97 protein-coding genes and 1 tRNA gene (2 of these 98 only partly in view) are annotated in these 115343 nt (G+C 46.5%); 64 read left to right on the forward strand and 34 right to left on the reverse strand.

Features of this window, described 5'->3' with window-relative positions; all coding sequences use genetic code 11:
* Positions 1 to 511 carry the 5' portion of a DUF1461 domain-containing protein gene (locus B2739_RS13895; RefSeq protein WP_331346450.1) on the reverse strand. Its footprint begins 212 nt before the window's first position, so only the first 511 of its 723 coding nucleotides appear in the window; the start codon lies at positions 509 to 511; its stop codon lies off the left edge, out of view.
* Between the two features lie 280 nt (positions 512 to 791).
* On the opposite strand from B2739_RS13895, the gene B2739_RS13900 reads away from it, so the two are divergent.
* Together B2739_RS13900 and B2739_RS13905 are read left to right on the forward strand one after the other, a co-directional pair.
* On the forward strand, positions 792 to 1367 hold the full coding sequence (locus B2739_RS13900) for a hypothetical protein (protein ID WP_331346451.1): 576 nt from the start codon (positions 792 to 794) through the stop codon (positions 1365 to 1367).
* A 290-nt stretch (positions 1368 to 1657) separates the two neighbouring features.
* Complete coding sequence (locus B2739_RS13905; protein WP_331346452.1) at positions 1658 to 2293, forward strand: class I SAM-dependent methyltransferase; 636 nt, start codon at positions 1658 to 1660, stop codon at positions 2291 to 2293.
* A gap of 159 nt (positions 2294 to 2452) precedes the next feature.
* Here B2739_RS13905 and B2739_RS13910 read toward each other — a convergent pair whose 3' ends face one another.
* Positions 2453 to 4177, reverse strand: a complete 1725-nt coding sequence (locus tag B2739_RS13910) for an FAD-binding oxidoreductase (RefSeq protein ID WP_331346453.1) — start codon at positions 4175 to 4177, stop codon at positions 2453 to 2455.
* A 377-nt stretch (positions 4178 to 4554) separates the two neighbouring features.
* Here B2739_RS13910 and B2739_RS13915 point away from each other — a divergent pair, with 377 nt between their 5' ends.
* Positions 4555 to 6135 carry a hypothetical protein gene (locus tag B2739_RS13915; protein WP_331346454.1) on the forward strand — a complete coding sequence of 527 codons (1581 nt, stop codon included), beginning with the start codon at positions 4555 to 4557 and terminating at the stop codon, positions 6133 to 6135.
* 82 nt (positions 6136 to 6217) lie between these two features.
* Here B2739_RS13915 and dapE read toward each other — a convergent pair whose 3' ends face one another.
* Both dapE and B2739_RS13925 read right to left on the reverse strand, forming a co-directional pair.
* Entirely contained in the window at positions 6218 to 7369 is a 1152-nt protein-coding gene (gene dapE / locus B2739_RS13920) for a succinyl-diaminopimelate desuccinylase (protein ID WP_331346455.1), read from the reverse strand.
* Between the two features lie 240 nt (positions 7370 to 7609).
* Positions 7610 to 8080, reverse strand: coding sequence for an Hsp20 family protein (locus tag B2739_RS13925; RefSeq protein ID WP_331346456.1), 471 nt, complete (start codon positions 8078 to 8080; stop codon positions 7610 to 7612).
* Between the two features lie 491 nt (positions 8081 to 8571).
* Here B2739_RS13925 and B2739_RS13930 point away from each other — a divergent pair, with 491 nt between their 5' ends.
* Genes B2739_RS13930 through B2739_RS13940 form a run of 3 tightly spaced genes read left to right on the forward strand, consistent with a single transcriptional unit; the run spans position 8572 to position 13443 of the window.
* The gene (locus tag B2739_RS13930; protein WP_331346457.1) at positions 8572 to 9540 is read left to right on the forward strand and encodes an ABC transporter ATP-binding protein; all 969 of its coding nucleotides are present in this window, start codon (positions 8572 to 8574) and stop codon (positions 9538 to 9540) included.
* The gene (locus B2739_RS13935; RefSeq protein WP_331346458.1) at positions 9530 to 12382 is read left to right on the forward strand and encodes a Gldg family protein; all 2853 of its coding nucleotides are present in this window, start codon (positions 9530 to 9532) and stop codon (positions 12380 to 12382) included. Before B2739_RS13930 ends, B2739_RS13935 begins: the two co-directional genes overlap by 11 nt.
* A 35-nt stretch (positions 12383 to 12417) precedes the next feature.
* Positions 12418 to 13443, forward strand: a complete 1026-nt coding sequence (locus tag B2739_RS13940; RefSeq protein ID WP_331346459.1) for a DUF4340 domain-containing protein — start codon at positions 12418 to 12420, stop codon at positions 13441 to 13443.
* A gap of 76 nt (positions 13444 to 13519) precedes the next feature.
* Here the strand turns inward: B2739_RS13940 and B2739_RS13945 are convergent, their stop codons facing one another.
* The 8 genes from B2739_RS13945 to uxuA all read right to left on the reverse strand — a co-directional run bounded on the left by B2739_RS13945 (position 13520) and on the right by uxuA (position 22586).
* A complete protein-coding gene (locus tag B2739_RS13945) occupies positions 13520 to 14221 on the reverse strand; it encodes a YebC/PmpR family DNA-binding transcriptional regulator (protein ID WP_331346460.1) in 702 nt (233 codons plus the stop codon).
* Positions 14222 to 14322: 101 nt separating this feature from the next.
* On the reverse strand, positions 14323 to 15354 hold the full coding sequence (gene dapD / locus B2739_RS13950; RefSeq protein ID WP_331346461.1) for a 2,3,4,5-tetrahydropyridine-2,6-dicarboxylate N-succinyltransferase: 1032 nt from the start codon (positions 15352 to 15354) through the stop codon (positions 14323 to 14325).
* 26 nt (positions 15355 to 15380) lie between these two features.
* The gene (locus B2739_RS13955) at positions 15381 to 15722 is read right to left on the reverse strand and encodes an ArsC family reductase (RefSeq protein ID WP_331346462.1); all 342 of its coding nucleotides are present in this window, start codon (positions 15720 to 15722) and stop codon (positions 15381 to 15383) included.
* Between the two features lie 4 nt (positions 15723 to 15726).
* The gene (gene nth, locus B2739_RS13960) at positions 15727 to 16398 is read right to left on the reverse strand and encodes an endonuclease III (RefSeq protein ID WP_331346463.1); all 672 of its coding nucleotides are present in this window, start codon (positions 16396 to 16398) and stop codon (positions 15727 to 15729) included.
* A gap of 16 nt (positions 16399 to 16414) precedes the next feature.
* On the reverse strand, positions 16415 to 17614 hold the full coding sequence (gene dapC, locus B2739_RS13965) for a succinyldiaminopimelate transaminase (protein WP_331346464.1): 1200 nt from the start codon (positions 17612 to 17614) through the stop codon (positions 16415 to 16417).
* A gap of 19 nt (positions 17615 to 17633) precedes the next feature.
* Entirely contained in the window at positions 17634 to 20444 is a 2811-nt protein-coding gene (locus tag B2739_RS13970; RefSeq protein WP_331346465.1) for a [protein-PII] uridylyltransferase, read from the reverse strand.
* 3 nt (positions 20445 to 20447) lie between these two features.
* The gene (map, locus tag B2739_RS13975) at positions 20448 to 21218 is read right to left on the reverse strand and encodes a type I methionyl aminopeptidase (RefSeq protein WP_331346466.1); all 771 of its coding nucleotides are present in this window, start codon (positions 21216 to 21218) and stop codon (positions 20448 to 20450) included.
* Positions 21219 to 21395: 177 nt separating this feature from the next.
* Positions 21396 to 22586: a mannonate dehydratase gene (gene uxuA, locus B2739_RS13980; RefSeq protein WP_331346467.1), complete on the reverse strand. Its 1191-nt coding sequence runs from the start codon at positions 22584 to 22586 to the stop codon at positions 21396 to 21398.
* A 342-nt stretch (positions 22587 to 22928) separates the two neighbouring features.
* Between uxuA and rpsB the strand changes: the two genes are divergently transcribed.
* The 18 genes from rpsB to B2739_RS14070 all read left to right on the forward strand — a co-directional run bounded on the left by rpsB (position 22929) and on the right by B2739_RS14070 (position 43220).
* Positions 22929 to 23666 carry a 30S ribosomal protein S2 gene (gene rpsB / locus B2739_RS13985; protein ID WP_331346468.1) on the forward strand — a complete coding sequence of 246 codons (738 nt, stop codon included), beginning with the start codon at positions 22929 to 22931 and terminating at the stop codon, positions 23664 to 23666.
* Between the two features lie 127 nt (positions 23667 to 23793).
* The gene (tsf, locus tag B2739_RS13990; protein ID WP_331346469.1) at positions 23794 to 24663 is read left to right on the forward strand and encodes a translation elongation factor Ts; all 870 of its coding nucleotides are present in this window, start codon (positions 23794 to 23796) and stop codon (positions 24661 to 24663) included.
* A gap of 151 nt (positions 24664 to 24814) precedes the next feature.
* Positions 24815 to 25549, forward strand: coding sequence for a UMP kinase (gene pyrH / locus B2739_RS13995; RefSeq protein WP_039911917.1), 735 nt, complete (start codon positions 24815 to 24817; stop codon positions 25547 to 25549).
* A complete protein-coding gene (frr, locus tag B2739_RS14000; protein WP_331346470.1) occupies positions 25546 to 26103 on the forward strand; it encodes a ribosome recycling factor in 558 nt (185 codons plus the stop codon). The genes pyrH and frr overlap by 4 nt, the downstream gene beginning before the upstream one ends.
* A 142-nt stretch (positions 26104 to 26245) precedes the next feature.
* Positions 26246 to 26986 (forward strand): polyprenyl diphosphate synthase, encoded by a 741-nt coding sequence (gene uppS, locus B2739_RS14005; protein WP_414633233.1) that lies wholly within the window; start codon positions 26246 to 26248, stop codon positions 26984 to 26986.
* Complete coding sequence (locus B2739_RS14010; protein ID WP_331346472.1) at positions 26979 to 27833, forward strand: phosphatidate cytidylyltransferase; 855 nt, start codon at positions 26979 to 26981, stop codon at positions 27831 to 27833. The genes uppS and B2739_RS14010 overlap by 8 nt, the downstream gene beginning before the upstream one ends.
* A gap of 3 nt (positions 27834 to 27836) precedes the next feature.
* A complete protein-coding gene (ispC, locus tag B2739_RS14015) occupies positions 27837 to 29036 on the forward strand; it encodes a 1-deoxy-D-xylulose-5-phosphate reductoisomerase (protein ID WP_331346473.1) in 1200 nt (399 codons plus the stop codon).
* A 21-nt stretch (positions 29037 to 29057) separates the two neighbouring features.
* A complete protein-coding gene (rseP, locus tag B2739_RS14020) occupies positions 29058 to 30407 on the forward strand; it encodes an RIP metalloprotease RseP (protein WP_331346474.1) in 1350 nt (449 codons plus the stop codon).
* Positions 30408 to 30458: 51 nt separating this feature from the next.
* Positions 30459 to 33131: an outer membrane protein assembly factor BamA gene (bamA, locus tag B2739_RS14025; protein WP_331346475.1), complete on the forward strand. Its 2673-nt coding sequence runs from the start codon at positions 30459 to 30461 to the stop codon at positions 33129 to 33131.
* Between the two features lie 36 nt (positions 33132 to 33167).
* Entirely contained in the window at positions 33168 to 33680 is a 513-nt protein-coding gene (locus B2739_RS14030; RefSeq protein ID WP_331346476.1) for an OmpH family outer membrane protein, read from the forward strand.
* Between the two features lie 17 nt (positions 33681 to 33697).
* The gene (lpxD, locus tag B2739_RS14035) at positions 33698 to 34723 is read left to right on the forward strand and encodes a UDP-3-O-(3-hydroxymyristoyl)glucosamine N-acyltransferase (protein ID WP_331346477.1); all 1026 of its coding nucleotides are present in this window, start codon (positions 33698 to 33700) and stop codon (positions 34721 to 34723) included.
* 29 nt (positions 34724 to 34752) lie between these two features.
* Positions 34753 to 35190 (forward strand): 3-hydroxyacyl-ACP dehydratase FabZ, encoded by a 438-nt coding sequence (gene fabZ, locus B2739_RS14040; RefSeq protein ID WP_331346478.1) that lies wholly within the window; start codon positions 34753 to 34755, stop codon positions 35188 to 35190.
* A 50-nt stretch (positions 35191 to 35240) separates the two neighbouring features.
* Positions 35241 to 36011 (forward strand): acyl-ACP--UDP-N-acetylglucosamine O-acyltransferase, encoded by a 771-nt coding sequence (gene lpxA, locus B2739_RS14045; RefSeq protein WP_331346479.1) that lies wholly within the window; start codon positions 35241 to 35243, stop codon positions 36009 to 36011.
* A gap of 54 nt (positions 36012 to 36065) precedes the next feature.
* Positions 36066 to 37211 carry a lipid-A-disaccharide synthase gene (gene lpxB, locus B2739_RS14050; RefSeq protein ID WP_331346480.1) on the forward strand — a complete coding sequence of 382 codons (1146 nt, stop codon included), beginning with the start codon at positions 36066 to 36068 and terminating at the stop codon, positions 37209 to 37211.
* Positions 37212 to 37244: 33 nt separating this feature from the next.
* Positions 37245 to 37853, forward strand: coding sequence for a ribonuclease HII (gene rnhB, locus B2739_RS14055; protein ID WP_331346481.1), 609 nt, complete (start codon positions 37245 to 37247; stop codon positions 37851 to 37853).
* Between the two features lie 24 nt (positions 37854 to 37877).
* Complete coding sequence (dnaE, locus tag B2739_RS14060) at positions 37878 to 41411, forward strand: DNA polymerase III subunit alpha (protein WP_331346482.1); 3534 nt, start codon at positions 37878 to 37880, stop codon at positions 41409 to 41411.
* Between the two features lie 193 nt (positions 41412 to 41604).
* Positions 41605 to 42060, forward strand: a complete 456-nt coding sequence (locus B2739_RS14065; protein ID WP_331346483.1) for a CBS domain-containing protein — start codon at positions 41605 to 41607, stop codon at positions 42058 to 42060.
* A 212-nt stretch (positions 42061 to 42272) separates the two neighbouring features.
* Positions 42273 to 43220 (forward strand): acetyl-CoA carboxylase carboxyltransferase subunit alpha, encoded by a 948-nt coding sequence (locus tag B2739_RS14070; RefSeq protein ID WP_331346484.1) that lies wholly within the window; start codon positions 42273 to 42275, stop codon positions 43218 to 43220.
* A gap of 103 nt (positions 43221 to 43323) precedes the next feature.
* On the opposite strand, the gene B2739_RS14075 is transcribed toward B2739_RS14070, so the two are convergent.
* The 5 genes from B2739_RS14075 to yciH all read right to left on the reverse strand — a co-directional run bounded on the left by B2739_RS14075 (position 43324) and on the right by yciH (position 47490).
* Positions 43324 to 45813 carry a YgiQ family radical SAM protein gene (locus tag B2739_RS14075; RefSeq protein WP_414633229.1) on the reverse strand — a complete coding sequence of 830 codons (2490 nt, stop codon included), beginning with the start codon at positions 45811 to 45813 and terminating at the stop codon, positions 43324 to 43326.
* A 79-nt stretch (positions 45814 to 45892) separates the two neighbouring features.
* Positions 45893 to 46219 carry a rhodanese-like domain-containing protein gene (locus B2739_RS14080; RefSeq protein ID WP_331346485.1) on the reverse strand — a complete coding sequence of 109 codons (327 nt, stop codon included), beginning with the start codon at positions 46217 to 46219 and terminating at the stop codon, positions 45893 to 45895.
* A 101-nt stretch (positions 46220 to 46320) separates the two neighbouring features.
* On the reverse strand, positions 46321 to 46857 hold the full coding sequence (locus B2739_RS14085) for an energy transducer TonB (protein WP_331346486.1): 537 nt from the start codon (positions 46855 to 46857) through the stop codon (positions 46321 to 46323).
* 79 nt (positions 46858 to 46936) lie between these two features.
* Positions 46937 to 47158 carry a DUF3820 family protein gene (locus B2739_RS14090; protein WP_049629270.1) on the reverse strand — a complete coding sequence of 74 codons (222 nt, stop codon included), beginning with the start codon at positions 47156 to 47158 and terminating at the stop codon, positions 46937 to 46939.
* 2 nt (positions 47159 to 47160) lie between these two features.
* Positions 47161 to 47490, reverse strand: coding sequence for a stress response translation initiation inhibitor YciH (gene yciH / locus B2739_RS14095; RefSeq protein ID WP_331346487.1), 330 nt, complete (start codon positions 47488 to 47490; stop codon positions 47161 to 47163).
* Between the two features lie 81 nt (positions 47491 to 47571).
* On the opposite strand from yciH, the gene B2739_RS14100 reads away from it, so the two are divergent.
* From B2739_RS14100 to B2739_RS14110, 3 genes are all read left to right on the forward strand, one after another.
* A complete protein-coding gene (locus B2739_RS14100) occupies positions 47572 to 48762 on the forward strand; it encodes a serine hydrolase domain-containing protein (protein WP_331346488.1) in 1191 nt (396 codons plus the stop codon).
* Positions 48763 to 48765: 3 nt separating this feature from the next.
* A complete protein-coding gene (locus B2739_RS14105) occupies positions 48766 to 48984 on the forward strand; it encodes a SlyX family protein (protein WP_331346489.1) in 219 nt (72 codons plus the stop codon).
* A 195-nt stretch (positions 48985 to 49179) separates the two neighbouring features.
* Positions 49180 to 51747: a sensor domain-containing protein gene (locus tag B2739_RS14110; RefSeq protein WP_331346490.1), complete on the forward strand. Its 2568-nt coding sequence runs from the start codon at positions 49180 to 49182 to the stop codon at positions 51745 to 51747.
* Between the two features lie 63 nt (positions 51748 to 51810).
* On the opposite strand, the gene B2739_RS14115 is transcribed toward B2739_RS14110, so the two are convergent.
* A complete protein-coding gene (locus B2739_RS14115; protein WP_331346491.1) occupies positions 51811 to 53295 on the reverse strand; it encodes a M48 family metalloprotease in 1485 nt (494 codons plus the stop codon).
* Positions 53296 to 53529: 234 nt separating this feature from the next.
* On the opposite strand from B2739_RS14115, the gene B2739_RS14120 reads away from it, so the two are divergent.
* The 5 genes from B2739_RS14120 (at position 53530) to B2739_RS14140 (ending at position 62754) form a co-directional block, all read left to right on the forward strand.
* Positions 53530 to 53799 carry a sulfurtransferase TusA family protein gene (locus B2739_RS14120; protein WP_331346492.1) on the forward strand — a complete coding sequence of 90 codons (270 nt, stop codon included), beginning with the start codon at positions 53530 to 53532 and terminating at the stop codon, positions 53797 to 53799.
* 151 nt (positions 53800 to 53950) lie between these two features.
* A complete protein-coding gene (locus tag B2739_RS14125; RefSeq protein ID WP_331346493.1) occupies positions 53951 to 56797 on the forward strand; it encodes an insulinase family protein in 2847 nt (948 codons plus the stop codon).
* A gap of 449 nt (positions 56798 to 57246) precedes the next feature.
* Positions 57247 to 59898 carry a pyruvate dehydrogenase (acetyl-transferring), homodimeric type gene (gene aceE / locus B2739_RS14130; RefSeq protein ID WP_331346494.1) on the forward strand — a complete coding sequence of 884 codons (2652 nt, stop codon included), beginning with the start codon at positions 57247 to 57249 and terminating at the stop codon, positions 59896 to 59898.
* Positions 59899 to 59989: 91 nt separating this feature from the next.
* The gene (gene aceF / locus B2739_RS14135) at positions 59990 to 61588 is read left to right on the forward strand and encodes a dihydrolipoyllysine-residue acetyltransferase (protein ID WP_331346495.1); all 1599 of its coding nucleotides are present in this window, start codon (positions 59990 to 59992) and stop codon (positions 61586 to 61588) included.
* Between the two features lie 149 nt (positions 61589 to 61737).
* Positions 61738 to 62754: an alpha/beta hydrolase gene (locus B2739_RS14140; protein ID WP_331346496.1), complete on the forward strand. Its 1017-nt coding sequence runs from the start codon at positions 61738 to 61740 to the stop codon at positions 62752 to 62754.
* On the opposite strand, the gene B2739_RS14145 is transcribed toward B2739_RS14140, so the two are convergent.
* The 3 genes from B2739_RS14145 to mobA form a co-directional block, all read right to left on the reverse strand.
* Positions 62723 to 63328: a DUF1287 domain-containing protein gene (locus B2739_RS14145; protein WP_331346497.1), complete on the reverse strand. Its 606-nt coding sequence runs from the start codon at positions 63326 to 63328 to the stop codon at positions 62723 to 62725. The genes B2739_RS14140 and B2739_RS14145 overlap by 32 nt on opposite strands.
* Before the next feature lie 24 nt (positions 63329 to 63352).
* Positions 63353 to 63739 carry a VanZ family protein gene (locus B2739_RS14150; RefSeq protein ID WP_331346498.1) on the reverse strand — a complete coding sequence of 129 codons (387 nt, stop codon included), beginning with the start codon at positions 63737 to 63739 and terminating at the stop codon, positions 63353 to 63355.
* 70 nt (positions 63740 to 63809) lie between these two features.
* Positions 63810 to 64433: a molybdenum cofactor guanylyltransferase MobA gene (gene mobA, locus B2739_RS14155; RefSeq protein WP_331346499.1), complete on the reverse strand. Its 624-nt coding sequence runs from the start codon at positions 64431 to 64433 to the stop codon at positions 63810 to 63812.
* 264 nt (positions 64434 to 64697) lie between these two features.
* On the opposite strand from mobA, the gene B2739_RS14160 reads away from it, so the two are divergent.
* The 6 genes from B2739_RS14160 (at position 64698) to tadA (ending at position 71994) form a co-directional block, all read left to right on the forward strand.
* The gene (locus B2739_RS14160) at positions 64698 to 68048 is read left to right on the forward strand and encodes a CPBP family intramembrane glutamic endopeptidase (RefSeq protein ID WP_331346500.1); all 3351 of its coding nucleotides are present in this window, start codon (positions 64698 to 64700) and stop codon (positions 68046 to 68048) included.
* A 109-nt stretch (positions 68049 to 68157) separates the two neighbouring features.
* Positions 68158 to 68802, forward strand: a complete 645-nt coding sequence (gene pdxH / locus B2739_RS14165; RefSeq protein WP_331346501.1) for a pyridoxamine 5'-phosphate oxidase — start codon at positions 68158 to 68160, stop codon at positions 68800 to 68802.
* Complete coding sequence (locus tag B2739_RS14170; RefSeq protein ID WP_331346502.1) at positions 68802 to 69779, forward strand: NAD(P)H-quinone oxidoreductase; 978 nt, start codon at positions 68802 to 68804, stop codon at positions 69777 to 69779. The genes pdxH and B2739_RS14170 overlap by 1 nt, the downstream gene beginning before the upstream one ends.
* 190 nt (positions 69780 to 69969) lie before the next feature.
* Positions 69970 to 71178, forward strand: a complete 1209-nt coding sequence (locus B2739_RS14175) for a CoA transferase (RefSeq protein WP_331346503.1) — start codon at positions 69970 to 69972, stop codon at positions 71176 to 71178.
* Positions 71179 to 71454: a DUF1653 domain-containing protein gene (locus tag B2739_RS14180; protein ID WP_331346504.1), complete on the forward strand. Its 276-nt coding sequence runs from the start codon at positions 71179 to 71181 to the stop codon at positions 71452 to 71454.
* Positions 71455 to 71457: 3 nt separating this feature from the next.
* Positions 71458 to 71994 carry a tRNA adenosine(34) deaminase TadA gene (gene tadA / locus B2739_RS14185; RefSeq protein WP_331346505.1) on the forward strand — a complete coding sequence of 179 codons (537 nt, stop codon included), beginning with the start codon at positions 71458 to 71460 and terminating at the stop codon, positions 71992 to 71994.
* A 237-nt stretch (positions 71995 to 72231) separates the two neighbouring features.
* On the opposite strand, the gene B2739_RS14190 is transcribed toward tadA, so the two are convergent.
* Complete coding sequence (locus B2739_RS14190; RefSeq protein ID WP_331346506.1) at positions 72232 to 72375, reverse strand: hypothetical protein; 144 nt, start codon at positions 72373 to 72375, stop codon at positions 72232 to 72234.
* 131 nt (positions 72376 to 72506) lie between these two features.
* Between B2739_RS14190 and B2739_RS14195 the strand changes: the two genes are divergently transcribed.
* On the forward strand, positions 72507 to 73082 hold the full coding sequence (locus tag B2739_RS14195) for a DUF2214 domain-containing protein (protein WP_331346507.1): 576 nt from the start codon (positions 72507 to 72509) through the stop codon (positions 73080 to 73082).
* 303 nt (positions 73083 to 73385) lie between these two features.
* Here the strand turns inward: B2739_RS14195 and ppnN are convergent, their stop codons facing one another.
* Positions 73386 to 74798, reverse strand: coding sequence for a nucleotide 5'-monophosphate nucleosidase PpnN (gene ppnN, locus B2739_RS14200; protein WP_331346508.1), 1413 nt, complete (start codon positions 74796 to 74798; stop codon positions 73386 to 73388).
* 242 nt (positions 74799 to 75040) lie between these two features.
* Here ppnN and B2739_RS14205 point away from each other — a divergent pair, with 242 nt between their 5' ends.
* The gene (locus tag B2739_RS14205; protein ID WP_331346509.1) at positions 75041 to 75709 is read left to right on the forward strand and encodes a carboxylesterase; all 669 of its coding nucleotides are present in this window, start codon (positions 75041 to 75043) and stop codon (positions 75707 to 75709) included.
* Here B2739_RS14205 and B2739_RS14210 read toward each other — a convergent pair whose 3' ends face one another.
* Positions 75710 to 76789 carry a beta-N-acetylglucosaminidase domain-containing protein gene (locus B2739_RS14210; protein ID WP_331346510.1) on the reverse strand — a complete coding sequence of 360 codons (1080 nt, stop codon included), beginning with the start codon at positions 76787 to 76789 and terminating at the stop codon, positions 75710 to 75712.
* A 532-nt stretch (positions 76790 to 77321) separates the two neighbouring features.
* Between B2739_RS14210 and pgi the strand changes: the two genes are divergently transcribed.
* The 14 genes from pgi (at position 77322) to B2739_RS14280 (ending at position 94477) form a co-directional block, all read left to right on the forward strand.
* Positions 77322 to 78983 carry a glucose-6-phosphate isomerase gene (gene pgi / locus B2739_RS14215; protein ID WP_331346511.1) on the forward strand — a complete coding sequence of 554 codons (1662 nt, stop codon included), beginning with the start codon at positions 77322 to 77324 and terminating at the stop codon, positions 78981 to 78983.
* A 199-nt stretch (positions 78984 to 79182) separates the two neighbouring features.
* Entirely contained in the window at positions 79183 to 81021 is a 1839-nt protein-coding gene (gene edd / locus B2739_RS14220) for a phosphogluconate dehydratase (protein ID WP_331346512.1), read from the forward strand.
* Between the two features lie 95 nt (positions 81022 to 81116).
* Positions 81117 to 82604, forward strand: coding sequence for a glucose-6-phosphate dehydrogenase (gene zwf, locus B2739_RS14225; RefSeq protein ID WP_331346513.1), 1488 nt, complete (start codon positions 81117 to 81119; stop codon positions 82602 to 82604).
* A complete protein-coding gene (pgl, locus tag B2739_RS14230) occupies positions 82598 to 83308 on the forward strand; it encodes a 6-phosphogluconolactonase (protein WP_331346514.1) in 711 nt (236 codons plus the stop codon). The genes zwf and pgl overlap by 7 nt, the downstream gene beginning before the upstream one ends.
* An 83-nt stretch (positions 83309 to 83391) precedes the next feature.
* Positions 83392 to 84024 (forward strand): bifunctional 4-hydroxy-2-oxoglutarate aldolase/2-dehydro-3-deoxy-phosphogluconate aldolase, encoded by a 633-nt coding sequence (gene eda, locus B2739_RS14235; protein WP_331346515.1) that lies wholly within the window; start codon positions 83392 to 83394, stop codon positions 84022 to 84024.
* 111 nt (positions 84025 to 84135) lie between these two features.
* Positions 84136 to 85143, forward strand: coding sequence for a type I glyceraldehyde-3-phosphate dehydrogenase (gene gap, locus B2739_RS14240; RefSeq protein WP_049629290.1), 1008 nt, complete (start codon positions 84136 to 84138; stop codon positions 85141 to 85143).
* Positions 85144 to 85154: 11 nt separating this feature from the next.
* Positions 85155 to 86600, forward strand: coding sequence for a pyruvate kinase (gene pyk / locus B2739_RS14245; protein ID WP_331346516.1), 1446 nt, complete (start codon positions 85155 to 85157; stop codon positions 86598 to 86600).
* A 77-nt stretch (positions 86601 to 86677) separates the two neighbouring features.
* Entirely contained in the window at positions 86678 to 87493 is an 816-nt protein-coding gene (locus B2739_RS14250) for a M23 family metallopeptidase (protein WP_331346517.1), read from the forward strand.
* A gap of 53 nt (positions 87494 to 87546) precedes the next feature.
* Positions 87547 to 89379, forward strand: a complete 1833-nt coding sequence (locus B2739_RS14255; RefSeq protein WP_331346518.1) for a C13 family peptidase — start codon at positions 87547 to 87549, stop codon at positions 89377 to 89379.
* A 90-nt stretch (positions 89380 to 89469) separates the two neighbouring features.
* On the forward strand, positions 89470 to 89664 hold the full coding sequence (locus B2739_RS14260; protein ID WP_331346519.1) for a Trm112 family protein: 195 nt from the start codon (positions 89470 to 89472) through the stop codon (positions 89662 to 89664).
* A 39-nt stretch (positions 89665 to 89703) separates the two neighbouring features.
* Positions 89704 to 92331 carry an alanine--tRNA ligase gene (alaS, locus tag B2739_RS14265; protein ID WP_331346699.1) on the forward strand — a complete coding sequence of 876 codons (2628 nt, stop codon included), beginning with the start codon at positions 89704 to 89706 and terminating at the stop codon, positions 92329 to 92331.
* A gap of 153 nt (positions 92332 to 92484) precedes the next feature.
* Positions 92485 to 93732: an aspartate kinase gene (locus B2739_RS14270; protein ID WP_331346520.1), complete on the forward strand. Its 1248-nt coding sequence runs from the start codon at positions 92485 to 92487 to the stop codon at positions 93730 to 93732.
* A gap of 219 nt (positions 93733 to 93951) precedes the next feature.
* A complete protein-coding gene (gene csrA / locus B2739_RS14275) occupies positions 93952 to 94143 on the forward strand; it encodes a carbon storage regulator CsrA (RefSeq protein WP_012486997.1) in 192 nt (63 codons plus the stop codon).
* 243 nt (positions 94144 to 94386) lie between these two features.
* A tRNA-Ser gene (locus B2739_RS14280) sits at positions 94387 to 94477 on the forward strand.
* Between the two features lie 198 nt (positions 94478 to 94675).
* On the opposite strand, the gene B2739_RS14285 is transcribed toward B2739_RS14280, so the two are convergent.
* On the reverse strand, positions 94676 to 97534 hold the full coding sequence (locus B2739_RS14285) for a valine--tRNA ligase (RefSeq protein WP_331346521.1): 2859 nt from the start codon (positions 97532 to 97534) through the stop codon (positions 94676 to 94678).
* Between the two features lie 228 nt (positions 97535 to 97762).
* On the opposite strand from B2739_RS14285, the gene B2739_RS14290 reads away from it, so the two are divergent.
* The 3 genes from B2739_RS14290 to B2739_RS14300 all read left to right on the forward strand — a co-directional run bounded on the left by B2739_RS14290 (position 97763) and on the right by B2739_RS14300 (position 100126).
* Positions 97763 to 98578, forward strand: coding sequence for a glycosyltransferase (locus B2739_RS14290; RefSeq protein ID WP_331346522.1), 816 nt, complete (start codon positions 97763 to 97765; stop codon positions 98576 to 98578).
* A gap of 21 nt (positions 98579 to 98599) precedes the next feature.
* On the forward strand, positions 98600 to 99634 hold the full coding sequence (locus tag B2739_RS14295; protein ID WP_331346523.1) for a Stealth CR1 domain-containing protein: 1035 nt from the start codon (positions 98600 to 98602) through the stop codon (positions 99632 to 99634).
* A gap of 66 nt (positions 99635 to 99700) precedes the next feature.
* The gene (locus tag B2739_RS14300) at positions 99701 to 100126 is read left to right on the forward strand and encodes a hypothetical protein (protein ID WP_331346524.1); all 426 of its coding nucleotides are present in this window, start codon (positions 99701 to 99703) and stop codon (positions 100124 to 100126) included.
* 41 nt (positions 100127 to 100167) lie between these two features.
* Here B2739_RS14300 and B2739_RS14305 read toward each other — a convergent pair whose 3' ends face one another.
* The 9 genes from B2739_RS14305 to B2739_RS14345 all read right to left on the reverse strand — a co-directional run bounded on the left by B2739_RS14305 (position 100168) and on the right by B2739_RS14345 (position 109636).
* The gene (locus B2739_RS14305; protein ID WP_331346525.1) at positions 100168 to 100989 is read right to left on the reverse strand and encodes a glycosyltransferase family 2 protein; all 822 of its coding nucleotides are present in this window, start codon (positions 100987 to 100989) and stop codon (positions 100168 to 100170) included.
* A 33-nt stretch (positions 100990 to 101022) separates the two neighbouring features.
* Positions 101023 to 102063 (reverse strand): lipopolysaccharide heptosyltransferase I, encoded by a 1041-nt coding sequence (gene waaC, locus B2739_RS14310; RefSeq protein WP_331346526.1) that lies wholly within the window; start codon positions 102061 to 102063, stop codon positions 101023 to 101025.
* A gap of 48 nt (positions 102064 to 102111) precedes the next feature.
* The gene (locus B2739_RS14315; protein ID WP_331346527.1) at positions 102112 to 102507 is read right to left on the reverse strand and encodes a DUF6165 family protein; all 396 of its coding nucleotides are present in this window, start codon (positions 102505 to 102507) and stop codon (positions 102112 to 102114) included.
* A gap of 217 nt (positions 102508 to 102724) precedes the next feature.
* Entirely contained in the window at positions 102725 to 105979 is a 3255-nt protein-coding gene (locus B2739_RS14320; RefSeq protein WP_331346528.1) for an efflux RND transporter permease subunit, read from the reverse strand.
* A gap of 3 nt (positions 105980 to 105982) precedes the next feature.
* Positions 105983 to 107005 (reverse strand): efflux RND transporter periplasmic adaptor subunit, encoded by a 1023-nt coding sequence (locus B2739_RS14325; protein ID WP_331346529.1) that lies wholly within the window; start codon positions 107003 to 107005, stop codon positions 105983 to 105985.
* Between the two features lie 25 nt (positions 107006 to 107030).
* Positions 107031 to 107726 carry an MBL fold metallo-hydrolase gene (locus B2739_RS14330; protein ID WP_331346530.1) on the reverse strand — a complete coding sequence of 232 codons (696 nt, stop codon included), beginning with the start codon at positions 107724 to 107726 and terminating at the stop codon, positions 107031 to 107033.
* 117 nt (positions 107727 to 107843) lie between these two features.
* A complete protein-coding gene (locus B2739_RS14335) occupies positions 107844 to 108680 on the reverse strand; it encodes a sulfite exporter TauE/SafE family protein (protein ID WP_331346531.1) in 837 nt (278 codons plus the stop codon).
* A gap of 54 nt (positions 108681 to 108734) precedes the next feature.
* On the reverse strand, positions 108735 to 109265 hold the full coding sequence (locus B2739_RS14340; RefSeq protein WP_331346532.1) for a rhodanese-like domain-containing protein: 531 nt from the start codon (positions 109263 to 109265) through the stop codon (positions 108735 to 108737).
* 53 nt (positions 109266 to 109318) lie between these two features.
* Positions 109319 to 109636, reverse strand: coding sequence for a metalloregulator ArsR/SmtB family transcription factor (locus B2739_RS14345; protein WP_331346700.1), 318 nt, complete (start codon positions 109634 to 109636; stop codon positions 109319 to 109321).
* 169 nt (positions 109637 to 109805) lie between these two features.
* Between B2739_RS14345 and B2739_RS14350 the strand changes: the two genes are divergently transcribed.
* The 7 genes from B2739_RS14350 to B2739_RS14380 all read left to right on the forward strand — a co-directional run.
* The gene (locus B2739_RS14350) at positions 109806 to 111098 is read left to right on the forward strand and encodes an NAD(P)/FAD-dependent oxidoreductase (RefSeq protein WP_331346533.1); all 1293 of its coding nucleotides are present in this window, start codon (positions 109806 to 109808) and stop codon (positions 111096 to 111098) included.
* A 129-nt stretch (positions 111099 to 111227) separates the two neighbouring features.
* Positions 111228 to 111458: a cytochrome oxidase putative small subunit CydP gene (gene cydP / locus B2739_RS14355; protein ID WP_094985540.1), complete on the forward strand. Its 231-nt coding sequence runs from the start codon at positions 111228 to 111230 to the stop codon at positions 111456 to 111458.
* Entirely contained in the window at positions 111455 to 113020 is a 1566-nt protein-coding gene (locus B2739_RS14360) for a cytochrome ubiquinol oxidase subunit I (protein ID WP_331346534.1), read from the forward strand. The genes cydP and B2739_RS14360 overlap by 4 nt, the downstream gene beginning before the upstream one ends.
* On the forward strand, positions 113021 to 114154 hold the full coding sequence (gene cydB, locus B2739_RS14365; protein ID WP_331346535.1) for a cytochrome d ubiquinol oxidase subunit II: 1134 nt from the start codon (positions 113021 to 113023) through the stop codon (positions 114152 to 114154).
* Positions 114155 to 114198: 44 nt separating this feature from the next.
* Positions 114199 to 114342 carry a cytochrome bd-I oxidase subunit CydX gene (gene cydX / locus B2739_RS14370; RefSeq protein ID WP_414633230.1) on the forward strand — a complete coding sequence of 48 codons (144 nt, stop codon included), beginning with the start codon at positions 114199 to 114201 and terminating at the stop codon, positions 114340 to 114342.
* Positions 114335 to 114670 (forward strand): cyd operon YbgE family protein, encoded by a 336-nt coding sequence (locus B2739_RS14375; RefSeq protein ID WP_331346536.1) that lies wholly within the window; start codon positions 114335 to 114337, stop codon positions 114668 to 114670. Before cydX ends, B2739_RS14375 begins: the two co-directional genes overlap by 8 nt.
* Positions 114671 to 114811: 141 nt before the next feature.
* On the forward strand, positions 114812 to 115343 hold the beginning of the coding sequence (locus B2739_RS14380) for a sensor domain-containing diguanylate cyclase (protein WP_331346537.1). 743 nt of this gene lie beyond the right edge of the window; 532 of the gene's 1275 nt are visible here — the first part of the coding sequence; its start codon is at positions 114812 to 114814; its stop codon lies off the right edge, out of view.

A 115343-nucleotide genomic window follows, 5' to 3' on the forward strand; every position in this document is an offset into this window, starting at 1 on the left:
TAGCGATCACAGCAAGTGCGATTGCACTAATGCCCGCTAAAAATCCCAGCAAGATTTTTTTAAGCGAAGGCAGTGAGTAGGCTTGCCAGCGCGCCAGTGCGATCAACACCAACCATACACATAAGCTGGTAATTCCCACCGCATAAAAGACATCAATCAGGTTGGCGACATCTTGCAGGTGAATAATTTCGGCTTCGTGCATCAAGCTTGTGGTACGGTCATCTTTCAAGGCGTAGCTGATATTTTGCAAGCCGCGCCCACTGTCTTGCACCGCATCGCTAATTTCACCAAACAAACGCCAATGCTCTTGCGGTGAGGTCAGTTCAAAATCGTCCTTGTGGCGATTGAGCGGGGCAAACTCGGCGATGTGTTTATCCAGCTTTAACAACTGGTAGCCAAGCGGGTAGGCAAAATGAAACTGGGCGAGTAAATGCCAGCTCACCAGCGCCAAACCGATAAGTTGTGCGGTAAAAAAAACAGGCCAGAACACCAGGGAAAATACGCGTTTCATAATGAGTAACAATACAAATACCAGGGAAAATAGGCCTGCAAATTACCATGCTTATGGTGCATGTGCATCTCTTGGCCTGCCGTAGGGGAGCATCCTACGGCAATATTCTGACGCTTTTATGGCGTCAAAAAGTCGAAAATTCTGACATTTTTCATGCATAAAGTGACATTGTTCGGGCGGCTCATTAGCTAACCAATTGTATTGCGTGATGATTTTGACGACGGTATTAGCTTTGCATCACTAACTGAGACATGTGTCACATTCAATGTGGAGAACCGTTATGTCTGCTCTATGGAAAATCAGTTTTGTTAGTTTTTTGATGTCGGTGTGTGCTTCTGCTGCCAACGCAGGGCTCATAACCTGTGAACCAAGTGATCAGCGCATTGCTACCTTGGGCGATGCGATTGAGTGCAGGACGCAGAATGATATTAATCTGAATGATGCAGATGATCTGAATGCACTTTTCGGAACGAATTACGCTTGGATAAAAGAAGGTGAGTTAACTGCAGAAGGCAGTAATGACTTGTTTTCAGTAGATACAGATTCCTGGGGAACGGACGTTACCGGTACCTGGACTATTGATAGCTCGTTTTGGAATGTCTATAGCCGAGCCGTTATTACCATGCATGTCGGTCATGGTGGTGGTAACCCCGATGCATTTGCTTGGGTGATCACGCCCGACCAAACCTCCGGTTCTTTTACGTATGAACGTGTTAGTGGCAAGGGTGGTGGTTTATCGAATATGTTTTTGTTTGGATCAGGATCACCAAACATCAAGCTACCTGAGTCTAATATCGGAATGTTGTTAATGATTGGTTTGCTGTCGATTTTCTTTGCTCGTCGTCGCGTTTCATGATGTTTCTTTGTCGGCAGGGATGCAAAAAATAAAAAAGCCGCAAAGCAATTTGCGGCTTTTTTATTATCAAAATTACGTCCAGTTTCTGCTACATTCAATAGTCACTTATGCATTTTATCGGTGCAATAATTGTGGCGTTGTGTTTCTATCTGTTTCTTGTGTTTCCATCTGCTTCTTGTGTATGTGATGCCATGTCACATTAGTGTCTTATTTCTGTCATAGAATCAATCGATAACTGTGTTTCAACTTCACGTGATTTTAATATCAACTGGAACGAGCGAGGATTTACTGTGCCTGAGTTATTTGTCCCTCCTGCAAAAAATACGTTTCCTGCTTATGGTATCTGGTTGTACAAAGAAAAAAGTCCCGCCATCAAACGGGTAAAGAAAGACACTGCGCCCAGCGCACACGGCGACCGTCATTGGGATTCCAGTTATCTCTTGATGGATTATTTCACTCACCATCCGCTCAAGAAAAAAAGTCGTGTGCTCGATGTAGGTTGCGGCTGGGGGCCTACGTCAATTTACCTTGCGACCCAAGGGCACAAGGTGACAGGGTTGGATATTGATGATCAGGTATTTGGTTTTCTGCAATTACAGGCTGATCTAAATAATGTGGAAGTCAAAACCCGCCAGGGCGCGATGGAGTCCATGAAAAAAACCGACTTAAGCAAATTTGATGTGATTGTAGGTGGCGATATTTGTTTTTGGCCTGAGCTGACGAGTGAATGGTTTTCACTATTAAAGCGCGCCGCGAATGCCGGTGTAAAAAAGCTGGTGCTGGCTGACCCTGGCCGCCAACCTTTTTTGGATTTAGTCGATAAATGTGAACGCTGGGAGAGCGAAATGCTGACCTGGTATTGCCTGGAGCCCAAACGTTTTACCGGAAGTTTATTAATAGTGAATTTGGATAGGCTCGCTGATTAATCCATAGTGAATTATTGGTAATGAATTAACGAATAAATGGGGCATCGTCCCTGATGCAATAGCAATTATTCTGTTCATAATGGATTCCTTCCGGTTCGTTATTCTGCGGTCGAACGATTGCGAGCGAGCCGTTTTCAAATTACCCGCTGTTAATACCGGTTAAGCTTCGCTGGTTTCGATTTGGATCAAACGGGTACCCAACATTTTTGTGTAATCCAGATTCGTTTCCTGACTGGCGAGTGTCGCCGCCTCTGGAATGGTTTCGGGCATTGCTTCTGGAATAAAAGGTGCGACGGGTTTTACATGCTCGTAACGGCCAGATGCAATCACCGCATTTTCATCCAACGCATTTTTCAATAATTGTTGCACTTGCGCGCTGGGCGAGTCGGCGGGGCAAGCAATCATATCCATGTAATCAATTCCCAAACGGTAGGGAGGCCAGCCGTTTTCCAAACCGGTTTTTACCAACGCGCGATAACACTGTTTTGCACGCGCGACATCTTCTGGTTTTTTGCGGTCAAACAATAACGGAATAGTGCCTGACAAGGTGCGTGACGAACGTGATGTCACCGCTAGCAAAGGATCAAATCCATTGTCAGTCAAACATTTGCTCATCACTGTGCGATAGCGTTCTACTTCATCCGCAGTAAAAGGAACAAGTGGTGCGTACCATAAAATACCAGCACCGTCTTTTGCCGGATGCGAATGAACATCCAATGTTTTTGCAGTAGGGTCCAGTGCGTAAGCGATTTTTAAAAATGCAACTATGGGATAACCCTCAACCGTACCCAACGTATTGACCAATGCACCAAAATGACGGCGCAGTGCAGCAAAACCCCATTTAGGTAGATAAGCCTGCACTTTTTGCAGTTGTTTGATTTGTGCTGGAGAAAAACTCCACACGCGGCAATTTTTTAAGCGGCGGCGGATATCTTTTACCGATCCGGCAACGGCGGCACGCGAACCATAAAGTGTTCCGAGACCCGTCCATGCAGAAATTTTTCGCGCTTTGGCGAGTTGTTGCAAATAGTGGGCGCGCGCCTCACCTTTGAGTGGCGATGCCAAAGGGGTATCGACTTGTGTCGAAAGAATTCGGCAATCATTCATCATAATAATGCCGCCGATGCCGGGAATATCTTCTGTCAATTTATTCAATTCTGTTTGGCTGGCAATAAAAGCCTCTTGTGATTTCCATTCAAATACCAGAATACGTGTAGCTTCCGGTGTGCGCGCCAATTGAACGCGCGCGCGCGTCACTATGCCAAAATTTCCCTGACGCAATAATCCCGCCCAGGAATAACCGGTGCCTGCATTCCAGCGCTTGGCCATTTCGGGGCAATTTAAATCCTGATAGGTGTGACGGAATTCAGTGCCGTTGCCCCAGTAACCTTCCAGCTCACTGATTGCATCAAAGTGATCGGTAATTGGTGTTAAACCGTAACCACCGTCCAGCGCATTGCCCAGAATATTGCCGTTAGGGCCAACACCGGTAGTTGGCACTAATAAGTCGGCTCCGCTTTTTTTAATCGCTGCATGCAAATCGGCTTGGGTGACACCAGGTTCAATTAACGCGGTAGAAGATTGCACATCGATATACACGCGGCGCAGCTGCGACAAGTCAACAATAAAGCTGCGTGCGTCTACCGGAAGCGAAGTGCCGTAACCAAAATTGCGCCCACCACTAATAGGCCAGAGTGGAATTTTAAATTCGTTCGCGAGTGCCAATATTTCCGGAATGGCATCAACTTCTTTGACGATAATCGCACCGGCTGGCAGGCGCTCGCTTGCGCCGGTATCGGCACCATACTGAAAAGCCGCTTCTTCGCGGCTCAAGACTTTAGCGCCGGGGATACGCAATACTTCGCTAAAAAAAGAGGTAGTCATGTTCATCTTCCTTCATGTGCTGAATGACAAAAGTTGCTTGATGGGCAAAGTGGGGCTTTGTACTGCGCTGTCGTAAATGTTCAAAAAATCGACGTTTTTGCGCAGCCAAGCAGGTTTCAGCAAGAACTATGACAACTTTAAAATAGTGTTTATTTTCAAATTGTTAGGCTTGAAAAGGACATGTTTGCATCATTTTCGACGTGATTTTGGCGCCAATCTTTTTATTTACCACCCTTTTTGCAGTTCACAAAAATCTACAGACAGGCATTGGACTCAGGTTTAATCTGGCCGGGCTCCGCCGGGATACGGGTGGTAAACTGGCGTTAAGTGGTAATAACCTTGGATGGCTCAGTAAGCGTTGTACAACGGGTGATGAAATGAAAATATCGATTCAATCTTTCGCGATAGTGATCTTGGCAAGTGTGATGGCCGCCTGCGGCGGAGGCAGTGGTAACAAAAGCAACACGAACAGCAGCAGTGCGGTATCCAGTGTTTCATCTGGCAGTGCGATCAGTGAGCTACCCGCAAGCTCGGCACAGAGCCAAAGCAACTCATCATTACCGGCAAGCTCCTCGCTTGCGGCCAGCAACCAAAGCGCATCATCCGTTTCATTATCCAGTGCGGTATCGTCCCGTGCAGATGAGCTATTTGTTAATGCTTTATCGAACAAAGGCGGGAACATAGTTCCCAGCGGATTTATTGATGTGGAGGCAAATGCGACAACTGCGCTGACGGCAACACCGGAAGCGGGGTACCGTGTCGCGGGAGCTTATGGGTGTGATCATCGCATTGAAGGCAATCAGATCATTGTCGGGCCTATTACAGAAGCTTGCGTATTCAATGTCAGTTTTGTCCGTGTTGGCTCATTGGCAGACCAACTGCAATTACAGGATCGCGGCTTAATCCGTTGCATCACAGAAATGGAAGATAAAAGCAATTCGGTGATCACAGCGCAAAGCATTACCGAATTGGTGTGTGGCAATCTGTTTGATCCTGTCTCTTCTTATGAAGAGCTGACGCTATTTCCTAACCTGCAAAAACTATCGCTCACGTCTACCCGCTTAACCGGTTCATGGAGCTTTGCTTTTTTCCAGCAATTGACCGAGCTGAATCTTGCAGATAATTATCTGGATGCGGTTGATGTCAGCCAAAACACCAAGCTCACCACATTAAATGTGGGCGAGAACCGGCTCTCGCAATTAAATGTATCGCCTCTGGTGAATTTGGTGAGGCTCGATGTGCATGATAATCAGCTGACGCAAATCGATTTAACCACCAATATCCGTTTGCAATCAGTGAATGTGGAGAACAATAACATCACCGGCTTGGTGATCAGCCCGCTGCTGCAATTACATACCCTGGATGTATCGCGCAATCCAATTATCGCATTGGATTGGGTTGTTAATACTGAGCTGACATCGCTGAATATTGGTTGGACATCACTGGCTGCCGTTGATGTTTCCATGCTGCCCAAATTGACGTTTCTGAATCTTGCGGGGCTTGGGTTAATCAGTATTGATGTATCGAAAAATACTGCACTGGTGCAACTGGAAATAATGGAAAATAAATTAACCGCTGTTGATATCAGCATGTTGCCGGAATTGCGCAAGTTATCGGTATATAAAAACCAGTTGAGCAATCTGTCGCTGGCTGCGAATACCAAACTGGTAGATGTAAATGTGCTGGATAATCGCATCACCGCGTTGGATACCAGCAAGCTACCGGATCTGGAAGTGCTCTGGGGAACCTATAATCAAATAGGCAGTATCGATTTATCCAAAAACACGAAAATTAAATGGGTGTTGTTGACTGATAACCAATTGACCAGTGTAAGTGGCGTTGAAAAATTAAATAAAGAAGCTGAACTGGATTTTAGTAGAAACCCGCTTGATGCCGCGACACGAAGCTACCTATTCGACCTGTATGATAAACAAGGGTATGAATATTTGTCGTTTTGATATTTTTTATTCAAACAAAAAGCCCTGCATATGCAGGGCTTTTTGTTTGTGCGTATGATTTTTATATGCCAGTACAATCGTTTTACGCTAACAAATTTTCTAACGTGCGTTCATAAATCGCTGTCAGTTTGTTTAAATCATCGGCGCTGATACATTCATTAACTTTGTGGATGGTCGCATTGATAGGGCCAAGCTCAACAACTTGCGCACCGGTAGGGGCAATAAAGCGTCCGTCGGAGGTGCCGCCTGAGGTCGATAATTCAGTATCAATTCCGGTTTCGGATTTAATCGCATCCACAACCGCATTAACCAAATCTCCGCGTGGGGTTAAAAACGGCTGGCCGCTTAAAATCCATTGCAGATCGTAGGTGAGATTGTGTTTATTCAAAATCGCTTCGGTGCGTTCACGCAGGATCTGCTCAGTTAGTTCAGTGGAAAAACGGAAATTAAAAACCACTTCTACTTCGCCGGGAATCACATTGGTTGCGCCAGTGCCGCCATTGATGTTTGATACCTGAAAACTGGTTGCCGGAAAAAATTCATTGCCGTTATCCCAATGTTCTGCGGCAAGCTCTGCCAAAGCAGGAGCCAGCTTGTGGATAGGGTTATCGGCCAGATGGGGATACGCTACATGCCCCTGAATGCCTTTTACTTTCAAAATCGCACCAAGCGAACCACGGCGGCCATTTTTAATGACATCGCCCACCACCTTGGTGCTGGATGGTTCACCCACAATACACCAGGCCATTTTGGTGTTATTCGCTTCCAGCCATTCCACCACTTTTACCGTGCCATTAACGGAAGGGCCTTCTTCATCACTGGTGATCAAAAACGCGATACAGCCTTTGTGGTTCGGATGCTTGGCAATAAAATTTTCGCAGGCGACAACCATGCTCGCGAGTGAGCCTTTCATATCGGCCGCGCCGCGCCCGTGCAACATGCCATCAATAATACGGGGTTCAAACGGCGGGTTATTCCAGTTAGCCTCCGGGCCAGTAGGCACTACGTCGGTGTGACCTGCAAACGCGAGGATCGGCCCTTCAGCGCCCTCAGTACCGGAACGAATTGCCCAGAAGTTATCTACTTCGCCAAAACGTAAACGCGAGGTTTTAAAACCGATTGCCTCAAGGCGTTTGATCATCATTTCCTGACAGCCGTCATCTTCCGGCGTGACGGAGCGGCAGCGAATCAAATCAGTGGCAAGTTGCAGGGTAGGGGTTAACGCAGAAGTCATGGTGTCATCCAACTATCAAAAAGAGTCGCGATGAATTTTACGTGATTTTTCCCCTCGCCAGAGGTCGGACTGCAATAAAAATTATTATCCTCCAGCAAAGCATCGGTAACCGCCTATGAAAATAGTTCAGGGGCAGGCATGTGGGCGGTGTGATTGATTTGGCGCGTGCTTTTTCGCCAGTGAGGAAGGTTTGTTTTACTGTAAAACAGCGGGAGCAACAGATTGCCCCCGCTTTATAACTTAAGCGGCTTTGCTGGTATCTGCATTGTGTTGGATCAAATTCCCACTGCTATTAATGGCAATGGTTTTGGGTTTCATTGCCTCGGGAATCTCTTTCACCAGGCTGATGGTCAGCAAACCATTATTAAGCTGGGCACCGGTCACCTCGACATGATCGGCCAAGCTGAACTTGCGCTCGAAGCTGCGAGTGGCTATGCCCTGATAGAGATACTTGTGCTCTTCTTTGTTGACCTCGGCTTTTTTGCCGCGCACGGTCAAAACACCGCGCTCGGTTTGGATATCCAGCTCATGTTGCTCAAAGCCTGCAACCGCCAAAGTAATGCCATAGCGGTTCTCGCCCGTAAGCTCAATGTTGTAAGGAGGATACCCGGCCGCACTTTGGTCAGCGCGCAGGGCAGTATCTAACAAGGCACCCAGGCGGTCGAAACCGATGGTGCTGCGATAGAGAGGGGAAAGATCAATTGCATTCATAAAATATCCTCCGTAGAAGCGATAAGAAATAAAGACAATTAATAGGTGATGGCTCACAGATGACACCAATCACGCAAATAGAGTCGGGCTATTCCCCGGAAAATTCAAGGGTGTTATTGATAATAAAAATTTATTTCAAAAATCAATCTTTATAAAAATTTTTTATATTTTTTTGCTCAGGCTTATCTTGAACTTTCAGATGCAAACCTTATCTAACACGCGTCTTCGTATTTACGATTGTTTTCTGGGAATATTCCCGTTACTGAGGAAAAAAACAATGTATAACGCGATCACTCAGCGACTCTACATTTTTCTTATTACTTGCCTTGTTATTTGCCTCGTAAATTGGTGGCCACCGCCAAACTGATTCTTTTTTTATCAATACACTTCCGTTTCTTCATTTGCCATGGGCAACGTGAGGCGTGTTGTTGTGCCCATTTATATTGCATCCATTTTATTTATCTTTTTCGTCCATCTATGCGGAGGCTTTTATGCTGACAGTGTCAAAACTCAAGCGGGCCTACGGCGATTTTATAGCAGCAGATGCTGTGGATTTTTCTATCGCCAAAGGTGAAATAGTAGGCTTGCTTGGTCATAACGGTGCAGGTAAAACGACGGTCATGAAAATGCTCAGTGGTTATCTGGAGCCAAGCGACGGCCATATTTATTTCGAGGGAAAGCGACTTTCCGATCATGTAAAAAGCCTGCAAAAGAAAATAGGCTATTTGCCGGAAAGTTTGCCGGTGTACCCGGAGATGTCGGTCGCGGAATATCTGGATTACGCAGCCGAGTTGAAAGGCTTGCGCGATATTGAAAAACAACAGGAAATCAAACGCGTTATTAATGCGACAGATATTGCTGCAAAACTGCTTGCACCTATCGCCACATTATCGCGTGGTTACAAACAGCGCGTTGGCGTTGCCCAAGCACTGTTGGGCAAACCTGTGCTGCTGATTCTTGATGAACCAACAAACGGTCTTGATCCGCAGCAAACCCTGCAAATGCGCGAACTCATCCGCAGCATCGCCAAAGAGGCGACGGTTATTCTATCAACCCACATCATGCAAGAGGTGGATGCGCTGTGCGATCGCGTATTGATGATGCGCGCGGGCAAATTGGTGTTGGATGAAAAGTTAGCGGACTTGAGAGTCAGTCGCTCTCTGTTGTTGGCATCCAGCATGAAAGCAGATGAACTGAAAAAGACACTGGGCACTGTTACCGGTATAAAAACAATTGAGGTGTTAACCCGCAGTGATGATGAAACGCGCGCGCGCATCACCATCGGCGATGCTGCCTCTATAAAAGATATTTGTGCGGCCATTGCGCGCACGTTAATAAACGCTGGCGCGGCCTTGTATCAGTTGCACAGTGAAACGCGCGACCTTGAAAGCTTATTCCGCGATGTGAATCTTCATCTCCCACAAGAGCAAAAAAAGGAGGTAATTAACCATGCAGCCTAAACAAACAGTGTTGCGAATCGCCAATAAAGAAATTTCGTTATTTTTTTCATCGCCAATTGCCTATTTATTTTTGGCGGTGTTTGCAGGCGTAACGCTTTTTACATTCTTTTGGGGCGAGGCATTTTTTGCGCGCAATATTGCCGATGTCCGCCCCTTGTTTGAGTGGATGCCACTGTTGCTGATTTTTCTTGCCAGTACGCTCACCATGCGGATGTGGAGTGAAGAACGCCGCAGCGGCACTTTGGAATATGTGCTCACGCAACCTGTTCCTCTGTGGCATTTTGTGGTGGGAAAATTTTTAGGTTGCGTTGCACTTTTAGTGATTGCGCTGGTGATTACCCTCCCTTTGCCCATCACCGTGGCCATTATTGGTGATTTGGATTGGGGTTCTGTGGTTGCAGGGTATCTTGCCACTTTATTGTTGGGCGCAGCTTATTTGAGTATGGGGCTTTTTGTTTCATCGCGTAGCGACAACCAAATTGTCAGTTTGATTTGTGCTGTTGCGCTCTGTGGAGTTTTTTATTTATTGGGTAGCAAAATCATTACCGATTTTTTCGGTACTACCGCCAGCGAGTGGTTGCGTTTAATGGGGACTGGCTCCCGCTTTGAGTCAATCACCCGCGGTGTAATTGATCTTCGTGATCTTTATTACTACATCAGTCTCATTCTGGTTTTTCTTGTGCTGAATACCTTCTCTTTGGAACGCGAGCGTTGGGCTGCAACTGGAAATAAACAATATCACCAAGGGTGGCGCACATTGACCGGCTTGTTGTTGATTAATGCCTTGGGAGCCAATTTTTGGTTAGGGCAAATTAATCAATTGCGTGTCGATGCTACCCAGGGCAATCAATATTCAATTTCTTCAGCAACGCAACATTATTTAAAACAGTTGCAAGAGCCATTGTTGATCCGCGGTTATTTCAGCAATAAAACTCATCCACTGCTTGCGCCTTTAGTGCCGCAAATCCGCGATTTGATCAAAGAATATGAAATTGAAAGTCAGGGCAAGGTGCGTGTGGAGTTTATTGACCCGGTGATGAATCCAGAACTGGAGCAGGAAGCCAACCAGAAATATGCGATCCAACCTGTACCTTTCCAGGTATCAGACCGCTATCAGGCATCGGTGGTGAATTCTTATTTCAATGTGTTGGTACAGTATGGCAATGAATATCAAGTGCTGGGTTTCCGCGATCTGATTGAAGTGAAAGCCAGTAATGAATCAGATTTGGATGTGAAGTTGCGCAATCCGGAGCATGACCTGACACGTGCGATTAAAAAAGTACTGCACAGCTATCAGTCCGGCGGCAATTTATTTGACACAGTGAAAGGCGATCTGGTGTTTAACGTTTATGTCTCTGCCGATGATGCACTGCCGCAACAATTACAGGCATTTAAGCGTGCGGTAGAAAACGAAGCAAAAATACAGCAAGAGAAATCGGCAAACCGTTTGAAAGTCAATGTGATCGATCCCGCTGCCGATGGCGGTAAAGTCGCTGAGCAAATCGCTCAGGATTATGGCTTTAAACCAATGGCAACCAATTTATTCAGCAATGAGCGGTTCTATTTTTATATGACGCTCGCGCAGGGCGATCAGGTGGTACAGATCCCGCTGGATGATATGAGTGCATCGAGCTTTGAACGAAACTTTTCATCTGCAGTTAAACGTTTTGCAAGCGGATTTACCAAAACTGTTGCAATGGTAACCTCTGGCGCACAATTTAATCAGCTGGAAGAATTTTTGGGTGCTGAGCTGAATGTGGTGCGTGAAGATCTCACCGATGGTTCAGTTAATGGTGAAGCCGATGTGCTGTTCCTTGCCGCGCCTAATCATTTGAATGAAAAACAATTGTTTGCAGTTGATCAATTCTTGATGCAAGGGGGAACTGTTATTGCTGCAACCTCGCCTTATGCTGCATCGCTTAGCCAGCGCAGTTTGGCTTTGCAAAAACAAGAAAGCGGGATGAAAGCATGGCTGGCACATCACGGTATTGAGATTGAAGAAAAATTGGTGATGGATAAACAGAACGTACCATTCCCTGTACCGGTAACACGTAATCTGGGCGGTTTTAGTATGCAGGAAATGCGTATGCTGGATTACCCCTATTTTATCGACGTGCGTGGTGCAGGCTTGCAATCTGAAAATGCCATCACCAACAGTTTGCCTCAAGTCACTATGGCGTGGGCATCACCTGTTGTATTGAATGCAGAAAAACAAAAAGACCGGAAGGTTACCGAGTTGCTGCGCAGTTCTGATAAATCCTGGTTGAGTGGCGACATGAATATAGTGCCGCAGATTACCAATGATGGTGTAACTCCTTACATTGCAACAGGCGAACAAAAACCCCATTTGTTGGGTGTCATTACCCAAGGGCGTTTTGATTCTTTTTTTGCTGGTAAGGAATCACCCCTGCTCAAGCAAGAGAGCACTGCTGAAAATGCTGATGGGAATTCCACAGAAAAAAATGACGCATCTACCAATACGGTCGGTAGCGTGATCCAACATTCTTCCGATTCTGCACGCATCATTTTATTCAGCTCAAATGATTTTCTCAGTGACCCGGTGATTTCAATGGCGAGCATGGCAAATGGCGGCCAATATTTAAATGGTTTGCAATTATTTGCGAACACATTGGACTGGGCATTGGAGGATGAGGGGTTAATGAGTATTCGCGCGCGCAGCAATTTCAACCGTACTTTGCCCGCGATGGAACACGGCACCCAAACTTTCTGGGAGTATTTAAATTACGGTCTGGCATTGCTTGCACTCTTGGTTGTTGGCTTTGTACAACACCGCATCAAACGCGCTCGTGAGCAGCAATACCAACAATGGTTGGCGAGCTAGCCATCGTAAATACGTCTTTCCAAGAGGCTTATGAAATGAACCAATCAGTGACTATTGATGTGAACAAAGCAACGGCGGTGACTGTTTCGTCTCCTGTAAAAATATGGCAGCAGCGACTGACATTAATCCTGTTCGTCCAATTGCTGCTTATTGTGGGAATATTTGCCTACAAAAAAAATACTCAACTGAATGTCGATGCCCAGCCATTGCTGGGCACGGCGATCAGTGAAGTTGATCGTATTATCATTCGCGATGCCAATAGCAGTGTCGTGCTGCAAAAATCAGCATCTGGCTGGCAATTGCCAGAGTTGCAACAGTTGCCTGTTGACCAACAAAAATTGGACGACATTCTGCAAAAACTGGAAGGCACTAAACTCACCTGGCCGGTGACAACGACACCTGTGAGCCATGAGCGATTTGAAGTGACTGACAATAAATTCCAGCGTCGTATTGAACTCTTCATAGGGGATACCAAAAAAGCGGATATTTTATTGGGCAGCAGCCCTGGCTTCAAAAAAGTGCATCTGCGTAAAGAGAGTGACGATAACGTTTACGCCGTTGAGCTAACCACATTTGAGTTTGCGACTAATGCAACAGAGTGGCTGCAAAAAAGTTTACTCGCGGTTAAAGATCCAACCATGATTAAAGCGGCAGATTATCATCTGCAAAAAAATGGTGATCAGTGGAGTTTTGTCGTGCCTGCAGATTCTACTTCAGAGAAAATCGCAGCAGAAAAACTCAATGAGCTGACCAATGCTGTGGCTAATTTGCAAATACAAACGGCGGAAGTACAGGCTCCGGAAGGCGGAGAGAGAACGACTATCGTGGTGGCCTCATCCGCAGGAGAGTTCACATTTGAGTTTGTAAAAGCAGGTGACGCTTTTTTTGTGAAACGTAACGACAATAATCGCTACTTCAAAATCAGCCAATATGAGTACGAGCGAATTGCGAATATTAAAAAAGCGGCATTGGTAGATAGCACACCAGAGGTCTCAGGTGTGCCTGATGCTTCTGATCCGGTTGCGGATATGACATCGCTTGATAAAGTGTTGAAAAAATAATATGTCCTGGAGAAAATGACAGGATGCGTAACAAAAAAGGGCGCCACTGCGGCGCCCTTTTTGAATACCGGCAGGATTAGCCTGCTAATCCCACATAAACCTCATGCACGTCGTCATCGTTATCGATTGCAGCGAGGAAGGTTTCCACTTCTTCCAACGCCTCGGCTGATAAGCTCACAGGGTTTTTTGGTTTATAACCGAGTTTTGCAGAAACTACGGTGAAGCCTTGGTCGGGCAGGGCTTTTTGCACCAAATCCAAATCGGTTAAGTCGGTATAAAAAGTGACGGTACCATCATTATCCAATTCAAAATCTTGCGCGCCGGCTTCAATCGCCGCCATTTCCGCATCCGCATCTGCGTTGGCTGCTGTGGCTTCGATAATCCCCAGGTGATCAAAATCCCAAGATACAGAACCTGAAGTGCCCAGTTGGCCTTTGCGGAATAAGCCGCGAATGTTAGAGATGGTGCGATTAACGTTGTCGGTAAGGCATTCAACGATCACAGGCACTTGATGTGGTGCGTAACCTTCGTAAACGACTTTTTCATAGCTTGCTGCACCGTCTAGTTGACCCGAACCTTTTTTAATGGCTCGTTCAAGCGTCTCACGGGTCATTGACGCTTTCTTGGCTTGCACAATGGCCAAACGCAAGCGTGGATTCATATCCGGGTCTGCACCTGAACGTGCAGCAATCATAATTTCTTTGGTGAGCTTGGTAAAAATTTTACCTTTTGCGCTCGCCGCTTCTTCTTTATGTTTGGCTTTCCACTGTGCGCCCATGATTATCGCCTCTGTGATGCACATCAGGATGTGCATGGTTATTAATATGTTTTGGTTAAAGCGGGCGTAACCGCTACGCCCTTATAAAAATCAACAAACAATTAATTCGCGTGCAACGCGGTGTTTAATTGCAATGCGCTTTTATTGGTAACAACTTCTACGCGACCAGTGATGGAATTGCGACGGAAAACCAAATCCGATACACCGGCAAGTTCACGTGCCTTGAGTGTTTTCACTTCGTTGCCTGCTTCGTCCAACACAACGACTTTGGTTCCAGCAGTGACGTAGAGGCCAGATTCTACTTTGCAGCGATCGCCCAATGGAATACCAATGCCAGCGTTAGCGCCGATCAGGGATTCTTTGCCCACGGAGATAACAATATTTCCACCGCCCGAGAGCGTGCCCATTGTCGAACTGCCGCCGCCCAAGTCTGAACCTGCACCGACAAATACACCGGCAGAGATGCGCCCTTCAATCATTGCCGGGCCTTCAGTGCCTGCATTAAAGTTAACAAAACCTTCATGCATGATGGTGGTACCTTCGCCCAGATATGCACCCAAGCGCACGCGTGCCGTGTGCGCAACACGCACGCCTTTAGGGACGACGTAGTTGGTCATTTTGGGGAATTTATCGACGCAAGATACTTCCAGTTCTTCGCCATTTAGGCGTGCTTGTAATTGGCGGGCAGGTAATTCGTTTACATCGATGGCACCCTGATTTGTCCAGGCCACATTGGGTAACACACCAAAAATGCCTGCGAGCACAGTGTTGTGTGGTTTTACCAGACGGTGCGATAACAAATGTAATTTTAAATAACCTTCTGGTACAGACGCAGGATTAGTGTCAGTTGCCAGCAGGGTTGCTACCAGAGGGCGCTTGCTATTGGTCAATGCTTTAGCAATTTCAGCGTGTTCAGCATCGCCCGCAATCGTTAACGCCTGGGCGATTTCGCTTGCTTGATTATTGCTAATGGCAATTGCCTGATTGCCGTCACTGTAACCTACGATATTGGCGACAGCACGGACACTAGCCTCAGATGGTGCGAGTATCGGTTTTGCATAAAATACTTCGAGCCATTCGCCTTTTGCGTTTTGTGTACCAATACCTAAACCGAGTGCATAAAGTTGAGTCATGATCATTCCTGCTTTATTTCAAAAAATTAATTAAAAAGGGTGCGGTATTCTGTTTCTTTGAAGCCGACATACTGTTGTTTGCCGGTATCCAGTAATGGGCGTTTTATCAAGGTTGGATGCGCGAGAATTATATTGACTGCATTTGCAGCAAATTGTTGTTTGGTCGCATCATCCAGTTCTTTCCAGGTAGTGCTGCGTTTATTGACGAGCGTTTCCAACCCTAATGCATCGATCCAGCTTTTAATTTGTTGTGGTTCCAATCCGTCTGCGCGAAAGTCATGGAATTGATAGGCGATAGTATTTTGTTCAAGCCAGGTGCGGGCTTTTTTTACGGTATCGCAATTTTTAATGCCGTAGAGCGTAATCATAATATTAAGGCTTCAATACAATTTTGGGTTTTTTGCGGTTTGGATAACAGGTTCTGCATATTTCGCAAACAGTTCCATCGCATCCGCGCGCCGAACAATATTCACGGCCGTAATAAATAATTTGCAGATGCAATGCATTCCAACTGGACATTGGAAACAGCCGTTTCAAATCTTTTTCCGTCTGTACCACGTTTTTGCCATTGGTCAGACCCCAGCGCTGCGCAAGCCGATGGATATGTGTGTCAACCGGAAATGCGGGATGACCGAACCCCTGGCTCATCACTACGCTCGCGGTTTTGTGACCTACGCCCGGCAGTCGCTCTAGTGCATCCCAATCTTCCGGAACTTGCCCGCCATGTTCCTCTACCAGCATACGTGATAACACAGAAATTGCTTTTGACTTTTGTGGCGACAATCCGCAAGGGCGAATAATTTCCTGAATTTTTTCTACCGGTACTTTTGCCATGTCGTAAGGATTGTCAGCCAGTGCAAAAAGTGCAGGGGTAACGGTATTTACCCGCTCGTCCGTACATTGTGCTGACAACAGCACCGCGATGAGCAGGGTGTATGCATCTTTATGCTGCAACGGAATCGGTGGTTGCGGATAAAGCGCCTGTAACTTTTGCAAAATAAAGTCTACACGCTCAGCTTTGGATAAATTTTTTATTGCATCCATAGACTGCGCCAAATAATTACAGTGATTTCAAAAATTGTTTAATCCGTTGCGCTGCTTCAATGCATTCGGCTAACGGCGCTACTAGTGCCATACGCACATAATCTTCGCCCGGATTAATTCCTTGTGTTTCGCGCGCTAAAAAGCTACCGGGCAATACGGTTACTTTTTGCTGTGCAAATAATTGTTGTGCAAACATCTCACCCTTGATTGGTGTTTTAGGCCAGAGATAAAAACTTGCGTCTGGCTTTGTTACATCCAATGCACCATCCAGTATTTCCAAGACAGCATCAAACTTCTGGCGATAAGCTTCACGGTTCTCGATCACATGGTTTTCATCTTGCCAGGCAGCAATGCTGGCAAGCTGTGTTGGCACAGGCATAGCGCAACCATGGTAGGTGCGATATAGCAAAAATTTTTCCAGAATTATGGCGTCGCCACCGGCAAAGCCGGAGCGCAATCCGGGCAAGTTTGAACGTTTGGATAAACTATGAAAAACCACGCAGCGGGCAAAGTCATTGCGCCCTAATTCTGCGCAAGCTTGTAACAAACCCACTGGGGGATTTTTTTCATCAAAGTAAAGCTCGGAATAGCACTCATCAGATGCGATGACAAAATCATATTGGTCTGCGAGAGCAATCAGCTCTTTTAGCTGGGCTGTGTTCATAACTGCGCCCGTCGGGTTTCCGGGAGAGCAGATAAATAATAATTGGCAGCGCTCCCATACAGCGGCCGGAACGGATGCAAAATCAGGAACAAAATTATTATCGGGCGTGCAATTCAAAAAGTAGGGTTCAGCACCGGATAAAAGTGCCGCACCTTCATATATTTGATAAAACGGGTTAGGCGACACAATCAGCGCATCCGGTTTGCGGCGGTCAATCACCGCTTGCGCAAATGCAAATAATGCTTCGCGTGTACCATTGACAGGTAATACATGACGTTCAGCTGTAAATGAACCTGACTGTAATTGAAAGCGTGTACTTGCCCAATTGGCGATGGCCTCGCGTAATTCCGGTAAACCTTTTGTTGTCGGATAATTGGACAGTTTATCGAGGTTTTTTACCAGCGCATCCAGAACAAATACAGGTGGTTGATGCTTGGGTTCGCCAATCGACAGCATGATGTCTTTTATATCAGCCGGGGCAGAAACGGCTGCTTTGAGTGCGGCTAGCTTTTCAAACGGGTAGGGGTGTAAGCGGTCAAGATCCGGATTCATAATCGTATATCAGTAAGAATTAATGTTTATCGACACGTTTGTCTAATTGCTCGCGGATTTCTTGTTGAAGTTTTCCGCAAAGATCGGGATCGCTTAAAGGCTTTCCATCACTATCAACAATGAAAAATATATCTTCTACTCGCTCTCCAAGTGTTGTAATTTTTGCATTCAACAATTGAATATCGAAATCCATGAAAATCCGCCCGATACACGCCAGAAGACCAGGTCGGTCAGGGCTGGTCACCTCTAATACGCTGCAGTTGCGGATCATATCGGTGTTGAGTGAAGTGCGGGTAGGCGATGCAAAGTATTTGAGTCGGCGCGGAGTGCGGCGGCCAATGACTTCGCGATAGTTGTCATTAACCAGACTCAGTTCATCAATCAGTGCTTGCTGGATTTTTTTGAGCAGCGTTGCATTGTTGCCCAGTTGTTCACCATTTTCATTGAGCACAAAAAAGGTATCGATGGTGTAGCCTGCTTTAGAGCTGTAAATTTTCGCATCCTGAATATTCAGGTTTAAATTGCTTAATGCCGTTACGGCTGCCACAAATACATTCTTTTGGTTTTTGCTATAAATAAAAATCTGGGTTGCACCGGCAAGTTCTTTGTTAGTGGTTTTCTTGATGAGTACCAGTGGCTTGTCGTCAGTACGTGCGGCAATGGCTTGTGTGTGCCATGTAATATCCACGAAGCTTTCACGCAGGAAATAATCATCACCCATGTCGCCCCACAGGGCGAGTACTTGTTCTTTGTTTAAACCTTTGCGCGCAAGTTTGCGAATGGCAGCTTGTTGGGTTTCTTCTATTAAGTCTTGTTTATCGACATTATTTTCCAGGCCGCGACGCAATGCGCGGCGGGTATCCAAATACAAATTGCGCATCAAGCTGGCGCGCCAGGTATTCCATAATTCTTTGTTAGTGCCGTTAATATCTGCCACGGTTAAACAATACAAATAATCCAGATGCAATTGATCGCCAACTGCCAAGGCAAAATTATGGATCACCTCGGGGTCGGAGATATCTTGCTTCTGTGATACTTGTGACATCAGTAGATGTTTTTCAACCAGCCAGCAGATCAGGCGTGTTTCGCGTGGTGAAATGCCGTGGCGTACGCAGAATTCTTCCGCATCTACAGCGCCTAGTGTGGAATGGTCTCCACCGCGGCCTTTACCGATATCGTGATATAAACCAGCGATGTAAAGCAGTTCCAGTTTTGGCAACCGGTTCATAATAGTGGCTGCAACGGGAAAATCATCTTTTGCAGATGGCAGCAAAAAGTTACACATGTTTTGCACTACTTTTAATGTGTGTGCATCCACCGTGTAAATGTGAAATAAATCGTGCTGCATTTGTCCTGTTACTTGGCCGAACTCGGGTAGATATAGGCCGAGAATACCATAGCGCGACATGCGCTTTAGTTGTTCTACTAATCCTGCTGGTTGTTGTAATAATTTAATAAACAACTGGGTGTTTTTAGGATTGTTTCGGAAGTTGTCATCGATTAAATGGCGGCTTTCACGAATCCAGCGAATAGTGGATGCTCGCACGCCTTGTATATCCGGGTTTTGTGCCATGAGCACAAACATTTCCAGCAGTGCTGAAGGATTTTCTTCGAAAACATAAGTGTGGGTTGCTTCAATAAAATTATCACGCAATTGAAAGCGTTCATTGAGTGATACCACACTTTTGGTTTTACCTTTTTGTAAAATCACTTCAGACAGGAATTGCAAAACTACATCATTCAATTCGCGCAGTGCCAATACCGTACGGTAATATTTGTGCATGAACTGTTCTACAGCAAGACCTTCATGGCCATCTACATAACCGAAGGATTTTGCAATTTCGCGTTGGTAGTCAAACAATAATCTTTCTTCAGGGCGCTTTGCAGTCATGTGTAATGCATAACGTATGCGCCATAAATATTCTTCACCATAATTAAGTAAGGAATATTCTTCGTCAGTAAAAAACCCCTTACCTTCCAATTGTTTTAAGGTGCGCACACCGAAGTAGCGTTTGGTGACCCAATTAATCGTTTGGATATCACGCAATCCACCCGGTGCATTTTTGATATTAGGTTCAAGGTTGTACTCGGTGTCGTTATATTTTTTATGACGATCTAATTGCTCCTGATATTTCGCGCGGAAAAACTCCTCGATTGGCCAGATTTTATCAGGGCTGGATGCTTCCAGTAATTCGTGGCGTAGTGTTGGGTCACCTATCAGGGTGCGCGACTCCATAATGTTGGTCGCAACTGTAATGTCGGTGCGTGCAATTTCAATTGTTTGTTCGACAGTGCGCACGCTGCTGCCAATCTCAAGACCTATATCCCATAAAAGGGTTAGAAATTTTTCGATGTTATCTTTGCAGCGCTCAAATACCTCGGGTCGATGCAGAATTAATAAATCAATGTCAGATGCTGGATGCAGCTCTCCGCGACCATAGCCGCCCACTGCTTCAAGGCTGATACTGTCTGGCCACTCGAACTGGTGCCATGCGTAATGTAAAACGCAATCGATAAATAATGCGCGCTCATACACCAGTGCGCGTATATCTTCGCCTTCAATAAAGCGACGATTTGCTTGCGTTCCTGCGGCGTTAATGGCGTCTTTAAAAACAGTGATAATCGGTTGTTCGTTTAATGCGCGACGAAAACGGCTTTGGTCGAAGAAAAAAAGTGGCCGTTCAAAGTAGGGAATCACTTTGGGTTCTGTGGGGGTTTGGGTTGTCTGGATGACATCGCTTTCTTGCGGCGGGTAGTTAGAATTTGTTGTGGTGTTTTCAATTTGCGCGGGTTTATTGAAAACCCGCGAAAAAAAATTAGATAGGCTCATCGATTAAAAAACTTCGCCAGTACGAGCAGTTAATACCTCCACACCATCTTTAGTCACCACCATGGTGTGCTCCCATTGTGCGGAAAGCCGGCCATCTTTTGTTTCTACTGTCCAGCCGTCACTTTTTAGTTTGGTTTGTGGTTTGCCTGCGTTGATCATCGGCTCGATGGTGAAGGCCATTCCTTCTTTTAACTCCATGCCCGTACCGGGACGGCCGTAGTGAAGGATTTGTGGATCTTCGTGGAATACTTTACCAATACCATGACCACAGTATTCACGTACCACGGAATAATAATTGCCTTCTGCATGTTGTTGTATAACGTGGCCAATATCGCCTAATCGGCATCCTGGCTTCACCAGTTTGATCGCCTTATACATGCATTCCTGTGTGATATTTACCAATCGTTCTGCATGCGGTGCTGGGGTTCCAACAAAATACATGGCACTTGTGTCGCCGTGGTAGCCCTCGTAAATCACAGTGACATCGATATTGATAATGTCACCCGCTTTCAACACTTTTTTGTCAGAGGGAATGCCGTGGCATACGACCTGATTGACTGAAGTGCAAATCGACTTTGGAAATCCGCGGTATCCCAAACAGGCGGGAATGGCTTTTTGCACATTCACAATGTGGTCGTGGCAAATTTTATCCAGTTCAGCTGTTGTGACGCCTGGCTGGACATATTGGCCAATCATTTCCAGTACTTCGGCTGCCATGCGGCCAGCAACACGCATTTTTTCGATTTCTTCAGGGGTTTTAATGATAACTGACATGAGTTCAGGCGATCTCGGGGGTGATTAAAAAGATGCCGTATTCTAAACGATTCCGGGCTAATTTGCCCAAGGTCATCCTTAATCGTGTCGATTGAAAAGTCGATGCCTTATAAAACTGCAAGATAAAGAAGGGCTATCAGGGGCCCTTCTTATATGAGGAGAGGTTGGGGGAGGTTATCAGGCTGAGCGGCGACGCAAGCTTGTCAAGGCATGAATTACGCCGCGCAATTCTGCCAGGCCTTTCATCCGCCCAGCATATGAATAGCCGGGATTGATGCCCGTTTTTCCGATTTCGTCGCCCATCAAATGGCCGTGATCTGGTCTCATTGCGATTGGAGGCAGCTCAATCCCTGCCTTTTTGCGTCTATCTTCTTCATCCAGCAATGCCTCGATCAGGCCAACCATGTCATTGTCGCCATCAAGATGGTCGGATTCGAAGAAGGAGCCATCCTCTTCCCGTTTGATATTGCGTAAATGAACGAAATAGATGCGATCACCAAATTCGCGTGCCATTGCTACTAAATCGTTATCGCAGCGTGCACCGTAGGAGCCGGCACATAGTGTCAAACCGTTAGAGGGGCTGGGAACTGCATTGAGCAAGGCGCGCGCGTCATCAGCGGTGGAGACGACACGAGGTAAACCAAATAGGGAAAAAGGTGGATCATCAGGATGGATCGCCATGCGCACACCGGCTTCTTCTGCTACTGGAATTACCTCGTTCAGAAAGGCAAATAAGTTGGCGCGCATGCCTTCATCACCCATTTTAATAAACAGGTCGATGGCGGCTCGAATGCCTTCGCGATCGTAAGAGCCTTCGCCGCCAGGAAGACCGGCGATGATGTTTTTTTCTAGCAGGGTTTTTTCTTCTGCAGTCATTGCGTCCAGACGTGCTTTGGCTTTGGCGAGTACGTCGGGGTGATAAGACTCTTCGGCACCGGGGCGCTGCAGTATATAAGCGTCATAAGCGGCAAAGTCGCTCATCTCAAAGCGCAGGGCGCGGGCATTATTAGGAAGTGTGTAGTTGAGATTAGTGCGGGTCCAATCAACAACAGGCATAAAGTTGTAACACACATCGCGGACACCCGCGGCACCTACGTTGCGCAGGGATTCCTTGTAGTTGTCGATGTATTGCTGGAAATTTCCGGTACGGGTTTTGATGTCGTTATGAAGAGGGATGCTCTCTATCACAGCCCACTCAAGCCCATGATCTTCAATGAGTTTTTTACGCTCCAATATATCTGCCATAGGCCAGGTAGCGCCGGTGGGAATGTGATGTAGTGAAGTAACTATTCCGGTAGCACCTGCTTGGGCGATGCTCTGCAGGCTGACTGTGTCTTTGGGGCCAAACCAGCGCCAGGTTTCTTTCATGATGGGATCTCTGGGTTTTTGATGAAGAATTCTACTAGTATACAAGTCCGATGTGAGGCGGCCTAGTGGCTAATCAGTTCCTTACAGTCCCTTCCGGCAGTCAATTTCGGCTTCCTATTTACTTTTCGGTATATTATGTCGCTCGCTTGTGGTATAAAGCGCGCCTCATTTTTCGGCGATGAGTCATTTCTGCCAGAAAAATCGGGAATTCAATAGCTATTTAACTTAACAAACGTCACACATATATCGACACGCAAAACCTGGGTGCCTAATGGTCGCGATAGCGAACATGCTGGTTGGTGAGCGGGATGTATGGAGGCCTAACCCAGTAGGAATACTAAAATGCCACAAGTAAGCATGCGCGACATGTTGTCTGCCGGTGTCCACTTCGGTCACCAAACCCGTTACTGGAACCCAAAGATGGGCAAATACATCTTCGGTGCGCGTAACAAGATCCATATCATTAACCTTGAGCACACTGTTCCTGCATTTAACGAAGCTTTGGCTTTGGTGCAGCAAATGGCGTCGCAAAAGAAAAAAATTCTGTTTGTTGGTACCAAGCGCGCTGCGCAAAAGACCATCAAAGAACAAGCTGAACGCGCTGGTCAGCCATTCGTAAGTCATCGTTGGTTGGGCGGTATGCTCACTAACTACAAAACCATCCGTGCTTCGATCCGTCGTTTGTCTGATCTGACTGCCCAGAGCCAAGATGGTACCTTCCTTAAGCTGACCAAAAAAGAAGCTCTGATGCGTACCCGCGATATGGAAAAGCTGGAGCGTTCAATTGGCGGTATCAAGAACATCGCTGGTTTGCCTGATGCAATGTTTGTAATTGACGTTGACCATGAGCGTATTGCTATTCAAGAAGCTAACAAATTAGGGATTCCTGTAATTGGTATCGTTGACACCAATAGCAACCCTGAAGGCGTTGACTACGTAATCCCCGGTAATGATGACGCTATCCGTGCAATCAAATTGTACGTAAGTGCTATCGCTGATGCGTGCCTTGAAGGCTCCAAGTCTGCTTCATCTGTACCAAACAAAGATGAGTATGTTGCTGCAGAAGGTGCTGCTGAATAATTTCAATGGCTGCAGTTATCAAATGACATATAGCCCTGCTAGCGTTGTTCGCAGGGTTGTCGGAAGAGGGGGCTAGGCCCCCTTTTTTCAAACTGAATTCGAACACTTTTATTTTGAGGAATTAACCATGAGCGCTGTTACTCCTGCACTGGTAAAAGAACTGCGTGACCGCACTGGTCTTGGCATGATGGAATGTAAAAAAGCCTTGGGCGAAGCCAATGGCGATATCGAACTGGCGATTGAAAACCTGCGTAAAGTATCTGGTTTGAAAGCGGCTAAAAAAGAAAGTCGCACTGCGGCTGACGGTGTTGTTGCCGTTAAAGTAGCTGCTGATAACAGCTACGGTATTGCGGTTGAAGTTAACTCTGAAACTGACTTCGTTGCTCGCGATGCTGGCTTCCTGGCGTTCGTGAATAGCGTATTGGAAAAAGCATTCACCACCAAGCAAACTGATGTTGCTGCTGTTATGGTGGGTGAGTTGGAAGCGGCTCGTGAAGCGCTAGTGCAAAAGATTGGCGAAAAAATCAGTGTTCGTCGCATTAGTTTGGTAGAGGGTGGCGTTGTCGGTGGTTATCTGCACCTGAACAATCGCATTGCGGTATTGGTGCAGTTGGAAGGTGGTAGCGAAGAAGTTGCTAAGGATATCGCTATGCACGTAGCAGCAGTTAACCCAACTGTAGTCAGCTCTGATCAAATGCCGGCTGATGTTGTAGAAAAAGAAAAAGAAATTATCCGTGCTCAGCCTGACATGGCAGGTAAGCCAGCTGAGATCGTTGAGAAGATGATTGTTGGTCGTATCAGCAAGTTCCTTAAAGAGGCTAGCTTGGTTGATCAACCTTTCGTTAAGAATCCAGAGCAAACTGTTGCGCAATTCGCTAAAGCGGGTGGTGCAACTGTGAAGAGCTTTGTGCGCTTGGAAGTGGGCGAAGGTATTGAAGTTGCTGTTGTGGACTTTGCTGCTGAAGTTGCTGCCCAGGTAGCAGCTGCCAAGGCGTAAGCTTGGGTGCCACAAGTGTGGCATCGCAGCAGTGAAAAAGAGGCCGGGTGGCGACACCCGGCCTCTTTTTTTCTGTTACACTGCACCGATTTTTTTGACCCCCCGGTGTGGGCGGGTGTTGATAGCTAACTCATTGTTTTGGAGAGCATTTATGTCCAGCCCAAGGGATAAAAAGTACAAGCGTATTTTATTGAAGCTCAGCGGTGAAGAGCTAATGGGAACCGAAGGATTTGGTATTGACCCTAAAGTGCTCGATAAGATGGCACTGGAGATTGGTCAATTAGTGGGTATAGGTGTTCAGGTCGGTTTGGTGATTGGTGGCGGCAACCTGTTTCGCGGTGCTGCGCTCAGTGCGGCTGGGCTTGATCGTGTGACTGGCGACCATATGGGGATGCTGGCAACGGTAATGAATGCTCTGGCGATGCGTGATGCGCTTGAGCGATCTAATATTTCTTCGCGTGTGATGTCAGCGATCCCTATGAGTGGTGTGGTTGAACACTATGATCGTCGCCGTGCAGTGCGCTTTCTTAACTCTGGCGAAGTTGTCATTTTCTCTGCTGGTACTGGCAACCCATTTTTCACTACTGACTCCGCTGCCTGTCTGCGTGGAATTGAAGTGGATGCAGATATAGTACTGAAGGCTACCAAGGTGGATGGTGTTTATTCCGCAGATCCGAAAAAAGACCCAACGGCGACAAAGTACGACCGGTTGTCTTACGATGAAGTGCTTGATAAAAAGTTGGGAGTGATGGATTTGACTGCGATTTGTCTGTGTCGTGAACACGATATGCCTGTACGTGTTTTCCGCATGAATAAAACAGGTGCATTATTGAATATTGTTGTGGGTAGCAACGAAGGTACTTTGATTGAAGAGGATAAATCATGATTAATGACATCAAAAAAGATGCTGAAGCACGCATGAAAAAGGCGATTGAAGTGTTGGGTAATAACTTCAACAAAATTCGCACGGGCCGTGCTCACCCAAGTCTGTTAGATGGCATCACTGTAGATTATTACGGCACTCAGACCCCATTGAGCCAAGTTGCCAACATCAATATCGAAGATGCGCGTACTTTGTCAATCAGCCCTTGGGAGCGCAATTTGGTTCCGGCGATTGAAAAAGCGATTATGAAGTCGGATTTGGGTTTGAATCCCTCAACAACCAATGGTTTGATTCGTATCCCATTGCCGATGCTTACTGAAGAAACTCGTAAAAATTTCATCAAACAAGCTCGTGCAGAAGCAGAAAACGGCCGTGTTGCGGTGCGCAATGTGCGTCGTGATGTATTGGGTGATGTAAAAGCGTTATTAAAAGATAAAGCGATTGGCGAAGATGACGATCGTCGAGCACAAGACGATATTCAAAAAATCACTGACAAATACATTGCTGAAGTTGATAAGGCTTTGGCTGCAAAAGAAACAGATTTGATGGCTATTTAATCTGCCTCTTTATCCGGCTTGGTATTGCCAGGCCGGGTGTTCTTACTTGTTATCACAATAACTGCATTGCAAAAAAACAGTATTACAAAAATGTAGAAAAACAGGCTGATGCTTGTTGATAACTTCAGCCTGTCGTTGGGAGATGCGCGTGACTGACAATATCCTTCGCCATGTGGCGATTATTATGGATGGCAACAATCGCTGGGCCAAGCAGCGCGGAATGGCTGGTGTATCTGGCCATAAAGTGGGTGTTGAGCGTATCCGCGATGTTATGTCGGCATGTCAGGATTTAGGTATAGAAGTGTTGACTGTTTTTGCTTTCAGCAGTGAAAACTGGCGTCGCCCACCCGTCGAAGTGGAAGCTTTGATGTCATTGTTTTTGCTATACCTCAAAAATGAAGCTAAAGCCCTCAAGAAAAAAGGTGTTGCCTTAAGGGTGATTGGCAACCGTGAGCGCTTCACTCCCTCAATTCAAAAAGCGATTGATGACGCTGAAGAGCTGACCCGCGGTGGTAAAACTACCTTGGTTATTGCGGCTGATTATGGTGGCCGTTGGGACATAGCACAGGCAACAAAAAAAGTGACACAGCAAGTTTTGAATGGTCAATTGGCATTGTCAGACATTAACGAGAATGCACTTCATCAACATACGTGTCTTGCTGATTTGCCGCCACTGGATTTGTTGATTCGCACTGGCGGTGAGATTCGAATTAGCAATTTTTTATTATGGCAATGTGCTTATGCCGAATTATTTTTTAGCGATAAGCTCTGGCCTGACTTTGATGGCGAAGAACTTAAAAAAGCAGCAATGAGTTTTAATGATCGTCAGCGTCGCTTTGGGATGACAGGTGATCAAATCGATGCGGGGGCTCTTAATGCTTAGACAGCGTGTCATCACCGCATTGATACTCACAGCTATTTTTCTGGCTGCTTTGTTTGTATTGCCTGCAGGGTATTTCTCTTTTTTCATAGGCGCAGTCTTATTAATTGGCGCTTGGGAGTGGGCTCGTTTATCGGGACTTACGGCTATCTGGCAGCGTCTTCTGTACTCCGTTGTGCTATTGATGTTGCTAATTGGAGTTGCAGCTTATTTTGGTTTTGTCGGTGAGATTCGTCTGCGTCTTACTGATGATGCGATACGTAATTTATTGGTTGTTGGCTGCAGCTGGTGGGCGATAGCCTTACTTTTGGTGCAAGGTTATCCCAATAGCAGTTTGTTGTGGGGGCACCAGTTATTGCGCCTGATTATGGGGGTCTTGGTATTAATCCCGACTTGGGTGGCATTGGTATATGTTCGACAGTTGCCTGATGGTGCTTGGTTGGTGTTTCTTTTAATAGTTGTTGTGGCACTGGCTGACAGTGGTGGTTATTTCGTGGGGCGTCGTTTCGGAAAGCATAAATTGGCGCCAGCGGTAAGTCCCGGTAAAACATGGGAAGGGTTTGCAGGTGGGCTTCTTGCCAACTGTTTGTTGGCTTTGATGCTGGCGGTTGTATTGGATGTCGGATTGTTGTGGATTTTGTGTGTGATTCTGCCTGCCAGTTTGGTGTCTGTATTGGGTGATTTATTAGAAAGCATGGTCAAGCGTCATGCTGGTGTGAAAGATAGCGGTAATATCTTACCTGGTCATGGCGGTATTCTTGACCGTGTTGATGGAATCACAGCAAGTGCCCCCGTTTTTGCGCTGGCCTTGTTGGTGACAGGTGCTATTGCGCCTGGTGCAGGTAGTTGATTTATGCCAACCAATTTGCAACAAATCACTATCCTGGGGGCGACTGGGTCTATTGGCGTTAGTACGTTGGATGTGATTGCGCGACATCCGGATCGCTATCGGGTTTTTGCGCTGACTGCAGATCGTCGCTGGCAATTGTTGGCAACCCAATGTCTCACCTACAGACCCCGTTATGCAGTCTTAAGTGACCCTTTGGGTGCGCTGGAGTTGGAGCGCGAACTGCGTCGACAAGGTTGCGAAACCGAGGTGTTGCAAGGTGCTACTGCATTGGAGATGGTTGCTAGTCATGAAGATGTTGATACCGTCATGGCTGCAATCGTAGGTGCTGCGGGCTTGACCCCAACGTTGGCCGCTGTCAACGCGGGCAAAAAAGTATTGCTGGCAAATAAAGAAGCGCTGGTTATGGCGGGAGGGCTATTTACCCGCGCAGTAGCTGAGTGCGGAGCGGTGTTACTGCCGATTGATAGCGAGCACAATGCTATTTACCAATGTTTACCCAATCATCGCTCCGATTATCTTGCTGCTGGATTGGGTTCCAGTGGGGTGCGAAAAATCCTCTTGACTGCTTCGGGTGGTCCATTTCGTAATACACCTATTGAGGAGCTTTCGCGTGTTACCCCTGAGCAAGCGTGCGCCCATCCCAACTGGAGTATGGGGCAAAAAATTTCAGTTGATTCAGCGACCATGCTGAATAAAGGGTTGGAGTTGATAGAGGCTTGTTGGTTATTTAATACTCGCCCGCAACAAGTTGAGGTAGTTATTCATCCTCAAAGCGTCATCCACTCAATGGTAGAGTACATTGATGGCTCGGTTTTGGCGCAACTGGGAAATCCAGATATGCGCACACCTATTGCACATGCATTGGCATGGCCTGAACGAATTGAATCAGGTGTATCCAGTTTGGATTTGATCAATATTGCGCGCCTGGATTTTAGTGCCCCTGACTACGAACGATTCCCATGCCTGCGGATGGCGCAATCAGCGGCTGAAGTGTCAGGCACTGCGCCTGCATTACTTAATGCCTCGAATGAGGTCGCTGTCGCTGCATTTTTACAGCGTAAAATCCGCTTTGATCAAATAGCTGTGGTTATTGATCATGTGTTGTCGCGAATTGCTCCGAGTGAGCCGGAGTGCCTTGCGCAGATCCATAATGCTGATGCTGAGGCTCGCGCTCTTGCGCAGCAACTGATAGCAACCTGGTAATTATTGGTTCGAGGTTTTCTTGTGGAATTAATCCAGACAATTTTGTCTTTCTTGGTTGCATTGCTGATCTTGGTCACCATTCACGAGTTTGGGCATTTTTATGTTGCTCGTCGCTGTGGTGTCAAAGTATTGAGGTTCTCAATTGGTTTTGGGCGAGTGCTTTGGTCTCGTCGCGACAGTCAAGGGACTGAATATGCTGTGGCTGCATTGCCTTTGGGTGGCTACGTCAAAATGTTGGATGCGCGAGAATCTGTTGTTTCTCCTGAAGAGAGTCAGTTTGCCTTTAATAATAAGAATGTATGGCAGCGCATTGCGATTGTAGCTGCTGGGCCGATCGCCAATTTTATGCTTGCGATTCTCTTGTTCTGGGGGCTATTACTGCAAGGGCAAAAAGATCTCATACCAATTATAGGTCAGGTAGCTCCTGGATCTATTGCTGCTCAGGCGGGGCTAGAAGCTGGACAGGAAATTATTGCAATTGATGGGCGCTTAACTCCTACTTGGCAAGCCTTGAATAAAGCCTTATTAAATCGATTGGGAGAGACTGGAGAGATCAGCATAACGGTTGCTTATTCTGACTCACATTTTCAATATGAAACTAAAGCTCAACTGGTTGATTGGATGAGGGATGCTGTTGATCCTAATCCCGTTGCAGGTATGGGTATTACTTTGCATCTTCCAATACCAGCGATAGTTGGTGAAGTTGCATTTGGTGGAGCAGCAGAAAAGGCCGGGTTTAAAACTGGCGATCGTATTTTGCAGGTCAATGATGTTGATGTAGACAATTGGCCTGACTGGGTTGAATTCATACGAAAGAATCCAGAAAACCGCATTAATGTAAGTCTGGAGCGCGGCGAGCGGATAATAAATCTCCAGCTAACTCCTGATGCTGTTGAGGAGGATGGGCACAGGATCGGGCGTATCGGTGCTGGAGTTCAAACTTACACACTACCTGAAAGTTTAATCCGTACCTACGAATACAATCCGGTCAGTGCGTTTGTCGCAGGGGTCAATAAAACCTGGGAAACCTCTGGATTTGTTCTTTTATCAATCAAAAAATTGATTCTTGGCGAAATTTCCACGAAAAACTTGAGTGGACCGATAAGCATTGCTAAGGTGGCGGGCTCTTCGGCCGAGAGTGGCTTGAAAAGTTTTATTGGTTTTGTCGCTCTGCTCAGTGTATTTCTGGCAGTTTTTAACCTTTTACCTATTCCTGTGTTGGATGGTGGCCACTTATTTTATTACTTTATTGAAGTAATAAAGGGGAAACCGGTGTCCGACAGAGTGCAGATGCTAGGGTATCAGGTTGGACTCTTTCTAGTGATAAGTCTAAGTGTGCTAGCGCTGTATAACGACATACTGCGGCTTTAATTGGATCCCCCTAACCGCAACCAACATCCATTTATGATTAGAACAAATTCTATGAAGCGAGTTTTGATGCGATTTATTGGCTGTTTTTTGGTGCTCTTGCTGTCTTGTGCTGTGCAAGCGCAAACTTTCCGTGTCAGTGATATCCGTGTAGAGGGGCTGCAACGTGTTTCAGCCGGTACAGTTTTCAGTGCTCTGCCTATACGGGTAGGTGACATACTGACTCAGTCTGATATTCAAAATGCAACCCGCGAACTGTTTAAGATCGGTTATTTCTCGGATGTAGCGATTAAACGTGATGGGGATGTATTGGTATTGGTCATCAAAGAGCGCCCGGCGATCAATAGTATTGAACTTAAAGGCAACAAGGCTATTAAGACTGAAAACCTTATGGATAGTCTTAAAGACAATAATTTATCAGAAGGCCAAATTTTCCAGCGCGCTACCTTGGAAGGCATAACTCAGGCATTGCAGCGTGAATACGTAAATCAGGGGCGCTATGGTGCAAGTGTCAATATTGAAATTGAAGATATGCCCCGTAACCAGGTTAAAGTTCTGGTAAAGATCGACGAGGGCAGCCCATCCCGTATCAAGCAAATCAATATTGTCGGTAACCACAGTTATACCGAAGAAGAGTTGGCTGATCTTTTTGAATTAAAAACAACAGGTATGTGGTCTTGGATATCAGGTAATGACAAATATAACAAAGAAAAAATGAAGGGTGATTTGGAGCGGCTGGAATCCTGGTATATGGATCGCGGCTATTTAAATTTCAAAATTGACTCATCGCAAATTTCATTAAGTCCTGATAAGGCCAAAATCTTTATTACGATCAACATTACAGAGGGTGACATTTATAAAGTCAGTGAAATCGATTTGGCAGGTGATCCGGCTATCGATGAGGAAATTATCCGCCGCATGATTTTGATGCGTAAGGATCAGATTTTCTCTCAAATTCTTATGACAACTTCTGAGGAATACGTTACCAAACGTTTGGGTAATGAGGGGTATACCTTTGCCAAAGTAGAAGGGATGCCAGAACGAAACGACGCTGATAAAACCGTAAAAATTACTTTCTTTATTGAACCTGGCAAACGCGCATATGTGAATCGTATTAATTTTCGCGGTAACACTAAAACGATCGATGAGGTGTTGCGCCGTGAAATGCGTCAAATGGAAGGCGGTTCTGCAAACTCTGCACAAATTGAAAATTCAAAAGTGCGGTTGGAGCGTTTGGGTTTCTTTAAAGAAGTGAAAGTAGAAAATAAAGAGGTTCCGGGTACTTCGGATCAGATAGATGTAGAATACACGGTTGAAGAACAGCCATCGGGCAGTATGGGTTTGCAAGTAGGTTATGCCCAGTATTCTGGATTATTGTTCTCTGCAAGTATTCAACAAAACAACTGGTTTGGCACAGGTAAGCAGGTAGGCTTTAGCTTCAGTCACAATCGTTATCAGACAGCATATAACTTTAATTACAACGACCCTTATTTTACACCTGATGGTGTAAGCCGTGGTGTGAATTTGTATTACACCAAGAGTGACTATGGCTCGTATAACATTACTCCTTACAGTACAAACGTATATGGAGGAAAACTAAATTTTGGTTATCCTATTTCAGATATTGAGCGCATTGGTTTTGATATCGGTTTGCGTAGTTTGGAAGTTGAACCTACAGGGTATTCATCACAGGAAATTATTCGCAGTCCATTTTGGAGCGATAGAATTGGCTATATAACCCAGCAAGAAAATTATGACTTGATCCAAAGAGCACAGCAGGGAATTGATTACCCCAACGGTAGCTATGAAATTAAAACAGTTACTGAGGATATGCTTGGCGCTCCCGGTTTCCTTGATATTTATGGCGATACATTTAATGATGCTCAGTTGAGTATGTATTGGATGCGTTCAACTCTCAATCGTGGAGTTTTAGCAAATCGTGGTGCTTCGCAGCAATTAAGCTTTGAGCTTTCTCTGCCTGGTGGCGACCTGCAATATTATAAGTTCGACTACAATGGCCAAATTTTCAAGCCTCTAACGCGTTCTCTAACGTTGCGTTTACATACTCGCTTGGGTTACGCGGCTTCCTATGGTGATTTGGACGAACTTCCATTTTTTGAACACTATTATGCGGGTGGTTTTGGGTCGGTTCGTGGCTTTGAGCGCAACACTCTCGGTCCACGTAGTTCTCCGCGTCGAAGTGATGATGAAACAACAACCGCTACCGTGTGGGATGATCTCAATGGCGATGGTATTGCTCAACCTAATGAGCGCGGCGGCTTGGCTTACGTGCTGTGTGAAGATCCAAATGCTCCAGGTGTAGGTGCTAATAGCGATGGGTATCCGCGCCTCTGTAATCCAGGCGAGCTGATAAGCGATCTAATAGTGGGGAGCACATACACCAGCCGTACCCGTGGTGCATTTGGTGGTAATGTGTTGATTCAGGGGGGGGCGGAAATTTTATTTCCACTGCCATTTATTAAAGATCAGCGTTCTCTGCAAACGACGTTCTTCGTAGATGCAGGTAACGTATTTGATACTGACTGTGGTGCAACCCAATTGAATTGTTATGGCGTTGATGTTGATCGTATTAATGCCTCAGTCGGGTTTGGTTTGACTTGGATATCCGGTTTTGGCCCTATGACTTTTAGTATTGCCGAACCGTTTAGGGAAAATGAATATGATCGAACAGAAGTGTTCCAGTTCTCCTTGGGGCAAACTTTCTAACAATAAATGTTTTATCTCATTAAAGAGGAATAGATTGTGAGTGTTACACAAAACATGTTGGCTGCTGTTGTATTGTCTTTGGTGTCGGCAGTGTCTTGGGCGCAAGGCAAAATAGTTGTTCTTGATCCGACAGCTGCTGTGATGGGAACTGCTGCAGCTAAAGCGAAATTTGAAAAATTGCAGAAAAGTGCTGAGTTTGCTGCAGCAAAAGCAAAATTAGATGGCTTGGCTGCAGATATCAAAGCATTGCAAACTGAGTATCAAAAAGATGGTATGACGTGGAGTGCTGAAAAGCGTGCAGAGAGTGAGAAGAAGTTGCAAAGCCTTGGACAAGATTATCAATTTCAGGGCAAAAAGTTGCAAACTGAACAACAAGCGCTTATGCAGCAAATTATGCAAGAGCTGGGTCCCAAAATGGAGTCAGTAGTCAAACAGTTGGTCGATTCAGAAAAAATCACCATGATTGTTGACGCCAAAGCAGTCATGATGGCAAAGCCTGAAAATGATCTGACACCCAAAGTTACTGCCTTGCTTGATAAAGCAAAATAGCAACAGGTTGCTGTGTTGTGAAGCGCTCTTATACATTGTTAGAACTAGCGACCAGAGTGAATGCTGAGGTTGTTGGTGATCCATCGCATGAAATAATAGCGCTTTCAACATTGCAGTCAGCGACACAAAAAGATTTAAGCTTTATTGCTAATCCCGCGTATAAAAAATTTCTCGCATCTACGAAAGCTGGAGCCTTATTGGTTAACCCGGATTTTGCCAAGGAATACAGCGGGAATAAGTTGATTGTAAAAAACCCGTATCTTGCATATGCGCAGCTTTCTGCTGTTTTTGAAGTGCTGCGCCCGCCTTATTCTGGAATTCATCCTACAGCCGTAGTTGGCGTTGATTGTCAGTTAGGTGAGTTGGTTTCTATTGGCGCTAATGCTGTTGTTGGTGATGGCGTTATTCTTGACGATGGCGTCATTATTGGCCCGGGCAGTTATGTTGGCAATGATAGTGTAGTTGGTAAAAATACGCGTTTGGCTGCCAACGTGAGTATTTATCACGGGGTGATTATTGGTGCTGATTGCACGTTACATAGTGGTTGTGTGATTGGTGCGGATGGTTTTGGGTTTGCTCCAGATGCAGGCGGATGGGTTAAGATCCATCAGTTGGGCGGAGTAAAAATAGGTAATAGGGTAGAAATCGGTGCATGTACTTGTATTGATCGTGGTGCTCTCGACGATACTGAGATTGACGACGGTGCAATTATCGATAACCAAGTGCAGATAGGCCACAATGTACGCATCGGGCGCAATACAGCAATTGCTGCGCATACAGCAATTGCTGGTAGCACAATAATAGGTGCCAATTGCACGATAGCTGGTGCAGTTGCTATTGCCGGTCATTTGACTTTAGCGGATAAAGTTCATATTTCTGGTAAGAGCATGGTCTCTGCATCTATCAATGAACCGGGTTCTTATTCTTCCGGTACTCCTTTGTCACCAACAAAAGATTGGCGCAAAAATGCCGCGCGTTTTCGTCAATTGGATAACTTGGCTACACGCTTAATAAAACTCGAACGCACTCATGGTGCGGAATAAATTTTAATTGATTGCTTGGGGCTTGCACCATGATGGACGTTAACGAAATTCGCCAATATTTACCTCACCGATATCCATTTTTGTTGGTGGATCGCGTTGTGGAGTTGATTGAGGGTGAATCAATTATCGCGTATAAAAATATTACCGTTAACGAAGAGGTTTTTAATGGGCATTTCCCTCAAAGTCCTGTTTTCCCCGGTGTAATGATTATTGAGGCTATGGCTCAAGCGTCTGGTATTTTGGGTTTCAAAACAATGAATAAAAAACCACAGGATGGTTCTATTTATTTGTTTGCCGGTGTTGATGATGTGCGTTTCAAGCGCCAGGTTATTCCAGGTGACCGGTTACAGCTGGAGTCGCGTGTCATTTCGGAAAAGCGTGGTATTTGGAAATTTGAATGTAAAGCCAGTGTTGATGGAATATTGGCTGCCTCTGCAACCATTCTCTGCGCAGATCGTAAACTCTAAATGATCAAAATACCTGATCGCAAATTGTTTTGGACGAGTGAGAGCTTATTTTGATAGATTCATCCGCAATTATCCATCCCGATGCCAAACTTGCTTCTGATGTACAGGTTGGCCCTTGGACAGTAATTGGTCCTGATGTGGAGATTGGAGAAGGGTGCATTATTGCTTCCCATGTTGTGTTGAAAGGCCCAACTAAAATTGGCAAACATAACCGCATATATCAGTTCTCTACTATTGGTGAAGACACCCCTGATTTAAAATATAAGGGTGAACCGACACGCTTAGTTATTGGTGATAACAATGTTATCCGAGAAGGTGTGACCATCCATCGCGGCACCATACAAGACCGCAGTGAAACTACAATTGGCAATAACAATTTACTAATGGCTTATGTGCATGTTGGCCATGACAGTGTTATTGGTAACAATTGTATCTTGGTAAATAACACTGCTCTGGCGGGACATGTGCATATTGGCGATTGGGCAATTTTGAGTGGATTCACTCTTGTGCATCAGTTTTGCAAAATCGGAGCCCACAGTTTCTCAGGTATGGGCAGTGCGATTGGTAAGGATGTACCTGCATACATAATGGTGAATGGAAGTCCTGCCGAAGCGAAGAATATTAACGTCGAAGGTCTGCGTCGCCGCGGTTTTAGCAAAGACGAAATTGCACTCTTGAGTAAAGCCTACAAAATTATTTATCGCCGTGGATTGACATTAGATGAAGCTCTTGCGGAGTTGAATCCATTTGTTAATGATAGCCCCGCATTGCAAGTGTTAATCGATTCTCTTAATGCCTCAACGCGCGGTATTGTCCGTTAGTGTTGTTTTACGGCTACTCCACGTTTGTTATAACATCTAAAAACGGAGGGCTGCATGTCTGATCACATACATATAGGTATTGTTGTCGGAGAAGCCTCTGGCGATATTCTTGGCGCAGCTTTAATGCAAGAGCTGAGGAGCCACTTCCCAAATGCTGAGTTTTCCGGAATCGGTGGCCCTCGCATGTTGGCGCAAGGCTTTCATTCCTATTTCCCACAAGACCGTCTCGCGGTGATGGGTTTGATCGAACCACTCAAACGTTTGCCTGAATTATTGCGCATTCGTAAATTTTTGCGCGACCACTTTATTGCAAATCCCCCGGCTGTATTTATTGGAATCGACTCGCCTGATTTTACAATTTCTCTTGAGGCTGCTCTCAAGCAGAGTGGAATCAAAACTGTTCATTATGTGAGTCCGTCTGTATGGGCTTGGCGACAAAAGCGTGTATTAAAAATCGCTCGTGCAGTGGACTTGATGCTTACTCTGCTTCCATTTGAGGCAAAGTTCTATCATAAACATAATGTCCCGGTAGAGTTTGTTGGGCATCATCTGGCAGATGAAATTCCATTGGCTGTCGATAAAGTAGCCGCGCGAAAAACTCTGGACTTACCTGAAGAGGGGCGGATAGTTGCGCTTTTGCCGGGCAGTAGGGCCAGTGAGGTCGAGCGCATGGGTGAGTTGTTCATGCGTACTGCGGTTTATTGTCTTGAGCAAGATCCCAGTCTGCAATTTATTATCCCAGCCGCTAGCCCAGATCGTTATCGTCAGCTGCATATCGAGTTAAATGATTATGTTGATTTCCCCATTGAACTTATCAATGGGCATTCCCATGAAGCTATGGCGGCAGCAGATGTTGTGCTACTTGCGTCGGGAACAGTAACGCTGGAGGCGTTATTGTTGAAGAAGCCAATGGTTGTTGCTTACAAAATGGCACCGCTCACGTTTAAGATTTTATCCTGGTTGGTAAAAACTCCTTGGGTTTCACTGCCGAATTTGCTTGCACAAAAAATGTTAGTGCCGGAATTGTTACAAGATAAGGCAACTCCTGAAGCATTAAGTGCCGCAGTAATGAACTACTTTGAAAATCCTGATGATGCTATTGAATTAACTCAAACATTTATGCAGATGCACAGTGAATTAAAACGTGATGCCAGTGCACGTGCCGCGGATGCTATTGCCAAACTAATCATTAAAAATTAATTCTCACTTATTCAATATGGTACAGGTGCTGCAGTGCTAGAGCCTTTTGTTAGTGTTTATCATGGACTTCTTTGCGCGGGTTGTGATGAGGTGGGGCGAGGGCCTTTAGCTGGTGATGTTGTCGCCGCTGCCGTTATTCTTGATCCCGATAATCCGATTATTGGATTGGATGATTCAAAAAAACTGACTGAAAAAAAACGCGAACTGTTATTTGACGAGATACAACAAAAAGCAAAAAGCTGGTGTATTTCACGAGCTTCTGTTTCAGAAATCGATAAAATTAATATTTTACAAGCCAGTTTGTTAGCAATGACCCGTGCCGTTCAAGGTTTACATATTCAGCCTGAGCATGTTCTGGTTGATGGTAATAAATTACCTAAATGGCATTATCCTGCTGAGGCTGTCGTGAAGGGCGATAGTCGTGTTGCTGCGATTAGTGCTGCATCCATACTCGCCAAAGTAACGCGCGACCGTGAAATGATTGAGCTGGATAAAATATATCCTGGATATGGTTTTGCTGATCATAAAGGATACCCCACCAAAGTTCATATGGAAGCGTTGGATCGTTTAGGTGTTACGCCTATACATCGAACATCCTATGCTCCTGTAAAATCCAAAATTGAACAAATAGCATTGTTTTAGCCCATTCATTTTTAGAAGTTAATTATGCCAGCTGCTAATTTTGTCCATTTGCGTTTACACACCGAGTTCTCACTGAGCGATAGTTTGGTGCGAATCAAATCGTTAGTGAAACGTGTTGCTGAATTAAATATGCCTGCTTGCGCAATTACCGATCAGACAAATTTTTATGGGTTAATTAAGTTTTATAAAGCTGCACAAGGTGCAGGTATAAAACCCATTGCAGGAAGTGATTTTTGGATTGCCAGTAATGACTCGGAAGGAAAACCCACGCTGATTACTTTGTTGGCGATGAATGATAAAGGTTACAAAAATATTATCGAATTGATTTCCCTTGGGTGGCGACAAGGGCAGCAGCAGGGCATAGCGTATCTTCAGCGCGACTGGATCAGCCAGCACAGTGAAGGTGTTATCGCACTTTCAGGTGGGAAATTGGGTGATGTAGGAATGGCGTTGCTGGGAGGGCGCAGTGCACAAGCGGGAGAATTGTTACAAGCGTGGATGCAAGAGTTTCCCAATCGCTTTTATTTGGAATTGCAGCGCACTGGCCGGGAAAACGATGAAAATTATTTGCATGCAGCAGTGGCTCTTGCGGCAGAGTTTAATTGTCCGGTAGTGGCAACTAACGATGTACGTTTTCTCAAGCAAAACGAATTTGAAGTCCATGAGGCGCGCGTTTGTATTGGTGAAGGGCGTACATTGGATGATCCCCGCCGTGAGCGTCGCTACAGCGACCAGCAATATTTGCGTTCTGCCGAAGAAATGGCAGAGCTTTTTAGTGATATCCCGGAAGCTATTGCCAACACAATTGAAATTGCCAAGCGTTGCACCATCAATATTCAAATGGGTAAATATTTTTTACCTGAATATCCGGTGCCAGAAGGTTTAACCGAAGCAGAATTCTTTCGTCAAATTTCGCATAAAGGATTGGACGAACGGTTGGAACGAATTCTTGATAAATCTGCCGATAATTATATGGAGCGGCGGAAGGTTTACGAAGACCGATTAAATTTTGAATTAGATATTATTAACCAGATGGGTTTTCCTGGTTACTTCCTTATTGTTATGGACTTTATTCAATGGGCCAAAGACCACGATATTCCCGTAGGGCCGGGTCGTGGATCGGGTGCAGGATCATTAGTTGCTTATTCGTTGAAAATTACTGATCTTGATCCTCTGGAATACGATTTGCTTTTCGAACGTTTTCTAAATCCTGAACGGGTTTCTATGCCCGACTTTGATATCGACTTCTGCATGGATAACCGCGATAAGGTGATTTCATACGTTGCTGACAACTATGGACGTGATGCGGTTAGCCAGATTATTACCTTCGGTACCATGGCTGCAAAAGCAGTAGTACGCGATGTGGCGCGCGTGCAAGGCAAATCTTACGGTCTTGCTGATAAGTTATCCAAAATGATTCCTCCTACCCCTGGGATGACGCTTGCGCAAGCACTGGAAGAAGAGCCGCAATTAAAAGAATTTATTGCAGTCGATGGCGATGCCGGTGAAATTTGGGAGATGGCAGTACAGCTCGAAGGCCTCACTCGTAACGTTGGTAAACATGCGGGTGGTGTTGTTATTGCGCCAACAAAGCTGACCGATTTTTCTCCACTGTATTGTGATGAAACTGGTGGTGGCCTTGTTACCCAATTTGATAAGGGTGATGTAGAAGAAGCAGGGCTCGTAAAGTTTGACTTCCTCGGTTTACGCACGCTGACTATTATCGATTGGGCGCGTATCATGATCGATAAACAGCGCCTAAAAAAAGGCGAGCCTCCGCTCGATATCAGTGCAATTCCGCTCGATGATTCAGCCACATTCAAATTATTAAAACGTGCAGAGACTACTGCGGTATTCCAGTTGGAATCGCGCGGCATGAAAGATCTGATTAAACGTTTGCAGCCTGACAATATTGAAGACCTGATTGCACTGGTAGCACTCTTTCGCCCCGGCCCTTTGGAGTCGGGGATGGTGGATGACTTTATCAATCGTAAACACGGTCGTGCGCAGGTGGCCTATCCCGATGCAAAATTTCAACATTCCAGTTTAAAGCCGGTTCTTGAGCCAACTTACGGCGTTATTGTTTATCAAGAGCAAGTTATGCAAATTGCGCAGGTGCTCGCGGGTTATACCTTGGGTGGTGCAGATATGTTGCGCCGTGCGATGGGTAAGAAAAAACCGGAAGAGATGGCCAAGCAGCGTGCTGTATTTGAGGAGGGTGCAAAAAATCAGGGCGTTGATCCGGAATTGGCGATTAAAATTTTTGACTTGGTGGAAAAATTTGCCGGTTATGGTTTTAACAAATCCCACTCAGCTGCTTACGCAATCGTTTCTTATCAAACGGCTTGGCTAAAAGCCCATTATCCAGCACATTTTATGGCGGCGACTATGTCGTCGGACATGGATAAAACCGATAAAGTAGTTACCTTTATCGAAGAATGTCGTACCATGAAGTTAAAATTGTTGCCGCCGGATGTTAACTCTGGTGAGTTTCATTTTACAGTTGATGATGCTGGGCGAATTATTTACGGCTTGGGTGCTATTAAAGGTTTGGGTGAAGGGCCAGTTGAATCCATTATTGCTGCACGTAATGAAGGCGGCCCGTTTAAAGATTTATTTGATTTCTGTGCGCGTGTTGATCCGCGCAAAGTAAACAAGCGAGCATTGGAAGCGATTATTCGTTCTGGCGCAGCCGATAGCTTGGGGCCGACTTACAATTCCCCTGGTCATTTAATTGATCACGACCGTGCCGTTATGTTTTCCTCTATGGGTGAAGCCGTTAAAACGGCTGAGCAAGCAACGGCGAACTCCAATGCAGGCATGATGGATTTATTTGGTGCTGTGATTGCAGAAGAGCAATCAACTAAAGATGTGTATGCAGATTTTTGCCGTACGCGCACATGGACAATGAAAGAACGTTTACATGCTGAAAAAGAAACCTTGGGTTTGTATCTTACTGGCCATCCAATTGATGAATATGAAAGCGAACTGACGCATTTGGTAAGCTCGCGTATCGCCAACTTGAAACCGGAAAAATCAGCGCAAACCATTTCAGGATTGGTTATTTCCCAGCGTATCGTTAAAACCAAGCGCGGCGATAATATGGCGATTCTGACATTGGATGACCGCACCGGTCGTATGGATGTCACCTTGTTTGCAGAGACATTTAATAATGCGCGCGATGTTTTGGCAAAAGATGGATTGTTGGTAATCAATGGACAAGTAAGATATGACGATTTTAGTGGTATGCTGAAGATGAGCGCTGAATCGGTGCGCTTGTTAGAAGATGTGCGACAGGAAAAAGTGCGAGAGCTGTGGTTGGAATTGGAGTCTGGCGTATTGTCTGCAAATTTTTCGCGCGAACTAATGGATATGTTGGATCCTTATCGCCAATCGCCGCAGCAAGAAGCGCGTTGCGCCATTGTTGTTGATTATGTGCGTAGTGATGCGCGGGCACAATTACGATTTGGCAATCAGTGGAATATCCGCCCTGAAGATGAATTACTGCAGCGCTTACGCGATAGCTATGGTCGCACTAAAGTAAAATTGGTTTATTAAAAAATTGATGTGATTTAAAGGCCGCAGTACGCGGCCTTTTTTATTGGCGATGAATTGCACTGTTCAGTTATTTTCCTTAGAAATAGTCGATATAAATCTGGGGGACTGAAAGATCTTTTCTGTCTCTTGAGGCTATTTTCAGCATCTACACTGTCATAAACAGGTGTAAAAACTGAATGAGGAGTGCAGTAACATGTCATCTATTCTCGTTAAAGATTTTATGCAAGCCAATGTGCAGGCAATTAAGGCAAATGCGAGTGTCCGCGATGTGGTTGAGCATTTATGCAAATGGAATATTACTGGTGCGCCCGTAGTGGATGAATCACTGGGTGTAATCGGGTTTGTATCTGAACAGGATTGTATGAAGGAAATGCTGAATAGTACTTTTTATGCGGAGGAGTCCGCACCAGTGACGAGCATTATGCGGCGTGATGTCCTTTGCGTGAGTCCGGAAACCAGTATTCTGGAAATTGCTGAGACTATGTTAGGGAATAAGCCCAAAAATTATCCTGTGGTAGAGCAGGGTAAGTTGGTGGGGTTAATTAATCGTCGCCATATTCTGGAAGCATTGAAATTTCATAATGGTGCTTATTTCTCGCCTGCCAGGGAACGTCCCCAATTTTCATTGATACAGGATTCGTTGCAATAACCTCTGTGGATCCTGAGACCCCTTACCCAGAACCACATTGGTTCTGGTACCCTTCATTTTCACTGGAAAAGATCGACTAAATTGCCCTTTTCGCGTAAGGTAGCGACCCAATTGTGCTGCCTGTTAATATGGTTAGAAAAACGCCAAATCAGGTGATTGCACTTACCCCATAAGTCAAAATGGTAGTTTCCTACCCGGATCAAGAGCTCGCTATGAATCTGAATTATCTGGATTTTGAACAGCCCATCGCCGAACTTGAAGGCAAGATTGAAGAGTTGCAGCTGGTTGGCAACAGCTCCGATGTGAACATCGCTGATGAAGTCGCCAAACTGCGTGAAAAGAGCACCAAACTCACAGAAACCATCTATTCCAAACTGACCGCATGGGACATCGTAAAGGTAGCCCGTCATCCGTTGCGCCCTTACACCTCTGATTATATTTCCCGGGTATTTACCGATTTTGACGAGCTACATGGTGACCGTCACTTTGGTGATGACCGAGCGATTATCGGTGGAGTGGCGCGCTTGGATGGAAAGCCGGTAATGGTTATCGGTGAAGAGAAAGGGCGCAGTGTGCATGAGAAAGTAATGCGCAACTTTGGGATGCCGCGCCCTGAAGGTTATCGTAAGGCGCTGCGGTTGATGGAAATGGCTGAGCGTTTCAATCTTCCGGTTCTGACCCTGATTGATACTCCCGGTGCATATCCTGGGATCGATTCTGAAGAGCGTGGTATTTCTGAATCGATTGCCCAAAACCTCGCCGTTATGTCTCGTTTGCGTACACCGATTATTTGTACCGTTATTGGAGAAGGTTCTTCAGGTGGCGCGCTGGCAATTGGTGTAGGCGACCACTTGAATATGCTTCAGTACTCTACGTACTTTGTGATCTCGCCAGAAGGTTGCGCCAACATTATTTGGAAAACCGTTGCCAAGGCACCAGAAGCGGCTCAAGCAATGGGCGTTACCTCTAAGGTGCTTCAGGACCTGGGTATTGTGGATGAAACTATTCCTGAGCCACTCGGTGGTGCACATCGCAATGTGGATGAGATGGCGAAAAAACTGCAGGAGCGTCTGATTTCTCAAGTGGATCGTTTGAGCAAAGAACCTATTGATGCTCTGCTTGAGCACCGTTACCAGCGCTTGATGAGTTATGGCAACTAATACATAAATGGCATAACCAATAAGTTGCAAGCTAAGAACATAAAAAACCGCTGATGAAAAATCAGCGGTTTTTTTATGTTTACTATTTATGATGGATGCGATGCTAGCGTTTGGGCTTGCCAGATTTATGATGGGATTGCCCCGGCGCTTTTTTCACGCCACCAGATACTGCCGGTTTCTGACTTGATTTTGTTGCGGCGGTATTTTGCGCGTTGAATTTTTTCGCACTTTCAAATTTGTCACCAAATGCTTTGGCTGCGGGTTTTGCTACTGATTTAGGCGAATTAACGCCTACCGCTTTTACAGACGCATAAGATTTTCCAGTGCGAGCTTTGGTTTGTTGTGCGCGGGCATTTGGATTATGCCCAGTGCGTTTACCAAAACTTGCTTCACTTTTTTCATCGGGAATCAATGCCGATACGCTGCTGCCAATCAAATGCGGTTTGCGCATTTTACGCAAGGCTTCGCGAATGATTGGCCAGTTGGCAGGATCGTGATAACGCAACAGCGCTTTTTGCAAGCGACGCTGTTCTATGCCGCGAGGGATAGCAATTTTACTGCCCTTGTACGTTAATTTTTTCAGCGGATTGCGTTCGCTCACATACATAGCTGTCGCCAATGACATTGGCGATGGATAAAAAGTTTGCACTTGATCCACTTCAAAATTATTTTTCTTTAACCAGAGTGCAAGATTGAGCATGTCCTCATCGCGAGTACCCGGGTGTGCCGCGATAAAATACGGAATTAAAAACTGTTCTTTGCCTGCTTCTTTCGAGAACTTATCAAACATGCGTTTGAACTCGTAGTAGCTGCTCATTTTGGGTTTCATCATTTGCGCAAGCACATTATCTTCAGTGTGCTCTGGTGCAATTTTCAAATACCCCCCCACGTGGTGGGTGACCAATTCTTTAACGTACTCAGGATCCTGTACCGCTAAATCGTAACGCAATCCCGAGGCGATAGAGACTGTATGTACACCGCGAATTTTGCGTGCTTCACGATACAAATTTGTTGTGTGCTTGTGACTTGTCGTCAGATTTTTGCAAATAGTTGGATGCACACACGACAAGCGACGGCATTTGCTAAGCGTTGGCATATCTTTACAAGTAAGGCGATACATGTTTGCTGTAGGCCCGCCGAGATCAGAAATATGGCCAGTAAAACCAGGCACTTTATCGCGGATGTCTTCAATTTCCTTGAGGATTGATTCCTGCGAGCGGCTCTGGATGATGCGACCTTCGTGCTCGGTGATTGAGCAAAAGGTACAGCCGCCAAAACAACCGCGCATAATATTCACTGAGGTTTTAATCATCTCGTAGGCGGGGATTTTTTGTTTGCCGTAAATTGGATGCGGCACGCGCGCATAAGGCAAATCAAATACGCCATCCAGCTCATCGGTTTCGAGTGGAATCGGTGGCGGGTTAATCCAGACTTCGCGGTTCTCGTGTTTTTGAATCATCGGGCGCGCGTTAAATGGGTTTGCCTCTTGATGCAACACCCTCGATGCATGTGCATAGAGAACCGGGTCTTTGCGCACTTTATCGAAAGAGGGCAGGCGCACATACACTTTTTCGGCATCCATCATTTCACTGCGGTTTTGCAACGGCATGGGAATAATACGAATCGGTTGCGGCTCATTGGGGTCGAAAGCTTTTTCGCTCTCAATACCTTGTGCAGGGCAGCCTTGCGTCTTTAATTGTTCGGCAGCTTCCGGATTCAATGCCGCGATTTGTTCCGCCATTGTTTCCGGGTCGAGTTGGCGTAAACCAATTTGCGAATTATTGATATCAGTTTGCGCCGCATCCACAACAGATTTGGTGTTGTGTTGGTATTCATAAGGGTTGGGCAATTTATCGATATTGCCTGGCCAGTCGATGCGTGTGGAGTCAATTTCCGTCCAACCAACGGGTGGTTCTTTTTTGATAACAACGGTGCCACGAATACTATCCAGCTCTTTAATATTCTTGCCTGCGGCGAGCGAGTGGGCGACTTCGGCAATCGCGCGCTCGGCGTTGCCGTATAACAAAATATCCGCCGTCGCATCGATCAAGACCGAGCGGCGCACTTCGTTGCTCCAGTAATCGTATTGGGCGATACGGCGCAGGCTGGCCTCAATACCACCGAGCACAATTGGCACATCTTTGTAGGCTTCTTTGCAGCGCTGACTATAAACGGTGACGGCGCGGTCAGGACGTTTGCCGCCTTGGCCGCCCGGGGTATAGGCATCGTCCGAACGCAAGCGCAAATCAGAGGTGTAGCGGTTGATCAAGGAGTCCATATTGCCCGCGCTGACACCAAAAAACAGGTTGGGCTTCCCCAGTGCCTTGAATGGCTCGGCACTTTTCCAGTCCGGTTGGGCGATGATGCCTACCCGGAACCCTTGCGATTCCAAAAAGCGCCCGATCACCGCCATACCAAAACTGGGGTGATCAACATAGGCATCACCACAAACGATGATAATGTCGCAGGTGTCCCAGCCCAGCTTGTCCATTTCTTGTCTGCTCATTGGCAAAAATGGCGCGGGCTTATAGGTTTTCGCCTGGGAGTGAATATTGGGTTTGGTATAGGAAAACAGGTGTTTGGCGGTATTCATAGGGACTGCAATCGAGGGAATTAAACCAGCCGCTATTGTCCCAGAATCGCGGCTGGTGAGACAGCATTAATTTGGACGATTATTGGCTGGCTTGTTTTTGCAGAAGTGCTTCGTATCCGCCTTCATTGACTGCGTTTTTAAAACCTATGGCTTGCAGGGTTTGCAGGGCGATACCAGAACGGTTACCTGAGCGGCAATAAAGGCGGATGGTTGCATCTTTGTCTGTGGTGACTTCGTCGATACGCGCAGCGATTTCCTCATAAGGGATGTGTTTCGCCCCCTCAATGTGACCTGCATTAAATTCATCGGTAGTGCGGACGTCGATCCAAATGTCATTCGCGAAGGTGAGGTTGGACATAAGCAATAGTAAACCTGTGATGATGAGGTAGGGAAAGCGGCGCAGCATAGCAATCTCCTGTAGCGGTGTTCCACTTTTTATAGCGCGTTTAAAATCCATAAACAACAACGCCCGCACAAGCGGGCGTTGTATGTAAATGATCAGCAGGTTTAGGCGCTGGCGAGTAGACGGTCATACTTGCGGCTCAACATATCGTAGAACTGCTCGCGCACTTGGGTGATGGCGTTTTTCAACGCAGTGATCTGCTCCAGGGAAATATCCTTGCGGCCAACATAAACTTGTTTGCGGTATACAGCGATTTTAGCGCCGTACAAACGCAAGCTGCGCTCCAGATTTTTTTCGCCCAGCATTAACAGTCTGGCTTCTGCTTCCGCCAATTTTTTGAACTCGGCAACCAACTCGGTATTGACGCTTTCCAGCTCGATACGGCGAGCCTGCGGCCAACGGTCGCCGAACTGGATGGACTCTACTACCAGTGACGAATATTTGGCAAAGATATGGGTAACCGTGCCCACCTGGGTTGAGACTTCTTCCAGTATCTGCAAACGGCGATTGTCACGCAGGCTGTTGGATTGCTGCGGCGCACTGCGGCGCAGCACTACCCATGCGGTAACGGCGGCGATCAGTGCGCCCAAACCAATTTTTAAGGAAGTGTCGGTAATTTGTAGAAAAAGCTCGCTATCCATTTGGTTTGCCCTCTGTCAGAAAAACGGCGGTTTTGGTTCGATGACAGGGGTTTTGCAAGAAATAGGCCAGCGATTGGCGTTATCGTAACGGCTTTAACAGGGGCTCTAATCCATTCAAGCGGATTTCATACATTAGCCCCAATAATTGACCGAGCTTACCTTTAGGGAATCCTTCTCGCCCCATCCACATCAGGTAGTGTTCGGGAATATCGGCGATCACATGGCCGGCATATTTGCCGTAGGGCATTGGCGTTGTGACTAACTCTTTAAGCAGTTGGGGATCAAAGGGGAATTCGTCCACGTTCAACCACCTGCTAACTTCACTGTGAAGCCACGTTTTTCCAGTTCAGCTTTAATCTTGTCACGCTGATCGCCCTGGATTTCAATTACGCCATCTTTCACGGATCCGCCTACGCCACAAGTGACTTTCAAAGCTTTGGCAAGGTCTTTGAGTTTGGCTTCATCGAGTGGTACACCGGTGATGGTTGTTACGCCTTTACCGTTTCGGCCAGCAGTTTCGCGGCGGATACGTACTATGCCGTCGCCCTGCGGAATACTGGCTGCAGGCTTTTCTTCTTTAATGCGACCGGTATCGGTTGAGTAAACCAAACGGGAATTTTTGTTATTGCTCATCGTTAAATCCTCTCTCTACTGCTGCCAATTCTAACTGCTGGGGCTGTTAGAATGCGCGACATATTTTGGCGAGGTCAGCTTATGACAATTGAAATCAAAGGCAATTGGTTACCCATGTGGCAACCGGTGGTGGATGTGTTTATCGCAAACTTCGATCGTGGCGAAGAAGGCGCAGGCATAGCACTGGTACATCGTGGTGAGTTGGTCGTGAATATCTGGGCTGGTCAACGCAGTAACAAGCTGGCGGGTGTGGAGAGAGCGGATTGGAGCGAGGACACGCTCGTCAATATTTTCTCTGCAGGTAAGGGCTTGGTTGCACTCTGTGTTTTGCAGTTGGTTGCCAAAGGCAAGCTACAGTTGGATGAGCCTGTTGCAACCTTATGGCCTGAGTTTGCTCAAGCGGATAAACACGCTATTACTGTGCGCCAACTTCTGTGTCATCGCGCCGGGTTGTCGGCCTTCCATCAGCATATCGCCAATGACCAGATTTTTGATTGGGATGTGATTACACAAGTTGCTGCGGCAGAATCGCCTTGGTGGGAGCCGGGCACCGCGCAAGGCTATTCGCCATTTATGTTTGGCTGGATTCTGGGGGAGTTGGTTAAGCGCGCAAGTGGATATGAGAGTTTCAACGACTATTTCCAGGCTTGCATTGCCCGGCCATTAGGTGTGAATTGCTATTTTGGTGTGCCCAATCATCTTCTGGATGCCATTGCCGATACTGGGCCGCTCAAGCGCTCATTGGGAGCGGCAGCCAGTTCCACGGGGGCTGATAGCATCGCTTTGGGCAAACTGATGAAAGCTGACCCGCGCGGAGTAACCAATCGCGCGTTCTCCAACCCTATCAGTTTGATGACCGCGACTAATTCCCGCGAATGGCGACAGGCGCAAATTCCCGCCGCCGGTGCCCATGCAGATGCCCGTGCGTTGGCGACAATCTATGGGGAATTGGCCAGGGCAAAACAACAGCTACTTGATGAATCGTTTTTGCCGCTGTGTTGGGCTGAGCAAACTTTCAGTGATGACCGCACTCTGGGTTTACCGTTGCGCTTTAGCCATGGATTTATGTTGTCACAGCATGATCGTGCGGATTGTCGTTATGGCCGTGGTCAGCGAGCTTTTGGCCATCCCGGCGCTGGCGGTTGTATCGGATTTGCCGATCCTGATTTTGAATTGGGATTTGGTTATGTGACCCATCGCATGGGGCAGGGGCTTTTAATTGATGAACGTGCCGTTCATTTGATTGATGCGGCGTACAGTATTCTGGAGTAAATAATGTCCGATCTTGAAGAACAATTAATTGACGTACAAACCCGTATTGCTTATCAGGAAGATACGCTGACTCAATTAAATGAGGTGATCACCCGGCAAGATGCAGAGATTATCCAACTGAAGCAGCAGTTACGTTTGCTTGCCCTGCGTATTGATGAGATCCAGCGTAATCCTGCAGCTGCAGAAGACGACATCAGTAATGAGCGGCCGCCGCATTATTGACTCTTTTTTTTGGTTTTTATTGTTCGCCTTGCAAAAGCCATTTGCCTGACGCGGCTTGTGTTTGGAAATGGCGCACTATTTCACATTTGTCACAATCGATGTGACCTATTACCAACAGGAAGAGCACCGATAAAATTCTTGGCTACACTGTGATCTTGATAAGTCTTTTTTGGGCGCAGGGCAGTTTTATTGACTATGCAAGATTCCAGTGTTGCGGGAAATTCAATGGGATATTCGCCCGGCGACTTGGCTATTGACAAGGCGCTGGATGCATCGGGCATTGCTTCCTGGAATATGGATGTCATCAGTGACGAGTTATACCTTTGCCCTGAATTTGCAGCGTCGCTTTCCTCAGCTCTGGTCAGGATTGAACGGTTTCCTGATTTTTTGGCGCTTCTGTCCAAAGCAGATAGATATTTATTTCTTCAGGCATTTAATTCTGATCCACAAGATCAGGATACGGAGCGTTTGCGTTCCTGTGATGTCCGGTTAATAGGTATTGAGGGCGAACCGCGCGTACGTTTTATCGGGCGGTTGCAACTGGATAAAGATATTGGCGGGCGCCGTTTTTCAGGCTTGGTCGTCAGTGCAATCCATTGGTTGGCAAGTCCGGGCGATGAATATGCATTGCAATTATTATCCGGTTTATTTGCTGAAAGTCCCATCCCCAGTTTGATTACCGACAAGCACGGTATTCTTCTGCATATGAATCAGTCTATGGAGCGTCTGTTCCATTTGTCACACAGGCAAGCCGAGAGTGCAGCTGGTTTTTATTCTATTTTGCGTGACAAGCGTGTCTGCGCCGACGCTGAACTAAATGAAGCGATTAGGTCAGTGTATGAATCAGGGAAAATCCAAACCGTCGAAATGAATTATTCGCTGGGGAATATTCACCGTAGCCGTTTTATTTGCGATAAAAATTTATATTTCCGTGCAAATTTTTTACCTATCCGTGATTCCCAGGGAAACACCGAGCGCGTATTAATCCAGCTTCAGGATTTGTCGCGCGAGAAAAGCGCGCGCGATGCCCTGCAAGAAAGTGAAGCAAGTTATAAAGCGTTTATTACCAATAGCTCTGAAGCTATATGGTGCTACGACATGCAACCGCCCGTACCTGTTGTGTTGGAATTAGAGGAACAAGTCAAACGCATAGCTCGCAGTGCTCGCTTGGTAGAAGCAAATAAGGTTTTGCTGGGTATGCTGGGGGCGCAATCGCTGGATGATATTTTGGGTATGGGGTTGGTTGAGAGCGGTTCAACTAATTATGTGTTCGATATTCATTATTTTGTGAACAATCAATATGAAATGATCGATCACGATATAGTGCGACAGGATGAACGCGGGAAAAATTTTTATTTTCAAATCTGCTGTACGGGCATTGTAGAAGATGGTTTGCTCAAGCGTGTGTGGGGAACGACAAAAGACATCACCGCGCGCCGACGTTACGAAGAAAAGTTACGCTATCAATCCTTCCATGACTCACTCACGTCGTTGCCTAATCGTGAAAAATTATATTTCGATATGGAAACCTGCTTTGAGCAGCGCAGTAGTGATCAAATCAGTGCGCTGTTGTTGATTGATCTTGATCGCTTCAAAGAAATCAACGACACCCTTGGGCACAATGTAGGTGATCAATTGCTTCGTTTGATTGGCCCGCGTTTAGCACATGAAATGGCAGAGGTTCCAGGTACTGTGGCGCGTTTGGGTGGCGATGAATTTGCGGTGTTTTTGCCGCGTATTCGCAGCACTCACCAAGCCGTTGTATTTGGTCATCGCTTACTGGATGCACTTGCGCAAGAATTTGACCTTGATGGTTTCACCACGCAAATTTCTGCAAGTATTGGTATTGCAATATCGCCCCAGCAAGCTCAAGACCATCATGGCCTTATGCGCTATGCCGATATCGCTATGTATTACGCTAAAAGCCAAATGCTTGGCTTGTCAATTTATAGCCCGGAATATGATCCTCACTCTGCAAAGCGTCTCGCTATAGTGAGCGAATTGGGACGCGCGATCCGCGAAAATCAATTGTGTTTGTACTATCAACCCAAAGTGTGTCTGGATGAAAAACGTTGTTATGGATTTGAAGCATTAATTCGCTGGATACATCCAGAGTTAGGCTTTGTACCTCCGGGGGATTTTATTCCTATCGCCGAATTGACCAGCTTGATCCATCAACTGACAGCATGGGTATTGGAAAAAGCCATAGAGCAATGTCGCCGCTGGCAAGATCAGTGCATGACATTGAGTGTGGCCGTCAATTTATCCGCACGTAACTTAATGGATGACAATATTCCTAAATTGGTTGAGCGTTTGTTGACAAAATATAAGCTGCCAGCAGCGCGCTTGGAGCTGGAAATTACGGAAAGCTCTATCATGACAGACCCTACACGTGCTCTGCGAAATCTGGATGCTTTGCATGAGTTGGGAGTTCACTTATCGATCGATGATTTTGGTACGGGTTATTCATCGCTGGCTTATCTCAAACGCTTGCCCGTGCAAACATTAAAAATCGATAACTCGTTTGTGCGCAATATGTTGGAAGATTTGCAGGATGAGTTAATCGTTAACTCTACGATTAACCTTGCGCACAACCTTGGGCTAACTGTTGTGGCTGAAGGTGTGGAAAACGAAGCCTTATTGACTCGCTTGGGGGAAATGGGGTGCGATGAAGCGCAAGGATATTTTATAGGCCGCCCTATGGCGGCATTAAATGCCGATGAATGGATTGTTGAATCAGGTTGGATCAAGCAGCCATCTTGATAAATGAATAATCAACTGAAGACGAAAATAGCTACCGATCCATTATTGGATTGCGTGCCAGAATTAAAAACCACTGCTGCGCATTTGTTCTTCGACATACTTCAAGCGCTCTTCTAATAACGCTGTGCGGTAATGATTTCCCTGGGTTAATTTCAGCGCATTGCGCAATTGGATTTGGGCGCGGTCATAAACACCATTTAAAATAAAGTACTCAGCACGCGCTTCGTGCACGCCCAGAATATTCCCGGCCAGACCGTTTACCTCTGCCAGCAAATACCAAACGTAATCATCGTTGCTACGCTTGCGTGAATAGCGATCCAGAATCTCAGCGCATCGTTGGTAGATGCCTGCTTTCATCAGCGCTTCGGCGTGACGGATAATCAATGGATAGTTATCTGGATATTGTTTCAATTGTGTTTCGATAATATCCAAGCCTGCCTTGTAGCGTTCAGCAGCAATTTCAATATCGGCACGCATGATTTGATAGGTGATACGGGTTGGATCTTTTTCCAGTAGTGGCGCAAGAGCGTCGCGAGCCGCATCAAATTGGCTCGATTCCATCAATGCCAGTGCCCAGCCATAGCGGCTTGCATCAGGATAGGCGCTTTCTTTATCCAGCTCACTTTTAAACATGCGCGCGGCAATCTGCGGCGTTTCTTCGGCATCTAGCCGGACACGGCTGCGCATCAATTGAAACTCAAGATTATCTTCCACAGGTTTGCGTTCATATTGCATTGCACGGTTACGGGCATCTGCTACGCGGGTTTCGCTTACCGGGTGGGTCAGTAAGTATTCCGGTGGCCGACGATTGAGCCTGTTGGCGCGTACCATCTCTTCAAACATATCTGCCGCCGCATGAGGATCAAGACCGGCTTGCACCATGGTTTGCATACCAATACGGTCAGCTTCTTGTTCGTTTTGACGGCTAAATGCGAGAGATGCCTGCTGTGCTGCAGCCTGGGTTCCCATGATGGCTGCCATACCTGCATCGCTATCGCTATTAGCTGCCAGAACCAATCCTGCCAACATACCAGCCAGCATGGGCATCATCATTTTCTTTTGTTGTTCAAGGCGGCGCGCGTAGTGTCGTTGGCTCAAGTGCCCCATTTCATGGCTGATCACAGCGGCAAGCTGGTTCTCGGTTTTGGCGTACATCAATAAGCCTGTATGTACCCCGATCACGTTGCCGGGTACCGCAAAAGCATTAAGCGTGTTATTTTCGACGACAACCAGATCTACCCGCTTATCATCCAATTGGCTATAGGGCAGCAGGCGCCCGAACAGTTGCTCCAGATAGTTGATGATCAATGGATCTGATGATGTTGGGACCTGACTCCGGTAAGCCCTGAGCCAACGTTGCCCCAGAATTTTTTCCTGCACAGGTGAAATCATCACCGAGCTGGTATCCCCCAAATTGGGTAGTTCTATTTCTGCCTGACTTTTATACGGATTGACGGCCAACAAGACAATCAGTGATAGAGCCAAACTGGCGGCTGCCAGAAAGCGGGGATTAAAAAGGAAAAATCGACGGTAAAAAGGCTTGGGCACGGTACTCAATGACTCCTGCTGGAACCCGCATATGACCTGTGTATTAAGAGGTAGGGGGTAAAAAAATAGGGCATCACTCTAGCCTTTTTGACGCTTAAAGACTAGGTTAGCAACTTTTTATGACCATAAGCATTGGTCTCAGTTCTGTCTTCGTACGAATAAACCCTGTGCTATTAGCCAATATTTGGGTTTTTTCAGTGAAATCCATCCTTTATGGACGCGTCAGGAAAAATTTTGAGTCAAATAATCGATTGCTTCACTTACACCACGTCACGCGAGTTGGATGCCTGCGGCTTGCGCTGCCCGCTGCCTCTGCTTAAAGCGAAGCTGGCATTGCGCGATATGAACCCTGGCGAAGTGTTGCGCGTATTGACAACTGATGGTGGGTCGGTGCGTGATTTTCAGGCCTATGCCCAATTAAGCGGGCATGTATTAATGGCCTTCACTGAGAAAGACGGCATTTATTGTTATTTGCTCAAAAAACCGGCGGTAAACCCGGCGTAACGTTTAATCAATCTGCGTTGTGCAATCTGCGGTTTTAATAAGACGTGGATAGCTAAGTGAGTGTGTTATGGTGAAATTGGGTTGCAGATTACATCTGAATTTAAGTGCGTGCTGGTTAGCTTCAGTATTCTTGCTGTTCGTAAGTCCGCCTTTGTCCGCTCAGGATAACTCGCCAGCTATAGATACAAGCTCTATCTTCAATGCAACCATTGATCTGCACACTAATAATGGGGTTATCAAAAGTGAAAACGATAAGCGTAATTATCGTTACTTAAAATTAGAAAATCAGCTTGGCGTGCTGCTTATTTCTGATCCGTCTACTGAAAAATCGGCTGCTGCATTAGATATTAATGTTGGCGCTAACCAAAATCCGGTAAATCGCGCCGGTCTCGCTCATTTTCTTGAGCATATGTTGTTTTTAGGTACAGAAAAATATCCACAAGCAGGTGAGTATCAGGAGTTTATTTCCCAGCATGGGGGTAAATTTAATGCTTATACCGCTGCCGAAAATACCAATTATTTTTTTGAAATAGACAACGATCAACTTGATGTTGCGTTAGATCGATTTGCTCAATTTTTTATTTCGCCTTTATTCAACCCGGAATATGTTGAGCGTGAACGTAAGGCAGTGCACTCGGAATATCTTGCCAAATTGAAAGATGACGGCCGACGTGAAAGAGATGTTTATCGCGAATTAATCAACCCTGATCACCCAAGTTCCAAGTTTTCGGTAGGCAATTTAATAACGTTAGCTGATCGAGAAGGACATCCAGTCCGCGAAGATATGGTCGCCTTTTATCGGCAATATTACTCATCGCATTTAATGAATTTGGTAATAATGGGGCGCTACAGTCTGGATGATCTTGAAGCCCGTGCGCGTCAATATTTTTCAGCCATCCCCCAGCGCGATATCAATATTTCATCCAGTTACGCTTCTTTATTTGCTGAGCAAAGTTTACCTGCGAGCGTGGAAATAAAACCGGAAAAAGAGTTGCGGCAGCTAACCTTTAATTTTCCAATTCCAAACCCTGAGCAGTTTTATCAAAAGAAGCCTTATGCATATATTGCTCATTTGCTTGGGCATGAAGGTGAAGGTAGTTTGTTGTCTTTGTTAAAACGATTGGGCTGGGCCGATGCCATTTATGCAAGTACGGGCTTTCAAAGTCGCAATGATGCGTTATTTCAGTTAACCATCCAATTGACTCCTCAAGGAGTTCGTGCACGTAACCAAATTGTATCGTTGGTATTTTATTGCCTTGGCCAAATTGAAACGCGCGGTCTTTATGCGTGGCGTTACGGAGAGTTGCAGCAATTAGGTGATTTGGAATTTCGTTTTCTTGAAAAAAGTGCTCCCATGCAAACTGTCAGTGTGCTGGCTCAGTCAATGAAAACTTATGCACCAAAAGATATTTTGCGCGGCCCTTATCTTTACGGAGCCTATGACGAACGGCTGATTAAAAAAGCGTTATCTTACTTGAATAGTAAAAATTTATTGTTAGTGCTCATGGCGCCAGAGGCGGAGCCATATCGCATAAGCACACTTTACTCTGTTCCATTCAGTGTTAGGGCTAGTATTCCTGAACTCCTGGACTTGAAGCCTGCTGTTAGAAAAGAGCTTTTTTTACCGGAAAAAAATGTATTTATCCCGAAGCGACTGATAGTTAAATCCGGATCCTTATTGGAGGAGGAGTTAACGCTCGATCCTCAGCCTCAACTCATTCTTGCCAATAAAAATATGCGTGCATGGTTTGCGCAGGATCAGCAGTTCATGCAGCCTCGTGCGTTAGTGAATTTTCGCATTAAATCCCCTTTGGTAGCTGCTAATGCGGATGGAGCTGCGCAAGCGCAATTATTTGCTGCCTTGCTTGCTGACCAAATGAATGAGTTTTCCTACTCTGCTCGATTGGCTGGGATTGATCATTCTATTGTTGCTAATACGCGTGGTTATGAAATCAGTGTCTTTGGTTATTCCAGTAGGCAAGGATTGTTATTAAACAAACTGATGGAGGGTATACGCGTTAGCCGATTCAAGGAGGAGCGATTCAATCTGTTGAAGGAGGATCTACTTCGTAGTTGGCGAAACCAAAACAAGAATCTGCCTTATCAGGTTCTTGCGAATCAGGTTACTGTGTTGCAATCTGAGCCTGCCTGGAGCAGCACGCAATTAATTGATGCGTTGGAAAACAAAACTTTCGAACAATTCCACCAATTTGTTGTGCGACAACTAATTGATGCAAAAATTGATGCATTGTTTTACGGTAACTATTTTCGTGCTGAAGCATTAAAGCTTGCAGTGCTGGTTGAGCATGAATTACTAAATCGTCAAGCTGGGCGCAGTCTTCCTCCTGCAAAAATATTGTTATTACCTAAAGGGTCTGAAAAACCTTGGCTTTATACGCATTCATTAACACATGATGATAGTGTCGTTGAATTGTTTATTATGAATCCATCTGTTTCTGTTGAAGATGCCGCTCATATGATGTTGGCGCGGCAGTTACTGCAGCCAGCGTTTTATCATCAGCTGCGCACAGAGAAACAATTAGGATACATAACAGCAGCAATAGCATCGCCTATTGCAGCATTGGAAGGTACATTATTTGTGGTGCAGTCACCAACAGCAAACGAAAATATTCTTATTCATGAGATCGATTTGTTTTTAGAGGAGGCACTGCCAGATTTGGATGAAGATTTCGTAAATAATCAACGATCGTTAATTAAAAAGCTGCGTGAACCTGCTCGTTCTTTAAAAGAACAAGGACAGCGCTATTGGAGTTCGATTGTTGATCACGGTGAACATTTTTCTCGCCGTTTGGATTTGGCAGAGGCGGTTGCACGTATTACACCTGATTCCTTTCATGATTATTTTCGCGCAGTCTTTATGGATAAAAATCGCCGCCTATGGTTAACGTCAGAATTGCATGAAAAGAATGAAAACTTTTTTCATGTTGATGATTTGTTGCTTCATAAACAACAAATGCAAATGGTGGTATCTCCTTGAGTTAACTTCTTTTAGTTGAATGAATTGCGCGTACATCAATAAGTAAATCTCTGCTATTTTTTGGTGCAAAGGGAAAGAAAATTATCAGTTTTTTTACTGATATTTGCTTTGTGAATGGTAAAAGTTTGGGTAATAATGCCATCCCTGTTGCGAACAGCTCTCTTTAGTTAACATCATTGTAATTAAGACGCTTTGTTCGGCAATTTTCGCACTAAAACTGTGCCCCTCCAGAGTGTTACCGTATTGGCTAGGGCTGGTAAAAAATTCCCATTTATGCAAGAATTCGGGGATTTTTTACACAAGTAAAAGGAATATTCCTCCTGTAACTCCATGAAAATTCTGCACATTTACTTGGTGTGCGCAAATTTTGTGCGAAGTCAGATCCAAATTCCTGTATTAGAGACTACTGCTACGTGATGTGCGCCTTGCGCATAGCTGAGGAGATTTGAATGCTACAAGATATCGATGCCATTGAAACCAAAGAGTGGCTGGACGCTCTTAAGTCCGTCGTTCGCCACGCTGGCAAAGACCGCGCGACCGAGCTGCTGAAAGCACTGTCCGAGTCTGCCGTTAACCATGGCATTGAACAGCCTTCATCTATACAGACTCCCTATCGCAACACTATCTCTACCGATAAAGAAATCACCTCTCCTGGTGATGTAGCTCTTGAGCGTAAAATTCGCTCAATTATTCGCTGGAATGCCATGGCAATGGTGATGAAAGCGAATGATAACGATGATGGGCTAGGTGGCCATATCGCATCCTTCGCGTCTTCAGCTACTTTGTATGATGTAGGTTTTAATCACTTTTTCCGCGGTAATGATGGTGACACTCCCGGCGATCTGATTTATTTCCAAGGACACGTTTCCCCTGGTATGTATGCTCGTTCTTATGTAGAAGGGCGTTTAAGTGAATCTCATCTGGACAATTTCCGCCGTGAAGTTAATGGTGGCGGTTTATCTTCTTACCCACATCCATGGTTGATGCCTGATTACTGGCAATTTCCAACCGTATCTATGGGTTTGGGCCCGATCAAATCAATCTATCAAGCGCGTTTTAACCGTTACATGGAAGCGCGTGGTTTGATTCCCGTGACTGATCGTAAGGTATGGGCATTTCTGGGCGATGGTGAGTGTGACGAACCAGAAAGCCTGGGTGCTATTTCCTTGGCGGCGCGCGAGAAGCTGGACAACCTGATTTTTGTGATCAACTGTAATCTACAGCGCTTGGATGGTCCGGTGCGCGGCAATGGTAAAATTGTCCAGGAGCTGGAAGGTGTTTTCCGTGGTGCTGGCTGGAATGTGATTAAAGTCCTCTGGGGACGTGGCTGGGACAAATTACTTGCCAAAGACAAAACTGGTCTTCTGCAGAAGCGGATGGATGAAGTAGTTGATGGTGAAATGCAAAACTACAAAGCTAATGGTGGTGCCTACACTCGTGAGCACTTCTTCGGTAAATATCCAGAGTTGCTTGAGCTGGTGAGTGACATGAGCGATGACGACATTATGGCGTTGGCTCGCGGCGGTCACGATTCACACAAGGTATACAATGCCTACTATCAGGCAGTTAACTCCAAAGGCAAACCAACGGTAATTCTTGCCCAGACCGTCAAAGGTTACGGTATGGGATCATCAGGAGAGGCAATCAATAAGACTCACTCGGTTAAAAGCCTGGTGGTTGAAGATCTTAAAAAATTCCGCGACCGTTTCGAGTTGCCGATAAGCGATGAAGACTTACCTAATCTGCCTTATTACCGTCCTGCAGAAGACAGTCCCGAAATGCAATATATGAAGGCGCGTCGTCAGGTGTTGAAAGGGTATTTGCCTTCGCGTAATGCGAGTTTCGATCCTTTGTTGGTGCCTGCACTGGATGCTTTCGCTTCTCAGTTGAAGAGCACAGGCGAGCGTGAAATCTCTACTACCATGAGTTTTGTGCGTATCTTGTCTTCTTTGGTAAAAGACAAAAACATTGGTAAACAAATTGTACCGATTGTCCCTGACGAAGCTCGTACCTTCGGTATGGAAGGTATGTTCAAAACTGTCGGAATATACTCGTCTGAAGGTCAAAAATACGTTCCACATGATGCTGGCCAAATGATGTCTTATCATGAGTCTGCCACTGGTCAGATTCTGGAAGAGGGCATCAACGAAGCTGGTTCAATGGCTTCCTGGATTGCGGCGGCGACTGCATACAGCAATTACAAAAAGCCGATGATTCCGTTCTATATTTATTACTCCATGTTTGGTTTCCAACGTATTGGTGACTTGGCATGGGCCGCAGGTGATTCGCAGGCGCGCGGTTTCCTGATGGGAGCTACAGCTGGTCGCACCACCCTTAATGGTGAAGGTTTGCAGCATCAGGATGGTCACAGCCATGTGCTCGCCAATACTATACCGAACTGTCGTTCTTACGATCCAACCTACGCTTATGAACTGGCGGTGATCATTCAGGATGGAATCAAGTGTATGTATCACGACAATGAAAACGTGTTTTATTACGTTTCATTGATGAATGAAAACTACCAGCATCCCGATATGCCTGAAGGTGCCGAAGAAGGCATCATCAAAGGTATCTATCAATTAGAGAAAGGTACTGGCAAAGCCAAAAATCGTGTTCAGTTAATGGGAGCCGGTACCATTCTGCGTGAGGTACGCTTCGCTGCGGAAATTCTGCGCAATGAGTTTGATGTTGAAGCAGATGTATGGAGTGTAACCAGCGTGAACGAGCTGACTCGTGATGGTCAGCGTGCTACTCGCTGGAACATGCTCAATCCGACAGCAGCTCCACGCAAGCCCTACATTACTCAGGTGTTAGAGGGTGCCGAAGGCCCATTTATCATTTCTACCGACAATCTCAAAACTTACTCTGAGCAGCTGCGCGCCTACATTCCAGGCCATTACACAGTGCTGGGTACCGAAGGTTTCGGTCGCAGTGATACGCGTACCCAATTGCGTCATTTCTTCGAAGTAAACCGTTACTTCGTGGTTATTGCTGCACTCAAATCTTTGGCCGACCAAGGCAAGATCAAAGCCGATGTGGTTGCCAAGGTCATCAAGAAGTTTGGTATTGATCCGGAAAAAGCGGATCCAATGAGCGTATAAAGCCATCGCCCTCTCACAAAGAGGGCGATGTTGTTTACACTCTTCAAAACATTTATCAAATGTAGAAATAACCGATTAGCGAGGAACTACAGTGGCAATTCAAACTATTAAAGTGCCTGATATTGGCGGCGCAGAAGGCGTTGAAGTAATTGAAATCTCCGTGAAGGTAGGTGATGTGATCGCTGAGGGAGATTCAATCGTCGTGCTTGAAACCGACAAAGCTTCAATGGAAATTCCCGCCGATAAAGCGGGCAAAGTTGTCGCTATTAAAGTGAATTTGGGAGATAAGGTTTCGCAAGACAGTCTTTTGCTCGAAGTGGAAGCAGAAGGTGAAGCGGCTCCCGCTTCCGCCCCACAAGCTGCTACACCGGCTCCTGCTCCTGCACCGGTGGCGGCCGCTGCGCCAATAACGAGCGCTGAAATCAATATGGTGGTTCCTGATATTGGTGGCGCTGAAGGCGTAGAAATTATTGAAATTGCAGTGAAAGCAGGTGATGAGGTTGCCGCAGGTGACTCGTTGATTGTGCTGGAAACTGACAAAGCCTCGATGGAGATTCCTGCTGAAGTTGACGGAAAAATTGTAAGTCTGGCTGTTAAGGTAGGCGATAAAGTTTCCCAAGGTTCGGTAATTGGTGTGCTTGCTACCAGTAGTGCGGCAGCTCCAGTTGCAGCACCTGCAAAAAATGAAGCTGCTCCTGCACCAAAAGCAGAAGTTGCACCCGCACCGAAAGTAGAGTCCCTTAAAGCAGCGCCAGCACCTGTTGCAGACGTTGAGCAAACTGGTGATGTGTATGCGGGACCTGCAGTACGCAAGCTGGCTCGTCAGCTTGGTGTTGATATGGGTAAGGTGACTGGTACTGGTCCACGTGGTCGCTTGCAGAAAGATGACGTTCGCGCTTACGTAAAACCAATCGTACAAGCCGCGCAATCGGGTACTTCTGTCGGTGGCTCAGGCATTCCATCACTGCCAGTGATTGATTACTCGAAGTTTGGCGAAATCGAAGTCGTCAAGATGAACAAAATCAAGAAGCTGACTGCCGAAGCAATGACTCGCAGCTGGTTGAATGTTCCTCGTATTACCCAATTTGATGATGCCGATATCACTGATCTTGAAGCTTTCCGTAACAGTATGAAAGCAGAGGCAGAGAAACGCGGCAGCAAATTGACTCCATTGCCCTTTATTGTAAAAGCCGTTGCCGCAGCATTGGTTGCTGAGCCTTCGTTTAATGTATCTATGCATCAGGATGGCGAAAGTATTGTGCACAAAAAATTTGTACACATTGGTATCGCGGTAGATACGCCAAATGGCTTGTTGGTTCCTGTTGTGCGCAATGCCGATAAAAAAGGCTTATTTGAGCTGGCAGATGAAATTAATGTGCTCGCCAAAAAAGCACGTGATGGCAAATTGACCCCAGCAGAAATGCAAGGCGGCTGTTTCACTATTTCCAGCTTGGGTGCTATGGGTGGCAATGGTTTTACACCGATGGTGTCTGCACCTACTGAGGTGGGGATCTTGGGTGTATCCCGTGCGCAAATGAAGCCGGTATGGAATGGTAAGGAATTTATTCCGCGTAACATGTTGCCTTTGTCACTGTCATACGATCACCGTGCTGTAAATGGTGCGGATGCTGGTCGCTTTATGACATATTTGGTTTCTGTGATTGGCGATTTACGCCGTTTATTGTTGTAATGTTTGTGATGTGTTAATCAAAAAGGTCAGCAATTGCTGGCCTTTTTGTTTTGATTATTTTTTCGCTTACCACTAATAAAACTAATAAAAGTGATTTTTCAAAGCGGCACAAATTTCGGTAACCTCAATTTACCGCTGAGTGGTTATCTATGCATATTATTAGTTATTTTTTGCGTGTGGCTCGTTGTCTTTTATTGGCCCTCACTGTTGCCGGGTGTCAATCAGTTACCACGTTTGATGATCCTTCCAACACCTACACACCTGAAGCTACTTATCAAAAGCTGATTAGTCAGTATCCGTTTATTAGTATCGCTAATCGTAATGTTCCTGCATCAGTGCGTGAGATAAAAAACATTACCTATGTGCGATATGGACAGCGCGCGTTGCAACTGGATATGTATTTGCCCAAACGAATACAGCAACAAAATCTTCCTGCTGTATTGTTTGTTCATGGCGGAGGGTGGCGCGCGGGATATCGAACAAATTTCACGGCATTTGCTATTGCGATGGCTGAACGGGGATATGTGGCTGCAACGATGAGTTACCGCTTGTCGCCAGAGGCGAAATATCCTGCGGCTATTCACGATACAAAAGCGGCAATTCGCTGGCTGCGAACCTATGCTAAAAAATATGGTGTGCATCCAGAGCAAATTGCAATCGCAGGTGGGTCTGCTGGAGGCCAAATTGCCAGTCTGACAGGGGTTACAGGTGATCTTGTCACATTTGACCCACAAGCGAAGTCGTCGCGTATTTCCAGTTCTGTACAAGCCATTATTAATATTGATGGGCTATCCGATTTCACTTCAGAAACGGCGCGTTTCTATGAAGATGATCCACGCAAAAATCCTTCCGCCGCCGGAGCATGGTTTGGTGGACGATATGCAGAAAAAATGGAGTTGTGGCATGAGGCATCGCCAATTTTTTACGTGAATAAAAATACGCCGCCCATTTTATTTTTGATCAGTGCCCAAGCGCGTTTTAGTGTTGGGCATAAAGAAATGGCTGCAAAAATGAAACCACTGGGGATTCCTTATCAGATTGTACAAATTCTCGATACACCGCATTCTTTCTGGTTATTCGATCCTTGGTTGCAGCCATCAGTTGATGCGGTTGTCCATTTTTTGGATAAACAATTCAAGGTGGCGCGTAGCGATAGTGACCGGTAATTGGATAGCTAAATAACATGTCTTCAAGTTGTGGGCCGGCACCAATGTTATGAATAATTAATCTACGGCCCTCGGCGGATAATTGATTGCTCACTATGCCTATATGCGGAAGGTTGCCAGGGAGAATCCAGGTAACAAGATCTCCGGGGTGATAATCAATGGGATTGTTGGATGTAGTGAGTTTTTTGCCGTGACGGGTAAAAAATGTCTGTAAGTTAGGTACGCGGCGGTGATCAATATTCTTATCTGTTTTGGTTTGCCCCCAATTGCGTTTGGCGGGGTATGCTGAAAAATAATCGCGCATGTCTTCATGCACCCGCTGCTGCAAATCGATGCCTATTTGACGATAAGCTCGTATGATCACATCAGTACAAACGCCATATTCAGCGGGTATGTCACCCATTGGGTAAACAATTTTAAAGTAGGCGCCGTTATAGGTAACTGCTGTTTTGGTCTGCGCTAAAGCGGCATCAATGAATGCCTGCTGTTTTTGCTGGGTAATATCATCTGCGTGTGCAAAGTTGATTGCAAAAGCGAATAACAATGTTGGCAGTAAAAAAATAATTCTCCTCATCACCAATAGTCCTTTTTGATTGCATTAATTTTTCGCTAAGGGTGTATTCCAATAAAGAAGTTTGGAAAAAACGGGTACATATTTTTGCAACACTAAAACAATTACCAAGCCTACAAGTACACCGCCGCTGTTGGCTAGCATATCGCTCAGGCTAAAGGTGCGTGGCGGATTAAAATATTGGCCGATTTCAATAGCAAAAGAATAGGCAATCAGCAGTGCAGCGCGTTGCCACATTGGCCAAAACGGACGAGCAAAACTAATTGATATCCCCGCAATAATGTAACCTGCAAAGTGCATGAGTAAATCATTAAAGACAGGTACCGAGCTTTCAGGGTGAGGTGTTAAACCAAGGTAGGTATAAATTGCGAGCAAAGAATAAAACTGCGCAACACACAACAATCGCCAAAACATAGTGAGCTCCTTGAATATTGCGTGGGAGCATAACAGCTTGATCTGAAATGGGCGATGTACGCGCCACAGGTTATTTGATTTGTGCTGCCAGAGGTTCCGCAGCGTACAAGTCTTGCGGTGTATTGATATTAAAAAATGGATCGTAAGCGTCTGCTTCAAAATCGACTTCAACCACTTTTTGCTGTGCGATCCAATCCTGCAGACGAGGAACACGGCCTTGTTCTAATTGATCTGCAATTTTGCTGATCAAAGAGGCATGCCAGAGCGCAAAGATGGGATGGCTACGTCCTTTGGCTGTCGCTACCGCCAATTGTGCGTGCTGGCTATTTGCAGCGATAAATAAACGCTCGACCAAATCTGTAGGAAAGAATGGGGTATCTGAGGCAAAACTTACCAGCCATTCTGCATCGGGGTTATCGTTTTGCATCCAGCACAGCCCGGCGTGGATACCGGCTAAAGGCCCGAGGTTATTCGGGAATAGATCGGGGATTACCGGTAAACGGGTGCGGGCAAAACGCAGGCTACTGCCATTGGCATTGAGTAAGAGTTTGCTTACCTGGGGTTGGGCACGTTCAATCGTCCTTTGCAGCAATGTCTTGCCTGCCAGAGGGAGCAGACATTTGTCGCCACCCCCCATACGGCGCGCCAATCCTCCGGCCAAAATAACGCCGACAACAGATTCGGAAATACTCATAAATGTTTACTACGTCAGGATCTGGTTGGATTAATACGCCGTTTGATCCTTATTTGGCGCATTAATCATCTTAAGTGCATAGTGACTAGTTTAACTGTTGGGCAGTTGCATCACCACTACCTCTTTATGAAACAAGGTTGGATTTTTATCGCAACCTATCCCTTGGCGCGATTTATCGCTAGGATTCGCGATGTTTACCTGCGGAATAAGACTATGGATTACCGCGGGACATACCTAAAAATTACAAATGAATAAGGATAATGGATGATGCAAGTTTCCCCTCCCCATCGATTGCTATCCTGGCAGTCTCCGTTGTTTTGGACAGTGTTTTTAGCGGCGTCAGTTATCGCAGCGATTGCTGCACTTAAATTGATGTTTGTTGCAGCACCGGGCCTGAGCGTTGATATCCAATTTTCACGTGACCAGGTGGTATCTTCAGCCCGGCAATTCCAGCAGCACCACTTTCCCGATTTAAAAACCGAGCGTTCTGCCGTCATTTTTGTGAGCGATCGCGGTTTGCAAAACTATGTCGAATTAGAAGCGGGTGGTGCCGATAAAGTTCAAGAGCTTATTCCGCAATTGGATGCAGTGACGCACTACTGGAAGGTCCGCAGTTTTGCACCCGGGCAAGAAGAAGAGCTGATTACCGCCTTTAGCCCGCGCGGCGAGCCTATTTCATTTGCCTATTTAATTGCAGAAAAAACACCCGGTGCAGCATTGGATGAAACTGCCGCACGGGCATTGGCAGAGGAGGGAGCCCGTGCCTTTATGGGCGAGCGCTTTGATCTTTATAAAACCTTCGAAACCAAGCAAAAACGTCAGGCATCTGGCCGTGTGGATTACAGCTTCACCTACGAACATTCCACGTTAATCGTGGGCGAGGCGCGTTTTCGTCTGGAGTTAAAAGTCGCGGGTGATCGGTTGGTTGCCGTGGATACTTTCAAGCACATCCCCCAGGCATTCGACCAGCGCTTTGGTGAGATGCGTGCGTTAAACACCCAGATCAGCCAGATTTCCGCCTACATCATGGCGGTACTCTTCGGTTTGGGCGGATTGGTTGGCGGTGGTATTTGGTTGTTTCGCCGCCATCAATTGCAGTGGGTAAAAGCCTTTTGGCCGGCCTTGGTGGTGGGTGCCGGTTTAGGCGCAGCGACCTTGGCCAATATGCCAATGGCGTGGATGGGCTACCAAACAACCAGCTCGGCGCAGACCTTTCTATTTCAACAGCTAGCGCAGGCGGGTGGGGTGATATTCGTCGCCAGCTTGGCCTTTGCAACCATTTATGCTGTGGCGGAGGGTTTGACTCGTATGGCATTTGCCGATCACCCTCGCCTGTGGGATATGTTTCGCAAAGAGACGTTATCGCCCGATATTTTAGGCCGAGTGCTGGGCGGCTTCGCATGGACGGGGTTCTTTCTGTTGTATGCGATGGTGTTTTATTGGTTCAGTACCAAAGTGCTGGGATGGTGGCAGCCAACGGGGATGGATTCTGACCCCAATATCCTCGCCAGTTGGCGGCCAGCTTTGGCACCAATTTTTACTGCGTTACAGGCAGGGACTTGGGAGGAGTGTTTATTCCGGGCGATTCCTCTGGCGCTCGCGGTACTGATTGGCAACCACTACGGTATTCGCAACAAGTTGGTCATCGTCACCTTGATTGTGCAGGCGCTGGTATTTGCCGGTGTCCATGCAAACTATCCCAATCTTCCCGGTTACAGTCGCTTGATCGAACTGTTTATTCCTGCCATCGCGTTTGGCTTGGTGTATCTGCGTTTTGGTTTGGCGATCTGCATGATTGCCCACTTCGAATACGATTTGGTACTGATGAGTCTGCCGATTTTTATCGCTGAAGACTCCAGTCTCTGGATCGATCGTGCGCTAGTGATTGGTGCAGGCATCGCACCGCTTGCCGCATTACTGTGGGCGAAAGTGCGCGGCGGACAATGGCAAGCCTTGGGCAGTGAATGGCGTAATGGTGTACCTGCTGCCGTGGCACCCGTCAACGTGGAAGAGGTTGCTCCCGCGCCACAAGCAACAGGTTCAGCATTAGTCATCAAGCCCTTGTGGATGGGGTTAATGGCAGTAGTGGCTATTGGGTTGTTCGCTGCAAATCTGGCCAAGCCTCCACGTCTGGATTGGCCTGCTTATGAAATCCATCGTGCACAAGCGCAAGAAAAAGCCGAGGCGTATCTGGCTGAGCGCGGCGTCAAACTGGAAGGCGAATGGCATCGCACCGCAACGACGTATGGTGGGTGGTCGCAGCCGCTAGAGTTTGTCTGGCGCGAATCCGGAAAAGAAAAAACGCAGGGGCTGATTGGCCAATATCTGGATACGCCCTTCTGGGTTATCACCTGGCGCAAGTTTGATGGTCCGGTTGAGGAGCGCTCCGAGCAGTGGCAGGCCTGGCTTTATCCCGACGGCCGCCTGCATGAATTGGTGCATCAATTACCGGAAGGGCGAGCAGGAGCGAAGCTCAGCCGTGAACAAGCGGTTAGCAAAGCCATGGAATGGATTATTCAAAAGGGCTGGGGTGATCTCTCCTCGCTGGAAGAAAAATCAGTCGAGGAAATACTGCGCCCGGCGCGCAGCGATTGGGTGGTCACTTATCTCGATAAAGGGGCTTATGATCATGAAGGTGCGCGCGCAGCCATCATCATCAAGCTGGTTGGCGATGAGGTCACCAGCTATGTGCGCAGCATTGATATTCCCGATGAATGGAAACGCGCAGAGAGCGAAGAATCATCGCGCCAGCAGCCTTACAGCATTGTTTCCAAAGTGGCGTTGTTAGTGCTGATAGGTATGGCGTTGGTCTGCTTTTTCCGCCGCGCGGCAGGTAGCAAGTTCAGCTTTATAGCGGCCTTGCCGTGGATACTGGTTGTCTCCATCGCCAATATGAGCGTCACTCTATTGTGGAGCGATCCGGCGTTTGCCGGCTTCCAAACGACCATGGGGTGGTGGATGCAGGTGGGCATGCTGTTATTCGGGGTCGGTATTGCTACCAGCGTACTTGCGGTATTGGTGTTTTTGGTTGCCCAGGTTATCCATGGCGAACGCCCAAGGGCTGGGGCGAATTTGAACAGCGATTTTATACTTGGCAGTCTGCTGGCTTTGGGGCTGATAGGATGTAAATCGCTTATCGATCTTGTCGTGCCCGCAGGTTGGACACCAACGCCTTATTCAGCCGATTGGGCGACCGTCATGCCTTGGCTCACCGCGATCCTCAATGGGTTCAAAGGTGTTTTCCCGAAATTAATGCTGATTATTGTGGCGGTTGGTTTAGCGCGTTACCTCACCAAAACCTGGCGTTGGGCACTGGTGATGGCAATGGTGTTGGTGTGGCTATTGTGTTCATCCATGGCGAGCCGCGCATTCATCAATACCTTCGCCGAGCAGCTTTTTACTGCTGCAACTGTGTGGTTGGCATTTATCCTGATCCGTAGACAACAATTGGGCGTAGTGCTTGCGCTAATGGGCGGCCTTATTGCCTTGCAGCAGCTGTGGGTGACAACAGCTATTTACCCTGGCGCTGAATGGCATGGCTTACTAAGCTGCGCCGCTTGCGTTGGTTTATCTTATGTTTTGCTCCGGCATTGGTATCGCCGTGGGTTAGAATAAGCTGATTGCAGCGGTTGATAAAAAGGCACTGCATTCAGTGCCTTTTTTATTTTTGAGCGCGTGTAGGCGTTTATATGACGCAGATTGATAAATCTGGTGGAGATATTTTATGGAATTAAAACTGGAAGATTTTCGCCGGGAATATACGCAAGGCGGATTGGATATTACGGATGTTGCAACGAGTCCTTTTGAACAATTCCAGCGCTGGATGGAACAGACGATTGAATCCGGAATTCCTGACCCTAATGCGATGACGGTTGCAACAGTTGATGAAACCGGCCAGCCATCGCAGCGAATTGTGTTGCTCAAGCATATGGATGAAAAAGGCTTTGTGTTTTACACCAATTTAAACAGCCATAAAGCGCAGGATCTAAAACAAAATCCTAAAATCAGCTTGCACTTTCCCTGGTATTTTTTAGAGCGGCAGGTGAAGGTGTGTGGCGTTGCCGAGCAATTATCCACCACGGAAGTATTGAAATATTTCGTTACCCGCCCGCGCGACAGCCAATTAGGTGCTTGGGCATCCCAACAGAGCCGTCCTATTTCATCGCGCGCGCTATTGATGCAGCAATTTGAATCGATGAAAAATAAATTTGCCAGAGGCGAAATTCCCGTGCCGGATTTTTGGGGGGGTTTTCGTGTTAAACCACATCAGATTGAATTTTGGCAGGGCGGTGCAGCGCGCTTGCACGACCGCATGCAATACAATTTGCAAACAGATGGCTCATGGAAAATCCAGCGTTTGGAACCCTGATGAAATTTATCGCCTTAAAAAATTCCGGTGACGCCTCGCAGTTGTTTGTTAGCCAAGGCGAAATGCCAACACCCAAAAAAGATGAAGTATTGATTCGCGTATACGCTGCAGGTATTAATCGGCCGGATATTTTGCAGCGTCAGGGGTTGTATCCTCCGCCTGCTGATGCATCGCCTATTTTGGGTCTGGAAGTAGCGGGTGAAGTAGTTGCATGTGGTACTGATGTAAAAAAATGGCAGGTTGGCGACCGCGTGTGTGCGTTGGTAAATGGCGGTGGTTATGCTGAATACGTTTCAGCCCCAGCTGGGCAATGCCTACCTATACCTGATCAATTTTCTTACGTTCAAGCGGCTGCTTTACCGGAAACTTTTTTCACGGTATGGCACAACCTGGTTCAACGTGCACATGTGCAAGCCGGTGAAACCTTGTTGGTTCATGGTGGTGCTAGCGGCATTGGTACCTGCGCAATCCAACTCGCAAAAGCGATGGGGGTAGATGTATTTGCTACTGCAGGATCATCGGAAAAATGTGCGGCGATTACTGCACTTGGTGCAGTTGCTATTCATTATCGTGAACAGGATTTTGTCTCGGCTGTTAAAGAGCAATCGAACGGGCAGGGCGCAAATGTCATTTTGGATATGGTGGGTGGCGATTATATCCAACGTAACTTTTCAGCTGCTGCGAAAGACGGACGTATTGTGAATATTGCTTTTTTGCAGGGCAGTAAAACAACAATCGATTTTATGCCGCTAATGTTAAAACGCTTAACCTTGACCGGCTCAACGCTGCGCGCGCAATCGGTGCAGGCAAAAGCGAAAATTGCCGCTGAGCTGGGAGCACAGGTATGGCCATTATTGAATGCACAAAAAATAAAACCGATTATTGATTCGGTTTTTCCATTTGAGCAGGTTGCAGAAGCTCATGCGCGTATGGAATCGAATCAGCATATTGGGAAAATAGTTCTTAATTTACAGTGAAAGCCCATTCGATTGCATTCACTATATAAGACACGCCGTAAATACGTCCTTGTAGGCTCGATTCGGCCTTCTCTATGCGCTCCAGGCGCTACGAGAAACCTCCCACATCCATGTGGGTCGTCCATGCCTCATACGGTCTTTTATAGTGAATGCAATCGAATGAGCTAAGTGCTTCGTAAGGAAATTAAAAATGACAAATATTTCGCAAGCCCGCCGTCCTCTCGACGGTATTCGCGTTATTGAAATTGGCCAATTGCTCGCAGGCCCTTTTGCTGGCTGCATGCTGGGTTATTTCGGTGCAGAGGTAATTAAGATCGAACCACCGGACGGCGATCCTATTCGCGGTTGGCGTGTGTTGGAAAATGGCACATCGCATTGGTGGCGCAGTATCGGGCGCAATAAAAAAAGCATTACTCTGGATTTGAAAAAAACCGAAGCCCAACAAATCGCACGACAATTAATTGATAGTGCGGATGTGGTTATTGAAAACTTTCGCCCGGGTGTAATGGAGGCTTGGGGGCTTGGGCCGGAGGAAATAAAAAAAACGAATCCTGATATTGTCTACGCGCGTATTTCCGGTTACGGGCAAACAGGGCCTTATGCAAGCAAGCCGGGGTTTGCATCAGTCTGCGAAGGTATGAGTGGATTCCGTTACGTAAATGGTTTTCCAGATCAGGCACCTGTGCGGCCTAATTTGAGTATTGGCGATACGATTTCTGGTATTCACGCTGCACTGGGAATTGCATTGGCATTATTGGAGCGTGAAAGAAATCCTGAAGGTAAAGGCCAGGTGGTCGATGTTGCGTTATATGAATCCATGTTTAATTTAATGGAAGCGGTTGTACCGGAATTTTCTGGCGCTGGCGTTATTCGTGAACCTTCGGGAACAACGGTTACGGGCATAGTGCCTACAAATACTTATCGTTGCAAAAACGGAAAATACGTTGTGATTGGTGGTAACGGCGATTCAATATTTCAACGGTTAATGGAGGTGGCGGGGCATCCGGAAATGGCATCTGATCCACGCATGGCAAACAATGCAGGGCGTGTGCAACATGAATTGGAAATTGATAATGCACTTGCCGCATGGTGTATGAGTAAAGACTCGGATGATATTTTGCAATTGTTGGAAGCCGCGCGTGTTCCTGCGGGACCTATCTACAATGTGAAGGATATGTTTGCTGATCCACACTTTAATCAACGTGGAATGTTTGAGCAGGTGGAAATTAATGGCAAACCGTTAAAAATTCCCGCTATCTTGCCAAAGTTGGAAAATACACCGGGTCGTACCGAGTGGCCCGGTGGTGTTGTAGGTAGTCACACGCAAGAAATTTTACAATCGGTGTTGAACTTATCGTCTGAAAAAATTCACACATTAAAATCAGCAGGTGTAATTTAAATGTCATTGACGCAAGATGTGTTAAAGAGCGGATTGTATCGTCATTACAAAGGCAATGATTATTTTGTTTTCCAAGTGGCGCATCACAGTGAAACGCGCGAGCCGGTAGTGTTTTATCGCTGCTTGTATGGCGATTATTCCTGGTGGGTTCGTCCACTGGAGATGTTCACTGAAACCGTTGAGCTTGCAGGTGAAACCATTCCTCGCTTTCGTTTTGTGCGCGAATTGACGGTGGCAGAACAAATCAATTATCTGTCGCAAACGGTAGGGAAATAAGTTGTGACTGATCATCAAGCTGAAAAGAATGCGGCAGAAACTGAAGCGTTTTCTGCGGAGGATATCCGCTGGATGGATCACGCCATCGCTCTTGCGGCGCAAGGTGAGGTGTTGGGGGAGGTTCCTGTAGGGGCAGTTATAGTTGCCGATAACCAGATAATCGGTGAAGGTTTTAATCAGCCTATTACCCTGCACGATGCAACCGCACACGCAGAAATTGTCGCGTTGCGCCAAGCGTCGGCGAAGATCCACAATTATCGTGTAGTGGGCGCTACGCTCTACGTTACTCTGGAGCCTTGCACGATGTGTGTTGGCGCGTTGGTTCATGCGCGTATCAAGCGGTTGGTGTTTGGTACAACAGAACCGAAAGCGGGGGCGGTGATAAGCAAAGCCAGATTATTGGATAGCGAATATTTTAATCATCGCATCGAGTATCAAGGGGGCGTATTGGCTGATCAGTGTCAGCATCAGCTCAGCCACTTTTTTGCCCATCGTCGAGAAGAGAAGCGCAAACAAAAGCGTGCCAGACCAGAATTATAGTTTCTATCGCATTGTCGGCATTATTGTGTAGTGCATATCAACCATCAACCATCAACACCCTCTCATGTATATATAATTGCTATTGTTTATTTGAATTGAAAAATTTCAGCTGATAGTTTTTGTTGTGTTTTTTGAGTTTTTTCTCATTTTGCTGTTTATTTGAGCTAAATATTGGGCTTCCATCAAAATTATCTCTTATTTTGATGGAAAGATATTTTCATTTTGGTATACAATTTTTTAAATATAAGAAAGTTTTTTACAAAAATAAGAAACAATCATTCGCGCCAATAAAGTGGCCGGTGCTGCAACCACTAGCATTGTCAAAGAGAACGCAAGATCAAGGTCTGCTTGTTGCGCCAATGCAACAAGACTGCCTTTCATTCCTATTACCCAGTTGTTATTCGATGTTTTGTATTGCCCCGATGTTCAGGATGAGGTGTACACCTATACCTGTTCAATGGTGCGATTACGGGTAAAGCGTTTTATAAAACAGCAAAAAGGCGCGGATGACGATGACAAAAACCCTGATTGTATATGCTCACCTATTGGCCGCTTGTGTCGCGGTAGGTGTCCTGTTGATCCAGGATATGGCATTAGCCAAAACAAGAGGGAGAAGCCTTCCGGCCGACGTTATAAATGACTTGATCAAGGCTGCAAATCTGGTGTTTGTAGCATTAGTAGTCTTATGGATTTCTGGATTGGCACTTGTGCTGGTCGGATATATGGAAGATCCACAGCATTATCTACAAAACGAAAAACTCTGGGCCAAATTCACCGTGGTCGGAATTCTGACGGTGAATGGCATCACCTTGCATTATTTCAGCTTTCCCCGTGTGATTTCCGCGCATGGATTGCTTGGTCAACCTTCACTAACACAGGTATTGGTAGTGTTGACGGGAGCCATTTCATCAGTGTCCTGGCTATTCTCTTGCTACTTGGGTATCGCGCGCCCCTGGAATCACACTGCGAACTATGGTTTTGTGATGGCGATATATGGATTGGTATTGATCAGCGCTTGTATTGTTGCGGGGGAAGTCTTGCGAAGTATGCGTAAAACGATGGATTTTTCGTGCTCTCTAAATGAGTAGGGGGCGCATAAGCGCCCCCGTACAGATACTATCCCTAAGTAGAAGTAGTCAATTTGCATCGACTTTCTTTTCGAATCCCTGACCGCCTTTCCTCCTGCGCTAGTGCAATCCTTTGATGTCGTCCGACATCGCGTCCCTAACAGGTGGGCGCATCCATTGACCTTGCCTGGCCAGATCACATCATTGTCTACTTCCTTGATGTAGCCATTATGCGTCTGGACATGGCAGCGGAATAGTCGCAAAAGTCGCTACTTTTTGTGAGACATTGACTACAGCCTATAGCTGGATGATCTATTCAATCCATCACTTTATAACTTTATAGCAGGGGATGTAGGCCCTGCCTGGCAATTTCATCCGGTTTTGACGTGCAAAAGATTCAAGCAACTCATCAACAGGATGCATAATTTCGTAATCGCCATGCAATTCAAAGTGGCCATATTTCTCAATTGCACAAATACCTTCTTCTTTTACATTGCCAGCAACAATACCGGAAAACGCGCGGCGTAAGTTTGCAGCCAGCTGGTTGACGGGTTGGTTTTTATGAAGCTCCAGATTGCGCATGTTTTCGTGGGTTGGCATAAACGGTTGCTGCAAATCGGGGCTGATTTTTAATTGCCAATTGAAATAGTAGGCATCATCACTTTGTTTGCGGAATTCGCGTACTTTTTTAATACCTTCTTTCATTTCTTGTGCAACAGCTTCGGGATCATTAACGATGATTTTGTAGTGCGCTTGCGCTTCATCTCCTAAGGTATCGCCAATAAATTTATCGATGCGTGAGAAATATTCAGCTGAGTCCTTCGGGCCAGTAAATATCAGCGGGAAAGGAATATTTTTGTTATCCGGATGCAATAATAATCCAAGGATATAAAGAATCTCTTCTGCAGTTCCGGCACCACCTGGAAATACAATAATGCCGTGTCCTAACCTTACAAATGCTTCAAGCCGTTTTTCAATGTCGGGCATGATTGTCAATTGATTCACAATAGGGTTGGGAGCTTCAGCGGCAATAATGCCGGGCTCTGTAATACCTATGTAGCGGCCATTGTTGATGCGCTGTTTTGCATGTCCGATGGTGGCTCCTTTCATTGGCCCCTTCATTGCGCCAGGGCCGCAGCCAGTGCAAATATCCAGACCGCGCAAACCTAATTGATAACCTACTTCTTTGGTGTAGTCATACTCGATGCGGTTTATGGAGTGCCCCCCCCAACAAACAACCAAATTGGGATCTAATCCCGCTTTTAATAAATTGGCATTGCGCAACATATGGAAAACTGCATCGGTAATTCCTTCCGATGTATGCATGTCGAATTTCGCATTGCCATTTAACTCATCGTTGTTGTAAATCACATCGCGTAATACGGTGAATAAGTGTTCGCTAATACCGCGGATCATTTTGTCATCGACAAAAGCATTTGCTGGTGCATTTTTTACGGCGAGTTTTATGCCTCGCTCTTCTTGCACAATACTGATATCAAAATCTTTGTAACGTTCCAAAAGCTCTTTGCCGTCATCCAGGTCATTACCTGTGTTAAGTACGGCAAGTGAACAGTTGCGGAATAATTTATAAAGACCGCTTTGGCTAGAGTCGAGTAATTTGGCGACTTCGACCTTAGATAGGACGTTTAATTGGTCAAGTGGAGAAATCAGCGCGTTGACTGTTTTGTATGCGCCTGATTCGTGAAGAATGGGTGTATTGGGATTCAAGTTACTCATGGTAGTCCTTAGCATCATCGATGCAGTAATTCTGGGTGCTGGATTGTTGGCTGTTTATTCAAGTGTAGTGTTATTTTGGCTGTTATGCCTGAACATGGGCTTGCTCAAATGCGTGATTGCTATCAAGATGACAAATTAACGAAAAATTAGAACGAAATTTAAACAAAATTGGCTTCAAGAAAGTGTACCGGAATTTATAGCGGCATATATTGTTGCCGTACGTATTAATGAAGAGAGTCATTATGAAATATTTACCTTGTGTTGAAAAAGTCACCCAGCCGCAATTACCTGTTACTGCGAGCGTGATCTGGTTGCATGGTTTGGGGGCTGACGGCAATGATTTTGCACCCTTGGTGCCGGAGTTACATTTGCCTGATTCGCTATCGGTACGCTTTATATTTCCGCATGCCCCCAGTATTCCTGTGACCATTAATGGTGGTTACGTTATGCCCGCTTGGTACGATATTTTGGAAATGAATCTTGATCGCCGTGTAGATGAAAAGCAATTAATCGCGAGTGCTGATGCCGTAAAGTTATTAATTGATCGTGAAATTGAACGCGGCGTAACGAGTGAAAACATTATTTTGGTGGGTTTTTCCCAAGGTGGTGCAGTTGTTTATCATACGGGTTTGACGAGCGATAAGCCGCTCGCTGGATTGCTGATATTATCGAGTTATTTTGCGACGTCTTCCTGTGTAGAAATTCAGTCTGTAAATAAAAATATTCCAATTTTGATTCAGCACGGCAATGCAGATCCTGTAGTGCCTGAGGTGTTGGGGCAGCGCGCATATCACTTTTTACAAGAGCATGGTTGCAACGTGCAATTCGAATCCTATTCAATGGAGCATACCGTATGCTTTCAGCAAATTGCGGCTATATCGCGTTGGATTCAGGCGATATTAATCAAATAATCAATCCGTGAGGCATGCAGGATCAAATTCGTATTTTCCATCTAGCCAGTCGATAATTTCTTGCGCGTAATGACTATTGGCAAATTGTTGATAGCGTGCGCGCAGTTCAGTTTTTTGATTGTCTGTTAATTTCTTTAAGCCTTGATCTTGAAGTAAATAAAGATCTTGTTCCAATTGTCGGGCTAATTCTTCTCCGCATAATGTTGTTGCAATGTGAGTAAATGCCAGTGTTGGGTTGTATGTTTGTGGATTGCGATAGGCAAACGGCAAGCTGGCGAGAGGTAGCTGTGAAAGCCAGGGTTGATTCATAGGGTTAACAGCATGGCCGGCTAATTTTCCGTTGAGTAGGCTATGGCTTTGGTCGAATGCGCGCAGCTGCAATAAATTGGATTTTATGGCGCTATCGTTAACAGGATAGTTGTCCCACAAAAACGGTTTCCTGCCGAGCAATTCTGTCACCGTCGCAAGGTGTTCAACAGAGTAATTGGGTGAGCAGACTTTTTCGCCAGTCCAGAAAATATCAATTCCTGAATCCAAATTTCTGGAAAACGTATGCCAGTAATCTGCGGGCATTTGGCCAAATACTTTTTCCAATACAGGATCAAAACTGTAGTAGGTAGGACAAAAAATAATTTTTTTTGCGGTGCTGATTTCTGCTGCCTGATGGGCAATGTCAATCTGGATTTGGGCTAATTTGGGAATATCGCCGCGCATGTCATCAAACAGAATGCACAGAATATCAGGCTGTAATTCATTAATGTCCCGAATGCGATTGATGAGGTGCGCGCGTTGATCGCGGGAGTTGTCCAGATAAATTTCATGGGGGCTTAGGCCGACCCCAAAACTGACTTGCTTGTGGCTATAAACCTGGCGCAGTTCGATGAGCAAATTTTTTACATCAGCAGGCCAGTCTTGCTGCCATTCGCGACGCAGGTTTTTGTCACTTTTTGGTGCATAAATGTAAAAATCGTACTGATGTTGCGCGAGAAATTGCGCGTAATTTTTGCGATCTTCCCAGCTCCAGGCTCGGCCAAAAAATCCTTCGATTATGCCGCATGGTGTTGAATGGTTTTTATACATAGAGGGTTATTTCTGTAGCGTGAATTAGATTCGGCGAACATAGCACTTGAATTGACACCAAAAACCCATCTGCCTATCATAGCGGCCTTTTTGTGCTGGGCAAATTCGCATTATTTACACTGTTTTTGCGTATCTGGAGAGGGCAAGGTCTGGCATATCTTTCGAGTACGTTTATTTGCAGTCTTTCATTTCAAGCTTGAATTGCGCGTAATTAATAAAATCTAGGATGGTCTCGCGCAACTTGGAAATGTTGTAGGAAGGTTATCCTTCCTTCTTCAAGGTGTCCAGTTTTCAGTAATGTAGAAGAGGCGAGCAGGTCAGGCAGGTTTTGCTTGGTCTCCTGTTATCTTGCCAAGGTCACAATAACCCAAACGGTAATGGCATTTTGCGGTTGGCTTCATCGCAGTTGTTTATAAAAAGGCGCAGACCTGACAACGAAAAAGAAGCTGAAATAGGAATCAACCACCTGTTTTAGGTGCATCACCTGATGATAGGGGTAGCACCTAATGCACTTTTTGTTTGTGGAGTAGAAATGACTAACCCTGTTGTGCGTCCTACCGACTTGCCCACTTGGAAAACACTTGAAGCCCATGCGGCGCAAATGAAACCCCAACACCTGAAAGATTTGTTTGCAGCCGATGATGCGCGGTTTGATAAGTTTTCCCTGTCGCTTCCCTCCTTTTTGTTCGATTACTCTAAAAACCTGATTACTGATGAAACCAAGGCAGCGCTTTTGGCATTGGCTAAAGAGTCTGACGTTGAAGGCTGGCGCAGCAAGATGTTTGCTGCCGATCATATTAATGCCACGGAAGACCGTGCCGTGATGCACGTTGCCCTGCGCGATAAATCTAGTAAGCCTATTATCATCGATGGTGCTGATGCTCGTCCTGCAATTGACGCTGAGCTGGAGCGTATGCGCAAGCTGAGTGAGAAATTGCGTTCAGGTGCCTGGACTGGTTACACGGGCAAAACCATTACCGATATCGTGAGCATTGGTATCGGCGGTTCCAATTTGGGCCCCTTGATGGTGTGTGAGGCGCTCAAGGATTACAGCGATAAGCGTTTTAATATGCACTTTGTATCCAACATAGATGGAGTGCAGATTTCTGACGTGTTGTCTGGTTTGAATCCAGAAACCACCTTGTTCGTTATATCTTCCAAAACCTTTACCACGCAGGAAACCATGACCAACGCTCGTACTGCCGAGCAATGGTTTATGAAGGCGGCGGGTGATAGAGCTGCTATTGCCAAGCACTTTGTGGCGGTATCAACCAACCGCAAGCTGGTTACGGCATTCGGAATAGCAGAAGAGAATATTTTTGACATGTGGGATTGGGTGGGGGGGCGCTTCTCGTTGTGGTCCGCCATTGGCTTGCCAATTGTGTTGTTCCTCGGCTACGCGTTATTCGATGAGCTGCTACAAGGCGCTTATGAGATGGATCAACATTTCCAAACAGCTCCCCTGGCTGAAAATGCTCCGGTAATGCTGGCGTTGGTAGGTATCTGGAATCGCAATTTCCTCGGCTATCCTGCCCATGCACTGCTGCCATATGACCAATGTTTGCATCGTTTCCCTGCTTATATGCAGCAAGCGGAAATGGAGAGTAATGGTAAGTCCGTCAATTGGGCAGGTGAAGAAATTACTTATGGCAGTGTGCCGTTGGTATGGGGAGAGGTTGGTATTAATGGCCAGCATGCCTTCTATCAAATGCTGCATCAGGGTACCGATATTATTCCTGCGGACTTCATCGGCTCGATTGCGCCAACAGTGAAGGTTGAAGGGCATCACGACGCCTTGATGGCTAACTTCTTTGCCCAGACCCAGGCATTAATGCTGGGTATTGATGCAGATCAGGTGCGCCGTGAACTTTCCGCCAAAGGTGTCAGTGCAGAGCGCATTGAAGAGATCGTTGAGCACAAGGTGCATCGTGGTAATCGACCCACCAACACTTTCCTTCTGAACAAAGTAGATGCTCGTTCATTAGGTGCTTTGATTGCGCTCTATGAGCACAAAATTTTTGTACAAGGTATCATTTGGCGAATTCACTCCTTTGATCAATGGGGTGTGGAGTTGGGCAAAGTGCTTGCTGCGGGGATACAGCCGGAGCTGGATACTGGTAAAGCGACTAACCCCAAGCATGATGCTTCAACCCGTAACTTGATTGATTTTTATAAGCGCATGAAAGGTGCGTAACTATTTAGGGGCGGTTATTGCCTCTGGTTTAAGTAGATCATAAGCGTCGGGCAATGCACCTGGCGCAACACGCTAACCCTGGCTGGTATTTTGTTTGTACACAGACTAAAGCCTGGCTGTTGTTAGCGTAAAAGTTGAGCACCTCGGTTGCAAATCTATGGTTTGCGGTAGGTATAGCCCCAAAAGCAATGGTATTCACATGACAGACGTTTCAGCTGTAAAACCCAATACAGATCCCAGACTGGTCGCTATTACTGAGCGAATTATCGTCCGTAGCCGCGATACTCGCGCCGCCTATCTTGCGCGCGTCAATAAATTCCGTAGTAAAGGTCCTGCGCGCCATCACTTGGGTTGCGCCAACCTCGCGCACGGTTTTGCTGCCTGTAATAGTGCTGATAAAGAAGCTTTGGCTGAAGGGCAGGCCCCTAATTTGGGTGTTGTGAGTGCGTATAACGAGATGTTGTCTGCCCATGTGCCCTATGGTGAATATCTGGAGCCCATTAAAGCTGCAGCTAAAGAAATGGGTATGACTGCACAGATGGCCGGCGGTGTGCCTGCGATGTGCGATGGTGTAACCCAAGGGTTTCCGGGCATGGAGATGTCGCTGTTTAGTCGCGATGTTATCGCCATGGGTACGGCTATTGCGCTGTCGCACGATATGTTTGATGGTGCTATCTGTCTGGGAGTTTGTGACAAAATTGTTCCAGGCTTGATGATGGGGGCTCTGTCTTTCGGCCAGTTACCCATTATTTTTATCCCTGCTGGACCTATGACTCCCGGATTGCCTAATGCTGAAAAAGCCAAAGCGCGTCAGTTGTTCGCTGAAGGTAAAGTGGGGCGCAAAGAGCTGTTGGCGGCCGAAAGCGCTTCATACCACAGTGCAGGTACCTGTACCTTTTACGGTACCGCCAACACGAACCAGATGCTGATGGAAATTATGGGAGTTCATTTACCCGGAAGCACATTCATTAACCCTTATACTCCACTGCGCGATGCCTTAACTCGCGCCTCTGTCCATCAGTTGGCACGTATCACTCGTGATGAGGTTGTTACGCTTTCAGACATAGTCACTGAAAAGTCTATTGTTAACGGTATCGTAGGTTTAATGGCAACCGGCGGCTCAACCAACCATGCGATGCACATTGTTGCTATTGCCCGAGCAGCTGGCGTGCAAATTAACTGGCAGGATTTGTCTGACATTTCAGATATAATTCCGCTTATGTGCCGTATTTATCCAAACGGTCTGGCTGACATTAACCGTTTCCAAGCTGTCGGCGGCATGGGCTTCCTGATGCGTGAACTGCGCAATGCGGGTTTACTCCACGAAGATGTAAAGACAGTCATGGGCGGTACCGGATTGGCTGCTTACACCAAGGAGCCGTTTTTGGAAAATGGCGAGCTGGTATGGCGCGAAGCTGTGCAGGAAAGTCTTGATGATGCAGTTCTGCGTCCAGTTTCTAAACCCTTTGCGCCTGAAGGTGGAATGAAGTTATTGAAAGGCAATATTGGTCGCTCAGTGATCAAAATCTCTGCGGTCAAACCCGATCATCGTAAAGTAACTGCGCCAGCAATCGTGTTCCATAGTCAGGAAGAGTTACAGGCTGCATTTAAGCGTGGTGATTTGGAAAAAGATTTTGTTGCTGTCGTGCGCTTTCAGGGGCCTAAAGCCTGTGGGATGCCAGAGTTGCACAAGCTGACGCCTCCTCTGGGGGTATTGCAAGACCGTGGTTTCAAAGTTGCATTATTGACTGATGGTCGCATGTCGGGTGCGTCTGGTAAAATTCCGGCAGCAATTCATATGACACCGGAAGCCCTGGATAATGGGCCAATAGGTTTGATTCGCGATGGCGATATGATTGAGTTGGATGCTGAAGCAGGTACGCTTCAGATTTTGGTGAGTGAAGATGAATTGAAATCCCGCCAGCCAGCGCAATGTGATTTATCGGCTGTTCACTACGGCATGGGGCGTGAATTATTTGCTCCGTTGCGTGCCACTGTGGGCTTGGCCGAAGAAGGAGCTACTGTATTTAACTGGTGATAAACCGTTAAATCCCGACCCCGGACTTTTGTTCGGGGTCTTCGTTTCTAAACAACTAAAACCACTATCAAGATTCACGAACAGGATTACTCCTCATGCTCGACGCATTTGATTTTGTCATCTTTGGTGGCGCAGGCGATTTGGCTCTGCGCAAATTGATTCCCGGCTTGTATCGGGCTCATCGCGAAGGTTCCCTGCCTGTTGGTGCTCGTATAATCCCGACTTGCCGTAATACTCAAATGGTTGCCGAGTACAAAGATAAAGTGCGCGCAGCTGCGGAAAAACATCTCAATGCTGATGAGTTTGTTGCTGCTGATTGGGATGAGTTTGCCAAGCGCTTGTTTCCGGTATTCGTTGATATTGGTACCAAAGATGAACATTGGGATGCGTTGGCAAAATTGCTGAACAATGGTGGTAATAACGAACGTGTTTTCTACCTTTCAACTCCTCCGTCTGTATTCAGTATTTGTTGTAAGCATTTGCATGAGTGTAATTTGATCACGGATAAAGCGCGTGTTGTCGTTGAAAAACCATTGGGTTATGACGCAAAAACTGCAGAAGAAATCAACAGCCAGATTGCCGAGTACTTCCGTGAAGAGGCTATCTTCCGAATTGATCATTACTTGGGCAAGGAAACAGTGCAAAATTTGTTGGCACTGCGTTTTGCCAACGGCATGTTTGAGCATCTGTGGGATGCAAAATCAATTGACCATGTCCAAATCAGCATTTCAGAAACAGTTGGCCTTGAGGGGCGCGCCAGTTTTTATGACGGTGCGGGCGCACTGCGCGATATGGTGCAAAATCATATCCTCCAATTATTGTGTTTGGTGGCAATGGAATCACCAAACAAAATGACTGCTGAGCGTATTCGCGCTGAAAAATTAAAAGTGCTGGAGAATTTGCGTCCTCTGACGGGCAATACCGTTAAATACAATACTGTGCGTGGGCAATACGTTGCCGGCGAGATGGATGGCAAACAAGTTCCTGGCTATCTGGAAGAGTTGGGGCAAACGAGTAACACCGAAACCTTCGTTGCGATTCGTGCATACATCGACAACTCCCGCTGGGCAAACGTGCCCTTTTATCTGCGTACCGGTAAGCGCATGAAGCAGCGCTTTGCAGAAATCGTTATCCAGTATAAAGATGTTGCACATCGTGTATATCCTGAATCAGCAGGTGCGGCTACTCCTAATCGTCTTATCATCCGCCTGCAGCCGGAAGAGAGCATCAAGATCATTATGGTATCCAAGGATCTTGAAAAACATGAAACCCATTTACGCCCGGTTGTTCTAAACCTGAACTTTGCTGATACCTACAAAGATTTCTATTCGGACGCTTACAAGCGTTTGATGTTGGATGCGGCAGCGGGCGATGCCAGCTTGTTTATTCACCGCGCCGAAGTTGATGCAGCATGGGCTTGGATTGATCCGATTATTGAAGCATGGCAGCGCCCTGAAAATAAACCGCATGGTTACATGGCGGGTAGTTGGGGGCCGCAAGCATCTGCGCAATTGATGGCAAGCGATCGTCGCCGTTGGTTCTCGATTGATGAAGTTTTATCGGGAGCTGATCAGGAATGGTAACCGAACATTTATTCGATAATCGCGCAGATATGATTGCTGCGTTGCAAGTGGAATGTGAAGTGGCGTTGCGTCAGTCGATTGAAGAGCGCGGCGAAGCTACGTTTATGGTGTCTGGCGGTAGTACGCCGGAGCCGCTTTATAAAGCACTGAGCAATTCGGATCTGGATTGGGAATCTATTTACGTTGCTTTGGTTGATGAGCGTTGGGTTGATTTCGATCATGACAAAAGCAACGAAGCATTCACTGTAAAACATCTGATCCAAAACAAAGCAGTAGTAGCGAATTTGGTAGGCATGAAAAACTCTGCTGAAACTGCAGCGGAAGGTTTGGTTGATTGTGAGGCGGCATATCAGCAATTGGCTCAACCATTTGACATCACGATTTTGGGCATGGGCTCCGATGGGCATACCGCCTCATTGTTTCCCTATGCACAAGGCTTGGATGAAGCGTTAAATCCGGATTCTACTCAACTTTGCGCAGCCATTATCGCAAAACAAAGTGAAGTAACCGGCGCTATCGTAGAGCGTATGACCTTATCTTTAGCGGGGTTGCTGCGCTCAAAATCATTGGTGCTGTTGATCACGGGCGAGGAAAAGCTTGCCGTATTACGTGCAGCCCAAACGGGAACTGATGTCAGGGAAATGCCGATTCGTGCGGTGTTACAGCAACAACAAGTTCCGGTCAGTATTTACTGGGCGCCTTGATTTTTTAACGAATTATTGAGCGAATCTTTATTTTTGTTGATAAAGATTTTTTACGAACCTCTTTGATGAACGAGGGACATACAGTGGCTTTAACTATTGATCAAATTGTAAAAGTAGCACCAGTTGTACCGGTGATGGTAGTAGAGCGTATTGAAGATGCTGTGCCTTTGGCGACGGCACTTTATAACGGTGGTTTGAAGGTATTGGAGATCACTTTGCGCACTCCTTGTGCGCTGGATGCCATTACTGCAATGGTAGAGGCATTGCCTGAAGATGCTGTTATCGGTGCAGGCACTATTATCACTCCGAGTGATTTGGAAAAAGCGGTAAAAGCGGGATCTACATTTTTGGTGAGCCCAGGTACTACCCCTGCATTGATCGAGGCTGCGAAAGCGAGCCCTGTTCCATTATTGGCAGGAGTGGCGACGCCTACTGAAGCAATGAATTTATATGTGCAAGGCTTTACTCACCAGAAGTTTTTCCCTGCTGAGGCTGCAGGTGGTGTTCCTATGCTTAAATCGATTGCTGGTCCTTTGCCACAAATTACTTTTTGTCCTACGGGCGGAATTGATTTAGCTAAGGCTCCGAGCTATCTGGCACTGCCTAACGTGCACTGTGTCGGTGGTACATGGATGGCACCAAAAGAATTGATGAAAGCGGGACGCTGGGATGAAATTGAGCGTCTCGCCCGCGAAGCAGCTAGCCTGCCGCGTTAACTGAGTCCAACAGGGGCGCAATTATTGCGCCCCTGTGTTTTTAACTTACAAGGGCACAGCATTGTGCCTATACAGCAAAAGAATCAGCGAAAGTTTACTTAGGAGAATGTAATGACTATCAGAGTGGCAATTAACGGTTACGGTCGTATCGGTCGCAATGTACTGCGTGCGCTATATGAATCAGGCAAGCGCAGCCAAATTCAAATCGTTGGTATCAACGATCTTGGTGATGCCCACCTCAATGCGCATCTCACCAAATACGACTCTGTTCACGGTCAATTTAATGGCACTGTGAAATTCGAAGGCGACACAATGTTCGTTAATGGTGATGCGATTCGTATTACCGCTGAGCGCGATCCATCCAAATTGCCTTGGGCGGAATTAAATGTTGATGTGGTTTACGAATGTACCGGTATTTTTACCAGCAAAGAAAAAGCGGGTGCACATTTAACTGCAGGTGCTAAAAAAGTCATTATCTCTGCTCCTGGTACCGATGTGGATGCAACCGTTGTTTTCGGTGTGAATCACAATGTGTTGAAAGCCACGGACACCATTATTTCAAATGCATCTTGCACCACTAACTGCTTGGCTCCTGTTGCTAAAGTATTGAACGATAAGTTCGGTATTGTGCAAGGCTCTATGACAACTATCCACGCATACACCAACGATCAAGTGCTGTCCGATGTATTCCACAAAGATATCTATCGTGCGCGTTCAGCTACCCAATCAATGATCCCAACCACCACAGGTGCTGCTAAAGCCGTAGGTCTGGTATTGCCAGAATTGAAAGGCAAAATGGACGGTATTTCTGTGCGCGTTCCAACCATCAACGTATCTCTGGTTGATTTGAACGTGTTGGTAGAAAAGGATGTCTCTGTTGAAGCAATCAACGCAGCAATGAAAGAAGCCGCTGAAAAAGAAATGCCTGGTGTATTGGCATATGTTGATGAGCCGCTGGTATCAGTCGATTTCAATCACAACCCTCATTCATCCAACTATGACTCATTGCAAACCAAAGTGTATGGCAAATGGGTGAAGGTATTGAGCTGGTATGACAACGAGTGGGGTTTCTCTAACCGTATGTTGGACAACACCATTGCCCTGATGAATGCTAAATAAGAGAGCCCATCATGTTAAGACGTACCAAGATCGTCAGTACTTTAGGGCCTGCTTCTGAATCACCGGAAGTACTTGAACGTTTGATTCTCGCAGGTGTTAACGTTGTGCGTTTGAATTTTTCACACGGCTCTCCCGAAGACCATAAGCGCCGTGCAGAAACTGTGCGTGCATTGGCTGCTAAACATAACTGCTTTGTGGCAGTGTTGGGTGATTTGCAAGGGCCAAAAATTCGCGTTGCACGTTTTGCTGAAGGCAAAATCTATTTAAAAGTGGGTGACCAATTTATTTTGGATGCTGCTTTGGGGCGCGATGAGGGAAACCAGCATCATGTGGGTATTGATTACAAAGAGTTGCCAAACGATTGTAAAGCCGGTGATGTTTTGTTGCTCGATGATGGCCGCGTTGTACTGACTGTCGACAAAATTGAAGGCACTCGTATTTACACTACCACTAAAGTGGCAGGTCCTTTGTCCAACAACAAAGGGATCAACCGTCAAGGTGGTGGTTTGACTGCGCCTGCACTGACTGAAAAAGATATCGCTGATATTAAAACTGCAGCAGAAATTGATGTGGATTATTTGGCTGTATCTTTCCCTCGCTCAGCAGAAGATATGAACTATGCGCGCAAACTGATGCAAGAAGCTGGTGGGCGTGCAGGTTTGGTATCCAAAGTTGAACGTGCCGAAGCTGTAGCGGATGATGAGACGTTGGATAGCATTATCATGGCCAGCGATGCGGTGATGGTTGCTCGCGGTGATTTGGGTGTAGAGATTGGTGATGCTGCATTGATTGGTGTGCAGAAGCGCATCATTGCTCGTTCACGCGCGTTGAACAAAGTTGTGATCACTGCAACCCAGATGATGGAGTCGATGATCAACAGCCCGTTGCCAACACGTGCGGAAGTATTCGACGTTGCTAACGCCGTGCTGGATGGTACTGATGCGGTAATGTTGTCAGCAGAAACTGCAGCGGGTAGCTTCCCGATTGAAACGGTTGAAGCAATGGTGCGTATTATTCTCGGTGCCGAAAAACATCCTACAGCGAGTTTTGATAACTATCGCATGGATCAGGCATTCAGTTCTGTTGATGAGTCTATCGCATTGGCATCTATGTTCACTGCCAACCACTTGGACGGTGTTAAAGCCATTATTTGCTTTACTGAATCCGGTAGTACGCCGCGCTTGATGTCGCGCGTTGGATCGCAGTTGCCGATTTTTGCATTTTCCCGTCATGTGAGCACCCAACGTAAAGTGGCTATGTATCGCGGTGTGCAACCAATTGCATTTGATACGAACAGCGCCCCTTGTGCTGATGATTTCGTGCGTGCAATTGCGATGCTCAAAGCGCAGGGCACCTTGGTTAATGGCGATCTGGTGATTGTTTCCAGTGGTGATACCACATTGCTGGGTGGCACGAATACCATGAAGGTTTTGCGTGTTGATGAGACGATGAAATAATCGTATCTAAACAAAAAAAACGGCAGCTGGGCTGCCGTTTTTTTTGTCCAAAAATTACCTTTTTATCGGAGCCGATTGTGAAATTGCATCAGAGTGTTGTAGGTTTTTTCATGCTGTTGACAAGTATGGTTTCCACCGCCTTGGAAATCACCGGTGAATGGCAGCAGGGCGGGGTGATGATCGGTAAAGTTCCACAGGGCATGTCTGTGGAATATCGCAATAAACTATTACGCATTTCGCCAACAGGTGAATTTGTGATTGGGTTAGGTCGCGATGCAGACAAAACCGCAACGCTTATTACCATTGATAGCGAAGGTTTACGTCGCGAGCATCGATTTGCGGTGAAGTCGCGTACCTATAAAATTCAAAAAGTGACAGGTGTTCCACAGCGGACGGTAGAGCCAGATCCTGCTCAAGTTGAGCGCGCAAAACGTGAGGCGCAAATGGCGGCTGATGCTCGAAGAGTTGATTTACCGCTTATATTTTTTGCGCAGAAATTTGAATGGCCGCTCGTTGGGCCTATCACTGGCGTTTATGGAAGTCAGCGATTTTACAATGGTGTTCCTAACTCTCCACATTATGGTGTCGATATTGCCAAGCCTGTGGGGACTTTAGTAAAAGCTCCGGCAGGTGGTGTGGTGACATTGGTGCATCCTGATATGTTTTTTTCAGGGGGGACATTAATTATTGATCATGGCCATGGTCTGTCATCAACGTTTATTCATCTCAGCAAAATTTTGGTTAAAAAAGGCGATGCAATTATACAGGGTCAGCCAATCGCCAAAGTCGGTAAAACCGGGCGTGCTACGGGGCCGCATTTAGATTGGCGGATGAACTGGTTTGAGGAACGCGTTGACCCGCAGTTGCTCGTACCCCCTATGCCGGCAGAATAAAAATAGTTGCTGTTGGTATGTAAATTTTCATGAGTGTTGATAATGGATTTTATATGAAACGCATGGTTCTACTTGCCTTTTCTTTTTGTACTGGTGTTGTGTTAACACTTATGGCGACACAAGGAACATTTCGTGACTTGCGATTTGCGTTTTCTCCCGTTCTTAATTTTGCAGATGGAGCAACCTATGTTGGCGACCTCAACACACAAGGTCAGTTGGAGGGGCAAGGTCGCATGCGTTGGAGTAATGGCGATGAATACGATGGGGAGTTTTTAGCGGAACTGATGCACGGTAAGGGCACATTCACATCTGTGTATTCAGGCTCGTACACGGGAAATTATGTGCGCGGGCAAATGGAAGGGCGCGGTGTACTGACCTATCCAGATGGTAGCCGCTATGAAGGTGAGTTCGTTGCAAATCAATTTCATGGTAATGGTGTTCTTACATATCCTCGTGGTGACAGATATGAGGGTGAATTCGAAAAAAATAAAATGCATGGGCGTGGCAAGTGGTTGTTTGCGGATAAATCTTTTTATATCGGTCAGGTAGCTGAAGGTATTATTCAGGGTAAGGGTGAGTTAACACGTGTTACCGGCGAGAAGTATACAGGGACTTTTTTTGCGGGAAAAATGCATGGCCAAGGCGTTTTTAATGATGGACAGGGAAACCAATATAGCGGCGATTTTGTAGCGGATAATTTTACCGGTTCAGGTGCTTACACTAGCAATGATGGCTTTACGTATGTCGGTGAATTCAAAAACTGGCTGCTTAATGGTAAGGGAATACAAACTGATACAACAGGTAATCACTGGGAAGGAGAATATCAAGACGGGCAGTTGGAAGGTAATGGCAGCTATAGCGAAAAAAATGGTGAGCGATATACAGGTGAATTTCAAAGTGGAAAATATAATGGACAAGGAAAATTAATTGCCAGTAACGGTGATATTTATGAAGGTGGGTTTGCTTACGGAAGAAAACATGGGAAAGGCACATTGATTTATCAAACTCCGATTGATGGTATTGGTCGAATTGATGGGCGTTGGGAATATGATCGATTAGTGGATGGTGGCGATACAGTTAAAATTTTTACTCCAGAAGAGGTAGCTGAGTATGCTCTTTATAAAGAAGCTAATGAACTGGAGCTGGTACTGAATTCATTGCAGGTATCTAACCCAAATAAAATCGAATTATATAGTTTAGTTGTTGCAGGTTATGGTCTGGAGGAAGTGTTTCGTCGCGAAAGTAAGATAATTGAAAATTTATTCAGCGCTCAATACGAAAATCGTGCAACAGCTATTTACCTGGCCAATAGTCAACGTTCATTAAATGAAAGACCGATGGCAACATTAACGAGTATTAGTGCATCTATTTCCCGTATTGCCGAACGCATGGATAAAGATAATGATATTTTTTTCTTGTATATCACTAGCCATGGTTCCAAAAATAAAAAAATTTCACTTCATCACAATGGATTGGAACTGGCTGACATCGATTCGAAATGGTTGGCTGGCCAGTTGAAAGCAAGCGGAATCAAGCATCGTGTAGTAGTGCTTTCCGCTTGCTATTCAGGAGGATTTATCGATGATCTGAAAGATGAAAATTCGCTCATCATGACTGCTGCGTCAGCAGATAAGACTTCTTTTGGTTGTGCGGACGATAGTCGGTCCACATATTTCGGGCGAGCATATTTTCAAGAATCCCTTAAGCCTGGAATTGATTTTGAGCAAGCTTTTTATCAGGCTAAATCCTTGGTTGAATCTTGGGAGAAAGAACAAAAAATAATCGCATCCGAGCCGCAAATCGTACCCAATCCGAATGTTCTTGCTCAGGTAAAACTGTGGCAGCAGGGGTTGGGTGCTCCTGTTTCTATCGATTTAAAACCCTAATTGTCACTATAGCTTTGTGGTTCTAGAGACAGGGCTGTAACTGGCAGTGTAAGATACTGCCCCCGGCTGAACTAACCGCGACTTAATATCATGATCGATAAAAAACTACTGAGCATTCTGGTGTGTCCGGTCAGCAAGAGTGAGCTGGATTATCGCCCTGAACAACAGGAATTGGTGTGTTGGGAAAGTGGTTTGGCTTACCCGATTCGCGACGGCATCCCAGTGATGCTTGAGCATGAAGCGCGCAAGCTAAGCGCGGAAGAACTGGAACAGCATCACGCCTGAGGGCGGATACCCAAGATTCGAAGACGAGTTGAATAAATGATGAAAAGCGCTGAAATTCGCGATGCTTTTTTAAAGTATTTTGAGAGCAAAGGGCACACCATTGTGCCTAGCAGCTCACTTATTCCCGGCAATGATCCTACTTTGCTATTTACCAATGCGGGCATGAATCAGTTCAAAGATTGCTTTTTAGGTGCGGATAAGCGTTCTTATAACCGTGCTGTCAGCTCCCAGCGTTGTGTCCGGGCCGGTGGTAAACACAATGATTTGGAAAATGTGGGATATACCGCGCGTCATCATACTTTCTTTGAAATGCTGGGCAATTTTAGCTTTGGCGACTACTTCAAGCACGATGCTATCCATTTCGCGTGGGAGTTTTTGACGTCCCAAGACTGGCTTGCTATCCCTACAGAAAAACTGTGGGTAACTGTCTATGCATCAGATGACGAAGCCTACGATATATGGAACAAAGAGGTCGGTGTTCCTGCCGAGCGCATTATCCGTATTGGTGATAACAAAGGTGCACCCTACGCATCAGATAACTTTTGGGCCATGGGCGATACAGGTCCTTGTGGACCCTGCACTGAAATTTTCTATGACCACGGCGCTGATATTTGGGGTGGGCCACCGGGGTCGCCAGAAGAAGATGGCGATCGTTACATCGAAATCTGGAATAACGTATTCATGCAGTTCAATCGTACAGCTGATGGTGTTTTACACCCTTTGCCTGCACCTTCTGTCGATACTGGTATGGGATTAGAGCGCATTTCTGCGGTTATGCAGCATGTTCATTCCAACTATGAAATTGACCTGTTCCAACATTTGTTGAGCGCAGCGGCTGATGCTACGGGTAACCACGATATGGAAAACAAATCACTGCGAGTGATTGCTGACCATATTCGCTCCTGTTCTTTCCTCATAAGTGACGGTGTTTTGCCTTCCAACGAGGGGCGTGGTTATGTGCTGCGTCGTATTATTCGTCGCGCAATTCGCCATGGTAATCAGCTGGGGCAAAAACAACCTTTCTTCCACAAGCTGGTGAAAGCGTTGGCCGAAGTGATGGGGGATGCTTATCCCGAGTTGCATAAGAATCAGGCGCATATCGAGAAGGTTTTGCTGCAGGAAGAAGAGCAGTTTGAAAAGACGCTCGATAAAGGTATTGCTGTTCTTGAAGATGCGTTGAGCAAAATTTCCGGCACTGAAATCCCGGGAAAAGTGGTTTTCACCCTTTATGACACCTATGGCTTCCCTGTTGATTTGACTGCAGACATTGCGCGTGAGCGCGGTTTGACGATCGATCAGGATGGCTATGATGCCGCAATGGCCGAGCAGCGTGCCAGAGCGCGTGCCGCTGGTAGCTTTAAAGTTGATTACTCAGCGGCCGGACTTGATTTGCCAGCGAGTGAATTCCTTGGTTATAGCTCTCTTGCCGAGTCAGGCAAAGTGCTCGCTTTACTTAAAGATGGCAAAAAAGTAGATCGTCTTGTAGAGGGCGAGGATGGAGCTGTTGCTCTTGATCGAACCCCTTTCTATGCAGAGTCAGGCGGTCAGGCGGGTGACTGCGGCTATCTTGAACTGGGTGGTAATCGTGTAGAAGTGCGGGACTGTCAGAAGCAAGGGGTATCTAATCTACATATTGTGCGCGTTCTTCAAGGGGCAATCTCTGTTGGTGATACTTTTTCTGCGAAAGTAGATGCGGGTGTGCGTCAAGCGACGGCTCTCAATCATTCTGCAACCCATTTAATGCATGCTGCTCTGCGCAAAATATTGGGAGAGCATGTTACCCAGAAAGGCTCTTTAGTTGATTCGGAGCGTTTACGTTTTGATTTTTCTCATTTCGAAGCCGTCTCTGCTGAACAATTGAAGGCAATAGAAACACTGGTCAATGATCAAATTCGTGCGAACTCTGTTGTTGCGACTGAGTTATGCAATATGGATGAAGCTAAAGCCAAAGGCGCTATGGCTTTGTTCGGCGAAAAATACGGCGATACCGTTCGGGTACTGACCATGGGAGATGGATTTTCGGTTGAATTATGCGGTGGTACTCATGTTAAGCGTACCGGAGACATTGGGTTGTTCCGGATTGTTTCTGAGTCGGGTGTTGCAGCAGGTGTGAGGCGTATAGAAGCGATAACAGGAGTTAAGGCGCTTGAGCAATTTGATTATGTAGAGTCATTGCTTGATGCGGCAGGTCGTAGCCTTAAAGCAAATCGCGATTCATTGATCGAAAAATTGGATGCATTGGTTATTCAGAACCGCAAATTGGAAAAAGATCTTGCAGCGTTAAAAACAAAATTGGCAACTGCCGGGAGCGGCGATGTCCTGTCGCAAGCTATTGATCTGGCGGGAATCAAAGTGTTGGCCTTGAATTTGGAGGGGGCAGACGCCAAGTCTCTGCGTGAGACAGTGGATCAATTTAAAAATAAGTTGGGCTCGGCAGTAGTGTTATTGGCAGCAGTCGAGGATGAAAAGGTTGCTTTGGTCGCAGGCGTCACCCAGGATGTCACAGGTAAGATCAAGGCTGGCGATTTGATGGGGTATGTTGCGGGGCAGCTGGGCGGTAAAGGCGGTGGCCGTCCTGATATGGCTCAAGGTGGTGGTACCAACATCCTTGCCTTGGATGACGCACTTGCCTCTGTTGTACCTTGGGTAAAAAATCAGCTTGGCTGACAAGCTATTAATGAGAGCGAAAGCATGATTAATCTGCTTTTTGTCACCTGCTTGGGTTAACTTTTTTTGCGATCTGGTGTTTAATTGACGCCTTTTTGTGATCTGGTTAGTAAGTGTTGGCACTTTTTATTACATATAGAAGGATAGGCTGGAATGAGCTTATTGGTTCAAAAATACGGTGGTACCTCAGTCGGTTCGATTGAGCGAATAGAGCAAGTTGCCGATAAGGTGGCCAGTTTTCGTGCCCAAGGGCACGATATGGTAGTTGTGCTATCTGCAATGAGTGGCGAGACCAATAGATTGATTGGCTTAGCCCAACAGATCCAGACAACTCCAGATCTACGTGAACTTGATGTTCTGGTGTCTACTGGCGAGCAAGTCACTATTGCATTGCTGTGTATGGCTCTGAAGAAGCGCGGTGTTGATGCGCGTTCTTATACGGGTGGCCAAGTACGCATTTTAACTGACAATTCCTACACCAAAGCTCGTATTCAGTCGATTGATGAAGCGAATATGCGTGCTGACCTTAATGCGGGTCGTGTTGTCGTCGTTGCTGGATTCCAAGGTGTTGATGAACAAGGCAATATCACAACACTTGGCCGTGGCGGCTCAGATACTACGGGCGTTGCGCTCGCGGCTGCACTTAAAGCTGATGAATGTCAGATCTATACTGATGTAGATGGCGTATATACCACCGATCCGCGTGTTTGTGAGCGCGCACGTCGACTGGAAAAAATTACCTTTGAAGAAATGCTGGAGATGGCTAGTCAGGGCTCTAAAGTTCTGCAAATCCGCTCTGTAGAATTTGCTGGTAAATATAAGGTGCCTCTGCGTGTGTTACACAGTTTCAAAGAAGGCCCTGGAACCCTGATTACCCTCGACGAGGAAGATTTAACTATGGAACAACCTATTGTTTCCGGTATTGCATTTAACCGCGATGAAGCCAAAGTCACCGTTGCTGGTGTACCTGATACCCCTGGCGTAGCTGCAAAAATATTGGCTCCAATTGGCGCAGCCAATATAGAAGTTGATGTTATTGTGCAAAACGTGTCAGCTGATGGCACTACTGACCTGACATTTACTGTTCACAAAAATGATATGAGCAAAGCTGTTGCCGTGTTGCAAGCGGTAGCACAGGAGATCGGTGCGCGCGAAGTGCGTAGCGATGATAAGGTAGCTAAAGTATCTATCGTGGGTGTTGGTATGCGCTCCCATGCAGGTGTTGCATCACGTATGTTCACTGCGTTGGCAGAAGATCGTATCAATATTCAAATGATCACCACTTCAGAAATTAAAATTTCGGTGATTATTGATGAGCGTTACTTGGAGTTGGCTGTGCGTAGTCTGCACACCGCTTTTGGTTTGGATGCCGAGCCGTCAGAAAGCCGTGTGAGGGGCTAGGTTTTCTAGAAGTGCGGTTTAGTTAAGGTGTTTGAGCTGCATTGCTGTCTATAACGTAAATAGATAGAAAAATGCTGGAGGTTTCTTCCCTTTCGTGAAAAGTAGACGATACTTAAACCAGACATTCAGTTGTCAGGAAACGACAAGGGGCTATTGGGGGTCGATGGTGGCAAGGGGTGTCTAGTCGTACTCTTACAGGATGAGTGAAGGAGATTAAAGATGTTAATTTTGACTCGCCGTATTGGCGAAACCTTGATGGTAGGTGACGAGGTGACTGTTACCGTATTAGGCGTAAAAGGCAACCAGGTTCGTATAGGTGTCAATGCTCCTAAAGATATTGCTGTGCACCGCGAAGAGATTTATCAGCGTATCCAACGCGAAAAGCAGAATCAGGAAGAACAAGACAATTAATTTAGTTAAACGTTTTGTTGTTCAATGCTTTTCAACTACGCGGCGATATGAGCAGTCATTCGCCGCGTAGGCGTTTATGGCGATCACTTTTTGTTAAATGTTTTTCCAAGTGTATGCAAAATATGCAACATTAAAATAATTGCCATTTTATTCCCTAAATTTATCTTCAAGACTTTGATTTTTAGAGAATTATGGTATTATGCCGCACCTGTTGAAGCGGAGCTTATTTGTTTCAACAGATGTGGAGAAGTGGCCGAGTGGCCGAAGGCACTCCCCTGCTAAGGGAGCATACCTCAAAAGGGTATCGGGGGTTCGACTCCCCCCTTCTCCGCCATTGATTTTAAATAAAAAAGCCCAATCGAAAGATTGGGCTTTTTTATTTTTTTATTGGTACAAAATTTATTTATATCTTGTTGTAAGTTGATGGTGCTAATTGCAGCGATACTCAGCGCGCTTTATACGAATAAAAAACTTCAATAAAAAAAGCCGATGTTTTCACATCGGCTTTTTTGTGAGTCGCAAATAATAAATATTATAGTGCGCTGATTTTTTGTATTTGCTCACGCAATTTTTCTACAGCAATTTTGTTTTCAGCAACACGATTGCGTTCATTTGCAACAACTTCTGCAGGTGCCTTTTCAACAAACGCTGCGTTAGCCAGTTTAGTTTCGGTGCGGTCAATATCCTGCTGTAATTTTGTACTTTCTTTTGTCAATCGTGCGATTTCAGCATCTTTATCGATGATTCCTGCCATAGGAACAAGAATTTCCATTTGCCCCACAAGTGCAGTCGCAGACATGGGTTCTGCATCACCGGCATTTAACCAGGTAACACTTTCAAGAGAGGCAAGCTTCTTGAGGAATTGTTGGTTTTCTTGCAATCGCTTCTGATCATCTGTGCTTCCATTTTTAAACAGTACATTCAGATCCTTCGCTGGAGATATGTTCATCTCACCGCGAATATTGCGCACACCCAAAATCACTGATTGCAGCCACTCAACATCTTTCAGTGCTTGTTGATCAATTTTACTTTCATCGGCTACAGGGTAGTTGGCTTGCATAATAGTTTCGCCAGTTGCGCCTGCGAGCGGTTTGATTTTTTGCCAGATTTCTTCAGTGATAAATGGCATTAACGGATGAGTTAAACGCAAAATAGTTTCGAGTACGCGAATCAATGTACGGCGAGTACCTTTTTTGCGCGCATCACTACCTTCGGATTTATCAAACAAAATTGGCTTGGATAGTTCCAAATACCAGTCGCAGTATTCGTTCCAAATAAACTCATAAATTGCTTGGGTTGCCAAATCCAAACGATAGGTATCAAGTGCTTCTGCAACAGCTTTTTCAGCTAATTGCAGTTTGCTGATAATCCAGCGATCGGCAACCGACAATTCGTAATCAGTTGAGCCATCTTGCGCGCAATCTTGATCTTCGCATTGCATTAATACATAGCGAGTCGCATTCCAGATTTTGTTGCAGAAATTTCTGTAACCTTCTACGCGGCCCATATCGAATTTGATATCGCGACCAGTTGATGCCAGTGAGCAGAAGGTAAAGCGCAGCGCATCGGTCCCATAGGCTTGAATGCCTTCAGGAAACTCTTTGCGAGTTTGCTTTTCGATTTTTGCAGCATCTTTTGGATTCATTAATCCTGTGGTGCGTTTTTGTACCAATGTTTCCAAATCGATACCGTCAATAATGTCGAGTGGATCGAGCACATTTCCTTTTGATTTTGACATTTTTTGGCCTTGGCTATCGCGTACCAAACCATGCACATAAACCGTTTTGAACGGAATTTGCGGTGTGCCATCTTCATGCTTCACCAAATGCATGGTGAGCATAATCATACGCGCAACCCAGAAGAAAATAATGTCGAAGCCGGTTACCAACAAATCGGTTGGATGGAATTTTTTCAGGAATTCAGTTTGCTCTGGCCAACCGAGTGTTGAGAAGGTCCACAGGCCGGAACTGAACCAGGTATCCAACACATCTTCGTCTTGATTCAAAGCGACATCGGCAGCGAGATTATATTTACTGCGCACTTCTGCTTCATTGCGGCCCACGTACACTTTACCGCTTGCGTCATACCATGCAGGAATACGATGTCCCCACCACAATTGACGGCTGATACACCAATCCTGAATATCGCGCATCCAAGAGAAGTACATGTTTTCATATTGCTTTGGTACGAATTGGATACGACCGTCTTCAACTGCTGCGATTGCGGGTTCAGCTAATGGCTTGGTACTTACATACCACTGGTCAGTCAACCATGGCTCGATAACTACACCTGAACGATCGCCGCGCGGTACTTTCAAGCCATGATCGTCGATTTTTTCGAGTAATTCCGCTGACTCGAAATCAGCAACAATGCGTTTGCGTGCTTCGTAGCGATCAAGTCCGGCGTATTGGGCGGGTAGGGTGCCGTCAAGTTGAGTATTTAGACTGCCGTCCAAATTAAAAATCTGTGCTGCTCCGAGAATGGCAGCATTTTTATCGAGCACATTGATTAGCGGTAAATTGTGGCGCTTGCCAACTTCATAGTCATTGAAATCATGCGCAGGTGTGATTTTTACACAGCCAGTACCAAATTCACGATCGACATAATCATCGGCGATGATGGGAATCAAACGATTGACCAGAGGGAGAAGCACATATTTCCCGATCAGCGATTTGTAGCGCTCGTCTTCAGGGTGTACCGCTACTGCGCTATCGCCCAACATCGTTTCGGGGCGCGTGGTGGCAACCACTAAATAATTTTTACCTTCTGCGGTCGTTGCTCCATCGGCTAGCGGATAACGCAGATTCCATAAGAAACCTTTTTCATCGTGGTTTTCCACTTCCAGATCAGAAATAGCGGTGTGTAATTTAGGATCCCAATTGACGAGGCGTTTGCCGCGATAAATCAATCCATCTTCATACAAACGGACAAAAGCTTCTTGCACAGCAGTTGAAAGGCCATCATCCATAGTGAAACGCTCGCGGCTCCAATCTACTGAGGAGCCCAAGCGGCGAATCTGACGGGTAATAGTGCCGCCGGATTGTTCTTTCCATTCCCACACTTTCTCAAGAAATTTTTCACGGCCGAGATCGTGGCGGCTTATACCTTGTGCTGCTAGCTGGCGTTCAACCACCATTTGCGTTGCGATGCCCGCATGGTCAGTTCCCACTTGCCATAACGTTGTGTCGCCCTTCATCCGGCGATAACGAATAACCGTATCCATCACCGCATTATTAAACCCGTGCCCCATATGCAGGCTGCCGGTAACGTTAGGTGGTGGGATCATCATGCTGTAAGGCGTACCGTCACCTGCAGGCTTGAAATAGCCCTTATCTTCCCAGGTTTGGTACCACTGGCGTTCAATAGCATGGGGTTCGTAGGTTTTTTCCATAGCGATAACAGGCTCTTTTTGGGCTTGGCGCTACGCCCGGAATATGGCCGGACGAGTGCGGGAATGGTCTAAAAATTGGGTTAGCGATTATACAGTCTGCGGCTGATATGGCCTAGGTTGGATTGCCATTTGTTTCATTCGGTTAAGGGATTATTCCAGATGAAATGTTAAGATACAGGCCTGAACTTTAACGGTATCGTTTGGGTTGTTTAATTGTAGGATGTTGTAATGAAACTAAAAGAACTGCCGTTATCCTGGTGGACTGCGCGTAAATTGGCGGCTGTAAAAGTCAGTGAGCTGGAGCGAAAAGAGGCACTTGTTTTGCCGGTAATAGTTTCACTTACATCCATTCCCAGTCGATTGGATATTATTCATCTGACCATCCGCAGTTTGTTGTTGCAATCGAAGCGACCCGAAAAAATAATTTTATGGCTCAATGAGCAGTTGCGGGAATATTTGCCAGCTTCTTTAAGTCAGCTGCAAAATTCAGTATTTGAAATCCGCTATGTTGAGTTGACTTGTTCGCATCGCAAATTGATCCATTCTTTGGCGGCATTTCCAGAAAAAATTATTGTCACTTGCGATGATGATTTGATGTACAACTCTACCTGGTTGGAGCGTCTGTACGATGATCATCTGCGTTACCCGCGTTCAGTTATTGCGCATGAGTGCCGTCTCATTGCTTTTTCAGGACGAGGGGTGCCCGCACCTTATGATCAATGGAAAACCGAGTCGCGCACGGATTTTTCAGCGCCTTGGTTAATGCCGATCGGTTATGGCGGTGTTCTATACCCTCCGCACTCACTGCATGAAGATGTACAAAATCGTGAGTTGTTCTTGCAGTTAACGCCGAGAGCAGATGATTTGTGGTTCAAAGCAATGTCGTATCGTGCGGGAACAGAAACTCGTCGTTCAAGTAATCCGGGAAACAAACCTATCCCTATTATTGCATCACAAAAAGAATCGTTGAAAAAAACAAATGTAAAGCAAGATGGCAACTACCAGCAGTGGTTGGCTTTATGTGAATACTATAAATTCTGCTAGCGACTGAGACGTTTTATATAGATGAATACAACATTCGACAGAGAGCCTATTGATGCGGTGATTACTTGGGTTGACGGAGCAGATCCGCACCATAAAGCCAAGTTGGACGATTACTTGAATAGTATTGGTAGTGTGCGTCCGCAAGCTGCTAACCCTGCAAGATTTAGTAGCGTTGGTGAAATTGAGTATTGCGTTGTGTCACTTTTGCGGTTCGCGCCTTGGATTAGAACAATATTTATTGTTACAGATCAGCAGCAACCTGATTTTATAGCGAAGTTGGATGGAACCCCGTACGAGTCTCGCGTAAAAATTATTGATCATAGCGTTATTTTTTCTGGCTATGAACAATATCTGCCAACGTTTAATAGCATGTCGATTTCTAGCATGTTATGGAGAGTTCCTGATCTTGCTGAGCAATTTTTATTTTTAAATGATGATTTCGCATTAATTCGTCCAGTAGAACCATCTGTTTTTTTTCGAGGGGGGAAAGTTGTTCTGCATGGAGAATGGCGCGCACAAACAGGCAAGCGGTTTGCCAAGAAAATATCACGCTTTTTTAAAATGCTAAGAGGGCAAGAACAGAATAAGGCAGATGCTCGGGTGAGGTTTATTGGTGTGCAGGAAAACGCTGCTCAAATGTTGGGGTACACAGAGAAGGTATTTGAGTTAGAGCATAATCCCCATCCATGGAAAAGATCTTCTTGGAAAACGTATTTTTCTGATCATCCTGCAGCACTGGATAAAAATCTCAGCTTTAGATTGCGCTCTGCAGAGCAGTTTGTGCCCGAAGGGTTTAGCGCACATTACGAAATCAAAATGGGTAATGCGATTGTCGATAAGACAGCTAAAACCTTGCAGCTAAAACCAGCAGATCAAGCTCTTGTTCGGATTAAGGCAAAGTTGGCTCAAGCTGAGCGGGATGACAGCTTTGTATTTGTGTGTATCCAGAGTTTGGAAAATGCGCCAACTCAACAAAAAGAATTAATTCTTAATTGGTTAAATGTTAAAGTGGGTTTGCTTAATGAATTGCTAATAAATAAATTTTACACTAAGTAAATTGCTTAAAAATTGGTTTTTTGCTACAGTGTTTTTGCTGGCGATTATTATTTCAAGGAGATTTATATGAAAAAGTACTTTTTTATTTTTTGCGCGTTATTATCTTCAAGTGTAATGGCTTCTTCATACACTCACTACTCAACATCATCTTATGTTCACCTTAACTTTACAAATGGTAACCCAGGTAGTGGGTTGTGTATTGGCGGAGAAATTTGTGGAAAAAATGACTCGTTAAAAATAATCTATCAGCCAAACCGTTATATAAGTACTGTTGCTGTTGGTGCTCATGACAAAGTGGGTGATAAATTTAAAGCACATTTAATTGTAATCGCTGATGGTGTGGTAGTGGGAGAGCAAGATGTGCTAAAAGATGGCTCGACGCTTTCATTTAGCGTTAATAGAAATGTTTCGGTTTTGGAGTTCAAATCAGTACATGAAAATCATGAGCCGAAAGGTGATGAGACGGTAATTATGGATGTAGTTACTTACTAATTACTTTAACTATTATTATGATCGCCAGCCTTGATTTATAATCAAGGCTTTTTTATTCCATTCTCAGCCCAAAATCTTCCTGTACGTTTCACTTCATTACGAATCGCGTAATTCTTTTTCCAGGTTTCCGGATTATCGTAAGCGCGCGGGTGATCCAGGTGCAAACAATTGACGCTGTAGCGAACTTGTTTTCCTTTCAGGCCGTGGTTGTATAAACGTTCGCCCAATTCGCGATCCAAGCCGCCGTATTGCATATCTTCATTAAAACCATTGCAGGCTTTGATGTCGCTTGTCCATGTGGAACTGTTCATGCCGTTCCAGGTAGCTTTGGTGGGAGTAACGGCATTGAGTAACGCTTTGAGAGTTTTGTTTTTGAGTAGTTTCCATAGTTTATGGCTTGCAGGTTGGCCTGCTTTTTTGAGCCAGTCGATATTGAAAATAATGCCGCTTGCGATATCTGCTTCTGTAATTTTTTCTGATACTGGTGTTGTGAGTTTTACATATCCACCCGATAAAAAATAACCCGGTTGTGCGAGTGACTGATGAATGCTGATGAAGTCGGGTTCGGGGATGCAATCACCATCTGTGAAAATTAAATAATCACAATCGGTTTGCGCGATAGCTTTATTAAGAATTTGGCATTTTTGGAAGCCTTTATCTTCATGCCATACATGCTGGATATTTAATTTACCGCGCGCCTGAAAAAATTCAATCACATCGCGTGTGGGTTGGCCTGAGCCATCGTCGGCGATGATCACAGTAAAATGATTATGACGTTGCGCTTCGTAGCCGAAGAGCACATTTTTGAGCCACTTGGGTTGGTTGTAGGTGGTAATGACTACGCCCATCTTTTGCGGTGTCATAAATAATTCCTGAATGTTTTTTGCTTTAGAGCGTTAATGGGTGTATTCGCCAAACATTTTTTGCTGCAACGCATACCATACTTCGTTTGCTTTGATTCCGCTCATACATTGGGGTGTTGACGAGCTATTTTCCGGTAGCCATTTACAATGACGTTTATGGCAAGGCATGCAATCCAAAGATTTGTCGAGCTGTAAATTCCGGGTGTGTTCGCCAATAAGGCCTACTTTAATGGGCGAGGTTGCCCCGTACAGTGCAATAGTGGGTGTTTCCAATGCGCCAGCGAGATGCGAAAAGCCTGTATCCAAACCCACAACACCTGCAGCTCCCACCAATTTTTCAGCAATCGTGGTAATAGATAAACGTTGATCAGGGCGCGTTGCTTGCGGGCAGAATTCAATGATTTGATCAGCGATAGCACGTTCTTCGGGGCTGCCCCACATGATCTCTACACTGTAACCATCATCGACAGCAATTTTGGTAAGCGCTTGCCATTCGCTGGTAGCCCACAGTTTGGTGATCCAACTGGTACCAATAATAAAAATCAATTTTCGTGGATCTTTTTTCACATGGGTGAAATTTTGGTTGATGCCGAAATTTAATTTTTTTGCTGGTGTGTAACTCAATGCACTACCCAGTAATTGGCGTGTTCGCTCTACCGCGTGTTGGTTTTTATCAACGTTATGGGCACGCTTATAAAACCAATGGGTAATAGGCTCGCGCACTGAATCCTTGTCATAACCATCAATTCCTTTTCCCAGCGCACATTTGGCAATCACAGCACTTTTTAGTAAACCCTGCGCATCAATAATATAGTCGTAGGTTTCTGTACGTAATTCATTTCGCCAGACTTTAAATTCTTGCCAGGATTTTCTATTGCGTTGTTTTACCCAGCGGCGTAAGTGAATCGGAATAACCTTGTGAATGGCGGGGTGCCAATTCACAATTTCTTTAAAGCTGTCCTCTACTACCCAATCAATTTGGGCATCAGGAAAATTCCTTTTAATGTCACTTATCGCAGGAAAGGTATGGAAAATATCGCCCATAGAGGACATTTTAATCAGGAGTATCTTCATGGGCGATATCGTTCAGGCTGTTAAAACAATGAAATGTAAGCGATATGATTACTGGTAATCTTTGTAAGATTTTTCTTCGATCAATTCGGAACCAAAGGCCAGGTTGATATCTTTTTTCACCTTGGCGCGCTTGTCGTTAGTGACATAGACCGCGCGTGCAAGTTGGATAAATTTATCGCTGAAATCTTTGGCGAATTCACAATCGCGAATATCGTCTTCAATAATCCACAATTCCTGATTGATGTCTTTGAGCGCTTGTTTGAGCGGTGCCAATTTGGCTTGGCCAGCGTCATCCAATAATTGTTTAACCTTGGCGTTAAGAATATTCAACTCGTGAGTTACATTTTTGAGTTTGGTTTCATCGCCAATGTTTACGGCTTTGATTTCCAGAATGGTGATCTTGTCGATCAATTCACCAAGGGAAATAGGGGCTTCAATCAGCATGGTTGTGTTCTCTCAGAGGATTTTTTGTGGCGGGGATTCTAACAAATCAAGTTGACGCTGGCGAATGAACAAATCCCTCCAGCTCTGCATTTAATTAAGAAAGGGCAGTCATTCGGCTTCTCCCTTATTAAAAAAGAAGAGGTTGAAAAAGTAAGAAGTTGAGAAGGCGTTCTGGTTTTAGCTCCTCCCCTTTGAAAAAGGGGAGGTTGGGAGGGGATTATTTGTAGTGATAGGCGTAATACACCACCGGAATCACCACCAAAGTCAGCAGGGTGGACACCAGCAGACCAAAAATCAGACTTACCGCAAGCCCACCAAAAATCGGGTCGTCGAGGATAAAAAAGCCGCCCATCATGGCTGCCAGTGCAGTCAGGCCAATGGGCAGGGCGCGCACGGAGGCGGCGCTGATGGTGGCGTCTTCCAGGGATTTACCGCTGCGCACTTCCTGCTGGATAAAGTCCACTAGCAGTATGGAATTGCGCACAATAATGCCGGCCAATGCAATCATGCCGATCATGCTCGGCGCGGTGAATTGCTGCCCAAGCAGGGCGTGGCCGGGCATTATGCCAATTAGCGTGAGCGGAATCGGCGCCATAATAATCAGTGGCACCGAGTAGCTTTTAAACATGCCCACCACCAGCAAATAAATCATCACCAATCCAACCGAATAGGCGATCCCCATATCGCGAAAGGTATCCAGCGTGACTTGCAATTCGCCATCCCACTTCAGGCTCCAGTTGACCGGATTCTCGGGTTGTGAGTTCAAGAATTGATCAACGACTTGCCCATCAATCGGGGTTTCGGCGATGCGTTTATAAATCGCGGCCAAGCCGTAGAGTGGGCTGTCAGTTTCACCCGCTACATCGCCCAGCACATAGACTACGGGCAACAAATCTTTGTGATGAATCGTTTGCTGGCGCTGGCTTTCAATCACCTGCGTCAGTTCCGCGAGTACGATAAGTTTGCCGTTTTGGGCGCGCACTTTTATTGCGAGCACTCGCTCAAGGCTGTCTTTTTCACCGGCGGGCAACTCCAGGCGCAGCGGCAGGGCGATTTTGGCGCTGGCGCTGTGCAGGTAGGCGGCGTCCTCACCGGCCAGGGCGGTGCGAATGGCATTGGCGATGCTGGTTTGATCCACACCCAGCCGCGCAGCGCGGGCGCGATCCACCGCAATTAACCAGCGGGTTTGCGGCGCTTCGATGGAATCGTCCACATCCACCACATCGGGCGTGGCTTCAAACGCGGCGCGCACCTGTTTGGCGACATCGAGCTGGCGGGTGTAGTTCAAGCCGTAAACCTCGGCAACCAGTGGCGATAACACCGGCGGGCCGGGCGGAACCTCCACCACTTTGACATTGGCATTCATCGCCTTGGCCGTTTCCGCCAGCAATTCGCGTGCGGCCAGGGCAATCTCGTGGCTTTTGCGCTGGCGCAGGTGTTTATCCAGCAGGTTGACTTGAATCTCGCCCATGTAGGGCGCGCGGCGCAAATAATTCTGCCGCACCAAGCCATTAAAATTAATCGGCGCGGCGGTGCCGGCGTAGAGTTGGTAGTCGGTAACTTCGGGAATGGTTTCCAGTTTATCCGCGAGTGCCTGCAAGACGGTTTGGGTGTTTTCCAGCGGTGTGCCTTCGGGCATGTCCACCACAATTTGGAATTCACTTTTATTGTCGAAGGGCAGCATTTTTAACATCACCGCTTGCACAACGACCAAACCAATCGACGCTGCAATTAAACCGAGAATGCCGCCCAGCAACCAGAGGCGCGCTTTTTTTCCGGCTTCGCGATTTAACAGCGGCGTCATAATGCGGGTAAAAAACGGCAGGAATTTATTGCCGTGGCTCTGTGTTTCTTCGCTGCTGTGTGCCGCTGCGTGATTCACGTTTGCAAATAAACGGCGATACAACCAAGGCGTAAACATAAAAGCCACGGCGAGGGAAATCAGCATGCCGGTAGAGGCGTTAATCGGAATGGGCAACATATAGGGGCCCATCAAACCGCTCACAAATGCCATAGGCAAAAGTGCAGCAATCACGGTGAAGGTTGCCAAAATAGTGGGGCCGCCCACTTCATCTACCGCGAGTGGAATCGCTTCATTGAGCGATAATTTTCCCTGACTCATATGGCGATGAATATTTTCCACCACGACTATGGCGTCATCCACCAAAATTCCTATGGAAAAAATCAGCGCAAACAGCGATACGCGGTTGAGCGTAAAACCCCACGCCCAGGAAGCAAACAGAGTGATAGCAAGAGTCACAATCACCGCCGCGCCCACCACCACTGCCTCGCGTTTGCCCAAGGCAATCAGCACCAGAATAATGACTGAGAGTGTGGCAAAAATTAATTTTTTAATTAGCGTTTGCGCTTTGTCTTCTGCGGTCGCGCCGTAGTTGCGAGTCACATTCACGTTCAGCGCATCCGGCAGGCTTACGCCGCGCAGTTGCTCAACACGCGCGATGACTTGCTCGGCAACATCTACTGCGTTTTCACCCGGTTTTTTGGCGATGGATAAGGTAATAGCGGGATAACGACCGCTGTTTTTTTCGTTAGCATTATGTTTTCCATCTGCATTGGTCGATGCAGAACCAAAACCGTGGGTGACATATTGTGTGGGTTGATCTGCACTCAAACTGACGCTGGCTACATCGCGTAAAAAGACTGGCGCACCTTGGTAAACGCCTACTACCAAATCAGCTATTTCTTCAGCAGTTGATAAAAAAGTGCCTGCTTGCACCAACATTTCGCGATTGTCGCTCACTAGGGTGCCAGCGGCTTGTGAGCTGTTGGCGGCACCCAGTGCGCGGCGTAAATCATCCAGTGCCAAACCAAAAGCTGCCATGCGTTCAGGGTCAAACAAAACGCGCAGGGCTTTATCGCCACCGCCAATAATCTCTATATCGCGCGTGCCGGGCACGCGTTGTAATTGGGTTTGTAATTCGCGCGCAACACTGAGCAAATCGCTGTTGGTTGTCGCTGCATTTTTGCTCCACAGGGTGAGCGCCACTATAGGTACATCGTCGATGCCTTTGGGTTTAATTAGCGGCTGGCCGACGCCCAAATTTTGTGGCAACCAATCGCTGTTCGCATAAAACGCGTTGTATAAACGCACGATTGCATCGGTGCGCGGTTCACCCACTTTGAAACGTACTGTGAGGCTAGACATGCCGGGCGATGAGGTGGAATAAATATGCTCAACCCCTTCAATTTCAGACACGATTTGTTCAGCAGGGTTAGTCACCAGCGCTTCCACTTCTTCTGGCGTAGCGCCGGGGAAGGGAATAAACACGTTGGCAAAAGTCACATTAATTTGCGGCTCTTCTTCGCGCGGTGTAATCAGCACTGCAAAAATACCGAGCAGTAATCCGGTAAGCGCTAACAGCGGTGTAATTTCCGTGGTTAAAAACGCGCGGGCGATACGGCCGGAAATACCCAAGTTTGAATGATGGGATGAATCTTGCGGAGCGCTCATGGTTTATTGCTCCCCGCTGTGGATTTTTTTATAGGCATTGGCTGCCGCGATAGGATCGAGCGCGATGGTTTCACCCGCTGTGAGCCCCGCTAGTACCGGGTAGTGTTTAGCGCTATTGAGCGAGCCGAGATTGACTTGGCGAAATTCCAGCGCATTGTCTTTGATCACATAGACACCGCTAACTTCACCGCGCTGGCTAATGCTGCTGGCGGGAATTAATAATTGCTCCTGCTCGCCGGTGACAAAAGCGATTTTTACAAAAGTGCCGGGGAATAAATCGTGATTGCCCTCAGGCAAATTCACCAGCACACTAAACGAATGGGTTTGCGGGTCGGCGCTGGGTGGAATACGCAGCTCGCTGCTGTTCAAAACTTCGCCACTGCTTAAATAAATTTGTGCTTGTTTGTATTTACGCACTGGGCCTATGTGTTGCTGCGGAATATTCACTTGCGCGCGCAATTGCTCCAGCGACAAACCAGTCATCAGCGGTTTTCCCGGTGTCACGGTTTCACCCACATTGACTGCGCGGCTTACCACAATGCCGGAGTAGGGCGCATAAATACTTGTGTAAGCAAGGTTTTGTTCGGCCTCGCGCAACGCAGCTTCAGCGGCTTTAAACGCGGCTTGGCTTTTATCAAAATCCGCTTGCGCAATTAATTTTTTGCTGAGCATTTCCTGCATGCGCGTGAACTGTGCTTGAGCTTCATTAAATTGCGCTTGGGCACTGGCGGCGCGCGCTTTTTGTTCGGTATCGGTAAAGCGAATAATTAAATCGCCCTTGGCCACAAAATCGCCCACATCCACGGGGATTTCCACAATGCGGCCAGAGGTTTGCGCCGAGACGGTGGCTTGGTTAATCGCTTCAATCACGCCGTCGTATTTCACCGTTTGCGGGCTGATTTGTGCTTGCAGCGTGAGTCTTTCCAGCTCGGGAATATTTGTTGCCGCTGCAGGCACAGGGGATTCTTTGCTGCAGGCGGATAACAACATCACTGCGGCTATCATTGCCAAAAATTTACTGTTCATTGCTATTCCTTATTGATGGCGTTGTTTAATTTTTACCGCAAGCGCGATTTGCTGGTACGGCTATGTCCATGAGTTTTGGATTGGGCAATTTCAGGTTGTTCATTAGCTCTACGTAAGCCGCGACATCTTTTACTTGCAAACGCGGGTTATAGTTTTTTTCTTCGCCAAGGGTACTGCGCGTCCAGCCTTTGTAATCGTGGCCGGGATAAACCCAGGTGGTTGCAGGCAAGGTTAATAATTTGCCAAAAATACTGTCGTATTGATCGCGCGCATTACCGTTTTGGAAATCGGTGCGGCCGGTGCCGCGAATTAATAAAGTATCGCCAGTAAATAAATACTGCTCGTCGCCATCAATTAAATGATAAGTATAGGAGTCATCGGTGTGACCGGGGGTGTGAATCGCAGTGAGCGTTAATTCGCCTACCTGAATTTTTTCACCATCGCGCAATGCGTGGGAAACACAAGCGGAATTAGCTTCTTCGCCCAAAAGCGTGGTGCAGTCGGTTAAATCGCGCAGCGCACCGGCGGCGGTAATGTGGTCGGCGTGGGTGTGCGTATCCAGCGCATAGACCAGCGTTAAATCCAACTCTTGCAGCAATTGCAGGTATTTGGGCAGCTCGTCTTTTACCGTATCAATCAACGCCGCTTTGCGGGTTTTTTCGCAGGCGATGAGATAGGTGTAAGTGCTGGATTCGCGCTCAAAGAGTTGACGGAAAATCATAAGTACCTCGCATTTTTTACCCCCTCCCGGCCTCCCCCTTGAAAAGGGGGAGGAGTTGACCTTCTCCCTCTATGAGGGGAGGAGCTTTTAATTCCCCCCCCCCTGCCAAGGGGGAGGTTAGGAGGGGGTAAGTGCTGTTGAAAAAAACATTGCTCCTGCTGCGATTAACAAACCAATCGCAAATAATTTTTGTAACCACACGTTGGCAATTTTGTGGCTGACGGCTTGGCCGATCATCATGCCCACCAAACCGCCAGCAGCGACCAGCAATAACCAATCCCAGTGTTGGTTTTCACTCAGCGCCACATGGCTAATAAAACCCGAGCTGCTAATCAGCGCGATAATAAACAGCGATGTGCTCACCGCCTGCGCCATGCTCACCGCGCTTAAGGCCAACAGCAGCGGCACAATTAAAAAACCGCCGCCTACACCAAACAAACCCGATAACAGCCCAACCACTAAACCGCCAATTAATAAACCTGTTACGCAGCGCGGGCGCAGTTCAAATTGGCCGGTGGGATTCAAATTGCATAAATGATCGGGGCTGGGTGTTGCAGCAAAATTACCGGCGCGCACTACACTCGCAGCCTGCGGATTGTTACGTGCGCTCATCCACATGCGCAGGGCGATAATGGCGGCGAGCAGACTAAAACCACTGACTAACCATAGCTCATCCAGCTGCATACCCAACCATTTACCCAGTGGTGCGGTAAGCGCGCCGCTCAAGGCCAGAATCAAACCCGGCTTCCACAAGAGCGGCACTTGTTTGCGCGAGACACTATTGCGCAAGCTGGCGTAAATGGTGGTGGCGGCAACTGCACCCAAGGAGATGCCTGTAGCATCTGCCATAGACATACCGCCGAGTAGTAATAACAACGGCACCGCAAACACCGAGCCGCCAGCGCCGGTCAGGCCAAGGATTAACCCAATAAATAAACCAATCAGCAGCAACACGTTTTATTCCTCAGGTGAGGTGATCAACAGCTCGCGCTATTTGTTCCAAGGTTGCTATTTATTCCAGGGTGCCTTGGCAATCAGCATACCCATGGGGCAAATGTCGGTGACACCGGCAAAAACCAGTCCTGCGCCCACAAAGGCGGATAAACCGTAAAACGCCGGGTTAAACCAGGTGCCTAATACCGCGCCGGTAATCACCAACAAACCGGCGACAATGCGCACCTGACGTTCCAGCGGAATTACTTTTTTGCCAGTGGCCGCAAGCGGAATGTTGGATTGTTTAACTGCGTTCATGCCGCCTTCAATGACTACTAGCTCGGCATTAACTTGGCCTTTAAGTTGATCGGCCGCCATTTCGGCGCGCTTGCCGCCTTGGCAGAGCAAATACACCGCACTGCCATTTTTGCCGCTCTTGGCGATTTCTTCCTGCAAGCGCGCAGGGGTTAATTCATGCAGCGGGATGTGCAAACAATCGGGCAGGCCAGCAGCTTTTACTTCGGCAGCGGTACGCACATCCAGAATGCACATGTCGGCACTCTTGTTGGCCATTAAATCAACGGGGTGGATACGTTTGTGGCTCATGGTGTTACCTCGTAAATTGAAATCAGGAAATGCTCTGGAAACTCAGGCCTGTCCTAGCTCGGTGGACAGTAAATGGATTGCAGTACGGCGATAATTTTTTGCGCTTCATCGCCCTGCAATGTGTAGTAGACCGTCTGCGCTTCTTTGCGCGTGGCGACTAATCCGGCTTCGCGCAAGCTGGCCAAATGCTGCGACAGGGCAGATTGGCTCAGCGGTACCTTTTCATTTAATTCCCCTACGGACATCTCGCCGCCCATCAGGGTACAGAGAATCATCAAGCGGTTTTCGTTCGCCAATGCCTTGAGCAGTGCGGCGGCATCCTGTGCATGTTGTTGCATGTCATCCAGACCGGCGTCTTTAGGGGCGGCCATATTCATTTTGCAATCTACCTTTTGTGGGTTTGATTTCATTATATTAGATAAATATAAATTAGCAACTTCTAAATTAGTGATCTATTATGTAACTCAAGGGGCTCAGATTCCCGCAGTTGCCCCAAGGCCGTGAATATTGTCGCAATCTATTTTGCCAAAGAGGTGTGCTATGGCTCATGTCGTATTTGTTGGAGCAGGTTTGGGGGGAATGGCGGGTGCGTATGAAATGCACGATGCCCTGGGTAAACATCACCAAGTCACCGTGGTCAATGAACGGGAAGACTTTCAGTTTGTCCCTTCAAACCCCTGGTTGGCGGTGGGTTGGCGCGAAGCGGAACAGATCAGCTTTCCGATTCGCCCTTATCTGGAAAAGAAAAACATCGCCTTTATCGCCCAGCGGGTGGATGAAATTAACCCAGTCGATAAATACCTCACCCTGAATGATGGTAAACGAGTGGATTACGACTATCTCGTTATCGCCACCGGCCCCAAGCTAGCCTTCGATGAAGTTCCCGGTGCTGGCCCTCATGGCGGTTTTACCCAGTCGGTTTGCACCTTGCCCCACGCCGAACATTCTTATGAAGACTATAAAAAGCTGGTTGATAACCCCGGCCCGGTGATTATTGGTGCTATGCCCGGTGCCAGTTGCTTTGGTCCCGCCTATGAATACGCGTTTATTTTGGATACCGCCCTCAGCCGCGCGGGAGTGCGCCACCGCGTACCCATCACCTTTGTGACCAGCGAGCCTTACATCGGCCATTTGGGCTTGGGCGGCGTGGGCGACTCCAAAGGCATGATGGAATCTGAACTGCGCAAACGTTCCATCAATTGGATTACCAACGCCAAAACCACACGCATCGAAGCAGGAAAAATGTTTGTCGATGAAGTGGATGCACAAGGGCAGGTGATCAAACAGCACGAATTACCCTTTGTGCATTCGATGATGTTGCCCGCCTTTAAAGGTGTAGATGCAGTCGCGAAAGTGGAGGGTTTATGCAATCCGCGCGGATTTGTATTAATCGATAAACATCAGCGCAGCACCAAATACCCCAGCATTTTTTCGGCCGGTGTATGCGTTGCCATTCCGCCGGTTGAACAAACGCCGGTGCCGACCGGCGCACCAAAAACCGGTTATATGATCGAATCCATGATGACCGCTCTGGTGCACAACATTGCGGCGGAATTAAAGGGTGAAGTTGCCGATTTTGAAGGTAGCTGGAGCGCATTTTGTCTTGCAGATATGGGTGATACCGGCGCAGCATTTATCGCCGTACCGCAAATGCCGCCGCGCAATATCATGTGGTACAAGCAGGGTAAGTGGGCGCATCTTGGAAAAATCGCATTTGAAAAATATTTCATCGCCAAAATGAAAACCGGTGTGTCTGAGCCGTTTTATGAGAAGTGGTTGTTGGATGCCATTGGTTTGCGCCGGCTCGATAAAAAAATGCATCACTTTCATTAGCTGTACACCGCGGCGCGACAGTTTGTCGCGCTGCTGTTTTATTTCAAATTGATATATATCAATTCGCGGACTTTTCTCTTGTAGCAATCTAGGCTTGATGGTGCTGTAGCAGCACGGAGATGGAGCCAAATGTTGAAACGCTTACGAGAACAATTGCCGGAAGATTCGCTGTTTCGCAAACCGCTGGTATTTGAAATATCCCTGGTATTGGTTATCAAACTGGTACTCATTACGGTGTTATGGCATGTCGCCTTTAAACCGCTAAAACCCGCTGTTACTCCTGATATTCACCTCAAAATGGGCTTACCTGCCTCCCAAATAGACTTGCCTGCCAACCCGCCAAAGGACGTCACACTATGAACGAACTTGCTGTGGATTTATCGCGCCTGCAATTTGCACTCACGGCGATGTACCACTTTATTTTTGTACCACTCACGTTGGGTTTGAGTTTTATTCTCGCGATTATGGAATCCGTGTATGTCATGACCGGAAAAACCATTTACAAGGATATGACCAAATTCTGGGGGAAGTTATTCGGTATTAATTTCGCATTGGGCGTTACCACCGGTTTAACCATGGAATTCCAGTTTGGTACCAACTGGTCTTATTACTCTCATTATGTTGGCGATATTTTTGGTGCGCCGCTCGCGATTGAAGGCCTGATGGCATTTTTCCTTGAATCCACTTTTGTGGGCTTATTTTTCTTTGGTTGGGATCGGTTGACCAAAGTGCAACATTTGGCGGTGACCTGGTTGGTAGCGCTCGGTAGTAATTTATCTGCGTTGTGGATTTTGATCGCCAATGGTTGGATGCAAAACCCGGTCGGTTCTGAATTTAATTACGAAACCATGCGCATGGAAGTCACCAATTTTGCCGAGGTAATTTTTAACCCGGTGGCACAAGTGAAATTTGTTCACACAGTATCGGCCGGTTATGTGACGGGTGCGATTTTTGTGTTGGCGATTTCTTCTTATTACTTACTTAAAAAACAAGATGTAGGGTTTGCCAAACGCTCCTTTGCAATCGCCTCGGCATTTGGTTTGGCATCGGTTATTTCTGTGATTATTCTCGGTGACGAAAGCGGTTATGAAGTGGGTGATGTGCAAAAAATGAAACTCGCTACTATTGAAGCTGAGTGGAAAACCCATCCCGCACCCGCTGCGTTTACCGTCGTAGGATTTCCTGATCAGGAAAAAGAAGAGACAACAAACGCAGTAAAAATTCCTTATGTGCTCGGGTTAATTGCAACGCGTTCCATTTCCGAACCCGTTTACGGCATTCAGGATTTACGTGAACATGCGCGTGAACGTATCGTCAACGGTATGCAGGCCTATGCGCTGCTCACCAAATTAAAAAGCGGGGAAGATACACCGGAAAATCGCGCTGCATTTGAACAAGTCAAAAATGATTTGGGTTACGGCCTGTTGCTCAAGCGCTACACCAATAAAGTAGTTGATGCGACGCCTGCGCAAATCGATCAGGCCGCGCGCGACACAGTACCCAAAGTCGCACCTATGTTCTGGGCATTTCGCATCATGGTTGCCTGTGGTTTTGCGATGCTGTTGATTTTTGCTTATGCCTTTTGGTTGAGCACCAAACACCAACAAGAAAAACCGCGCTGGTTTTTAAAGCTCGCGCTTTTCTCATTACCACTGCCTTGGATTGCCTGCGAGACCGGTTGGTTTGTCGCGGAATATGGCCGTCAACCCTGGGCAATTGCGGAAATTTTGCCAACGCGCTTGGCCGCGTCCTCGCTGACAACAGATCAAGTATGGACATCGCTGATTGGCATTATTGTGTTCTACACAATTCTGTTGATTCTTGAAATGTATTTAATGATTCGTTTCTCCAGACAAGGGCCAAGCTCCTTGCACACCGGCCGTTATGATCTGGAAAACACTGCAAAAACCGAGGTGGCATAAATGGATTACGAAACATTACGGGTGATTTGGTGGGTACTCATCGGTGTGTTACTGATTGGTTTTGCAGTGACTGACGGGTTTGATTTGGGGGTAGGTGCGTTGCTGCGCATTATCGGCAAAACCGATGACGAACGGCGCGTGATGATCAACACCATTGGGCCTCACTGGGACGGTAATCAGGTGTGGTTTATTACGGCGGGCGGCGCGCTCTTTGCGGCTTGGCCGCTGATTTACGCCGCGTCATTTTCCGGATTTTATTTTGCGATGTTAATCGTGCTCGCCGCACTCTGGTTGCGCCCGGTTGGATTTGATTATCGCAGCAAGTTGGAAAATCCGCGCTGGCGCAATGCCTGGGACTGGGCATTGTTTGTCGGTGGATTAGTTCCCTCACTGTTATTCGGCGTCGCCTTTGGCAATTTATTTTTGGGTGTGCCTTTTTCTTACGACGAAATGTTACGGCCGAGTTATGACGGCGGCTTGTTTGGTTTGTTGCGCCCCTTTGCACTGCTCGCCGGATTGGTGAGTGTAAGCATGTTGCTGATGCACGGCGCAAGCTGGCTGCAATTAAAGACCGACGGTTTTATTCGTGCGCGTGCCCAGCGTGTGGGTGTGGTGTTGGGTGTGGCAACAGCGGTGTTGTTTGGTTTGGCAGGAATTTGGGTGGCGCAATTAAATGGCTATCAATTGCTGGGCAGTATCGACACCAACGGGCCTTCCAACCCGCTTAATAAATCTGTTGAGTTGGTCGCCGGTGGCTGGGTGAAAAATTACAGCCTCTATAGCTGGATGCTCGCTGCACCTGCGCTGGGTTTGTTGGGGGCGTTGGCGTGTGCCTGGTTCAGCGCAAAGGCAAGGGCAGGTTGGGCATTTGTGTCATCGAGTCTGGCGATTGCCGGTGTGATTCTCACAGCAGGATTTTCGATGTTCCCTTTCCTGATGCCGAGCAATGTGCAAATTAATTCATCGCTAACGTTATGGGATGCAACCTCCAGCCACACTACATTGATGATCATGTTTGTCGTGGCGTGCATATTTGTCCCGCTGATTTTGGCTTACACCCTTTGGGGTTACTGGGTGATGCGTGGCCGCTTGAATGAAAAAGCCATTGTCGCTAACAGCCATCAACTGTATTGATCCCGATTATTTATTGATCCCGGCTATTTTTATTGAGGAGAACAATGATGTGGTATTTCACCTGGATTCTCGGCGTATTGCTCGCTTGTTCGTTCGGCATCATCAATGCCATGTGGTTGGAAAACACCATGAGTGATGCCCAAGCGGTCGATGATTCTGCCGCTAGTGACAACGCTGCTAATGAGTAAACCTGCGATGGGCAATTCTCCTTCAGCGCAAAAAAACAAACCGGCAACCGAGCCGGTGGAAAAGCCCGCGCCTCTGGATGGAGGGCGGGTGTTGGTATTTTGCCTCTCGCTAATGGTGATGGTACTCATCACCGCTTGGCCGCATTTTTTGGGCAGCACGCCCGACACCATGGATCACAACGCTGCAATGGTGCTCATGTTCGGCATGAGCTGCGGTTTTGTGTACGGCATAGGCTTTACTCCTAAACTGCGCATATGGCGTTGGCTGTTTTCCGGTTGGAGTGCGGTTGTCTTTATGTGCGCCGGTGTGGCGATGGTAGTGACCTAGTGTTCCACACGCGTGTTTCTGAGTGGCCAGGGGCTGGGCAATCAGTCAGTGACAAATTTGAGGGTAATAAAGGGTAAACCACTGATCTGTAAATTGAATTGGCGCGTAAAGCGTTTTTCAATTCATACAAAGGTGGCTGTAATGGAAGGTACTTACAACTGGATGCTGGTTTTTGCGTCTTATTGCGTTGCGGTGATTGCCTCCTACACGGCTATTTACTTCGGCACCCGCGTATTCTCGTTAAGCGGTCGGTCGCGCCGATTTTGGCTGGCGGCGGGTGCATTGAGTCTGGGGAGTGGTATCTGGTCGATGCACTTTGTAGGGATGAGCGCCTACACCATGCCTGTGCATATGCACATGAGCTTCAATGCCAGCCTGACATTGCTTTCCTGGATTCCTGCCGTCTTTGCATCAGCCTTGGCGCTGTATGTCATCACCTTGCCAACCGTTTCTGTCAAAACGATTTCTGCCAGCGCATTCATTATGGGCGCTGGTATTTTTGCAATGCACTACGGTGGCATGTACGCGATGCAGATGCATCCGGGTATTGAGTACGACACTCTTTTAGTCATTTTGTCGGGCGTTATTGCGGTAGTGGCATCGGGTGCGGCCTTGGTGATTTGTCGCAATGTGCGCGATGTGCCGCCGCAATATGCGCTGGCGATCAAAGTGG

It is taken from the genome of Cellvibrio sp. UBA7661 (assembly GCA_002483365.1).
Lineage (GTDB): Bacteria > Pseudomonadota > Gammaproteobacteria > Pseudomonadales > Cellvibrionaceae > Cellvibrio.

Coding starts and splice junctions, on each gene's coding strand:
- B2739_RS13970 (WP_331346465.1), bottom strand. CDS start 20,444: ATGAGCCTATCTAATTTTTTTTCGCGGGTTTTCAATAAACCCGCGCAA.
- cydX (WP_414633230.1), top strand. CDS start 114,199: ATGATGTGGTATTTCACCTGGATTCTCGGCGTATTGCTCGCTTGTTCG.
- B2739_RS14110 (WP_331346490.1), top strand. CDS start 49,180: ATGCAAGATTCCAGTGTTGCGGGAAATTCAATGGGATATTCGCCCGGC.
- B2739_RS14190 (WP_331346506.1), bottom strand. CDS start 72,375: ATGAAAGGCAGTCTTGTTGCATTGGCGCAACAAGCAGACCTTGATCTT.
- B2739_RS14195 (WP_331346507.1), top strand. CDS start 72,507: ATGACAAAAACCCTGATTGTATATGCTCACCTATTGGCCGCTTGTGTC.
- cydP (WP_094985540.1), top strand. CDS start 111,228: ATGTTGAAACGCTTACGAGAACAATTGCCGGAAGATTCGCTGTTTCGC.
- B2739_RS14140 (WP_331346496.1), top strand. CDS start 61,738: ATGCATATTATTAGTTATTTTTTGCGTGTGGCTCGTTGTCTTTTATTG.
- B2739_RS14285 (WP_331346521.1), bottom strand. CDS start 97,534: ATGGAAAAAACCTACGAACCCCATGCTATTGAACGCCAGTGGTACCAA.
- B2739_RS14345 (WP_331346700.1), bottom strand. CDS start 109,636: ATGGCCGCCCCTAAAGACGCCGGTCTGGATGACATGCAACAACATGCA.
- ppnN (WP_331346508.1), bottom strand. CDS start 74,798: ATGAGTAACTTGAATCCCAATACACCCATTCTTCACGAATCAGGCGCA.
- waaC (WP_331346526.1), bottom strand. CDS start 102,063: ATGAAGATACTCCTGATTAAAATGTCCTCTATGGGCGATATTTTCCAT.
- B2739_RS14175 (WP_331346503.1), top strand. CDS start 69,970: ATGACAAATATTTCGCAAGCCCGCCGTCCTCTCGACGGTATTCGCGTT.
- map (WP_331346466.1), bottom strand. CDS start 21,218: ATGTCAGTTATCATTAAAACCCCTGAAGAAATCGAAAAAATGCGTGTT.
- B2739_RS14070 (WP_331346484.1), top strand. CDS start 42,273: ATGAATCTGAATTATCTGGATTTTGAACAGCCCATCGCCGAACTTGAA.
- B2739_RS14160 (WP_331346500.1), top strand. CDS start 64,698: ATGATGCAAGTTTCCCCTCCCCATCGATTGCTATCCTGGCAGTCTCCG.
- B2739_RS14300 (WP_331346524.1), top strand. CDS start 99,701: ATGAAAAAGTACTTTTTTATTTTTTGCGCGTTATTATCTTCAAGTGTA.
- B2739_RS14315 (WP_331346527.1), bottom strand. CDS start 102,507: ATGCTGATTGAAGCCCCTATTTCCCTTGGTGAATTGATCGACAAGATC.
- B2739_RS14205 (WP_331346509.1), top strand. CDS start 75,041: ATGAAATATTTACCTTGTGTTGAAAAAGTCACCCAGCCGCAATTACCT.
- fabZ (WP_331346478.1), top strand. CDS start 34,753: ATGATGGACGTTAACGAAATTCGCCAATATTTACCTCACCGATATCCA.
- B2739_RS14325 (WP_331346529.1), bottom strand. CDS start 107,005: ATGAACAGTAAATTTTTGGCAATGATAGCCGCAGTGATGTTGTTATCC.
- cydB (WP_331346535.1), top strand. CDS start 113,021: ATGGATTACGAAACATTACGGGTGATTTGGTGGGTACTCATCGGTGTG.
- B2739_RS14065 (WP_331346483.1), top strand. CDS start 41,605: ATGTCATCTATTCTCGTTAAAGATTTTATGCAAGCCAATGTGCAGGCA.
- aceE (WP_331346494.1), top strand. CDS start 57,247: ATGCTACAAGATATCGATGCCATTGAAACCAAAGAGTGGCTGGACGCT.
- B2739_RS14350 (WP_331346533.1), top strand. CDS start 109,806: ATGGCTCATGTCGTATTTGTTGGAGCAGGTTTGGGGGGAATGGCGGGT.
- zwf (WP_331346513.1), top strand. CDS start 81,117: ATGCTCGACGCATTTGATTTTGTCATCTTTGGTGGCGCAGGCGATTTG.
- B2739_RS13945 (WP_331346460.1), bottom strand. CDS start 14,221: ATGGGCGCACAGTGGAAAGCCAAACATAAAGAAGAAGCGGCGAGCGCA.
- B2739_RS13955 (WP_331346462.1), bottom strand. CDS start 15,722: ATGATTACGCTCTACGGCATTAAAAATTGCGATACCGTAAAAAAAGCC.
- pyrH (WP_039911917.1), top strand. CDS start 24,815: ATGTCCAGCCCAAGGGATAAAAAGTACAAGCGTATTTTATTGAAGCTC.
- bamA (WP_331346475.1), top strand. CDS start 30,459: ATGAAGCGAGTTTTGATGCGATTTATTGGCTGTTTTTTGGTGCTCTTG.
- B2739_RS14150 (WP_331346498.1), bottom strand. CDS start 63,739: ATGTTTTGGCGATTGTTGTGTGTTGCGCAGTTTTATTCTTTGCTCGCA.
- B2739_RS14085 (WP_331346486.1), bottom strand. CDS start 46,857: ATGGATAGCGAGCTTTTTCTACAAATTACCGACACTTCCTTAAAAATT.
- B2739_RS13910 (WP_331346453.1), bottom strand. CDS start 4,177: ATGACTACCTCTTTTTTTAGCGAAGTATTGCGTATCCCCGGCGCTAAA.
- B2739_RS14290 (WP_331346522.1), top strand. CDS start 97,763: ATGAAACTAAAAGAACTGCCGTTATCCTGGTGGACTGCGCGTAAATTG.
- B2739_RS14145 (WP_331346497.1), bottom strand. CDS start 63,328: ATGAGGAGAATTATTTTTTTACTGCCAACATTGTTATTCGCTTTTGCA.
- B2739_RS14270 (WP_331346520.1), top strand. CDS start 92,485: ATGAGCTTATTGGTTCAAAAATACGGTGGTACCTCAGTCGGTTCGATT.
- pdxH (WP_331346501.1), top strand. CDS start 68,158: ATGGAATTAAAACTGGAAGATTTTCGCCGGGAATATACGCAAGGCGGA.
- B2739_RS13930 (WP_331346457.1), top strand. CDS start 8,572: ATGCTGACAGTGTCAAAACTCAAGCGGGCCTACGGCGATTTTATAGCA.
- yciH (WP_331346487.1), bottom strand. CDS start 47,490: ATGAGCAATAACAAAAATTCCCGTTTGGTTTACTCAACCGATACCGGT.
- B2739_RS13940 (WP_331346459.1), top strand. CDS start 12,418: ATGAACCAATCAGTGACTATTGATGTGAACAAAGCAACGGCGGTGACT.
- pgl (WP_331346514.1), top strand. CDS start 82,598: ATGGTAACCGAACATTTATTCGATAATCGCGCAGATATGATTGCTGCG.
- uppS (WP_414633233.1), top strand. CDS start 26,246: ATGCGCGTGACTGACAATATCCTTCGCCATGTGGCGATTATTATGGAT.
- edd (WP_331346512.1), top strand. CDS start 79,183: ATGACAGACGTTTCAGCTGTAAAACCCAATACAGATCCCAGACTGGTC.
- ispC (WP_331346473.1), top strand. CDS start 27,837: ATGCCAACCAATTTGCAACAAATCACTATCCTGGGGGCGACTGGGTCT.
- alaS (WP_331346699.1), top strand. CDS start 89,704: ATGAAAAGCGCTGAAATTCGCGATGCTTTTTTAAAGTATTTTGAGAGC.
- B2739_RS13900 (WP_331346451.1), top strand. CDS start 792: ATGTCTGCTCTATGGAAAATCAGTTTTGTTAGTTTTTTGATGTCGGTG.
- uxuA (WP_331346467.1), bottom strand. CDS start 22,586: ATGAAAGAAACCTGGCGCTGGTTTGGCCCCAAAGACACAGTCAGCCTG.
- B2739_RS14100 (WP_331346488.1), top strand. CDS start 47,572: ATGACAATTGAAATCAAAGGCAATTGGTTACCCATGTGGCAACCGGTG.
- dapD (WP_331346461.1), bottom strand. CDS start 15,354: ATGACTCAACTTTATGCACTCGGTTTAGGTATTGGTACACAAAACGCA.
- mobA (WP_331346499.1), bottom strand. CDS start 64,433: ATGAGTATTTCCGAATCTGTTGTCGGCGTTATTTTGGCCGGAGGATTG.
- B2739_RS14255 (WP_331346518.1), top strand. CDS start 87,547: ATGAAACGCATGGTTCTACTTGCCTTTTCTTTTTGTACTGGTGTTGTG.
- B2739_RS14330 (WP_331346530.1), bottom strand. CDS start 107,726: ATGATTTTCCGTCAACTCTTTGAGCGCGAATCCAGCACTTACACCTAT.
- B2739_RS14010 (WP_331346472.1), top strand. CDS start 26,979: ATGCTTAGACAGCGTGTCATCACCGCATTGATACTCACAGCTATTTTT.
- dapC (WP_331346464.1), bottom strand. CDS start 17,614: ATGAATCCGGATCTTGACCGCTTACACCCCTACCCGTTTGAAAAGCTA.
- B2739_RS14295 (WP_331346523.1), top strand. CDS start 98,600: ATGAATACAACATTCGACAGAGAGCCTATTGATGCGGTGATTACTTGG.
- B2739_RS14340 (WP_331346532.1), bottom strand. CDS start 109,265: ATGAGCCACAAACGTATCCACCCCGTTGATTTAATGGCCAACAAGAGT.
- B2739_RS14170 (WP_331346502.1), top strand. CDS start 68,802: ATGAAATTTATCGCCTTAAAAAATTCCGGTGACGCCTCGCAGTTGTTT.
- dapE (WP_331346455.1), bottom strand. CDS start 7,369: ATGACTTCTGCGTTAACCCCTACCCTGCAACTTGCCACTGATTTGATT.
- gap (WP_049629290.1), top strand. CDS start 84,136: ATGACTATCAGAGTGGCAATTAACGGTTACGGTCGTATCGGTCGCAAT.
- B2739_RS14260 (WP_331346519.1), top strand. CDS start 89,470: ATGATCGATAAAAAACTACTGAGCATTCTGGTGTGTCCGGTCAGCAAG.
- B2739_RS13935 (WP_331346458.1), top strand. CDS start 9,530: ATGCAGCCTAAACAAACAGTGTTGCGAATCGCCAATAAAGAAATTTCG.
- lpxB (WP_331346480.1), top strand. CDS start 36,066: ATGTCTGATCACATACATATAGGTATTGTTGTCGGAGAAGCCTCTGGC.
- B2739_RS14360 (WP_331346534.1), top strand. CDS start 111,455: ATGAACGAACTTGCTGTGGATTTATCGCGCCTGCAATTTGCACTCACG.
- B2739_RS14080 (WP_331346485.1), bottom strand. CDS start 46,219: ATGCTGCGCCGCTTTCCCTACCTCATCATCACAGGTTTACTATTGCTT.
- tsf (WP_331346469.1), top strand. CDS start 23,794: ATGAGCGCTGTTACTCCTGCACTGGTAAAAGAACTGCGTGACCGCACT.
- pgi (WP_331346511.1), top strand. CDS start 77,322: ATGACTAACCCTGTTGTGCGTCCTACCGACTTGCCCACTTGGAAAACA.
- rpsB (WP_331346468.1), top strand. CDS start 22,929: ATGCCACAAGTAAGCATGCGCGACATGTTGTCTGCCGGTGTCCACTTC.
- B2739_RS14305 (WP_331346525.1), bottom strand. CDS start 100,989: ATGACACCGCAAAAGATGGGCGTAGTCATTACCACCTACAACCAACCC.
- pyk (WP_331346516.1), top strand. CDS start 85,155: ATGTTAAGACGTACCAAGATCGTCAGTACTTTAGGGCCTGCTTCTGAA.
- B2739_RS14375 (WP_331346536.1), top strand. CDS start 114,335: ATGAGTAAACCTGCGATGGGCAATTCTCCTTCAGCGCAAAAAAACAAA.
- B2739_RS13915 (WP_331346454.1), top strand. CDS start 4,555: ATGAAAATATCGATTCAATCTTTCGCGATAGTGATCTTGGCAAGTGTG.
- nth (WP_331346463.1), bottom strand. CDS start 16,398: ATGGATGCAATAAAAAATTTATCCAAAGCTGAGCGTGTAGACTTTATT.
- B2739_RS14210 (WP_331346510.1), bottom strand. CDS start 76,789: ATGTATAAAAACCATTCAACACCATGCGGCATAATCGAAGGATTTTTT.
- B2739_RS14320 (WP_331346528.1), bottom strand. CDS start 105,979: ATGAGCGCTCCGCAAGATTCATCCCATCATTCAAACTTGGGTATTTCC.
- dnaE (WP_331346482.1), top strand. CDS start 37,878: ATGCCAGCTGCTAATTTTGTCCATTTGCGTTTACACACCGAGTTCTCA.
- csrA (WP_012486997.1), top strand. CDS start 93,952: ATGTTAATTTTGACTCGCCGTATTGGCGAAACCTTGATGGTAGGTGAC.
- B2739_RS13925 (WP_331346456.1), bottom strand. CDS start 8,080: ATGAATGCAATTGATCTTTCCCCTCTCTATCGCAGCACCATCGGTTTC.
- frr (WP_331346470.1), top strand. CDS start 25,546: ATGATTAATGACATCAAAAAAGATGCTGAAGCACGCATGAAAAAGGCG.
- B2739_RS14105 (WP_331346489.1), top strand. CDS start 48,766: ATGTCCGATCTTGAAGAACAATTAATTGACGTACAAACCCGTATTGCT.
- B2739_RS14180 (WP_331346504.1), top strand. CDS start 71,179: ATGTCATTGACGCAAGATGTGTTAAAGAGCGGATTGTATCGTCATTAC.
- B2739_RS14075 (WP_414633229.1), bottom strand. CDS start 45,813: ATGAATACCGCCAAACACCTGTTTTCCTATACCAAACCCAATATTCAC.